The following is a 115,343-nucleotide window of genomic DNA, read 5'->3' as shown; positions in this document are numbered from 1 at the left end:
CAACGCTGAAAACTACATAAATGTATAAAATTTCTAAGGAAAAAAATATTCAAATACTCTTGAACGTTATAAAAATAAACCTTTTGTATGAAAAAACTCTACATCCTTATTTTCTTATCAGTAGCATTTGGGCAAATCTATGCTCAGAAAAAGCAAACTAAAAAAACTATAAAAATCATTTTTGTAGGCAATAGTCTTACTTATTATCATAATATTCCTAAACTACTTGAAGAAATTGGAAAAATAGATAACCAGAAAATAAAAACTACCAGTTTTACAAATCCCGATTATTCTTTAGAAGACCATTGGAATGAAGGGAAAGTTCAAAATGCCCTTCAAAAAGAGCATTTCGATTTTATGGTAGCCCAACAAGGCTCTTCTGCCTTACCCGAATCGCAACAGATGCTTAAAAACTATACTCAAAAATATGCTAATGAGTGTAAAAAATATGGAACAGAATTAAATCTGTATATGGTTTGGGCTATGAAATCTCGTTTTTTCGATTTTGACAATGTGATATATTCTTATACAGAAGCTGCTAAATTTGTGAATGCCTCATTGAGTTCTGTAGGGCTTGCTTGGAAGAAAGTATGGGAAAAAATGCCTGATGTGGCGTTTTACGAAACAGACGGCTTACATCCAACCAAAAAAGCAAGCATTTTGGCTTCTATGGTAATTTATGCTAGACTTTTCAAGAAAAAAGACCTCAGTTTTTTAGAGTTATCCCAAACATCTTGGGCAAAAGATGTAAGCCTTGAAGAATTTGAATTGTTTAAAATGGTTGTTTTAGGGCTTGATTAGGTGTAAAAATAGTTTTCTTGTCTTTTTCCTGAAAAAATTCATAACTTGCGAGTTCAATAAATAAAACACACAAATCTCTTCATTTATAAATCAGAACTCGTTTATGCGAATTGGTATTTTCTTCGGGGGGCAGTCCAGAGAGCGTGAAATAGCTTTTGCTGGTGGAAGAACCGTTTATGATAACCTCAACAAAGAACTTTTTGAGCCTATTCCTATTTTTGTAGATAGTTTAGGCAATTTTATATTATTAGACTGGCAGTATTTATACAAAGGAACAATCAGAGATTTTTTCCCACCTACAGCTTATCAGCCCAAAAATTTTCAGATTTATTTGGAATCTGTGCAAAACTTGGATGATGCAAAACTGCAAAATATTATTTCGGAAGTAGGCAAGAAAATAGAACCCCACGAATTTAAAAACCTTTTCGATTTTGCTTTTTTGGCTCTTCATGGCTCACAAGGCGAAGATGGGGCTATTCAAGGGCTTTTGGAGTGGTATGGCTTACCTTATTCGGGTTGTGGAATATTACCCTCAGCTATCGGAACAGATAAAAGCGTACAAGCAGATTTACTGGCTCAGTATGGTTTCAGGCGTCCCAAATATCTGACTATTAAGAAAAAAGATTATCTGAAAAATTTTTATAAAGGCGATATTTTAGAGTGGCTCGTAGCTAAAATTGGCTTGCCAATGGTGATTAAAGCACCGAATCAGGGTTCTTCTATTGGTATTTCGATTCTCAACGAAAAAGATAATCATGCTTTTCATCAACTGATTTCCAAAGCGTTTTTTATTGAAGAAATTTCTGGTAGAAAATGGAAAAACTATTCAGAACAAGAACGTTGGGCATTTATTACACATATTACAGATATTCGTGAAGGTGTAGGCTTTCCACTAGAATTACACTTGATAGCTCAAAATTTAGATGGTACAAGAGATCATCTCAAAGATGCAGGCATTATTTACCATCCTGAAGAGCTTTGGAAACAGTTGGACGTATTACTTACAGAAAATCATTACAAGGCAGTTTTGATGGCTGTAAGCCACGAAGAAAGCATCCTGATTGAGCGTTTCATTATTGGAAAAGAGTTTTCGTGTATTGTCATTGAAGACGAAAATGGTGAACCTGTAGCATTACCACCTACCGAAATTGTTAAAAAAGCTGATTTATTTGATTACAGAGCAAAATATCTACCTGGTATCAGCCGAAAAGTAACACCTATAGATTTGCCCAAAGAACAAATAGAAGCTATCAGACAAGAATGTTGCAAATTATTCAAAAATATCAAAGCTGATGTATATGCTCGTATTGATGGTTTCATCAATGCTTTGGGAGAAATCTATCTCAACGACCCCAACACTACATCAGGAATGTTGCCTTCCTCTTTCTTTTTTCATCAGGCGGCAGAGATAGGGCTAAATCCTTCTCAATTCCTGACTTATATTATTAGAACTTCGCTGGCAGCAAGGGCAAAGACGCCTAAAAATAATTATTTCATTACCAAGCAATTAGAGGCTTTAGACAAAGGTATTTTAAATAACCAGAATAACCCAACACCCAAAATCAAGGTGGCTGTTGTGATGGGTGGATATTCATCAGAAAGGCATATTTCTGTGGAAAGTGGTAGAAATATCTACGAAAAACTTGCTTCTTCTGGCAAATATGAGCCGATACCTGTGTTTCTGACAGGTAATGACGAACACCACGAATTATATCTGATTCCGATTAATGTGATGCTCAAAGACAATGCTGATGACATCAAGGAAAAAGCTCAGCATACTAAAAAACATGAAATTTTAGAGAAAATTAGAATCGAAGCCAAAGAAATAACCCAAAAGTATGCTCAAAAAGTTATTTTTGATGCTCAAAGAATATCATATCAAGACCTTAAAAACCTTGTAGATGAAGTATTTATCGCCTTACATGGCAGACCAGGTGAAGATGGTGCTTTACAAAAAGAACTCATTAAAGTAGGCTTACCTTATAACGGCTCAGGAGTAGAAAGCTCTCAAATTACCATCAATAAGTACGAAACCAACGAGATATTAGCTAAAAAAGGTATTTTGGTAGCCAAACATCAGCTTGTTTTTAAAGATAAGTGGTTTGAAAATCAGAGTGAACAAATAGATATTTTGGAAAAGGAATTTGGTTATCCAATCATAGCCAAACCAGCTGATGATGGTTGTAGCTCTGCTGTGAAGAAAATCAAATCGAGAGAGGAGTTACTGGCTTATGCTGAAATGAGTTTCAGGGATATGGATGCCTTTTTACCACAACCCAGTCAGGTTTTGAAACTTAAAACAGGAGAGGAATTCCCAAAGCGTACATACTTTTTAGTAGAGGAACTGATTGAGAAGAAAGAGGCTGTTCATTTCTTGGAAATAACAGGAGGGATGCTCACTACACGCAACGCAGATGGAAGCAGAAACTATGATGTTTTTGAGCCTTCCGAAACGCTTGCCACAGGTGAGGTGTTGAGCCTTGAAGAGAAATTTTTGGCAGGAGAGGGGCAGAATATTACACCTGCCAGATTTGCCAAAACACTTGACGAAAACAAGCGAATTTCGGCAGAAGTACGTAAAACCCTCCAGAAAACGGCTGAAATATTGAATGTAGAAGGCTATTGTCGTATTGATGCCTTTGTGCGTGTGTATGCAGACGGAAGGGTGGAAACAATTATTATTGAAATAAACTCTCTGCCAGGCATGACGCCTGCTACCTGCATTTTCCATCAGGCAGCCCTCGAAAACTACAAACCCTACCAATTTATAGATAAAATCTTGGAATACGGCAGAGGAATGTAATTTGAGTTATAAGTGATGAGTTATAAATTAAAAGGAGTTTGAATATTCAAACTCCTTTTTTTATATTTAAAAGCATAAAATTTTAGTGATATGAAATTAATAAAATCCTTATGGATAGCTTTTTGTTTAATGTGGCAGTCTGTATTTGCTACTACTTGGGATGAGCCTTGGCAAGATAAAATAATGAAAGAAGCTGATTATTTTGTATTTGCAAAAGTTTTATCAGTTGATGAAGAAAAAGGGATGAGAATCAAGATAATAAAACAATTAGCAGGAAGTAAACTTGATAAAGAAATATTTATTTCTGGTTTTTACTTACTTAGAATTTGTAGTATGTCAGGAGGGCATGGACCAGAATTTAAATTTGAGACAAATGATGAGCTTTATCTTTTTATAAAACAAGATAAAAAAGGAAACTATGAAATACCCACACCCACATCTGGTTTTGCGTATATTTATGAAAATAAAGTTGCTGCAACTTATCGCCACAGTTATCATCAAGCATTGATAGACATTGAAACATATGAAAAAACAATGATAGCTATTTTTAATAATTATCATAACCAATCTTACGATAAAAAATATATAAATAGCTTGATAGATAAATATTTAGGAATACAGCCTGTCAAACCAAGTAAAGAGAATATGGAAACTTTTTATTATCAACATGTGGCATTAGAGTGTATCTATCATCTTCGTTTAACAGGTTTTTTTGAAAAAATTAATCCATTTGTTGATTTTGAAGATAACCCTCATTTGCAAATATCAGCAGTTAGGGCTTTAATAGCTTATAATACACAAGAAAGTAAAAATATTTTAATGAAATTTATAGAAAATAAAGAAACACCACCTTTTTTACAAGTGATGTGTATTTGGAGTCTGAGGGAGCTAAAACCAAAAGAACTAAAAGAAAAACTACAAAAAATAAGTTTGACAGCTTCTGAAGAGGACAGTGGGTTTGGAGGAAATTTCATGGATCCTAGAGTATGTACTCATGTACCAACTGTTAAAGAGGCTATAGAAGAATTAGTTTCAACATTATAGAGAATTACTATATGGGAAAAGAAGTTAATCAAATGAGTTACGATAAACTAAGAATGAATGTTCGTACTGTGTTTGAAGAAACTTATATTATAGAAGTAATATTAGAAAGATGTCTCTAGAGTTTGAGAACATACTAAATTTACTAAAAAGTGGTGATAGCGAAAATATTCGTTTGGCTTTTCTGTTGTTAAAAAACCATGAAACTGAATTTGAAGTACACTTTAAAGTAAAACTCGAAGAATATGAAGCTTTAATGGCTTTTCTGATAGAAAATGAAGCATGGGATTTTGAAACACCTTTTAACAAAATTCAAAGATTAAATTTATTGAGTAAGGGCTTACAAGAATACCCCAAATCTATCTTTTTGCTCAAAAATCTTCATTATCTGAATCTGGCAGATAATCAGCTAAAAATATTACCTTTTCAAATAAAAGAACAGAATCACCTTCGGATATTAGATTTGGTGTACAATGAGTTACAGGCGATCCCTTCAGAGATAAAAGAGCTAAAAAACTTAGAAATACTGTATTTAGGGCATAATCTGATACAGTATCTGCCAACAGAGATTTGTGAACTGATAAAATTACAAGAGTTGTATTTGACTGGTAATCAGATATCCATTATACCTCCCGAAATAGGAAGGCTACAAAATTTAAAAAATCTGACTTTAAGAGAAAACAGACTCCAAAATTTACCCGAAGAAATCGGTTCTCTGCAAAAATTACAAGGCTTAGATTTGTCTGAAAACCAATTCGATGAGTTTCCGATGGTAATTTGTGAGCTAAAGAGTTTAAAACGACTTTTTATCCAAGATAATTCTATACACCTGATACCAGCAGAAATTAGTCAATTACAACATTTACAAGAACTTAATTTTTCTGGAAATAATATAGAAAAACTGCCTTTGGAGATAACGATGTTACAAAATCTAGAGAAATTGACACTACAAGATAACCAGTTGCAATATCTGCCAGCAGAAATCGGTCAGTTACAAAATCTACGAAAATTATATTTAGAAAATAATCAACTCAAAACGCTTCCAAAGGAACTTAAAAGTTTAGATAAATGTAAAATCTATGTATATGGAAACCCAATCCTTACAGAAGAACTACAAGATTGGGAGAATATTGTTCTATAAAAAAACTAGTTAATTCTATAAGCCATGAAAGGACTTTTGATAAAATGGATAGTTTTTATTTTTATATTTTTTGGATGTTCTGATGATAAAAACCCACAAAGTCATCAGAAATATATAGCAAAAAAGATATTTAGGGAACTTCCTTTACAAGATTCTCTGAGCATAGATACTGCAAAATATAACCAAAATAAAGAAATGGTAAAGGCTATCAAAGAAGCTGATAGTGTGTTTTTAATTAGTCATACATCTTTTGGTATAGGTTCAGAACCAATAGTAAAAGAGAATCAAATAAATAAAAGTGTAGTGAGAGAGTATATCAAAATATCCAATAAAAGTAGAGTAAGGCTTATTCATATTCTTGCAAAAGACAATAAGCCAGAAACAGATTTTACATCGTTTTGTTTTGAACCTCACCATGCGATTATTCTGTTTTTAGAAGGAAAAACTTCTTATATCAATATTTGTTTTAACTGCCGGAACTATCAGCTTGAAGATGATGAAAGAAAATATAGTTTTGATCGTCAGAAATGGGAAGAACTAAAAACTTATTTTATAGGTTTAGGATTCAAATATGAATTAAGAAAAAAATAAGGAAGAGTTTTTCCAACATTTGACATGAAAAAATATTTATTGCTGCTTAATTATGTAGATAAAACCATATCTACGAGTTATAAAGGGATATGTCGGGCTGGTTTATTTCGAAATAATTCTATTACAGAGCAAGATTTAGATAAATGGAAATTTTGGTTAGAAGCTGCTAATCAAAGTGATGAGCGAGGTTTTTTTGAAGAAAAATCTGATGCTATTAAAATTGCGAAAGAATTTAAAACATTGGGTGAAGATTTTGATGTGGTGGAATGTATAAATGTTTCAGAACAAGATGTAAAATTAAAATATCAAAATGAGCAGACGGTTTTTTTAGGTTACGATGTATGTGATACTCAACTGCATTCTCTTATATTTTGGAGAGGATATGATAGATTTCCTAACTTGGCAGTTAGATTTGAAGAGTGTAATATTTTAGAATATTTATCACTTCACTATCATGCATCTAAACTCAATGAAAATAAATTATTTGATGCCCATAAAGATGCTCAAATTTTTCTAAAAACAGAGGAGTTTATGAATGCTTCAAATTCATCTTTGAATCAATTACATATATCAAAAGAAAACCCTATTTTTATCTACAAGTTATATCAAATAATCATTTAAAATGCTTCAGATTAATTACATCAAAGGAGATGCGACATCTCCACAGGCGAAAGGCATTAAAATTATTGCTCATATTTGTAATAATATAGGAGGCTGGGGAAAAGGTTTTGTAGTAGCCATTTCCAAAAGATGGGAAGAACCAGAAGAAGCTTACAGAAAATGGCACAGAGATAGAGCCAGCAACGATTTTAAACTGGGTAGTATCCAAATTGTACAAGTAGAAGAATACATCTATGTAGCCAATATGATAGGACAACAAGGTATCAAAACGGGTAGCAATGGTGTCCCGATTCGTTACGAAGCTGTAGAAGAATGTTTGGAAAAACTAGCAGAAAAAGCTTTAGAACTGGGTGCATCAGTACACATGCCCCGAATTGGCTGTGGGCTTGCAGGTGGTAAATGGGAGAAAATAGAGCCTCTCATTGAAAAAACACTGATTGCCAATAATATTTCTACAACAATTTACGATTTTGAATGATATTTGTAGTTTTCATTTTATAAAATTTTACATCTAAATTCGTAACACTATGAAAAATGTTTTTGTAAGCTTTATGCTTGTTTTCTTGTTTGTTTATCAAGCTTCTGCTCAAATATTGTATGAAGCTTTTGATAAATATGGTAAGCCTGTCAAAAATTACGAATATAAATCTGATAAAATATTATCTGATGCTAAAAAACGAATTAAAATTGAATCAGATTTTTATACTTATGAACATGAAAATGGTTATATAACCATTGGAGACCATGATAGAGCCAGTGTAGTAGTTTATGACTCAAAAGGAAAGTGGGTGGAAACACAAATATATAGTTACTACTTGCGTTCAAAAAAAGCAGAATACAATAAAATCAAAGAAAGCTTAAAAAAGTCTCTACAAGATAGTGGATATAAGGCAGATGTATATGATGATGATTTTTACTATACTAAAATCATCAATAAAAAGGGTGCTTGGTACGAAGTAAATGCCATCCCGTTAGCTGATGCCCAAAAATGGGGAACAGCCATTATCTCAGATAAATATAAGTTTGTAAAATTCATACCCAAATAAATATTATTTTGTCTGTCAAGTGTTTAGAAATGAGTAAGGAATGAAGGATATATGCCTTTCTTCCTTACTTTTTTTGATAAAAAGTCGGGTAGTTTTCACATCTAATAAAACTTCTTAAAATATCTTGTTTGCTCCTCACATTTTTTACGGAGTGTTTAGATTACTTTGTTACAGTTAATCACACCAAACACAATACAAATATGAAAGAGTTAGAAAAAGAAGACATTATATTTTTCTTGAAAGTTAATAATGACTTGTATCTAGTGAATTCCTCAAGCCAAGAGTTAGAAGGGTTGGTGTACTCTACATGGAGAAACTCATTGGAAAATGAAAGCATGAAATATTTTTATAAAGTAGATAAGCTACCAGCTAAGAGTATTTCTAAAATTTCTCAAGAGAATGCTTTTCTTGGAAATAGTTATAATTTGGAATCTTATAATGAAGAAGATATAGAAAACTTAGTAAGCAAGAAAGTAAATGATTTGAGCAACCTAGCTGATTATAACCCCAATGTATATTTCCTAAGGCAAGAACTAGGGAATGTTTAGCCTAAAATGTAAAAAAGTCCTAAATTTTTTAGGACTTTTTTTATTGTGATTTCAATAATTAAAGCATATATTGGTTTATTCAATTAAGATATACTTGTATGCTTTAAAACACCACTATGAATTTTAAAGTTTTTATTGTAGAAGATGACCCTTGGTATGGGCAATTATTGCAACATCATCTTTCATTAAACCCTGATTATGAAATATCTTTGTTTGTAACAGCCAAAGATTTACTCAATAACTTGTATAAGCTACCTGATTTAGTTTGTATGGATTTTGGTTTGCCTGATATGACAGGTGAAAAACTCCTCAAAGAAATCCAGAATAGAAATAAAAATATTCCAGTTATTATTATAAGTGGACAAGAAGACATTGTTGTGGCTGTTAATCTACTCAAAACAGGAGCTAAAGATTATATTATCAAAGATGAGCATACCAAAGACCTACTTTGGAAGTCTGTTATCAATATCAGAGAGAATATTTCACTTAAAAAAGAGGTAGAAGAACTAAAAGAACAACTAGAACATAAATATGCTTTAGAAGATAGTATAATAGGAAAAAGTGATGCCATCAAAAAAACATTCTCATTAGTTCAAAAGGCAATTCAATCAAATATTAATGTGTCCTTAACAGGCGAAACAGGAACTGGAAAAGAAGTTTTTGCCAAGACTATCCACTATCATAGTGAAAGAAAGAAAAAGCCTTTTATTACAATAAATATGGCTGCTATACCTTCCAATTTAGTAGAAAGTGAACTATTTGGGTATGAAAAAGGTGCTTTTACAGGAGCTTTAAACACAAAAAAAGGGAAATTTGAGGAAGCTCATGGAGGAACATTATTCTTAGATGAGATTGGAGAACTTGAACTCTCTTTACAAAGTAAACTTTTAAGAGTAATTCAGGAAAGAGAAATTGTAAAAGTAGGAAGCAACAAGCCCATATCTATAGATATAAGACTGATTACGGCAACTCATAAAAATCTTGCAGAAGAAGTAAAAAAGGGAAATTTTAGAGAAGATTTATTTTTTAGAGTAGTAGGTTTACCTATTGAACTACCTCCATTACGAGAACGGCAAAATGATGTATTGATTTTGGCTAAATATTTTATAGATGAATATGGCAAACAAAATAAAATAAAATCTATTAGCTTGTCTGAAGATGCTAAAACAAAGCTTAAAAAATATACTTTCCCTGGTAATGTCAGAGAATTAAAAGCTGTGATAGACTTGGCTTGTGTAATGTGTAATAACAATGAAATCAAAGCAGAAGATATTACTTTTTACCAATTGAATAATAATCCAACTTATTCATTGACTGAAAAAACTTTAAAAGAATACGAAAACGAAATTATTAGCCACTATCTAAAGAAATATGATAGTAATGTGTTGTTGGTGGCTGAAAAATTGGATATTGGCAAATCTAAAATTTATAATCTTATCAAAAATGGTGAAATCAAAATAGACTAAGATTATGTATGGTATTGTAAATAAGGCAATTGAAGAATTGGTTGTTGAAAATTTCGGTTCTGAAAAATGGGAATCTGTCAAAGAACGCAGTGGGGTAGATGTTGACTTTTTTATCAGTAATGAGCCTTATGATGATGAGGTGACTTTTAAATTAGCTACTGCTGTTTCTGATGAAATGAATATATCTATTTCGGATGTCTTGAAGGCTTTTGGTGAATGGTGGATATTAAGGACTGGAAAAGAAAAATATGGTTATCTGATGGAAAGTGGTGGAAATTCACTTAGAGATTTTCTAATAAACTTACCACTATTTCATAATCGGGTCATGATGATATATCCAAAGCTGACTCCTCCTGAGTTTAAAATCAGTGATATTACAGAAAATAGTTTACATGTACATTACATTTCAAAACGTATAGGGCTTACAGACTTTGTTCATGGGCTTCTGACAGGTTTAGGCAAATTCTATGATGTGCCTATTGCTTTAGAACTCATTGAAACCAAAAATGAAAAATATACACACAAGGTCTTCAAAGTTGTATGGAACTAAATATAAAATTTTCGAAAGAACAATTAGATAAACTATTTCCATTTTATATCGAATTTGATGCACAAGGGGCTATTGTTTCGCAAGGAATTAGTAGTGAAAAACTGTTTGGAGATATTACTGGAAGTTTATTTACTTCTGAATTTATTTTAGAACGTCCCTATATCACAAATTGGGGGGTAAAAGATATTTCTGAAAATATCAGACAAGTCTTCTTCATTCGATATAAAACTGATGATATAATTTTTAGAGGACAATTTGAGCAAGTTTATGAAAAGGATACACTCTTATTTATAGGTTCACCTTGGGTAAAAAACATAGATTTTCTCAAAGAAAAAAAACTCTATTTACAAGACTTTGCATTACACGACCCTACTTTCGATTTTTTACATATATTCAAGCAAATAGAGATTAACAATGATGAAATAAAATTACTTTTAAGTAGGTTAAAGGCTCAGTCTGAGCAAATTAAGAAGTCTGAAGCTCAATATAGAAGTATGCTTGATAAGGCTTCTGATATTATTTATAAAATTAATGCAGAATTAGATTTTATTTATGTGAATCCTGCAGCAGAAGGTATTTTAGGTTATAGCTCACAAGAAATTTTAACAAAAAAAGTAAAAGATATTATACGAAGTGATTTCAAAGAACAAATTGTAGAAAAGTTAGAAAACCAAATAGATAAAAATGTTAACTCCTCTTATTCTGAATTTCCGATTCTGACGAAAGAGGGAGATGAAAGATGGCTTGGACAAAGTGTACAATTGTCTTACAATCAGGAAAAAATAGAACTTGTAGCTCTAGCCATTGATATTACAAAACAAAAATTAAGTGAATTTGCTCTTATTGAGACCAACAGACGTTTAGAGCTTCTTTCAAATTTAATTAATAATACATCTGATGCATTCCAAATTTCAACAGAAACAGGAGAACTTTATTATATCAATAAAATTGCAGAAGAACGTTTAGGAATCAAACAAGAAGAATGTAGTAAATACAAAGTTCAAGATTTTGAGGCGATTTTCAGAAAAGAAGGAGAATGGGAAAAACATATAAACTATCTTAAATCTAATAAAACACTGGTTATAGAGGGTGTCAATACAAACCAAGCTACTCAAAAATATTTTCCTGTGGAAGTAACTGTCCAATATTTGGAAATAGCTGGAAAAGGTTTTGTAGTAGCTAACTCAAGAGACATTACAGAACGAAAATTTGCTGAAAACCAATTACTTGATGCTAAACAAAAATTAGAAAGTATTTTTAATGAAATGACAGATGTAGTTTGGTCAGCAAGTTTACCTGACTATAAACTTATTTTTGCTACCCCTTCTGTTGAAAAATTACTGGGTGAAAAATTAGATTATTGGTTTGATACTCCAAAATGGTGGGAAAAGGCTATTCACCCAAACGATTTATCTATTATATCTTTAGTTTTAGAAACACTCAAACAGTATGGAGAATATACTGTAAAGCATCGTGTAGTAACCAACACAGGCGAAGTAAAATGGGTAAGAAATAAAGGAAAAATTATTTATAATGAAAAAGGTGAACCTATTCGTATAGATGGAGTATTGGTAGATAGAACTTCACAGTTTTTTGCAGAAGATAACTTGATTCAAGAGGTAAGATTGCAAGAAATTCTAATAGATATTGCTTCTACTTATATCAATCTGGACTTGGGACAAGTAGAAACTACTATCAATAAATCTTTAGAGAAATTAGGGCTTTTTGTGGAAGCTGACAGAGCTTATATTTTTGACTACGATTTTGATAATAATACTACTTCCAATACTTATGAATGGTGTTATAACAATATAAGTGCAGAAATTAATAACCTTCAAGATGTTCCTATTGAGTTCTTTCCTCAATGGGTAGAAAAACATAAAAAAGGTGAACCTTTCTATGTTCCAGATGTATTAGCTCTTGAAGATGATGGAGAAGGTGGACTTAAATCTATTTTAGAGCCTCAAGGTATAAAAAGTTTAATCTCAATTCCTATGATAGATGGTAAAACATTGGTAGGTTTTGTGGGTTTCGATTCTGTACAAAAACATCATGAATACTCTGAAAAAGAAAAAAGATTATTGTTTCTTTTTGGACAAATGCTCATCAATATCAGAAATAGACAGAAATGGGAGAAACAATTAACTATTCAAGAAGAGAAATTTAGAAATATTATCGCAAACATGAATTTGGGGCTTTTGGAAGTAGATAATGATGATACCATCATTTTTGCTAACCAGAGTTTCTGTGAAATGTCAGGATATACCTTAAACGAACTGAAAGGGTGTAAAGCATCAGAAAAGTTTATTGAGGCGGATAAAAAAGAGATGATAGCTACAAAAAATAAAGCTCGAGAGCATGGTATTTCGGATAGTTATGAGTTAGAAGTTTTTAATAAAAAAGGTGAAAAACGTTGGTGGTTTATCAGTGGAGCACCTAACTACAATGATAAAGGGCAATTGATAGGAAGTATAGGGATTCATCTGGATATAACAGAACAAAAAATTCTTGAAAAACAGCTTGCAGAAGCTAAATCGTTTGCGGAAGCAGCAGCTAAAGCTAAAGAATTGTTTTTAGCGAATATGAGCCATGAAATTAGAACTCCTTTAAATGTAATTATTGGGATGGTTCGACAGCTCAACAAGGAAAATCTTAATATACAGCAACAGTTTTATGTTAAACAATCTGAATCTTCGGCTAAACATCTACTAACTATTGTAAACAATATATTAGATATCGCAAAAATTGAGTCTGGAGAGTTAGATGTTATCAATAAAGAGTTTAGTTTGAATGCTTTAGCATACAACGTACAAAGTATTTTGTACTCACAAACAAAAGAAAAAAAGTTGGATTTCAGACTTCAGGTAAGTCCTGATATAAAACCAGCTTTGATTGGTGACGAGGTTAGAATAAAGCAAGTCTTAATTAACTTGATAGGAAATGCTATCAAATTTACAGAAGAAGGTTTTGTGAGTCTTTCAGTTAATGTTATAGAAATATCAGAAAATAAACAAAAAATCAAGTTTGAAATAGAAGATAGTGGAATAGGCATGTCACAAGCATTTATTTCAAGAATTTTTGATAAATTCTCTCAAGAACAAGATTCTGCAAATCGCAAATTTGAAGGCACTGGTTTAGGAATGGCTATTTCTCATGATTTGGTAAAACTAATGGGGGGAGAACTTGAAGTGCAAAGTATGAAAGGAAAAGGAACGAAATGTACTTTTGAACTGGAATTGCCTATTGGAGAAGCTTCAAAATTAATAACACAAAGTAATAACATTAAAAAAGATGAATTTAAAGGTTGTAAGGTACTACTTGCAGAAGATAATGAAATGAACAGATTTATAGCCGTACAAAGTTTGGCATATTTAGGATGTGATATTGTAGAGGCTGAAAATGGACAAATAGCTGTTGATATATTGAAAAAAGAATCTTTTCATTTGATTTTAATGGATATTCAGATGCCTGAAATGGATGGTGTAGAAGCTACACAATATATCCGAAACACCCTAAAATTAGAGATACCTATTATAGCCCTAACAGCCAATGCTTTTAAACACGATATAGAATTGTATTTATCTAAAGGAATGAACGATTTTATTACCAAACCTTATGATGAACAAGAATTCTTTAGGAAAATAGAGCATTACTTAAATCAGTCTATACAAAAATTATCAGATGCAAAACCAGATGAACAACCAAAGGAATTATTTAATTTGTCATATTTGACAGAAATGAGTAGAGGTAATGAAGCTTTCATTCAAAAAATGCTTCAAATATTTTGTAATATTGTAGAGGAAAATACTAAAGTATTTGAAAAAGCTTTATCAGAGATGGATATTGTAACTCTACAAAAAACAGCTCATAAAATTAAACCTAGTATAGACCAAATGAATATAATTTCTCTAAAAGACAAAATTAGAGTTTTAGAGAAATATCCTATCGAAAATATTGATAAACAGAATTTGACTTCACTAGTAATAGAAATCATAGAATCATTGCGAGTTGTCGCCTCAAAAATAAAAGTATAGAAAAGTTAAATTTTTATGAATATCATATTTAATCCATAATTTTTCCAAATTATGGATTTTTGCTTTTTTATGGAAATAAAACAAATTGAATTTATACGTAATTTTTTGATTATCAGTATTTTGTTTATTTGGTATTTAATTGGCATAGATATAATCAAACATTAAAATATTTACGATTATGTCTAGAAGCGAAAATTTTAAAATATTTATAGTAGATGATGATATATTTCATCTGAATATGGTTGAACAGATTATTCATAATCAAGGTCAAACAGACACAACACTTTTTGAAAGTGGCTTAGACTGCTTAAATCAAATTCATGTAAAACCAGATATTATATTTTTAGATCATTGTATGGATACTTACAATGGTTATGAAGTTCTTAGAAAAATCAAAAGATATGACCCTAATATCTTCACAGTGATGATTTCAGCTCAAGAAGATATTCAAACGGCTATCGATGTACTTAAGAACGGGGCATTTGACTATATTCAGAAAGGAGCAAATCTAGAAGAACAGTTAAAAAACATTTTAACGAAAATTGTAACAGTCAAAGAAATTATCCGTTCTCGCAAACCTTCTATTTTTAAATCAATCTTTCAATATTTATAGTTATGAGGTCTATCATCATATTTGCCATATATATGCTATCGGCACTGCTACTCTTTGCATCATGCAAAACTACTAATCTATTTGTAGATAAAAAAGTCAATAATAGCACAGTTGCTTTAGATAGCATATTTTACTTCAATAAAAATTATCAGTACCACATCCGAAAAGATGACAAAATAAGCATCAGTGTATGGAAACAAGATGATTTGGGTATTGGCTCAAGTTATGGTATTTATAACTCTAATGAAGTATATGGCAAATGGTTGATGGTAGATAGTGATGGAAATATTGAAGTTCCTAAAATAGGAAGACTCTATGTAAAAAACAGAACATTGATTCAACTCAAAGATACTCTAAAAACATTGTTTAGTGAATGGGTAAAAAATCCAATTGTAGATGTAAAAGTCTTGAACAGAGAAATTACAATTATAGGAGAAGTTAGAGACCCACAAGTAATCACAATAGATAAAGAAAAAAATACACTTCTTGAAATGATTGCCAAATGCAAAGGGTTTGAGTTTTATGCCAATGTAAAGCATATTAAGGTATTCAGACAAGTAGGGGAGCATGTACATGTTGCCAACATCAATCTTACAAAATCAGGAGATTATCTAAAGAAAAATATCAATCTAGAACCAGGGGATGTGGTAGTAGTACCTGCCAAAAAATATAAAGAATTTGACAAGAGAATATCCATCATTATCCCTTTTACAACAGCACTTACAGCAGCTGTTATTTTTAAAGGAGCATTTTAAATGATTATAACTATGGGAGAAAGTTTAAGATTTTTAAAGCCTTACCTGCGTGGATTACCTATTATCGTAATTCTAATGGTCATAACCTATTTAATAGCTTCAAGATATTTGAAATATGTAACACCAATGTACGAAAGTACAGCTAAACTACGCTTAGCTGATATTGGAGAGGGTGTGCCGAATAGTAATTTGTTTAAAGATTTAGATGTTTTTGCTTCTACTAATAAAATTAATGCTGAAATAGAAGTTTTAAAATCACAAACAATTTTAGAAAAAGCATTGAAAAGTATTGATTTCCACGTTCAAATATTTAGAGTAGGTAAAATCAAGAAAGTAGAATTATATGATGACGCTCCTTTCAAGATAAAGACTTTTAACACCACAAAAACCATCGAGGATAAAAGGTTTCAGCTCAATCTTTTAAAAAATCAGACTTTTATCATAGAAGATAATTCTGGGAGAAAAGTATTTGGAAAAATAGGAGATACATTGATTTTAAATCATACAAAATTAATGTTAGAGCTGAACCAATCCTTGTTTGAGCAGAGAAGAGACTTGAAATTAACAGATAATTATGAGTTTATTGTTAATAGCCAAGATAAAGTGTTAAAAGAAATAAGCCAAAACCTTAATATTATGGCCGTTGATAAGGATGTGCCTGTTATCAGAATTAGTTATAAATCAGCACACCCACACAAAGCAGCAGCTTTACCTAATGCATTAGCCAAAGCCTATATTGAAGATTATATAGAATCTAAATATAGTGCTGCCAATACTGCTGTCAATTTTCTAGGGAACCAAATTAAGGGGATTCAAACCAAGCTTTCTCAATCTGAACAACAAATTTTGAGCTATCGTAATCAAAAGGGGATTACAAATTTAAGACAAGAAACGGAAACGAATCTAAGGACTATATCTCAACTAAAAATTCAGCAAACCAATTTAAAAATGAGCTTGGATGCTGTAAAAGATTTAGAAAAGTATATCCAAAATGGTAAAGATAATTTTTTGGAACTAGCACCTAATTTTGAGGCATTTACAGATTTACTTTCAACAGAAATTGTAAAGAAAGTCAAGAATTTGCAAGCAGAAAAAAGAGATTTACTGATGACCTATACCTCTCATGATGAGAGAGTAAAAGTCATAGATTCGAAAATTAACGATTTAACAAGCTACATGATAGAGAGTATCACCAATACTCGTAAAAATCTTGAAAGTAAGTATAATAATCTAAACAAAGATATTGTGTTGGCTTCATCGGAACTTGTACCTGTACCCGAAAAAGAGTACATGATGACCATTTACAATCGAGAGTTTAATATTTATCAGAATACATACAACTTCTTGAATGAAAAAAAGATAGAAGCAGAAATTGCTCAAGCTGCAAAAATAGCTTTTCATAAAATTATAACACCTGCAATGGCTTCAAAAGAGCCTGTTTCACCTAATAAAACAATTATTAAAATTGTGTCATCTCTATTAGGGATGATGGGAGCAATGCTTCTGATATTTTTAGTACATGCCTTGAAAGCAAGAGTAAACGATAAGGAAACTATTGAAGAAAATTCTATGATACCTATTGTAGCAACAATACCCAAACTAAAAAAACAAGAAATAGAAGATTACTTTCTAAAAACTATCACACAATTAGAAATTAAAAATCTATTGAAAAATCATGGAATTACTTGTCTGACAGGTTTCAGTCTTGTAGAAGGAGCTTCTTTTATAACAAAGAATTTGTTGAATAATTATGCTTTGCAAGGTAGAAAAGCTTTATTGATAGACTTTAATGCTCCTAAAAGTTCTCAAAGTATAGAATATATAGATGAAAATGTAGCTGTACTTCATATAAATACACAGCAAATCAAAAGGTTTTCAAATCAAAAGTTTCAAGAATTCATAAAAAGCCATACACTTGAATTTGAGCAAGTATTTATCCTGAATGAAAGTATAGGGAAACAATTGACTCTACCCACAATGGCACTTGCAGATCTAAATCTTGTATGTGTAGATACTCGACTTTCTCCAGCAAAAAGTATTTTAAAGGTAGATTTAATGAAGGAGGAATTCCAATTGCCCAATATACATTTCATGCTTAATAGATACGGATATAATCCCAGTTTGCTGAAGGACATAAAAGTAGTATTTAGAAAAACCATAGAATTATGTGTATCACTAAAAAACAAAATAAGCTATGCTTCAAAAGTTATATCAAAATAAAAAATGGCTCATAGTTACAGATCAGGTTGTATTCAGTGGAACAACATTCTTAACTACATTGGTTATTGCCCGTAATTTAGATAAAACCTCTTTTGGAGTGTTTTCAGGAGTAATTTTGGTATTGTACTTTGTAATCAGTATGATTAGTGGACTTGTAATACAGCCTTTTCAGGTAAGCGACCAAAAAAATAAGGAAACGTACAAATCTTTTACATTTTGGTTAGAAATTGTTTGTGTAGCACTTCTCACAACAATTCTATATATTATCTTCATACCTACCAAGCAAAGTTTAAATGTATCTCTGTGGCTGTTTGGAGTAGGTTTTACACTCAATGATTATGCTCGGAAGATATTATTATCACTTAATAAATTAAAGGAGACTCTTTATCTGGATATTTTGGCAAGTTTAATGCAAATAATGTCCATATTATGGCTTATTTGGACTAATCTCCTTACTATTGAGAACATTTGTATCTATCAATCTTTTAGCTATTTATTAGTTATTCTAATATTAATGACTTATTTAAAACCTTACAATTTTAATTATAAGGATTGGAAAGGATACTGGTTTCATCATATTAAAGAAGGAAAATGGCTTATCATGTCTTCTTTGGTACAATGGGGAGCTTCCAATTTGTTCGTGGTAGCTTCGGGGGTGTACTTAGGAGTACAAGCCTTAGGAGCTTTAAGGCTTGTTCAGAGTCTTTTCGGATTATTAAATATGCTTTTACAAGTGTTTGAGAATTACATTATTCCCCAAACTTCTTATCATCTCTCAAAATCTACCACACATGCTATTGGTTATCTTGCCCATTCCAATAAGCAGGCTTTTTACTGGTTTGGCTTTATTCTATTACTTTTTACTTTGTTTTCAGAGTCTATAATTGTTATGGCAGGAGGTGTAGAATATGCAGAACATGCTTTCCTTATCAATGGAATGGTAATTTTATATATTCTGATATTTATCAATCAACCCATTAGAATAGCCATCAGAGTGCTTATCTTAAACCAGTATTTTTTCTATGGTTATCTTATCAGTTTTGCATTTACAATCGTTTCATTTGACTTTATGCTTTCACATTGGGGTTTGATAGGTGTATTGATTGGACTTATTTCTTCTCAGGTTATTCTAATTTTATTTTGGCAGACTATTTTACTCACTAAGAAATTTTCAATATGGAAATCATTCATTTAATACTCGGCAAAGCCAATCCCGAAAGGTTGAATGGTGTAAATAAAGTTGTTTATCAGCTTGTAAGTGAGCAATCAAAAGCTAATAAACAAGTAAGTCTTTGGGGAATATCGAAAGATTTGACACATAATTATCCTGAAAGAAGTTTTGAAACGAGACTTTTTCCAATACATAAAAATCCTTTTAAAATTGATGTAACCTTAGAAAAAGCAATACTGGAAAAAAAGGAAGCTGTATTTCATTTACATGGAGGATGGATACCTATTTATAGTAGTTTGGCTATTTTATTTGCTAAATATCAAATTAGGTTTGTTTTGACACCTCATGGAGCTTATAATACCATAGCCATGAAAAGAAGTAAATGGATGAAAAAACTATATTTTCATCTTTTTGAAAAAAAGCTATTAGAAAAAGTTTATAAAATTCATTCTCTTGGTAAAACAGAAATGAAAGGGCTTGATAGTATTTTCCCAAATAGTAAATCATTCTTATTGCCTTATGGATTTGATTTTGTAGAAAATAAAAAGAGTTCACAACCTTATCAATCAGGTTTTGTAATAGGCTTTATGGGTAGATTAGATGTTTATACAAAAGGTTTAGATTTATTAATGAATGCATTTGAAGTTTTCCAAAAAACAAACCGAAATTCCCAATTATGGATTGTTGGAGATGGAAAAGGAAGAAGCTTTTTAGAAAATCAGATAAAAGAAAAACAGCTCCAAAATGTAATTTTTTGGGGTAAAAAATTTGGTAAAGAAAAGGAAGAACTATTAAGTAAAATGCATGTTTTTGCTCATCCTTCAAGGAATGAGGGGCTTCCATCGTCTGTTTTAGAAGTGGCAGCTTTAGGCATTCCTTCTGTGGTTACACATGCGACAAATATTGCAGAATATATTCAAAATTATGATGCTGGCATAGCTATTGAAAATAACTCAGAACAAGAATTAGTACAGGCTTTTGAAACAATCAAAAAAATGTATGATGCCCAAAATGTAAGTCACTTTGGTATGAACAATATAAAAATGCTCAAAGAAGTATTTGCATGGGATATTCTTGTGAATGAATATGATAAATTATATAGCTAATTGGAAAATATAACATTTGATAGAAAACAAGAAAAGTTCTTGAAACTTGTAGATCAACAACTATTTTGGTTGCTGTTGCTGATGGTGGCTTGTTTTTTTACATGGAGTGAAAATGTAGTGATTACCAGAGTTATTAAAGTAATAGGACGAATGGGCATGCTATTTTTTTCTTATGTAGTCTATCAAAAAATTATTCGATTTGGAGCTGTAGATTCACTTCGAACCCATAATATTCTTTCTTCCACTTTTTATATTATTTATTTATTTTTAGGATTAGCATCTTTTCTTTGGAGTACCAATGTAGGTTATAGTGCATTACAATGGTTTATGACTACCCAAACACTAGTATTTTGTTATTATTTTATAAAGAGCCTGTATTTATTAGATGAATACTTTCCAAATCATAAAATCAGACTTTATAATTTACTTGGAAATAGCTGTTTTATCTTGATATTAATATTCGTAATAGGAATGTGGGTAAACCCTGACGTATTTTATCGGATGACTCATGGAGGAGAAGAAGCTAGATTGGGAGGATATTTAATGAACCCCAATGAATTAGGAATGCTGGCTGGTGTTGGAGTTGCAGGTTTATTATTTGATTTAAAAAGAAATCATTCCAGAAAATGGACTATTTTTAAATTAATCATTCTTTTTTATGGATTGTATGCAACGGGTTCTCGCTCTTCACTGATAGGGGCATTGCTTATTATCGGATTTCATGTAATGCAGTCTGATAATAAACGTATAAAAATGATAATTATGGTGGGATTGATGGTTATATCACCTGTAGCTATCTATAAAGTTGTTTTGAAAGATGGTGATACAAGCCGTATGGAAGAAGTATTGAGTATGACAGGGCGTTTACCATTTTGGACAGCTCTCATCAACGAAGGTTTGCCTAGAGAGCCTCTTTTGGGCTTTGGTTTTATGAGAATTGATTATAAAGAGTATTTTCAGAGTGCTCATACTTACCCAGGAAAAATGACTCATAATACGTTCATGCAAGTATTAATGAATTTAGGGTTTGTGGGACTTACAATCGTAATATTTCAAATGGTATTTACTTTTCGAGGAATTTTCAGAGAGAATAAAGAGAAGAAACTCATGCTATTGAGTCTTTTTATTCCTTTAATTATCAATTCTTTTACAGAATTTGGCATTTTTGGTGAATCCAATTATGGCATTCTGTTCTATCAACTCATGATTCTTTACATTTCCTTTAAAAAGAGCTCAATTCTCACTCCTAAACAAAGAGTACAATTAAAGAAAAGAAGAAAGGACTTAGTAAATTACTAAGTCTTTTTTATGGAATATATCCTAAAAATGGAATTTTTATAATTATTTTTTTGTTTAAATGCCTGATAATCATTTGTTTTTAGAAATGGTATTATGTTTGGCATATCATGATTATAAACATCTTAGATTATGGAAAATATCATGTCAGTTTTAGGTTTAAAAATAGTAAAAAGTAGAACAAATGTGTCTAAAGCTTTTTACTACATTGTTAATCCAGATGGTACACCTCGCTGGATATGGTCTGTGGATAATGAAAAACCCGAATTTCTTAGGTTTTATAATGCAAATACTCTAAAATCTAAATTTTTTGTATGGGTTTGCAAAATAATATTTGGGCTACATTTACAACATATTTTATGGATTCATAAGAAAGTATATGCAGAAATAGCTGAAAATGATAGTGTATTGAAAAACTATTGGGAGAGTAATATATCTATTTTTACAGGTACTACTGGACCTAACAGAAAATACTTGGTTTATGTTAGAAATCAATATAATCAAGGATTGTTTCTGAAAATAGCTTTAAATACAGCTTCCGAAAAATTAATATTAAAAGAAAAACATATCATCAATACTTTAAATACTTTCGCTTTCAAGTCTTTCTATATCCCTGAAATACTAGGAGAAACTAATCAACACATTAAATTATCAGATTGCACAAGAAATTCAACACGTACACTTAATTTTGAAACTATTCATTATCGTGTATTGACAGAGATATTTTTGAAGATGGGTAAAAAAACTTCAAAAAAAGACTTCTTACAATACCATGAAATAGAAAGTAGATTGGAAAATCTTACTACCAAACAAAGTTTCACTATTCCACAAGGAATGCTTAAGAAACTAAAATCTCTAATACAATCTATTGATGATTCTGATATAATGGTTTCATTGGCTCATGGGGATTTTACACCTTGGAATATGCTTAAAACAACCAATCAGAAACTTTTTATATACGATTGGGAACTTGCATCAGAAAATTACCCTTTAGCCTTTGATGCATTTCATTACATCATTCAAAAAGGAATTTTGATAGAACATAAAAATTGGACAGAAATAGAAAATGAATTATATAAAACTATTAAGGCTTTTAAACTAAAAGATGACTTTTGTTTCAGAACATATCTTTCTTTATATCTGATTATTAATACAATTAACTACTTAGAAATCTTTTCTGAACAACACCAATGGCACAAACAAGTAAATTGGCTACTCAATACATGGAACGATGCTATTAGTTTTGCACTCAAAAATCATGTAGTTCATCGAAAACTATTAATTCTTGATACGTTTGATTTTTTATTCAAGCAAGAATATGCAGGTCTTAAACTCCCTGAATCTTCCCCAGAACAATTAGAAGAGTACTCAGATATAGATATTTGTATACAAAAACCTTTAGCCAATTCTTTGGTAGAATATTTAAAAAATCATTCTCTTACAAAAAGAGCTGTTTTTACAAATAATCATACATATTCTAATATTCTTATTCAAACGACAGAAAATAGTATTTTAAGTATAGACTTGATTCATAGCTTCAAAAGAAAGTCAGTACAGTTTCTAGATATGAAAGAAATTTTAAAAACAGCTTATACTGATTTACAGGGTACCAAAAAAGTATCATTAATGAACTCTATCAGATATATTGGCTTTTTCTATGGTTTAAATGGTAAAAATATACCTACTAAATACACTCCTTACGAAGAAATCTTGGGCAAAAGTTCAGAGGAGGTTGATAGTCTATTATATCCATTTTTCTTGGAAGACAAGACTAATCATAGATACTTAATAAAATATCTACTAAGACAACCTTTTAATTTAGGAATGAATAAATGGCTCAATAAAGTACATTATTATATGGATGTGGTTAAAAGAATAATGTTCTCAAAAGGTATGATGATTACATTTAGTGGAGCAGACGGAGCTGGAAAATCTACAGTGATTGAATTATCTAAAAAAGAATTGGAGAAGAGATTAAGAAAAAGAGTGATTATCCTTCGCCACAGGCCTTCTATTTTACCTATTTTGAGTGCATGGACAAAAGGGAAAGAAAAAGCTGAACGAGATACAGCTCAGACCTTACCAAGACAGGGTAAAAATAAAAATGTAATAAGTTCTTTACTTCGTTTTGCTTATTACTATACAGACTACCTTTTAGGACAAATTATTATTCACTTTAAGTACATTTTACGTGGTGATGTGGTTTTATACGACCGTTATTACTTTGATTTTATCAACGATGGTGTTCGTAGCAATATCATACTGCCTAAATGGATTATGAAATTAGGATATTGTTTCTTATTGAAACCTCAACTTAACTTCTTCTTGTATGCAGATGCTCATACTATTCTAAATCGTAAGAAAGAATTAAAACAAGAAGATATAGAACACATAAACCATCAATATAGTACTCTTTTTAGGCAATTAGACAAAAAATCTCCTAATCATTATTTAGTGATAGAGAATATAGATTTACAAAAAACACTGAAAACGATCACCAAAGAAATTACAAGTAAAATAGTATGAAAAAGTTCATAGAATACTTGATTCAGCAACGAAACCCTCAATTTGCATTTGATACTCAATTGACATCATGGGTTTTAGTTTCCTTTATTTGGAATATATGCTGGGGGCTTTTAAGAGGATTCAAGCTTTTATTATGCTTTAAAAACCCTAAAATGGCTATTCTTGGAAAAAATGTAAGTTTTTTCAATACACCTTCTATCAAATTTGGAAAGTTTATGAAATTAGGAGATGATGTGTATATCAGTGCATTAGGTAAAGATGGAGTACAAATTGGAGATAATTTTAGTCTGGGATCCTTCAGTAGAATTGTAATATCTACTTCACTGCATCATTTAGGAGAATTTATCAGGATTGGAAACCATGTAGGAATAGGAGAATTTGCTTATTTGGGTGGTGGAGGAGGTTTAGAAATAGGAGATGAATGTATTATTGGGCAATATTTTAGTTGCCACCCAGAAAACCATCATTATAGTGATTATTCAAAATCTATCAGATGGCAGGGTGTGAATAGAAAAGGTATCAAAATTGGAAAAAACTGCTGGATAGGAAGTAAGGTAACCATTTTGGATGGGGTAGAAATAGGAGATGGATGTATTATTGCTGCAGGAGCAGTTGTAACACAATCTTTTCCAAGTAATAGTATTATAGGTGGCGTTCCTGCCAAAATAATCAAAAATAGAATAGCTGCATGAAAACAATCCTTGCGACTGCATACGCCATCAATCCCTACAAAGGATCAGAAGATGGTATGGGGTGGAATTTTGTTCTACAAATAGCCAGATTTAATCGTGTAATAGTTGTAACAAGAGAAAACAATCAAGCAACTATTGGGAAATTCATGCAGGAGAACCCTGCTGAGATTTATCAGAATATCCAGTTCCTTTATTTTGATTTGCCTTATTGGATGCGTTTTTGGAAGAAAGGAGGAAGAGGAGCTATGTTATATTATTGGATGTGGCAAAAAGGAGTAGTGAATTTTATCAAACAGAAAAAACTTCACTTTGATATTGCTCATAACTTGAATTTTCATAATGACTGGACTCCTTCCTATTTATGGAAACTACAAAAACCTTTTGTTTGGGGACCTGTTGGACATCACTCACCAATTCCAAAAGAATATTTAAAACCTTATTCATTCAAATATCAAATAGAAGAAAAAGGAAAATGGTTGATTAAGAAACTATTTTGGAGATTTTCTAATGCTCTTAAGAATACGATTGATAAAGCAAATCATATTATTTGTATGAATTCTAAGGTTGCATCTCATCTAAATTTACAAGACAACTTTTCAGTGATACCATCCGTAGCCACACAAGACTATGGAATGGGTTATCAAAAAGATCAAAAACAATTTACATTGATTTCTGTAGGCAGGCTTGTGCCTCTCAAAGGTTTTGATTTAACTATTCAGGCTTTTCATGAATTCATACGGACACTTTCAGAAAAAGAAGCTCAAAAATGTCGTTTGCTTATAGTAGGAAGTGGTAAAGAAGAAGATTTGTATAAGAAAATGGTGTATGATTGTGGCTTAGACAAACAAGTACAGTTCATAAACTGGATTAATAGAATAGACTTAATGGAAATCTATAAATCTTCCTCAGCTTTTTTATTCCCATCACATGAGGGTGCAGGAATGGTAGTTGCAGAAGCCCTTTCCTTTGGATTGCCTGTAATTTGTCTCAAAAATGAAGGTCCAGGGGAGTTTATTGATGAGTCTTGTGGTTTTGCTATTACCCCTACAAACTACAAGGATACTATCCAAAATCTTGCAAAAAGTATTTTGAAAATATTTAAAGATAAGAAAATCTATGCTTCTGCAAGCCATCAGGCAAGAAATCTGTTTGAAACAAAATTTCACTGGAATATCAGAGGTGAACAATTACAAAAAATCTATCAAAGCTTATGAAAATTACACAAAGAATATTCGCTTTTCACTTGCTCAACGACTATAGTGGTAGCCCTAAAGTATTAATGCAGCTTCTTAAAACATGGGGGGCGTATGGTTATAGTGTTCATTTGTATACATCTCAAAATAAAGGTTTTTTATCAGATATCAATCATGTTATTTACCATAAAGGCTGGTATAAATACTCCTCAAATCGTTGGTTACGTTTGTTTTTTTATACACTAAGCCAAATTTGGTTGGTGATAAAAATGTTTAAAACTGTAAAAAAGACAGATATAGTCTATGTAAATACAATTTTACCTTTTGGAGCAGCTTTTTTGGGTAAGTTAAAAGGATGTAAAGTAATATACCATGTTCATGAGGTGAGTATAAAGCCTAAAATATTAAAATGGTTTTTATTTAAGGTGATAAAAATGTTTGCAGATGAAATTGTGTTTGTTTCAAAATATGTATCTGATAACTATTGTATTAAAAATAAGAAAACACATATTATCTATAATTCTATAGAAAATCATTTTCTCAATATTGCCGAAAAAAATCGAGAGAAAAAACAAAAACAAAATAATGTGTTGATGGTGTGTTCTTTAAAAGAATATAAAGGTATAAATGAATTTATACAATTAGCTTCTGACAATCCTAAATATTTTTTTCAATTGGTACTTAATGCCCATCAAACAGAAATACAACAATTTTTTAAAAATGTAACAATGCCTTATAATATAGAAATATTTGATGTACAAACGAATCTACATCCATTTTATCAGTGGGCTGATATTATTCTGAACTTATCTAAGCCAGATAGTTGGATAGAAACTTTTGGATTAACAATTATTGAAGGTATGGCATATGGATTACCAGCAATTGTTCCTGCCATTGGAGGTATTACAGAGGTTATTGAAGATGGAAAAACTGGGTTTATGGTAGATAGTCGAGATATGACAATGCTTAATAGAGTACTTCAATCAGTTTTAGATAATCCTCTACATTATACAACCCTTTCAGAAAATTCAAAAAAAAGAATAGAAGTGTTTTCTGCGGATTTTTTTGCACAAAAAAGCTTACAGATTTTAACTTAATATTTTTCCATAAAAAAACAGTATTCCGTTTTTTGGAATATTGTTTTTTGAAATATCACTTAACAAACGTTCAAATAGCCATTTAGATACATTGGCACTTTCTTGGATATATACTCTTAAACTAAAATAGAATGTTTATGTATTTTGAAAAGAAAAAAATAGCAATAATTGGAACAGTAGGTTTACCTGCCAATTATGGAGGTTTTGAAACACTTACTGAACATTTGGTTGAGTGTTTAGGCTCTACTTATGATATGACAGTTTACTGCTCTGGTAAAAAATATCAGCAAAGTAAAAGAGCGAAAACATTTAAAGGAGCTAAACTAAAGTATTTACCCTTTGATGCAAATGGAATACAAAGCATTATATACGATAGTCTTTCTATTCTCCATGCAGTCCTTTATGCTGATGTTTTATTGATATTAGGTGTAGCAGGAGCTTGGTTGCTTCCTTTTGTGAGACTTTTTACTAAAAAGAAAATTATCATCTCAATAGATGGCATTGAATGGAAACGAGGTAAATGGAATATACTCGCTAAATGGTACTTATTTTGGGCAGAGAGCTTAGCAGTAAAATACTCGCATATTGATATTTCTGATAACGAAGCTATTCAAGACTATACAGCAGCCCGTTATGGTACACTTAGTCGAATTATTGAATATGGCTCGGATCATGTTTTAAAAGTAAAAAAAACACCTGAAGCAGAAATAAAATACCCTTTTCTAAATCACTTTTATGCTTTTAAAGTCTGTAGAATAGAACCAGAAAATAATGTACATATTATTCTAGAAGCCTTTGCTCAACTCAAAAATATACATTTGGTGGTAGTTGGGAATTGGAATAAAAGTACTTATGGATTAGATCTTAAAGAACAATATCAAGACTATGCAAATATTACAATATTATATCCTATTTATGAACAAGAAAAATTAGATATACTTCGTAGTAATGCAAGTTTATATATTCATGGACATTCAGCAGGTGGGACAAATCCATCTTTAGTAGAAGCAATGTATTTAGAGTTACCAATTATAGCTTTTGAAGTGGCATATAATAAAGTAACAACAGAGAATAAAGCTTTATACTTTAAAGATATAGAAGACTTGAAATATAAGATCAAAAATATTTCTATGAGTACTCTTAAAAATATGGCTTATCAGATGTATCAAATAGCAGAGAAAAGATATAAATGGTCTTTAATAGCTCAAAAATATAGTTTCTTGATACAAGAAGTGCTTACTATCAAAGACAAATCATTGGTAGAAACAGAAATTACGAGGCTGAATTATTCTGATTTATTAGACTTAGAAATTTCTCATTTAAAAATAATGAAAGGTATTTAAATATTGATGCTTATGGAAACGCTTCTTCAAATTATGGTTGTAATAACATCTCTTATGTTTGTGCTTATAATCACCCCTTTACTGAGAAAAATAGCTATTCAAATAAACTTGGTCGATAAACCCAATATGCGTAAAATCCACAACCAAAATACACCTTTAATAGGTGGAATTAGTATATGGATAGCCTCGATAATTACAATGCTAATAACTATACAAGGCTGGCAGGATTTTTTGAAAATTAAATGGCTATGGATAGGAGGAACAATATTATTGTTGGTGGGAATAATAGACGACAAAAATGATATACGAGCTTCATTAAAATTGGCAGTTCAACTTTTACTAGCTCATTTTAGCTTTATACAGGGGATTAAAATTACTTCTATGTATGGAATACTCGGAATATATGAAATACCAGCAGAAATGCAATATGTTTTGACTATTATAGTAATAACAGGAGTGATAAATGCTTTTAATTTAATGGATGGTATAGATGGTTTAGTGGCTGGTTTAGCAATTATTGGGTTAATTGTTTTTTCATGGTTGGCATGGATTACTAATAACCAATCATTAATGATATTTTACTTTTCACTAATAGGAGCTCTGATTGGTTTTTTGAAGTATAATTTCAGTAAAACTAAAAAAATATTTATGGGTGATGCTGGTTCTCTATTTCTAGGATTTGTATTTGTTGTATCAGCAATAATATTAATACAATCTGCTCAAAAAATAGAAAAGACATCAATAGTTGTTCCTAGTATTATAGGGGTGTTATTTCTACCAGTTTTCGATTCTCTAAGAGTATATAGAGCTAGAATTAAACAAGGAAAGAGCCCTTTCAAAGCTGATAAAACACATTTTCATCATTTGGTACTTTCTTTAGGTTTAGGGCATAAAATGGCAACTATTCTGATTGTATTTGTATTGTGTATTTTGTTGATTATAAGCTTAATGATAGGAAATTTAGGTAACTTTACATTGATGCTAGTAAGTATGTTGTTTTTCTTTTGGGTTAGCTCAAAAATATTAGAAATCAATGCTCAAATAGTAGAATGGCAGGAAAAAATAAAAAAAATCGAACATCAAAAATTCTAACTGAAAGATAAGTTTATAAAAAAAGTCCTAAAATTTTTAGGACTTTTTTTATTCCCAACAACAAAACGATTATTCTTTTGCTAATACTACTACTGTGCCACGTTTTTTGGCATTATTTTTTGTGTCATAAATAAATTCGATTTTTATGATAGTTCTCTCACCTCCATCTAAATCAATTACACGGCTTTCACCACCAGCAGGAATGGTATTTCTTAAAGAAACATCTTGAACGCTACCATTACCAAAATATACTTTCATATCTCTGAAATTTACAGGAGCATCTTTTACTTTGAGTTGTAATTTGGTGAATTTTCCTTTTTTGGAAGTAACCATAACTACATCTTTTTCAACACCATACGAAACTTTTCTAACACCAACTCTTTCCCAAGTACCTTCTTGAGCAAATGCTTGAGTGCCAATAATCATAAAAAACATAACAATTGCCGAAGCGAAAAACTTTTTCATAATCTTTTAATCTTTAAGTTTGAAAATATATGATTTAGATGATTCAATTTAAGAATGGTTTAATTGATTAGAAAAAAAATTTGAAAAAAAGTATAAAAACCCTTCTTTTGCATGAGAAATAACGCAATTTGATATAAAGTAAATCATGTTAGAAGCAAGTATATACGGTTTTGGGACAGGAATTGTACTTAGTTTGATGCTGGGTACAGTTTTTTTTGCTCTCATACAAAATAGTGTAGATTATGGCTATAAAAGTGGAGTTTTGATAGCTTTAGGTGTCATTTTTTCAGATGTCCTTTTTATTTCAGGAGCATTATTGGGTACTAGCTTCTTACCAACAATCCCTAATCTGTCATTTTATACTAGTTTGGTAGGTGGAGGACTACTGATTGCTTTGGGTTTGGTGAGTGTTTTTAAGAAAGAACCTAAAATTGCCTATCCTAAAACAAAATTCGGGAATATTATCTATTATTTTACAACAGGTTTTTTGCTTAATGTACTCAATCCTGTAAATTTTTTCTTTTGGGTAGCCATAGCTGCAAAGCTTACCAGCGAAAATTATACCCAAACTGAAAGAGTATTGTTTTTTGTAGGTTGCCTTTTAGCAATTTTTTCAACAGAGGTTGGTATTTCTTTTTCTGCATCTAAACTTCGCAAATTGTTTACTGCCAAAGTTTTAAGGAATATTAATGTAGTTTCAGGAGTGGTTTTTGTGGGTTTTGGTATAAAATTGCTCTATGATGCTTTTACAAAATATTGAATTATAAATGATGAAAAATAAAAACATACAATTTCCAACAGTTTTGCCTTTTTCTACAAAAGGGAAGATTTTGGTAGGTATTTTACGCATTCTATATTTTGTGATAGGACTTTTTTTTAGAAAATGGAGAAGTCCAATAGCCGATTTTGAAGAAAATCCAGCATTTTTTAAAGCCAAAGATATATTGTATTTAGGCTATAAATATTATATCAAGCCTCCATATCAATACCCTAGTCATATTGTAGAACATTTTCAGAATCAGAATTTTGATTTTATACTGCCAAATAACTTTGAAATAAAAAGTAAAATATCTGTTTCTGTTGGAGGAGACTTAATGCCTTATGAATGGATTCAAAAGCCTTACACCAAACATCTTTGGGACGAAGTAGGAGAGTTTTTCTTTGGTACTGATATTGTTTTTGCCAATCTAGAAACACCTATTGATATCAATAAACCAGCCTCACTTGTACCAGAAGTGATGCTTTCAGATATGCACTTCAATGGTAATGAAGAAATGTTTGAAGTATTTAGTGGTAATGGCAAATACAAAGGTTATGATGTGCTTTCTACTGCCAATAATCATAGTATGGATATGGGAGCAGAGGGTGTTTTAGAAACTATCAAATTTTTAGAACAAAAAAATATAGCTTATACAGGGACAGCCAAAAGTCCTCAAGAACGCCAAAATTTTCCAATTTTAGAAAGAAATGGTATCAAAATAGCTTTTATTGCTTATACCTATTCACTCAATCAATTTTTATTATCTCCTCAGGAAGCTTATTTAGTGAATACTGAAAGACTTAATACACCTGATGTAGATTTAAAACAAATTAAAGAAGATGTATTGCATGCCCACATAAAAGGAGCAGATTTGGTGATGCTTTCTTTGCATACAGGCAATGCGTACCAAATGTATCCTTCGGAGCATACAGTCGCTATTTATCACCGAATATTTGAGGAATGTGGTGTGGATGCGATTTTAGGTAGTCATCCACATAATCCACAACCGATGGAAAAATATGTATTTACATGCCCTATTACACGACACCAAAAGCAGGGCGTTGCTATTTATTCACTTGCCGATTTTGTAGCTTATGATATTTTTGTTTTGGATAGATTGGTTCCTCTTTTAAAATTGCATATTGTAAAAGGTATCACACAAGAAGGCAATACCCATACACAAATTGAGGCTATTGAAGTAAAGCCTGTTTATAATTGGGGCAAAAAAAATGTATTGAAGGGTAAAGAAATGCGTTTTTTAGATTTAGAAATCCTCATTCAAAAAATACACGCCAATCAGACTCCTGAGTTTATGAGTAAATTGTGTGTCAAAGAGGCTTTGTATCTGTATGAGTATTGGAAAAAGGTTTTTAGAAGATAAAAATGAGAAACTATGAAAAACAGATTAATCATATTTTTGTGTTTCACACTTTTAGGAAAGTGTTTTCAATCTTTTGGACAAGAATCTCTGATTTTAAATAGTAACTGGAATAAAAAAATCAAAGAGAATTATCATTTATCTCCTTTTTACTATGGAATAGTTAAAACCAAAGCCCAAATAGAAGGAGATAGTAATTTTGTTCAGAATGAGATTTTGAAACTAAAGAAAAAGCCTTTGAAAATCATTATGTAAAAGCGTGGAATTATTATAATGTGGGTATTATAGATACTGCTACCATCGAATTTAACAGGTGTTTTTTGATTGACAAGAAAAATGTGAGAGCTATAACTGGATTACAATATATAATATCTTATTTGAACGGCTCAGATACACCTTTAAATATAGATTATCTTCATAAGGTAATAAATCATCTAAACTCACTGTTTACTGCAGAGGAAGAAGCACGTGCTTATGTAGAATATTTAATATATCATATAGATACCCTTTATATTCAGAACTTACAACAAATACATAAAAGAAACAAGAAATATGATAAATTACCATTATTTCATAATCAATTACAAGAGCCTTATAATTTAGATTCAAACAAGTATATTCTTGTGAAGATAAAACATGATGATAGTGAAGGGTATTTTAAAATGGGATTACAAGATGGTTTATGGAAAACCTATCGAAAGAATTCCACTTTGGTGAAGTTTGATTATGAAATGCATTATGGCAAAATGCGTGGAAAAACTCATTTGTATGATAAGAATAGAATAGTCATAAAAGAAACTAGTTATTTAAATGATGGTATTGAAGAATGCAAATATTTTGATGAAAAGGGAGAACTTGTTAGGATTGCTTACTGGAAAAATAATTACAACTTAAGAAAAGATGATAAGGTTTACAAACAAGTTCCTGTGGAAGGTGATATAGTCAGAGAAAAAGATAAAAATGGAAAAATAAAAGAATACATTATTAAAGACAGAGAAAAAGTCCCACTTGAATAAAAATATATTATTTGAAAATCAGCATAATAATCACTCCATAGCAGCCCAAAATGCTTGTTTTCTATCACGAGCAAGGTCTATTTGCTGGTTACTTTGCATCACAATTACTGCTTTTTCGCCTTTGAGAACTTTTTTGATATGATTTTTATTCACAATGTACGAACGGTGTACCCTTAAAAAGTGTCCAAAGCCTTCCAATAGATTCTCAAAATACCTCAGATTTTTGGAAACAATCATTTGTTTTGTATTACAAAGAGTAATGTTTACATAAGCACCATCTGCTTCAATGTATTCAATATCTTGTAATTGAATGTATTCGTAGCCATTTAAAATGGGTACACAAAGATTTTGAGGCGATTCTTCTTTTAAATTTTGAGTAAGTGTTTTAAGCCTTGTTTGGTCGTGGGTTAATTTCTTTTTGTATTTGACTTTTTCGATAGATTCTTTTAAGTCCCCTTCCTGAATAGGTTTGAGGAGATAATCTATGGCTGAAAGCCTAAAAGCCTGAATGGCATATTCACTGTAGGCTGTTGTAAAAATAATTTCACAATTAATATCATGTTCTAAAATCTGCTCAGCTAACTCTAAACCAGACTTTTCAGGCATTTCGATATCTAAAAATAGTAAATCAGGTTTGAGGTTTTGAATAGATTCCCAAGCATCAAAGGCATTATGAGCTTCAGATACTACATCAACAGGAAGAGACTCCTCTAAAATCATCATTTTAAGTAAACGACAGGCTTGTGGAGAGTCATCTACAATCATGGCTTTAAGTTTTATCTCTTGTTTATTCATGGTATTTGATAGTTAATACGATTTGTGTTCCCAAGGCTTCTTGCAGTGGATTTTCTTTATCCAGAATCTGCATTTGAATGTCAAAATTAGAATTTTGATTCAATAAATCTATTCTTTTTTTGATATTTTGCATGGCAAAAGACTGATGTAAGGGCTTATTTTTTTGATTAATAAGTTGTGAAGCTTTTCTGCCAATACCATTGTCATCAACTGTAAGTTGAATAACCTGCTCTGATAGAGAAATAATAGAAATAGTGAGTTTCTTTTCACCTTTCTTATGTCTTAAACCATGTTTAAAAGCATTTTCAACAAAGGGTTGTATTAAAAGAGTTGGTATATAAATTTCATCTGTTGCAATATTTTCGGCAATGTTGATTTCCCAAGAAAAATCTTTTTCTAAAAGCATCCCCTCAAGCTCAATATAATGCTTGATAATCTCCAATTCATCAATCAAAAGAGCTTCTTTTTGATTACTGTTTTGTAAGATTTTTCTTACGAGATTGGCAAAATGATTGAGATAAGTAATAGCTTTTTGTTTATCATTTTCATATATGTATGCTTTGATAGAGTTGAGGATATTGAATAAAAAGTGTGGACTCATTTGTACCTGAAGGGCTGTTTGTTGCCAAGAGTTTAACTCATTTTCTAGGTGTAATTGATTGAGAACTTGCTCTTGTTTCTTCTGAAGATGTCTGACTCTCAGTTTAAAACCAATAAAAAAACTAAAGAGAATGATGAAAAACAAGATACTTAAAAACCAGCCTCTTTGCCAAATAGGAGGTAAAACTTCTCCTTTTATAACAATTAGGTTTTTAGAGAATCTGCCTTGATGGTCTTCTACCATTATTTCAATGGAAAAGGCTCCAGCAGGTAAAGAGTTGATATCTATGGCTTCTGTGTTTGCTGGTAAATAATTCCAAGATGATTTTTGATTGATACGATAAGCATATCGAAATTTGTCGTAAGAAGAATAGCAAACAGCTTCTACATATATTTTAAGAGCATCATTGGGTTGCATTTTGATTTTTTGATAATCGTTATCTCCAATAGCTATCTGATTTTGCAAAACCTTTTTTAGGAAAATTTTTGAAAGATTTTGTTTCGTTTTAAATGCAATAGGGATACTCTGTACACCTTTTTCTGTACCAATCCAGATTTTGTCTTTAAAAAATGTAAATGATAATAGATTATCAGAAATTAAGCCCTCCAATTTTCCTATTTTTTGCCAATCTTTTGTATGCAGATTGTATATAAAAAGACCTTTATTCGTTCCAATATATAATTGATTATTATGGCAGAGAATATGATAAGCCTGTATGTGATTGGGGAGTTGAGCTATGGGTTCTATTTGTAACGAAGGGCTGATTTGATAAATAAAACCCTCAAAAGTTACGGCAAAAAGTTGTTGTTGCGTTTCCCAAAGACAAATATCTAAAATTTGTTTGTCTTGTAAGAGTTTTTCTAAAACAATGTATTCTCCTGCTTGATAAATAACTTTTAATAAACCTTTGTTAGTAGCCACCCAAACATATTTATTTTTTGTATCATACAATATGTTTCGTCCCCATTGTTCATTAATTACCTGCAAAGAAGTATCTTGAAGATTTTTTACAAAATACGTTCTTATAGAAGAAGCTATTAAATAACCTTCAGGTACATGAATCATACTCTTAACTGAATGTGCAAAGGAGCGAGCAAGTGAAATATTATTATCTTTTAATTGATAAATACTACTATTCATATTGAAATAAATAGCTTTATCTGAAGAGTCATAATTGAGGCTTCTAATATCTGCTTTTAAACCAGCATCATAAATTTTAGTTTCCTGACTGTGAGGATTTAAAACACCAAGCAGTCCAGAGGTATTACCAAAGTAAATATTTTGTTCATCATGGCAGATTTTAAGCACTTTATGCATGGCTTGTAAGTCTTCAAAATCCAGATTGGGAATATAAAGAATGCCATCATAAAGAGTTGTGAGCCAAATAGATTCATCTTTGTCTATTAAAATATCAGAAAAAGAAAACTCTTCTAAATATACTTTTATCTGTTGTGTAATGGTATGATACATAACAACACCTGTGTAAGTAGTTATCCAAAGCCTATCTTTGGTATCTAAATATGCATTGGTAACTTTTTTTCCTTCAAGAGCTTTGTTGAGAGTAGGAATATAGTAACTCTTGATGCCTTGTGGGGTTATTTGATAGAGATTAGCAGAAGTTACGCCTACCAACAGCGTTTTTTGAGGAGTATTACAGATGAGCAAATTCCCTAATAAATCAATTTTCTGAGGTGGAAAAGGGTAAATGGTAATTTTTTTTTGTTTATCTAATCTGCCTACACCATCATCAGAGGTAAACCAAATATTATCTTGTTTGTCTGTAAAATTTCTTGAAATATTTTTAGGGCTAAAACTAGAATTTTGGTATTGAACACATTTGTTGATTTGGGGAGAATAGTAATAAAGCCCTTCTTTGGTGGCAAGCCAGACTTCATTTTGTTGATTGGTAGTAATGTTAGAAACATAGGTGATTTCAGAACACTCTAACTCATGCATTTGGTCATTTTCTATGTAAAAAACCTGACCTGTAAAATTATGACAATAAATTCTTCCGTTGGGTGTCTGAGACAACCCTGTAATAGACTTGCTACGTTGTTTAGCTGTTTTATAAGGAATAAACTTTACCCCATTATATCGGAATAATCCTGCATCACAACCTATCCAAATAAATCCTTGAGCATCTTGTAGAATAGAATATACTTCGTTGCTAGGAAGGTCTTGGTCTGTTGTAATAGCACGAAAATTAGGCTGCTGAGCCATTACTACATGATAACAAAAAATAAATAACCCCAAAACTCCCCAAAAGAGCTTTTTTACGCTTCGCAAATCGAAACATACCAATAGTAAATTATTATCCATTTCTCTAAAAGGGCTTCGATAGTTTTACAGCACAAACCAAACAATTATTTATTCATCACAAATTAAAACAAAAAAATTATGAGCTTCAAATTAAAAAAACTTCACCACCTTTTTATACTATGGATTTTTTCTGTGAGTGTGGGTTATGGGCAAATAAATCTCATACCCAATCCAAGTTTTGAAACACTTACATCTTGCCCTACACACCAAGGTGATGTGGTAATGGGGAAATTAAGTAATTGGTCTTTAGGGTGTTATATTCCTAACAACACACCTGATATTTTAGCTACTTGTGCATCTGTAACACCACAAGATATCAGTGTGCCTTTCAATTTTTTAACGAGAGGCTTACCGAACGGTTTAATGCCTCGTCATGGAAATAATTATGTACATTTAAAAACATCAGATGCCGCAGAATCTATTAAATCGAACTTTACAAGTCCTCTGGCTTTAGGAAGAGAATACAAAGTGCGTATATGGGCATCTTTGACAGCTACACAAAATATGGGAAATACTCCTATCAATCCAAATTCAGGTGTAGAAATTAGATTATTAAACACAGCATCTGGATGGACAAGTATCTGTGATAGAACCTTAACAATTCCTTTGATAGGTACATTTACAACAAGAGGGCAATGGACTTTATTTGAAGCTACTTTTAGAGTTTCAGATTTGATGACAGCCGCAAATCTCCCTATTGAATTAGATGACCCTAACAATTCTTATGGTGTATATTTTAATTTTAAACAAACTTTTGAGATTAGAGCTAAAAGAAATGGTGAAGGAATCTTAATAGATGATATGTCATTGACAGAAGTACCTTGCAATCTTAATCCCGACTATTCATACTCTATAAATTGCGATAAAAAATCTAATCAGGCAGTTATAGATGTAATAGGTAATGCAGTAAACCAAAATAGTCAATGGATTTTGTATCGAATGACAGTCAATAGTACAGCTGACCAATATATAGACCCTACATTTGCTCCTGTTACTTTATCAGGAAATCAAGCACAATTTAGAGTACCCAATATTGCAGGCAGATATTATATGATTAAACATGGCGTTTGGGAAAGCAATGGAGGTTGTGGTTGGGCAGAGGTAAGAAAAGTATTCCAGATACCAACTTTTAGCAATTATGTAAATTCAGGTTTTAGTCATAGTCATTCAGGAAATACCACAGGATATTCTTTAACAGTGAATGCATTAGACCCAACTAATCCTTATAGCACATGGGGTTTATTTGCTAGCCCTGTATCACTTCCAACAACTTCTCCAAACTGGTATTCATCACCTGTATTGTTAGGAGTATCAGGTAATAACTACACATTTACGAATTTACAGTATAATATGTATTATATGGTTCGTCACGTTTCTAAACATAACTGCTCTGATTATGGACGTACAGATCAAGTATTTTATATTTCAGCTACTGGTAAGAGTAATATAGTATTGGAAACATACACAGAAAATATCTCTTTAGAAGAAATTGAAAAAATGGAAAAGGCATTCAGCCTGCAAAATACTACCCAAGATGGAGATATTAAAATTTATCCTAACCCTGCAAAAGAACAGGTTTCTATAAGTGGTTCAGAGAATAGTAAAGTGTTGATAACCAATCAGTATGGAAAAGTAGTATATGAAAATAATCTTTCAGGGGAATTGATGATAAATATAGCAAACTGGAAAAAAGGATTATATTTTGTAAATATTCATACATCAGAAAGAAAAACAGTTAAAAAGCTAATTGTAGAATAATCCAGAAGCCCTCTTAAATATTAAGAGGGCTTTTCTATATGATTTGAGTGTTTTACAACTTACAAATCCAAACCAACAGCTTACAAAGTATTTCAGTACATAATCAATTCAAATGCTCATTTTTGAATCATAAACCAAATATCCTAATTTCTTATGAAAAATATCTTATTCTCGTTCTTTTTAATTGTTTGTTTTGTTGTAAACACTGGCTTTACATCTGTTCATGATGATTCATTTAAGAAAATAGAAGGGGCTTTAAAAATAGTAAATGATACTAAACAAGATATTTATGTTTTTACAGGTCAGGCTCATGTAATGCTTTATCATGGAGGAGGTTCAACATCTGTTACTTGTGAGGCTGGACGCAAAATCTATAGAAGTGATAAAGGCAAAAAAGGGTCTTTGATATTCACAATAGATGAAACCATGTGTGGTAAAACGGTAAAATTATCAGCTTATCTGTAAAATTTTTCAAATAAATTAAAAAATAATCTAATGAAAATTATTAAATATATATACGTGTTCTTTTTTGTGATTAGCCAAAATCTATTTGCTCAAAATCAGAATAGTTTAGTAAAAAACTTTGGTGATGGAGATTATCAAGTATTTAAAGTTGAGAATGAAAGCTTAGTTCAGGCAACAAAAACATGGCCTTTAAAACTGTTTTTCTCTTCTAATCTGGATACAGAGAATAATAAAGTAATAGAAAAAGTGGAAATAAACAGAGCAAATGTAGTTTTGGAAGTATTTCAACCTGATATTCCAAACTACCCTGCATATTTTGGTTCAGGAGATAGTCGAATTACTTTTTTGAAAGATTATGTAATCTATTACAACTATGCCCAAGAACATGCAACCATTAAATATGTGTTGTGTAAAAACTGCTCAAAACCCGATTATAAAAGTCTAAATACAGAACTTGATAGCTATATTTTAGGAATATTTAAAAATCAGAAAAGTGCTCGAGAACAAATAGCTACCAATAAACAAAAGCAACAAGAAGCAGAAAAAATAAAATATTCACTCAAGGGTAAAAACATACAAAATATAGAAATAGTCGTTACAAATCTACCAACTGAGCTGGGACATTTTAGTCAAATTTTGTATGGTATTCAGGCTACACTTTCAGATGGTCAGGTATTTAAAACGCCAAACTTGGGTGGAAAAACAGACTGGGAGAATTTTGTAGTGGAAGTACAAGGGGCTGAATTTGGAGAAGAAAAACTTCAAATTCATGCAGATTGCCCAAAAATACCATCAGACCAAGTTCGTATCAAGGCTACTTCCAAATATCATCCAAATATTACTACAACCAAAAGTATTGATGTTTTGTATAATGCTCCGATAGAAGTTAATTATAGTGGGGGAAGAGGAGGAACATCTGGTATTTATGTGTATGCTGGTGCTCGGGGGCAAAATGGTACAAACTTAGATGTTTATGTAAAGCCTTCCAAGCATAAAAAAAATGGTAGCTCTTTGGTTCAGCTTGAAGTACGTAGTATGGGAAAAGTGCTTCACCAATTTAAAATAACACCTAACACACCTATCAACATATATGCCAATGGAGGTAATGGTAGTTATGGTGATAAATCCAAAGCACCTGGAAATGGAGGAAATGGAGGAGATGTAACTATCTATAAAGACCCAACAACACCTAATTTATCCATCAATGTTCAGAATAGAGGCGGAAGCGGAGGTAAGTATAAAGAGAGCAAAATTATGGCAGCAAATGGCTCAAGCGGTAGTTTCAGAACTTTAAACTGGTAAAAATTAATAAATCTTATTTTAAAATTAAAAAGTATGAAAAAATCATTTTTTGTAAAAGGACTATTTGCATTTTCTCTAATAACATTTTTGGGAGGCGTTCCAACACATGCCCAACTCATGAAAAAAATGAAAGAAAAGGAGCAGAAAAAGCAGGAAGAGGCTAAAAAGAAACAAGAGGAAGCAAGACAAAAAGCAGAAGAAGCTAAAATTGCTGAATTGACTAAGCCTTATGCTCAGGATTTTACGGATGAAACAGGCATTTCTGGAACATATTATGCTTTGAAAGGAATACAATTTAATAAAACAGTTTTCCAGAAAACCCTAAAATTACAATTTTTAGCCAAAGAAAATGGTAAAGTAGTGAATAAACTGAATGTGTATTACAATAAAGATGGTGGGTTTAATACTCCATATTTAGATGAAAAAATGAAGGAAAAAAACATTACAATGTTTAAATGTAGTGATTGTAATCAACTTTTTTATTATAGTAGTTACGTTAATTCAGAGTTTTATCAACCAGAAGCAGGAGTAGTGATTGTCTATGAGGATAATGCCAAAAAAGTAGTGGATGTTTGGGCAAAAGATAAAGCGAAATTAGAGGTTTATGATTTAGAAACAGCTCAGGCTAAATATGATCAATTTAAGAAACAAGCTGATTCAGAGAAGTTTGAACAGAAGAAAAAAAGTTTGATGAGTAACTACCCCACCTACAAAGAAAATATTGGAAAAGTAGTGTTTGTGGATAATTTTGGAGTATTTAATTATCAATATACAGACCAACCCAAAGAAGATTCTAAGAGTTTTGTGAAATCTCAGAGTATGGGAAAAAGTATTTATTGGGGAGCTTATTTGCCTATGCCCATGACAGTTACATGTGGAAATACGTGTCTGAGAAATATGGAGTACGAAATGGAAGGCATCAAAACAAGCAGAGAAGAACTGAGAAATAAAAGTAGAAAATGGAGTGATATGATTAAAGAAAAACCTGCTGAAGACAGATTCTGTTTGAATAATGGTTTCCAACTCATTAGCCATAGAGAAAATATATGGGATTATGCATATATCTATGTTTTATACCAAAATAGAGAGAAATTCCAACTTGGTAAAAGCTACAAACTTACAGCTCGTTTGTATTCCCATAAAGATGGAGCAAATGTAGAAAAAGTCGCTGAGGGTAGTATTATGCTGGTTTATGACCAAGATGCAAAAAAAGAACTGAGTGATATATTTACTAAGTTTGAACAGTTTTTAAATGAATAAATACCCAAAAGAATACAATGTATAATCAGTAAAAAAGAGGGATTTAGATTAAGCTTTTCCAAACATTGAACTTGTCTAACATTCAAGTTGAAAAAAAGTAGAAACGGTTAAAATTTGTAGTGTTACTTAAAAAAGGACTGAATCTTCTCAAAAATTTTAAACTTTTGAGAAGATCATTCCTAAAAAACTCACAATTTCAAATATAATTGATTTAAAAAAAAATGTTGGACAAACTCATAAAAAATACATAGAAAAATGAAAAACCTCATAAAAACTTTATTTGCTCTTGCATTAGTTCTTGTAAGCTTGAATGCCTCTGCTCAAAAATTTACAGGAAAATACTGGTTATATAGTGGTTATAGCTCTCCTGAGTATGATAGTTCGGGCTATATAGAAAAGGTAAACAATATGTTTCAAGGTTCAAAATTATATTTTGATACAGATGGAGACCTTGAAATTTATTTTCAAGATGGTAAAAGCTATATATTTGAATACGAGTGGAAATCTGACACCAACGTATTGATGCTCAATTTTACAGGTAAAAATACCAAAGATGAACACATAGCATTTCTACAATACTATAGCTATCGTTGCTATGTGAGTTCAGGGGACTTTTTAGTATTAGATTTTCTATCTCCTACAAGCAGTGGTTTGATTGATTCTAACGCAAAAGCCAAATTTGTTTTGTCTTTTAGAAAAAAATAAATTTGATAATCTGTTAGTTGTAAATAAAAGATTATAAGCAAAATACTGAGTTTCATTTTGTATGAAACCTTTTTGGTTGTACAACAATTACCCAAATAAATTTTTCAACTAAAAAAATAAAAAATCTCTCAAAATTCTTCTTAATGCTTGTATTCACTATTCTTTAGTGTTTTCGCACAAAAATCTACTGAACTTATAGGAACTCGGAAAATAGATTATGAAGCATCTAAAGTTTTGATGTCCAATGAAGAAAAAATTATGTAAAAATACTTTTACTATTTTATTGTGTAAACTATTTTTCTGACAGATATTCAACTGTTTTGATAATTTTATTTACATAAATAGTGCTATTTTGCTTGATTACAAATTCACTTACACCTACATGAGATTTGTTTTTAGGATTCCAATCATAAGTATATCCTAATTGTGTCCAAGGGTATTTATCTCCTTTACAATTGTAATAAGAATCTAATCGAAGCTGATTAACCCATTGGCGATATTCCTCAGAGGTATTTTCAGGAAAGCACAAACCACACGAATTATCTGTAATTTCATTGTCTGGGCAAGGACGAAATACATCACTAGGTTTTACCCAAAACTCAACAAAATGGGTTTTACTAACATTGGGAGGCAAACCCAGTAACTGTTTGAGTCGTGGACTTGGGTCATCTTTTTTATTTATTTTAAAAGATTTATATCGTTCTTTCAGTTCGGGATTTAGAGTTACCCAGATTGGATACTTTCCAGTATTGTATGTTCCAGAAGCAGGATAGTATTTTATATTCTGTTCGCTTGTCCAAGTAGATACCAAAACATATTCTTCTCCTTCAATGGTTTTCCATTGCAGATTTGGAGTTGTCTTTGAAAGAGCCAAAAGGTTTGTAGCAATTTTCGATTTTTCTGGATAGGCAGCACTGGCTACAGCCTGATTATAAAGAAATTCAGGATTTTTATTTAAACGAGTGACAGTACAAGCGTTTGTTAAAAATAAGAACAATAATGCTACAAGAGTTAAATGTGTTTTTTGCATAGTATGGAATTTTAAAAATATAGAATAAAAATTAATTTGCTACAATCAGGTTTTTGGCTGCTTTTAAATTGCATTTTTGATATTTGGCATACGCTTTAGAGGCTTCTAAGTGTATTTCTGATTTGGATTTACCTGCAATATAGGCATCTAAGGCATCATGAAGGCTGTATGCTTCAGGACACATCAAGCCTGTTGTCCACAAAAATGCATTGGTTTTGAGTGTTTTGAAGTAGTCCTTAAAATAAGGCTTGCTATTGCAAGCTAAAACAATACAGTCCCTACTTTTCTTGTCAATATTACCAAATTTATCTTTCAAACTAAAATCCATCAATCCATTGTGTCCAATATATGCCACCATTTTTGCATTACCATAAATACCTAAGGTTTTATTTTGAACATGAATAGTATCCCTTTTTTGTGCCGAACAACTGTACAATAAATCTTTGGTACATTTTAAAATATGTTGTCCATCATAAGCGTCTGCAACAATGTAAAACGGTTTAGTTTTGTGCTTAAAAACAAGCCTTTCAAGAATTGGGTAACTGCCTTTTTCAGTCTTAAGAAGCGTCCAGCTTTTACTTTTCTTAAAATATGTCTTAACACCAAAACCAGCACCCCAATATAAATTACTTGAAGGATTTTGTCCATTCCCCAAGCTCATGGAAACAGGTACAATGCCTTGATACAGATTATCACAAAGTGAAACAAGAATATGAATGGTTTTTGTGGTAGTGTCGAATTTTGTAATATTTTCGAAAATATCAAAATCTGCCACTTTTTGAGTAGGTTTCTCCTCAAAAGTTTTAGGATTGCTTCTACAAGCCCAAAAACAAGATAAAAATCCGAATAAAAATAAAATTTTCATCATGAGTTATTTCATAGATTGATGACTTACTGTTTCTGCAAAAATATACAAATCATTTCTACTAGGAGATATTTTCTCTAATTTTTCGATAAATGGTAAAGGAGCTAAAAACTGTTCATAGTATTCAATGACTTTATTTTTCATGGCGTGAATTTGATCTGGAGATAAAGAAAGCACATATTTTATTTTTTCTAATAAATCTGTTTCTCCTTCAAAAATAATAGCATTTTTTTGATGCTCTAAAACAGGTGAAAATAGATGTCCATATTCTAAGATAGGAATACATCCTACACTCATGGCTTCAATAATGTTATGACACCAAGGCTGATTCATACCTGGGCAAGCTAAAAAGAAATCAGAAAAAGATAACTGTTTTAACCAATCATCATTTTTGATACGACTTTCTAAATTATTACTATGTTGTTCACTGCTTATCCATTCATTTAGAACGAGTTTATTCTGATAGTTTTTTTCTAAAACTAATTTATCTTCAGGGTGTAGAATTACAAATATTTCTTGATTTGATAAGTTTTCACGAAGAATATTTAATATTTTAATCCTACTTAATTGATGGAAAAGACTTGAAAGTATGGGGTTATCATAAATGGCTGGATTTTGATTACCTGAAAAAAATATTCGCATCTTGGTTTGGTTTTTTCTATAATCCAAGATTTCCTGATGTTTTTCTTGCCCACAATTGCGAGGATGCATAGGATAAGGCATCAAAAGCATTTTTTGATAATTATCAGGGTTGCTTCTGAAAGAATTATAATTGAAAATAAATGATTTTTTCCATGTGTTCAAATCTAAATCAGATGAATGGTCTGAGATATAAATAACATTCTGTGTGTCTTTGATAGAGTTTACGATGTTTATTTGGGGAAATTTTAAAAACAATTTGGCTATATAGCCTAAATTACCCAGCCAAATGACATTGTTTTGAAGAAGTATCGTGTATCCAGCATCTGCAAAAAAACTTGCCAAAGCATACTGATAAGGAGTAGCCCCAATGGACTGAAAATTAAAAAGAACAATTTTTGTTTTTGGAGTATTGTGAAACTCTTTTTTTCTAATATCTTTTTTTAACCGAAAATAAGCCTGATAAGTACGAATCCTGTTTTTTATTTTTTCAAGAAGTATGAATAAATACTGTAATTTTAAAATTATAGACAAAGATGATAAATTTTCATGAGTTTTTCATAAACAACTTCTTCTGTATAATTCTCTTCAAATGTTTTTCGAGCATTTTGGTATAAAACTTCTCTTTGAGGCGAACTAGAAAAATTATCTATTTTTTCTTGTAAACTCTTAGGATTGGCAGTTTTAAAATGAATACCATTATAGCCATCAGTTACAATCGTATTGAGGTTTTCAATGTCGGAAACAATGACAGGAGTACCTGTACTAAAAGCTTCTAAAATCGTAGTAGGCAAGCCTTCATACCATACAGAGGGCATTAGGAGAGCCTGAGAGTGTTTGAGGCGTTCCATAATGAACGTTTTATCCTTAAAACCCCAAAATTTGATATTTGGGTACGTTTGGCAAAGCGTTTGAATTTCTTTTTCAAAATCGCCAGAACCAATAATTTCTACATTTTGAGATGTGTTTTTACACACTTCTATGAGGGTTTTAATGCCTTTTTCTTCAGAAAGTCTGCCTACAAACAGAAAGAAATTCTCTCTTGAATCAGCATTATTATAACCAAAATCTTTCACAAAATTAGGTTTTACAGAAATCTGAGAGTCTTTGAGTTGTAAAGAAGAATGAGTAAACTTTTGTTTTGCAAATTCTGTAAGGCAGATATAATGGGTAATTTTATTTTTCCAAGTACCCAGCATTTTATGAATACCCGTAATAGCAGTAGTTTGTGCTGTAATGAGCTTATTACCAAAACAACCATATTTGATGCCTGAAAACGGAAAGCGTTGATGGATACATAGTTCACAAGGCTTGTTTTCTCGCATCAGCAGGGCATTGGAGCATATCAGACGGTAATTGTGGAGCGTCATCACTACTGGAATATGATGTCTTTGAGTTTCAAAAAAGATAGACGGGGAGGCTTCTTTCCAAAAGTTATGAACGTGAATTAAATCTGGTTTAAAAGAGGCAATAATCTGTTTTATTTTCTTGGCAGATACAAAATTGTAAATACTTGTAAAACTGGTTTTTATTTTATCCCAAGTACCCTCAAGAGCTACATTTTGAAAGATGAGTTGTTCAACAGTATGCCCTTTTTGGCGTAACAGATTTGTTTCTGCCTCAAAGACAGCATCTTCACCACCATACTGCAAATAACGATTATGAACAAGAAGGATTTTCATAGAAAAATTGAACTATTAGGAGAAAAGAAAAAGGAAAAAAGAATATAAAAGTCTTTTGTCTTTCATCTTTTTTCCTTTTTTATCAAAAATATCACTTATAATTTATAACTCTTTTACACCTGTATCACCCCTACATTATAACGTTTGGTGATAGGAGCGTGGTTTGCTGCCTCTATCCCCATTGAAATAACCTTACGAGTGTCTAAGGGGTCTATTACGCCATCTACCCACAAATGAGATGCTGCATAATAAGGTGAAAGCTGATTGGCATAAATTTCTTTGATTTCTGCAAGTAATTGTTCTTGCTCTTCAGGAGTGATTTTTTGTCCTTTAGATTCCAATGCTGCCACCCTGATTTGCAAAAGTGTCTTGGCTGCTGAAGCTCCACTCATTACAGCCAACTGAGCCGAAGGCCAAGCATAAATCAGGCGAGGGTCGTAAGCTTTGCCACACATCGCATAATTGCCTGCACCATAAGAGTTTCCAATAATAAATGTAAACTTAGGCACTACACAATTTGCCATTGCATTTACCATTTTTGCCCCATCTTTGATGATTCCGTTGTGTTCAGATTTACTACCTACCATAAAACCAGTTACATCTTGCAAGAATACCAAAGGTATCTTGCGTTGATTACAATTCATAATGAAACGAGCTGCTTTATCTGCTGAATCTGAGTAGATTACCCCACCCATTTGCATTTCACCTTTTTTAGTTTTTATGATTTTTCGTTGATTGGCAACAATTCCGACAGCCCAACCATCAATACGAGCTGTTCCACAAATAATGGTTTTACCATACAACTCTTTATATTCCTCGAACTCCGAATTATCAACAAGGCGTTCGATAATATCACGCATATCGTAGGGCTTGGTTCTATCAGAAGGTAGAATACCATAAATTTCCTTTTGCTCTTTTTTAGGTAAGGCAGATTCAGCTCTGTTAAATCCAGCTTTATCAAAATCGCCTAATTTTTCAAATATGCCACGAATTGCATCCAAACAAGCTTCATCGTTTGGGTACTTGTTATCAGTTACTCCTGAAATTTCGGAATGAGTGCTTGCTCCACCAAGGGTTTCATTATCAACGTCTTCTCCGATAGCCGATTTTACAAGATACGAACCTGCCAAAAACACTGAACCAGTACCTTCTACAATCAGGGCTTCATCACTCATAATAGGCAAATATGCTCCACCTGCCACACAGCTACCCATAATAGCAGCCACCTGAATAATACCTTCAGAACTCATGACGGCATTATTTCTGAAAATTCTACCAAAATGCTCTTTATCTGGAAATACTTCTGCTTGCATAGGCAGATACACACCTGCACTATCCACCAAATATACAATGGGCAAACGATTTTCAATGGCGATTTCTTGAGCTCTCAAATTCTTTTTGGCTGTAATAGGAAACCATGCTCCAGCTTTTACGGTTGCATCGTTGGCTACTACAATACACTGTCTGCCAGTAATATAACCAATCACGATGGCTACACCTGCCGATGGACAGCCACCTTCTTCTTCGTACATGCCTTCTGCTACAAATGCACCCATTTCGAGTTGGGGCTTATCTTTATCCAACAAATACTCAATACGCTCTCTGGCTGTGAGTTTGCCTTTGGCTTTGTGAGTAGCAATACGTTTCTCTCCGCCTCCTAGATGTACTTTTTTGAGTTTTGCGTTGAGTTGCGTTACGAGTTGCTTCATGATGTCCTCGTTCTTGTTGTATTCAATATCTATTTTCATTGTATTTGAGATGAATGGATTTCTGAGCACACAATACTACATAAAATTTCAAGGATTTCTAAGTTTTTTACAATTTTTTCAATGATAAAGCCTATTACTCAATAAATTTAAAAACATAAAGAATCATATATTTTATAAAATATTGAAAAACAGACTATAAATATCCAATACTATGGATGAACGTAGATTTTATTTGTTTTTTTAAGATATTTATTCTATATTTGTATTGTTATAGAAAGGAACGGTCGTCCAAAGACCGTTCTTTTTTATTCTTTAATACAAGTTGTTATCAAATACACGAAAAGATTATGTCAAAGATTTCGTATTATACTCAAGAGGGTTTAGATAAACTGAAGGCTGAAGTACAAGAATTGCGTACCAAAGGGAGAGCAGAAATTGCTCGCCAAATAGCTGAAGCACGTGATAAAGGAGACCTTTCTGAAAATGCCGAATATGACGCAGCCAAAGAAGCTCAAGGTCTTTTGGAATTAAAAATATCTAAATTAGAAGAACTTTTGGGCAATGCTCGTCTGCTCGATGAGTCGAATATTGATATTTCCAAAGTATCTGTTCTTTCTAAAGTTCGTATCAAAAATAAAAAAACAAAAGCTGAAATGACTTATCTGCTTGTTGCTCAAGAAGAAGCAGATTTGAAAGCTGGTAAAATATCTGTAGATTCACCCATCGGTAAAGGTCTTCTAGGAAAAGTAGTAGGTGATACTGCCAAAATACAAGTTCCTGCTGGCGAAATAGAAATGGAAATATTGGAAATTAGTAGATAACTAAATAATACGGAGATGAGTAACTGGTACTTAAATTTTTAAAATATAAGGATCTAAACATAAAAAATATTCATGGCTCTTATACTCCATATTTCATACCCCAAATAGATACTGCTTATGGCTTCCATCTTTAGTAGAATTGCAGCAGGTGAAATCCCTTGTCATAAAATTGCTGAAACAGAACAATTTTTAGCATTTCTTGATATTTCTCCAGTTGCAAAAGGGCATACTCTGGTTATTCCTAAAAAAGAAATAGATTATATTTTTGATTTGGATGATGAATTGCTTGCTGGGTTACATATTTTTTCTAAAAAAGTAGCCAAAGCAATCGAAAAAGTTGTTTCTTGTGAACGAATTGCCACAGCCGTAGTTGGTTTGGAAGTGCCTCATGCACATATACATCTGATTCCTATTAATTCGATGGCTGATATGAACTTTGCCAATAAAAAAAATATGAGTCAAGAAGAACTTGCTCAAGTCGCAGAACAAATTAGACAGCAATTATAAAACGATTGGTGGCATAACTTCAAAGTTATGCCACTTGGTATTTAAAACAGCAAACAAGTTATGGTATTTTTAGATTTTGAACAACCTATCGCCGAACTGGAGGCAAAAATCAGTGAGATGAAAACGCTTGCTGAAAATAATAAAGTAGATTTGAGTGTTGCTATTGAAAGTGTTGAAAATCAGCTTTTAGAATTAAAAAAAGAAACTTATCAGAATCTTACTCGTTGGCAAAGAGTACAACTTTCCCGTCATCCTGAACGTCCTTATGCTTTAGATTATATCGAAAATATGTGCGAAGAGTTCATTGAATTGCATGGAGACCGTACAGTTGCTGACGACAAAGCCATGATTGGTGGTTTTGGTAGGATGGGCGAACAAACAGTTATGTTTATTGGACAACAAAAAGGAAGAAATACAAAACAACGTCAGTACAGAAATTTTGGAATGCCAAACCCCGAAGGTTATAGAAAGGCTTTACGTTTGATGAAACTTGCTGAAAAATTTAACAAACCTATTGTAACGTTGATTGATACGCCTGGTGCTTTTCCTGGTATCGAAGCTGAAGAACGTGGACAAGGTGAGGCAATCGCAAAAAACCTGAGAGAGATGTTTATGCTCAAAGTGCCCATTATTTGTATCATTATTGGCGAAGGAGCCTCTGGTGGTGCTTTGGGAATTGCTATTGGAGATAAAGTCTTGATGCTTGAAAACACTTGGTATTCAGTGATTTCTCCTGAAAGTTGTAGCTCTATTTTGTGGCGTAGCTGGGATTATAAAGAACAAGCTGCTGAGGCTTTGAGCTTAACGGCAACAGATATGCTTAAAAACAAACTCATAGATGGAATTGTAGAAGAACCTTTGGGTGGGGCACATACCAATCCTCAAAAAATATATGCTACAGTCAAAAAAATAATTTTAGAAAATATTAAAAAACTAGACAAATTAGATACAGATAAACGAATAGAACAGCGTATTGAGAAGTTTTCTAAGATGGGAGTAGTAAAAGAATAAGTTTTTATTGACTATTTTATGTGTTTTTCATATTATTATCAGACTGAATATAATTATATTTAGTCTGATTTTTTTTGGTATATATATCACTTTAAAAACGATTAAATTTTATGAAATTAAAAGCATTTTTATTCTCTATTCTGATACTTTGTTTTACACTAAATGGTGTATGGGCACAATCTACTTTTCAATTGCCAGAAAATATTGAATTTAAAACACCTGAAGACTACACTAAATACGAATCTACATTTGTTGAGGCTGCAAAATGGCTTGAAGACACTGATTTGGATAAGGAGCAAGATAAAAGGAAGAAAATCAATGCGTTTATCATACAATATTTAACAGGTAGCCCTTCTATTTCTATAGAAATTAGCACAAATCACATGAAACTCAGTGAAGGAAATGAACAATTTCTACTAATTTATATGGCTGGTTTTGGAAAAAGTGCCATTGAAAATAATAAAGACAAATCCAAGAAATACACATTTGTGAAGGCTGGAATTAACTCTATTCTTAAAGTTTATAAAAAAGGAATTGCTGTGAAGAAAAACTCAGAACTCAATAAACTGGCTAAGATGGATGATGCAAAATTGGATAAATATATTGCAAAGAATTTTTAGAAATAAGCAACGTTTTCCAATCTACTTTTACTGTACAACCACTTTCTTATATAAGACCTTATTTTCATATTCGAAAGAAACTATATACAAGCCTTTTGCAAAGCTTTTTAGCGAAAGGCTTTGTTTGTTATAACCAACATTAGCAACGGTTTGATAATTAATCGTTCTTCCAACCACATCTGTAAATATTATTTTTACAGAACCTGTGTTAGGTGCTGTAAATGAAATAGTTAAATCGTCAGTAGTAGGGTTGGGGTAAGGCTCAAAAACCATAAAACGATTACTTAAATTGATACAAGCTTGATTGTTCTGATTATTTTTGTCTTGCAATGACGGCTTCGGTAACACATTGATACACAAATAACGGTTTTTTGATGTAAGTTCTGATGACAAGATTGTTTGTAAGTCAAGGTTTATTTTTTCACCAATGGCAATGGTATTAGGATAAATTTCCCTGAAAGTAGTATCACCAATCTGTACTTCAATTGTAATCTGATTGAGTAGTGTATTTCCTTTGTTTTCCAGTTCAATGTTAAGCTTTTCACCTATCAAAAGAGCCTGATTGATAGCCAAATCAGTTTGGAGTGCACCCACACCAATTACTTGACTAACAGAGCTTTCGCAATCGTTATTTGTTTTTGCTTTTAAAGAAACCACATACTCGCCTGCTTGCTGATAAGTATGTTTGGGATTTGTTTCTTGAGATGTTGTTCCATCTCCAAAAATCCACTCATAAGCAGTAGCTCCACTCGAAAAATTTGTAAAATTAATTTCTAAAAGATTATTACTGGTTTTCTGAGCATTGAAAATAATATTAGGAGCATCCAATACCTCAATATTTTCGACAGTAAAAGAAGAAGTACAATTATTACTATTTTTTACTTGGAGTGTTATGTCGTAAAATCCTGATTTTGTAAATGTTACAGTCGGATTGGCACTCTGGCTTGTACCATGAGCTTCAAATAACCACAAATATTCAGAAGCATTGACTGTTGTACTTGCAAAAGAGACAGGGACACCCACACATATTTTAGTTGGAAAATTAAATGAAGCCAAAGGATTATCTAATACATTAATATTTTTTGTAATGACATCTGTACAGCCTGCTTTATCTCTTACAGTCAAGCTAATGGTATAATTTCCAGTAGTTGTATAAGTTTTTGTAGGGTTTTGAAAAGGAGAGTATGTACCATCACCAAAATTCCAGTAAAAGCCTGAAACTTCATCAAAAGGTAAATTTGTAAAAGTAGAAAGATTATTAAAGACTATTGGTTGTCCTAAACAAGCTGTTGTAATTTCTTGAAAATCAGCATTTACGCCATTAGAAACGATTACTTGTTTGCTAATAGTATTGCTACATCCATTGACATTATTGACTGTAAGTGTTACATTGTAAGTACCCGATGAAGTATACAGATGTGTCGGATTTTTAGCATTGGAGTTATTGCCATCACCAAAGTCCCAAACCCAAGAACTCACTTGAGCATCAGAACCCACAGAAATGTTGTTAAAACTCATCAAATTACCTACACAAACCGGATTAGCTGTAAAATTACCTACTGTAGAGGTTGGGTTTACTGTAACAGTATTGTTGTGTAATTGAATAAGTGTATTATTGCCATCATAAACCCTTAATGTAATAGGATGCGTACCAACATTTCGATAACTCACATTGGTTGGATTTGTAGTTGTAGTACTTTCAGATGGAATATTTACACCACAATCTCGTTTAAATTTGATTTTAAATATATTATCAGCAAATAGAGTTACGCTAAACACATAAAAAGCATCTTGATGATAAGCCCAAGCCAAACCATAAAAATTATTAGGAGTATCTGTCATAGTAGCTACTTGAGTAATGGTAGGTGTATTGTTATTGATACTGCTACCATAATCCATTACAAATAACTTTCCAGGGTCATAGCCTAAAACCAATGCATAAAACTTGCCATCTTCATGAATAGCCTTGATACCAATTCCGAAGCCCAAATCTACAGGAGGGACGATTTTTGTGTAAGTGGGTGTAGAAGTAATACTTCCAGTGAACTTCAAATGAAAAATATGCAGAGCTCCAACCATCAAAACATTCCAAACACCACAACTTTCTATAAAATCAAAATCTTGACCTCCACTTCCATCTAAATCAGGAATATTGAATGTATTGACAATATTAGATGTACTGATAGGAGTATTGAGACTTGTTCCTAAATTTACAACATAAAAATTTTTGGTATCTCTGTCAGATGTAATCAAATAATAATTATTTCCTTCTTTTAAAACTCTAAAGCCATACAAATTATAAGTACCTAAATTGCCTGCATTGGTTGCAACAGGTATGTTCTTTAAAGAGTTGCCGAAATTAAACCGAATAAAAGTGGCGTTAGTATTGAATCTTAGATTCATCAAACCTATCCAAGTATTGGTTGTATAATCTTTTTGAATGACTAGATCATAAGGATTTCGGAGCGTACCTCCGAAACTACCTAAATCTACAATTTGTTGAGGAGCATTGTTGGGGCTATTGCCAAAATCTACCCTAAAAAGTTTTCCATTATAAAAAGAAGATATAAACAAGAAATATTCACCACTATCAAAAATCAACTGTGGCTTCAGTAAACCATCTGCTCCAAACATATTGAGGAGTTTTTCAGTAGTGGGAATGGTTTTCATGTCTTCTCCACACAAATTCCAGTTGTAGGTAACGTTGCTTGTATTATCAGGATTGGTAAGATTAAATGTTTGGTCAGGGCATACTATTGTAGGTATTCCAAAGTTGGCTGTATTACTCGGAACACATTGGGCAAATAGTTCCCCCCATGAAAGAATTAGAAAATAAAAACTAAATAAGATAGAAATTCGCATATTCATAGCCTTTTGTCATACATCCTGTTTAGAGCCTTTAGGTAAGCTCTCTAAACGAAATAAAACTTGCCCAACAAACAAATGTATAAAACTAAAAAAACGTTCTTTTAATGGTTTTGTTTTACTTACATGATAACTCAAAATCCAGTAAGATTTTATTTTTGGAATCAGTTGTATGATATCTTGTTGAGCTTTTAAATCAATCCATTTATTCCAATGCCATTTTTTAGCAATCCAGACTACTACCTTCATCAGTCCCCAATACCATAAAATTATCATCAGAATAGATAAAATCAGGCTTGTCCAAATATTACCATCTCCCCAAATGTATAGAAAAACTGACAAGAAAACAAGTGTAGCCATTGCTTTCCATATTTTATAACTATTTTGAGAATTCTTGACTTCTTCAATATTTTCCAATTCTATGTTCTGAGATAACAGTTCAAATGATGGATGATTTTCTATATATTTAATATAACGATTAATAAGTAAACCTATCAAAATACCCGTACATGCATATAACATTACATAAAACCCAAATAAATGAGTGCTGTTGGGGTAGTGCAAAAAACCAAATATTTTGGCAGTTTCTGCAATGATTTTATCTAAAACTTGATAAAACCCTTTTCCATACAACAATGTAAGCACCAAAATCTTTTGGAGAGCAGACTCTAAAAGTCCTAAAAAACCTAAAATAATGGTATTGAACTGAAAAAAACTTGAAAACCTAAATAACAAATAACCTATCACACCTTGAAAAGCCACAGCCAAATAAGCTCCAATAGGCGAATGAGGATTTAAGGCAAATTTTAGGCTTAATACAGTTGCCAATGCAGGCAAAATATGTTGTACACCCCCAAAACGAGCAAGCAATACAATGCAAAAAATAGACCCACCACCCACATAAATTCCTGTAAAAGGTAGTTTGAAAGCATGAGCAAGTCCACCTAACGAACATTCTATAAAAGCCCAAAGAGCAACAATTCTATAAGTTTGAATATGTATTTTTTGTACAATCATAGTATCAAAAAAAGTTTTTTGTAAATCTATAAAAGATATATCAATGTATGATTTTTGTAAGATATAAATTTCGATTATATTGGTAGAACTTTGGAAAAAAATGAAAATATGAAAAAAATAATATTCTGGATAATGTTTATGATGTCTGTTGCTACACAAGCTCAAAATATTTATGTTGTTAAGAATATAAAAGGCATCATTAAAAATGGAGAAAAAGGATTAAAAATAGGAGATAGCATCAATGAATCTTCTATTCTTACATTTGATAAAGAAGCTTTGATGTGTCTTTCGAGTACAAATATTAAGCAGTGGATGCTGTCCTCTGATATGCCTAATATTCAGGTCAATAAAACGTATGTTTTAAAAGATTTACTTCCTACAATTTCAGAATCAACATTATTTCTGCCTCTTGAAGATAGCTTAAGTTTTCAAAATCATTTTGGAAATAAAACTTTCAGAGTATATGGAGATAACTATTCTGTGAGAGTTGCTCCGTCTTATCATGTAATGTATACCAACGAACAATCTGACAGGTGTTTTTTATTTAAAATGAAATACGAAAACAAAGAATTTTATCAACATCTACAAGGGATAAAAAATTACTTATACTTCAGGAAAAAAGATATTTTCCAACGTGAAAATAAAACGCTCCAACCACAAAATGCACAATTTTTAGGTTTGTTTTTCTTCCAAAAAGATAAAAATACATACACCCAATTAGCTGATTTTCAAATATTTTTTGTAGATGATGGTAAACTCTTGGAGAAAGTAAAACCTCTTGTTGATATGATTGATAAAGGTAAATTAGATAAGATTTCATATACAGTATTTTGTAACCAAATAAAAATGATAGCTGATGAAATGTATGGAAAAGTTGAAAAAGATAATATCACTTATTGGTTAGAAAGAAAATTGTATGTTTATAAACCACTTTCTAAGAATTAAACCATGAAATATCTGTTCTTTATCTTGGTTATCGGATTATTTGCTTGTGAAAAGAAAGAAAAGCATCAGGAAAACACGCATAAACCTCAAAAAGACTCTACAAAAGTGAATACTAAACCATTTTGGCATGATGTAGCCAGCCAAGAATTTGTCATCAATGCAGATTCTACAAACATTATTGTGGGGGAAAATGGGGTGTTTTTTGTGTTTTTACCTCAATGTTTTACAGATAGCACAGAAAAAATAGTACAAGGTAAAGTACAAATTCAGGTGAAAGAAGCTCAAAAAGTGTTAGATTCTCTTCAAACAAACATTCAAACAGATGTACAGACTTTGGGTGTTTTTTATTTAGAGGCTTTTCAGGATAATAAAAAACTAAAAATCAAGGATCAAGAAAGTATTTGGATAGGTGTGCCTTACACAGAAAAACTAAAAAACATTGATTTTTGGAAAGGCTCTATGATTAAAAATACAATAGTATGGAAAAACGAAGCCAGTTATCAAATAAAGCCAATCAAAATGCCCAATCCTTCAGAGAAAGTGCTTTTGGAGTACGGTATTGCTATCAATGAGGCAAGTTTACAAAAAAGCCATCAAGAAACATCTCATTTCTTAAAGCAAGTAGATGAAAAATTCGTTTTGAAAGGCAACAAATATGTCTATAAACCTTCTGCCAAAGAAGCTTATGAGGAGGCATGGGATGTTTCTTTTATCAATAAAATTCGCCAAAAACTAAAAGCTATTGAAACTTCTCAAAAATACTTGAAAGAACAGACTATTTTCAATAAACTAAAAAACGAGAAAATAGAACAAGCTTGGAAAAATTACCCTCAAAACAGAGTAAGTACAAACCCCATTTTTAATGAATTTCCTATTGAACAAATGGGTTGGTTTGCTATTTCAAAAACTATGAAATAAATATAAAATATTCAATACCATAATTTTATGATTAAATATTGTTGTATTACTTTGCTATGTATGAGCTTGTTTGCTTGTTCCTCGAAAGAGAAAGAAACCAAACAAGTAAGAAAAGACTCAGCTACAGGCGTACCCGAAAAATTACCAGAAGCCCAAAAAGATGAACGATTCTTAAATCTTTTAAAAGATATTCCAGAGGCTCGTTTTTATGTGTATGCCAGCGATTTACAAACTTATTTTACAACAAAAATAATTCCTGCTATCGAAAATGGTAAAATGACAGCAGGACTGATTTCCTCAGAACAAGTAGAGGCTTTGGAATTACCTGATAGTAATTTTGGCGAAAAAAATGTAGTTTGGATTAGAAGTAAAATGGTAGATGAAAACTATATCGTTCTACTTGTTGGGGCTTCACCCAAAGATTTTCTGCAAGACGATTTTAGTTATTATCTTGTTTCTTTCTCGCTTGCAGGCAAATATATAGCTCACATACCTTTCGCCTCTTTTCAGGAAATTAGCCCTTCTACTGATACCAAAAGCCAATCTTTTTGGAACAAATATCAAGTAAAATCACAAATAGAGAAAACTTTCTACGACCACACCGAAAAAACGAAAAGATTCACACAAGAAACCATAGATTATGAAATAAGCCCCAGAGGGCTATTCAATATTATTTCTAAAAAACTCAAACGTAATTACTCTGACCAAAACAATTTGGATATGGATGACAACTCCATAGATGGGTTGTATGCAATGTTTCCATTCAAAGTGGAGGGGTTTAATGAATCCAGTCCTGATATTAAGGAAAAAATAGATAAGGAAAATGGTTTTATGAGTTTGGAAAATACAAAAACAGCAGAAAAAGTTGTTTTTACCTATTTCATAGATCATGCAAGCGGTAAGACTTTTGCCCAACAATATCTTATAGCAGAGGGTGATGGAGGAAGTATTTATGAAACTTATTTTTTCGTTTATGGAAACTCTACTTGGACAGATGTAACTGAAGATATCTGCCCCTCTATTACACTCAAAGACTTTTGGGATGGGGAAAAAAGTGTACCTCCTCGCAAATATCAGCAGTTTTTTGCCATTAGCTATGAATTGCCCCAACAAGGTACGACCGTAAAAGCTTGTTTACGAGAACTATCTACCGTAGATAGAGGTATTGATTTAGAAGAGTTTGAGAAATATACCAAGAAAATTCGCTACCAAACCATCGAACTTAATTGGAATATGGATGAAGGCAAATTTGAAGTAGGTAAAAAATATTAGAGATATGGAAAAATTTCATTACAAAAGCAATGTTGCTTACTTGCCTTTTCAAAAAAGGCTCTTTAAACATACTAATTTATTGCTTTTACTGATAGTTTTAGGGGTTCAGATTTTAGGCTTATTGGTTGTGGCATTTATATTCGCACCTTATATGGCTTTTCTTGCCATCTTTTTGAGTTTAGGCATTTTTGTAAATTATTATTTCTTTGCCAAATGGGTTCGATTTTATTTAGAAGAAATTAGTATTGATACACAGACAAAAATGTGTTATATCAAGTATTATGATAAGGATATGCCTAAAAAAGAACAGATCCCTCTTGGAAATTTAGAAATCAAATTAGAAACTATACATGTAAAAGGGGGGAATAAACCCAAACTGTGTATTTATAAAAATAAGCAACTCATTGTTTCTCAGCTTTGTGGAGTAGGGTATTGGAATAAAGATATTTGTTAAAAAATGGCATTTTCTTATAAAAACTATCAATAAAAAAGAGAAGCTTTATTCTCTCCCCTTAGTGTTTTAACATAGCAACAAGGGCAAAAATAACATTAAACAATGACAAAGGAATTAGAAACAGCAATTCAAAATCTTTACAACACATTTTCGATATATCCTTGTAATTCAATAATGGAAAGTTGTCCTTGTTGTGTTTCTGATGCTGACAAAGAGAAAATTCATTCAAAACAATTAAGAGACTTGGATGAGGATGACCTTTCAAGGTATGCTTTCAAAGCGATGACAACATGGGGCGATATAAACGATTTTAAACACTATTTACCTAGAATATTTGAAATTTTAGCTACAAATGATGTTATAATAAATATTTCTGTTGTACTTAGAAAGCTTGAATATGGTGAATGGCAGGAGTGGTCAGAAGAAGAAAAAAGAGCCATTACTAATTTTATATGGGCTTGGTGGACTAATGCAACAAAAAACAAGTCTTATTTTGACATACAAGCCTTTACTGAGATATATCAGTTAACAGGTGATATTGAACATTTGCTTAAGCGTTGGACAATTAGCATGGAAGATAATAGCTTCGCAAATTTTGTTGATTTAATGTATAGGTATTACAAAGATTTAACAGGTAAGAGAACTCAATTTAGAGAAATGGATGATGTTTCTATTGAAAAACTGATAAAGTGGATTGATGACAATTCAAAATTGCTGGAATCAGGATTTTTTCATTTTGTTGATAAGGATAGTGAACTAGCAGAGACAATATCGACTACTCTATTTATCTATGAACATACTTGACAAAACCCAAAACTGAACGGCTAAATAGATTTTCTTCACAAATAAAAAAGAGAAGCACTTAGCTTCTCTTTTTTGTTTATACATTTGTCAATTCTTCTTTGGTAACAGTATTTTCTGTTTTGGTTGTAGATTTATTTTCTTTCAACCTTCGCCACAAAGCAATCATAAAACCAATAATAATGATAATAGAACCTATCCAAAGCAGATTTATCAGTGGTTTTTCCATCGCTTTCATGATGATATAATCTTTTTCACCTACATCTGCCGAGAAAATCATTTCACCTTTTTCAGTATCAATATTTTTGAAAGTAAGCCTTACACCCAATTCTGGCAATATTTCAGGAATATTTGCCATTTTATTTTCTTTTTGATTGACAAGTAAAATAGGCTCTGCTGTATATTGAGAATTTTTTCCAATGATTTTTACTGTAGCTTTTACAGCAATTTCATTATCTGTTAGTTTTTGAGCGTCAATTTCAGTTACACGCTTTACTTCCTCCAATACAGCCACAAAGTCATTCAATAAAAATGTATCTTTGGGGTGTACCTTAATTTCTTGTGTCTCAGAATATTCTCTGCCTTTTTCTGGATCAGGATAAATGGTTGTTACATGCGTATAAAGGTCTTTTCCCAATTCCTGACGAATATCTGGAGAGGCTACTACTTCCCCTTTTCTAATACCATTCATTTGTACACGAGGGAACAAATTGAACAGTTTACCATTTTTTGTTCTGTACTCTACTCTGTAAAATAAATTTTCTGGACGAGTAGTGAGTGTATCACCTTTCTTGAAATATGCTTTCTCATTATAACGAATGTCTTTGATAGCCACCAGTTTATAAGGGTCATTTACAAGGCTCCTTACATATTTCTGATTGATGTACCCAGGGTAACCTTTCGCTTCTACATACATACCTTTGTAGGTAATGATATAATCTTTCATTCTGTTGGGTTCATCCATCCAAAGCAAAACATTCTTTTTATTGAATTCTTCAGGTGCATCTTTGTTATACACCAAACCCGAATTGTTATCAGAAATAATTTTAGAATAACCAGCCGAATACATAATTCCCAAAATCATGAGAGCAATACCAATATGCGAAATTGCTCCACCTGAAAGGCGTGGATTTTTACGCAATACCTGAAACATCAAACTCCCATTTGCCACAAGAGAAAACATGGTAGAAGCAATAATCAGGATAATAAGTAAGTATTTAGACCACGCAAGAGCTGTTTTTCCAAATTGTCCTTTGGTTGCCAAAAATTCCTTTTGAAGATCTTCATTATTTTCCAAGAAGAAGATTAGAATTCCTGAAAGCACCATAGATGCCAAAATAGGCAATGCAATAGATTGATAGAACCCTTTTTGAGGACTAATTTTTCGCCACCAATAAAATTGACCTATACCTGAAAAAATTGCTACTAAAATTGCAAAAAAACCTTGTATCGTTCCATATAATTCCATTGGGTTTGATGGTGGAGACTGACCAAACACAGGCTTTGATGTAAATAAAATTACTTGAAATGCAGCTAAAAACAAAATAGTAGCACTTACAAATGTCCAAAGCTCAGGTGAGTAGGTGGTGATTTCTTTGTTATCAGCTTTGATGTATTTCCAGTATCTTGCCATAATCCAGACAGTTACCACCACAAAAACACCCATCAAAAGCACTAACTGTCCACTCAAACCTAAATCAGTGAATGAATGTACAGAAGCATCTCCCAAAACTCCACTACGAGTCAAAAATGTAGAATATAACACTAAAAAGAATGTTACAGAAAGCATAATAATAGAAGCCTTCAAAGAACTACTACTATTACGAGCTGTCAGCATGGTATGTAAAGAGGCTACAAGTGTAAGCCAAGGTACATAAACAGCATTTTCAACAGGGTCCCAATTCCAATAACCACCAAAATTCAAAGTTTCATAAGCCCAGTAAGACCCCATCACGATGCCCAAACCTAAAATAGCAGATGAAACAAGCGTCCATGACATTGCAGGGCGTAACCATTCTTTTGTTCTGTTAGTTGCCAATCCTGCCATAGCAAAAGCAAAAGGAACAAAACTCAATGCAAAGCCCAAAAAGATAGTAGGAGGGTGAATCACCATCCAATAATTTTGTAAAAGAGGTGATAATCCACTTCCATCTTTGGGGATAAAATTAGGATTAAAGGTTTCTCTAAACGCAGGATTATAAATGGGTAAATCTAAAACTTCACGGGTCAATACAAAAGGTGAACTGCCTATCTTAAAACTATCAAAAAATACTACACCTAGTAGCATAGAGGTAAGAATAACCTGCAAAAGAGCAAAAATGCTCATGACAGAGCGTTCCCAAGTTTTTGATTTCCAAATAAGAATACCTCCAGCAAGTACATTCCAGAAAATCCAAATCAAAAAACTACCTTCTTGCCCTTCCCAGAAACACGCAATCATGTATTGTATTTGTAAATCATTGGAAGAGTGGTCATAGGCGTAAAAGTACTCATAGAATTGATTATACACAATGCTAAAAAGCACTAAAATAACTCCAAATACAGCTCCACTATGTACAAAGAACGAAACTCTGCCAAAACGAAGCCAACTTTTACCCTCTTCAGATAATTCTTCTTTTCTTTGGCTGAAAAAATACCCTAGCCCAGAGGCAATAGCACTTGCAAATGATATAAGTACTAATAAATGCCCTACGCTTCCTATCCAAATATTTGGTTCTCGCATTATATAAGAAATTGATAACGAAAAATAAAAAATCTATATGTTTAAGCGTTTTTGATAAAACGAATAAGTTCTCTTACTTGTGATAAAAACTGCCCATCTTCTGAAATCTGAGCAATTCTTTGTTCTGTTTTTTGGCTAAACTGTCCAAAAATTTGTTCTTGTTGCAACTTGAATTGTTCATTTTGCTTTTTAAGCTCATAAGATACATCCTCTAAACGTTGTAATTGCTTCTCTTTCAAAGAAATCCAAGATTCAGAATTGTCAGTTTGTAATAAATCAGAAACTCTTCCTACATCATATCTCATTTGTTCAATATCTCTTTGTAAGGCATATACATCATCTTCAGGGTATTTGATAGATTTTGTAATGGCATATAAACGATAATGAATGTATTGAATCAGCCTCACAGTAGGGCGTAAACCTGTTAAAAGTAATGCCAAAATAGCTCCCCAATAGCCCACTTTACTAATTTCATATACAGCTAAAAAATACAAACCAACAGCCGATAAAATATGTAAAACAATGGCTATAATCAGGTAAATACGAGCTATTTTCTTAGCATAATTTATATCACTTTCTCTGACATTGGTACTTTTATCCTTATATAAAGCGATATCTGCCAGTACTTCTTTCGCCCTGAAATGCATATTCCAAGGTACAGTAGTGATGAGTATGAGCCACCAAAAACCGACAATACCTACAAGCCAGTCCAAAAAGTCGCCAGTAGGTAGGTGTGTCCAACGAAGTACCCCAAAAACTAGCAACGATAAAACTGTAAGTCCCAACAAAGTTGAGAAAATTGTTGAGGTATTTTGTGTAGAATATGGGTCTTTATACATATTTTTGAAAACTAAATGAAAATGATATGTTTAAAAAACTCTATGAAAAGTATAAGGATTACATCAGAGTAGATGCTCTGCTGTACATAGTCATGATATTACTGATTATCATTTTGTTTGTATTCTTTCAATAAAGTCTTTTAATTCAACTGCTTCTGTTGTCCTTCATATTTAGAAGGGCATTTCATCAAAATTTTATCTGCGACAAACTGATTGTTTTTGTTGTAAGCACCAATTACTACAATTTGTTCAGAACGCTCAAAATCTTGAGGTTTAGCATCATTGTAATATACTTTCTCTGTTTTTCCAGCATTATCAACCATTTCAAAAACAAACAAATTAGGATTTAGTTTGGGTTCGTACTCCAAACCAACCACTTTGCCAATTGTGTTTTTAGGTAATTTTCCTATTACATGCACTTTCTTCTCTTTCCCTTTTTTTGCAAAGCCTTCTGCTTTTGCAAAATCTACATATTCACTTGCATCACCCATAAACGATACAATAAAGCCAATAGAAATGGCAATAGCAATAATGGCAACAATATGAGCAGGTTTCATAAGATTTAATCTTTATTGTGTTTTGTGTTTTTTTCTAAATGGGTTATTTTTCTATCCAGACGAATGATATAAAAAAGTAAGCCAACCATAATAATGGCAAGTACAGCCACTACAACATAAAATTTATCGTCTGTTCTAAAAAACTCTTCTACTTGGTTCTGTGCAAATGTAGGCAGAGAAACAAGCATCATGAAGAGAAACAAATATTTTAACTTTTTCATTGTCTATATCAATTATATTTTTTGTTCTTTTGAAATAATCTGAATCGTTTTGGTGCTTTCTGTTTCCTGCAAAGTGGCTTCTACTTTTCTTAGACGTGTCCTGAGTGTTGCAATCCATAAAGCAAGCCCCAAAAAGCCTATTACAGCAGGATAAAACACCATACGCATTGCACCATTAAGATCGTAAGCATTAAAACCTGGGTTTCCTCCATTGCCTGGGTGTACACTGTCATACAAACGAGGCATCACAAAAATCAGAGGAATATAAACAGAATAAGCAAAAATATTATAAACAGCTGAAATACGAGCAGCTTGTTCTTTATTTTCAATGGCTGAACGTAAAATAAAATATGCCAAATAAATGAGCAGAGCCACAGCAGCTCCATAAATTTTCACATCACGAGGTAGAAAATCGCCCCACGTAAATTTCCCCCAGACCATGCCCGTAACAAGTCCCAAAATACCATACAAAACACCTACTTCAGCAGACGAAACAGCCATAAAGTCAGATTTTTCGGTAGTTTTACGTAAATAAATAATAGACTGAACAACAGAAATAGTCAGCACAAAAACCATCCCAAACCACATAGGGACATGGAAATACAGATTTCGAGCTGTGTGATCTAAATTTCCTGTTTGAAGGCGTGGAATATCAAGAAGAAAGCCCGCCAAAACAGCATATATTAAAAGAATGGCTGTAACCCATTTCCACCAAGAGAGCTTCAGGAGCATAAGTTTTGTATATTTTTTTGCAAAATTAGTTTTTTCTTACCTACTTCCAATGATTTTTCTCATAAAGTATTTGTACAAGCAAAATGTTATGAATTATAAATACCTGTATGCTACAGTTTGTTTAGTTATAAGCTTATGGATTTATGTGTTTTACAGAACTGAGCAAACTGTAATTAATCATATCATTGCTTGGATCATTTCGCCTGCTCATTTCAAAGAATTAAGAAATACAATCACCTTATCATTGCCCGAATTTGTAATATATTCATTACCAGAAGGTTTATGGATATTTGCGACTACAATCATTTCTAAAAAATTAGTATTGAAAACCAAAAAAATCAGTATATCAATGATTTACATGCCATTAATAGTGGCTTGTTTAATAGAACTTGTACAATATGCAAAACTAAGCAGAGGGATTTTTGACTGGTTTGATGTTGTGGTTATCATCTTTTCTTGGGTTGTGGCTTGTGCTTTTAATCAAACTAATCAAATAAAAAAACAGAAAGAAGCAAAAATGGTTTATGTAACCTTTACTTACATCATTATTGTTTTTTCTTATGTTTGGAAATAAACAATAGATTTGAATTGTAAATATTTGATAATCAAATTTATAATATAAAATAGTATGGGAAAGGATTTTATTTGTATAAAAAAATATTTACTTTTAACATAAATTTAGGGATAAATATAACACACTGCTCAAAAATTTAGAACCTATGAAAAAATTATTACTAAGTCTGCTTTTGATACTATTTTATTTGCCTGCTTTTGCTCAACCCCAAGGCAACAGAGGCCTGTTTTTTGATGGGACTGATGACCATATTACTATCAACACATTACCTGATGTGGATGGTAACTTTACTATTGAAGCATGGGTTAAAATCTATGAACCCATTAATTTTGGTCAAATTTTCTCTATTTTAGATAAAAATGATGGAGTAAGTGGTTATTCTTTTTATATCCGAGAAAATACAGGAAATGCTCAAATTGTATTATGGATGAATGCAGGAACTGGTTCTTCTTTTTCAAATAATATTCCAATGGGGAATTTTGCTGATAAAAAGTGGCATCACATTGCTGTTACCCGAGCAGGAGTAGGCTCAGCCATTAACTTTTATTTAGATGGAGTAAATGTAGGAAATATACCTGTAAATAATATTAATATTCTTCCTGTAACAACTACAGCATATATTGGAAAACGAGGAACAAGCTTTTTTAAAGGACAAATAGACGAGGTACGTTTTTTTACTACACAAGAAAGAAGTGCTGGACAAATATCTACAGATAAAGATGCTGTGGGTAATTTAGGAGCAGAGTTTTATTGGGCATTTGAAGAGGGACAAAATCAAACAGCAGGTAATACAGGTACTAGTGGAGTATCTGGTGATGGTGCTTTAGGTACAAGTATCTCACCTGATATCGGTGACCCCCTTTGGGCTTTGCGTGTAAAAAATACTACAGATAGTGGTTTGGAAAGTTTAAGAGATGTGATAACCAATGCCAATACTTTAGTAGGGACCAATTATATAGATTTTAGTATTCAGCAGGCAAACCCTGCAACAGTTAGTACTATTATTCTAACAACAACAGCAACAAATGGAGTAATTGATATTAGTGAGCCTGTGATTATAGATGGTTATTCAGCTTTTGGTGCATCTAAGAATTCAAATGTTGCTTTGGCTAATGGTACAAATGCTCAAATCAGGATAGAATTAGATTTTTCAAATATACCAGATAGGGACGGTTTGCGTTTAGAAGGTGCAGGTGCATCTGGTAGTCAGATTAAAGGTTTATCTATATATGGAGCTGGTTTAGCACAAACTGTGACAAGAGCTGGCATATATTCAAGTACTGCTAGTAATGTTATAGTTGAGGGTTGTTTTATTGGTACTAATGCAAATGGAGTAGCTGTTACGGGTAAGGCTAATAGCAATGGAATAGCCATACAGTTTGCAAGTAATGCAGTAATAGGGGGGACTACAACAGCATCAGCCAACCTGATTTCCAATCAAAGTAATGATGGTGGCATATTTTTAACATTTGCAACTAATACTATTATTCAGAATAATCTTATAGGTACAAATCCTGCGGGAACAGGTGCTGTACCTAATAACCGAGCAATATATGTAGGAGCAAGTGGTGCTAATATTTTAAATAATGTTATTTCAGGTAATTTGACTGGTATTACGGTAGCTACATCAAACGGTAATACAACAAACATCAAAGGAAATTTAATAGGCACAGTTGCAAATGGGTCTTCAGGGTTGCCTAACACAACAGGAATAGATATAAATTTGGTTACTACTAATACTATGATTGGAGGAATTGGGGCAGGAGATGGTAATATCATTGCTCATAATTTAGGTTCTGGAATAGTTGTCAATGGTACTGATGCGGATAATAATACTATTTCAAGAAATAGTATTTATGCCAATGTGGGTAGTGGTATTTCACTTATAAATGCTGGTAATAACAACAAACCAGCCCCTACCATCACTTCAGCAACGCCAACTATTATAACAGGAACTTGTACAAGTTGTGCGAACTTAGAAATTGTGGAAGTATTTGATAACCCACCTGCTGAGAGCCAAGGACGAACATTTTTAGGAATAGCTACTGTCAATGCAGGAGTATGGAGTTTTGCGGGAACATTTACATTAGGTAATAATATAACAGCTACTATTACAGATGCAGCAGGTAATACATCTGCTTTTTCTGCACCTGTTGTGATAGCTCCACCTTCAACAAACTTTTTTACATTAGGTGATACAAATTGGAATAGTAATGCCAATTGGTCATCAGATGGCTCTACACTTTGTGGTTGTCGTCCACAAGGAGTAACAGGAGCAACGATTGTCATTCGTAGTGGACATACAGCTACACTGAGCAACAATGCTGATTTAGGTACAAACAATACCATCAATATCCAAGACCCACTCTCTACTTTAGAGGTAACAGCAAGTATTTCAACGCCTATTCAAACACTCAATGGACAGGCAGGTACAAGAATACTGATGAGAGTATTTACTTTTCCTCCCATTACTACCAATACTTTTGCAACCACAAACGGCACAACCATAGAGTTTGGGGCAAATTCAGCGGGTACTATCCCCAACCAGTTCAATGGAAATAATTATAAAAGTTTAGCCATTAATGGTTCTGGTGGTGTTAAAAATGCAGGTGGAAATATCTTAGTACAAGAAGATTTTAGTTTGCTAGGAGGAGATGTTTTTCATGTAGGAGGTGATGACTTTACAGTAGATGGTATAACTACCATAGCACCAAGTAGTATGTTTATAGACAATGCAACAGGTGGTATAAATACTTTCAATGGAGTTATTAATAATGATGGTGTACTTTCTGCAATAGGAGCTGGTGGAAATGTTTCTACTTTTAACTTTAATAATGATGTTATTAATTCACCAACAGGCACATTAAATCTTGATTGCAATTGTCAGTATAATTTTAACAAAGCAGTAGCTCCTCCATTGTTGTTACAACCAGGATTAGCAATGATATTTGGTTCAAATGGAGGTGGAAGTGGTAATATATTTTCAGATTTAACTATTGGAGATGGAGCATTGGTAACTTTTAACGTAACCAATGTAGCACAATTATTAATAGCTAACAACAGAACTGTCAATAATAATAATTTTACAAGTGGAGTGATGATGAATGGGAATGGTGCAATCAATGGTGCAAATGCAAGTAGTAGATGGAATCAGGGGAATAATGCTCAATTATACTACAATTCAGATGTACCCATTATGAATACAGGTATTTTTGATGCTTCCACAAACCCCAATACAATTTTTTATTCAAGAGCAGGCGACCAAGTTGTCAAAGGTACAACCTATCATAGTGTTGCTTTTGGAGGTTCTGGGCTTAGAAATGTGACTACAGGTAATTTTACCATCAACACTAATTTTACAATACCTTCAGGTATTACATTCCAAATTAATGGAAACAATTTTACAGCCAATGGTGCTGTAACGATTGTGGGTGTTTTTAATGATAGTGGCTCTGGTGGAACAAATACTTTTAATGATATTGTACAAGTAAATACAGGAGGTACTTTTGCTGTGATAGGGGCTAATACAACAGGTTTTATTTTTAAAGGTAATATAACCAATCAAGGAACATTTAGCTTGATAAATAGCACACAATGGGTATTAGATGCAGACTTGAGTATTCAAAATCAGAGTGCATCTCCAATGACTTTTTCAGATATAAGCTCTGGTTTGGGTACAATTAATGGAAATATTACTGTTTTAGATTTTGCAGGTGGTGGAAATGTTATTTTTAACGGCAATGGAGGAGTCCTTTTAAATGGCACTCTCAACAATCAATTAGGAGATTATCCTACAGCTACTCGTTTTTTAAGAATATCAAAATTAAATGGTTCAGGAACACTTACAAATGCTACCAATGCTGTAATAGATTACAGAGATGATCAAGCTTCTACAGCCAATTTTAATCTGTTAGCTCCTGATAATTTGTTTGTATATTCATTTGGAAATGCAACTATGAAAAGTACAACTTATCATCATCTCAAGATAATAGGAACTGGAACTAAAACATTATCAGGAGATATTACTGTAAATGGTAATTTGGAAATAGTTTTAGGAGCATCTCTCAATACTACAACTTCTAATCATGATATAGATATGAAAGGAGATTGGTTAGGCAATGGCACATTTATACCTAATAATAGTATAGTTACTTTCTCTGGTATAAGTGGTGTACAGTCAATAACAGCAAGTGGTTTAGCTCCTTTCAATCAAATGAATATCAATAATTCTGGTAACGTTTCTCTCAATACACCAGTTACTGCAACATCTATTAGTTTGACACAAGGTAAATTAATTTTGAAAGGAAATGATTTTACTTTAAATGCTATTCCAGCTACCGATCAAATTACACAAAGTTTTACCAATACCTCCACTTCCTATATTGTAACAGATGGCATAGGGCGACTAATTAGAAATAGTTTACAAGTGGGTACTGTTTACGATTTTCCAATAGGGGAAATCTCCAGCATCAGACATATCAGTATAACACCTGCAACAGCAGGCAACATGGCTGCAAAATTTGAAGCCCCTCTGACACCACTTCCTCCTCTAAGTTTTACAGATGTAGCTGTGGGTAGTTGGTCTTTATCAGGTCTTGGAGGAAGTGTAACATTTTTCAACTCAGGCTGTATCAGTACAAACTCTAAAGTATATCGTTTAAATGGTGCAGTATGGGACATTACAGGTATCACCACAACAGTTGCTTTACCAAGTTATACGGCTACTGCTCTTAATTTTGCAACTTTAGAAAGATATACCATTTTTGGTACAGCTCCATTAGTGATTAACCCAACCACATTACCCAATGGGCAAGTAGGTATAGGCTATCTTCAAACGCCTTTTAGTGTGGTGGCAGGCTTGCCCCCTTTTACTTTTTCTTTAAATAGTGGCATATTGCCAGATGGTTTATCTTTGGATGGCGATGAGCTAACAGGCTTTCCTACAACAGCAGGTTCATATACATTTACAATTGGAGCTTCAGATAATGCTGGTAATACAGGAGAAAGAGTTTATACATTGGTGATAGACAGAGGACAGCAGTTTGTACAAAGTTATTCAAGTGTACTCTTACCAGATGGAAAATATGAACTGAATGCAACTTTCGATTCAGGTCTTCCAGCTTCATTTATAAGTACAAATAGAGAAGTTGCAACCATACAAGGAAATATATTGACACTAACATCTCAAATATTTGATGGAGAAACCGATATATTGGCATTTCAAGCAGGTGACGGTAATTTTCAAGCAAGTGACAGTGTATTGGTGCTACGTATCAATAACTTTGGACTTACCACGGGATTGAACGATTTGGAAAAAAATACAAAAATTTATCCAAATCCAGCTACTGAAAAAGTATCAGTAACAACTACCAAAAACTCAATAGAAATACAAAGAATTGAATTACTCAATTTAATGGGGAATATTTTAAAAACTTCTTATCCTATATCTCAGGATAGTGTTTCAATTCCTTTAGAAAACATATCAAGTGGTATATATTTGCTTAAAATAACAACCAATCAAGGGATATTTCTCAAACGGATTACCAAACTATAGAATACATTACTTCGATTTTTTTATCTTATAATTACTATGAAAAAGATTTGTTTTTTGGTATTGAGCATATGGATGGTATGTGATTTAAAAGCTCAAACATTTTTTACATTAGGAAATACTTCTTGGAATAATAATACAAATTGGTCTAATGATGGAAGTTCCCCCTGTTCTTGTAATCCTTTAGGGATAGGTAGTGCAAATATTATTATTAGAACAGGGCATACGGCAACAATAACCAATGCAAGCCACCTTGGAACCAATAATAACATTGATATTCAATCTGGAGGAATATTGCGATTAAGTGCTACACCTGCCAATACAATAGCTACTTTACAAAGTACAACGGGAGGAGGAACATTAGATGTAGGGCTTAATTTACCTATTGTAACTACTAATAGTTTTACAACCAACAATACCAACACTATCATATTTGGAGGAGGAATTATGCCTTCTTCCAAATTTACAGGATTTCATAATGTGGCGGGTTTGTGTACTTTACCCAAAATAAATGTAACATCTCCTTTTACTTGTAATGACTTAGGGATTAACCTTGATATATTGGGAGATGTAACACTGAATGGTGGCAACTTTATTTTTATAGGAACAACACCACATACAATTCGATTGCGTGGAAATGCAAATATAACAGGAGGGACTTTTGGTATAAACAATAATGTAACATTTAATCAAGACCCAACATCAATTATAATCAATGATTTATCTTTTGACGTTCAGCCTGGTGGAGTAGCAAACTTTGGTGGTACATTTAGACAGCTACAAGGAGCTAATATATCTGGTTCAGGAGCAAAAAACTTTGTGGCAAATTCAGTTTATATCCATGATGGTAGTGGTGGAGTTATACCAACAGCCAATTGGAGTCCCACTTCCGAATGTAGAATTGTAGGAGTAACAAATACAGCTTTAACAACAACAAGCTTTGCTCAAACATTTGGCAATTTTACTTGGGATTGTCCTTTACAAACAACACCACAAACTATCAATGCAAATATGACAGTTTTGGGAGACTTTAAAGTATTGAATACAAGCACAGAAAGCTTGACATTGGCTACAAGTGGAAATTTTACCTTAACCACTAATAATCTTATTCTCAACCCTACAGTAGGTAATACTGCACAATTTTTCTTGGCAAATGGAGGTAATACAGGAACTATAGACTTAAAAGGTAATTTAAATGATGGTATTATTCCTTCAGGTACAATAACATTTGGTTTAGTAGGAACAAGTGGTGGAGCAATAGCTAATATTTCTTTTACAGGGACAAATAATCAATTTTTTAATCCTCCACCTTTTTCTTTTGGTAGTCAGAGTAATTATCAATACAATATTACCATTAATAAATTGGGAGTTAATAATAAGGTTATATTAGTTCCTTTAAACTACAACTTTGTGCCCACTGGAATATTAAGTAATACTATTGATGTAATCAATGGTGTATTTTCTATTTCAAGAAATTTCCCTAATAACCAAACAATAGATATAGATAATATACAAGGGGCAGGTACACTCGAAATGACCAATGCTAGTCATATTCTTAATATTTACGGGAATAATAGTACAATAACCAATTTGGTTACAGATGGAAGTGATACCCAAATTTATTATTTGGGTGCAGGTAATCAAAATGTATTTCCAAGCCCAAATTATAGAACAGTGGGTTTTAGAGGCAATGTAGGAATTAAAACATTGTTAGGTAATATCATTGTGAACAAAAATTTATTAATAGATACGGGAGTAAACTTTGATGTATCTGCCAGTAATTTTGTAGTAGCTCTTAGAGGCGATTGGATTAATAAAGGAGCATTTACTCCCAGAAATGGTAGAGTTGAGTTTATTGGTGCAAATTCTCAGATAATAGGTGATGTAGTCAGTACAACTTTTTATGACTTAGAAATCAATAATACAGCAAATGTAACGATTGCTAATGGTGTTACAAATAGCGTTACAGTAACAAATAATCTGAATTTAACGAATGGTAAGCTAATATTAAACAATGATTTGAATGCAACAGGTAATATCACCTCAACAATAAATAATTACATTGTAACACAAACAGGAAAACTGAATAGATTAGTTTCTACTCCTGATATATCGTATCCTATTGGAAGTATTAGTCAATACGTTCCTGTTACATTATCAGGAGGAGATGGAAGTTCAGTAGGAATGGCTTTTGATGGTTCTCCTATACCAAGCTTGCCTGTAGGAGCAACAGATGTAGCATTTGGGAGCTGGTTTATGGAAAGCCCGACTAATACTGTTCGTATTCGTTTTGATAACTCTGGTTCAACAAATTCTTTTAGCAAAATACACAAGCTTAATGGAGCAGTTTGGTTAGCTGAGGCAACTACCTTTAATGCATCGCCATCAGCAACTTATACCACTACTACTTCACAATCATCAGGAAATTTTGCTTATACAATATTCAACCCTCCTACAGGTGGGACAATAACAATATCACCTCTTAATTTACCAAATGCCATAGTAGGTGTACCTTATAATATAAATTTAACAGCTACAGGTGGTAGTGGAATGTATACTTTTACGGTTACCTCTGGTACATTACCCAATGGCTTAACTCTTTCGTTATCTGGCATTTTAAGTGGAATACCTTTAGAAGCTACTGCTGGACGTACTATTGATATCACAGCTTCTGATGGTACAATTACAGGCTTAAAAAACTATAATTTTGTAATTGATAAAGGAGAACAATCAATACAGACTTATTCAAGTACTTTATTGCCAGATGGTAAATATCAATTAACAGCAGTTTTTGATACAGGTCTTCCAGTTTCATTTTTGAGTACCAACAGGGAGGTAGCTACGATTCAAGGTAATATAGTAAGTTTAACATCAAAAGAATTTAATGGAGAAGCAGATATATTGGTATTTCAAGAAGGAAATAATAATTTTAAAGCAAGTGATAGTGTGGTGGTTTTACGTATCAATAGTTTTGGATTAACAACGGGTTTTAATGAATTAGAAAAAAATATAAAGCTTTATCCAAATCCTACAACCCAAAAAGATATTACAATTGTAACATCGAATCCACAATTACAAATTATGGATGTATTGATTATTAGTGCTTTAGGTATAAAAATGCCTATTAGTATGGATATAAATGGAAATATTATAAAAATAAACACGGAATTATTGCCTGAAGGAACATATTCTATTTCCATCAAGACAAATCAGGGAAATGCTATGAAAAAATTGATTAAATTATGAAAGAATGCTCTAATAAGTAATTTTATGTTTGGTTTTTCTAATTTACTCATTAGATTTGTATATAAAGTATGATAACATTGTTTTACACTTGAAACAGCTTTTTTATGTTTAAGAAATTGATACTATTTACAATTTATATGATAAGCTTAGCCTCTTTGGCTCAACAACGCCCATCTTTAAAGCAAGATTCTATTCGTTGGGACAAAGAAAATAAGAGAATTATAGTTCCTTATAAAATTTCTAATGGAGGAGATTATAAATATGAATATGAAATAACACCTCTTTTTACACAAGATAATGGACAAACCTACAAGCCTATGGAGAAACTCAAAGGACATTTTGGGAAAGACATTTTGGAAGGTGAAAAAAAACAAGTTTGGTGGCAATATGCAGAAGAAAACCCTGAATTTAATGGACAAAATCTTAAAATTAAACTAAAAGCTGATTTTAAGCCAAGCGTTTTCAATTTGATGAACCAGGAGGCTATGAAATACTCTGTGATGTTACCAGGCTTTGGGCAAACCAAAGTTCGCCATCCAAAAGGATGGAAATACAAATGGGCTTTGACATCAGTAACTGTCTATGGTTTGATAGGAGGTAGCATCTTGATGAATTATAGAGCTGGTGTAAGTTACGATAAGTACTTGGTTTCTCAGACACGTAGTGAAGCCCAAAGCCGATTTGATGAAGCCAAGAATTTGCAACGCCTTTCTTATGGTATGGCAGCTCTCTCTGCTGGTATTTGGGCAACAGATATTATACTTGTAGGGTTGAGGGGTAAAAGAAATAGTATAGAAAAGAAAAGAATTTTGAAACGTAACGAAGAAATGAATACAGATATTGGTATAGGAGTTAGTCAATCTTCTAATTTACAACAAATACCCACATTAGGATTTAGATTAAAATTTTAAAACTATGAATCAGAAATACAATTATTACTTTTTTTGGACTATATTGTTCATATTTATTTTAGGAGCTTGTAACAAAATAGAGCGTATTAGTGCTGTGCGTATCACTAATGTTGAAATGCTTAGAGACTCTCTCTCTGCAATTGTTTCTGGTGAAATTATAGACTCTGAAGTTAAAGCAGGTTCAATTTCTGACCATGGTTTTTGTTTTACAGAAGGCTTTGCTGATGTGAGACTTGGCAATGAAAATGTTGATACGCTTAGCTTGGGACCCGTTACAGACGAAAATAAAGTTTTTTCTGATACAGTTGTAATGGAATTGCCCAATACAACCTATTACGTAAGACCTTATATGATTGTAGATGGAAAAATAGTATATGGTTCTCCTAAAGCTGTTAAAACAAGAGACTTTAAAGTAGAAGACTTAAATTTAGGAATATTATCTACTGTTGTAACTTTTGGTTCTTCTGGTAGCCTAGACATCAAAGCATTTGTAAATAAAAAGAAAATACAAACAGAACCTGTAACACTAATGGACTTTGGAACAAAAGTATCATATCTGCCAGATTCTACGACAGGTGTTTTTTCATTGATAATGCCTACAACAGATGATATTATATATTTTTCAGATACATATACACCTGCTATCTTAGGTTCACCTCCAACTTCAAATGCAGAAAATGTTTATGTTTGGGCATTTGCTAGATTCTTTGTGAATGCAGACCCTAATGATATTAGAACAATTTATACACGCATGAAAACCGTAAGTATAAAACCTTAAATATAAGCCTTATGAAAATAAGGCTTTTTTTGTATGGATTATGAAATATGTATTTGCCATTGTATTTTTATGAAGTTGTAAAAAGAAAGAAAATCTTCCTCCATGTTCTTCAAGGAATTGGAAGCTTATAAATATAACTAAACAACCCAACGAAATTATACAAGAAAGTGTATCGAAGGTTATTTTTGGAGATACCAATTATGAATGGAAAAATACAAATAATGAATCTTTAGAAAGTGGAACTTATATATAAGATATTGATGCTCAAGTACTTACTTGTACTCCATCAGGCAATTGTTTTATTACAAAAAAGCCCGAAACCTACCAAGTACAATCCATTTTAATAGACAAACACTTAACCCTTACTTATCAGAAAGTAGATACAATCATTGTGTTTGAATTAGAAAAAGATTGTCAATAACAATACTCACTATTTTAGAAAATTAGAATAAGTCTTGTATCTTGCGAGTTCAATTTCGCAGATTTAAAAATTATGATGTTTTTTTCTATTTGGACAGAACAAATAGCAGATAAAGGAGAAGATGCTCCTGCTACACTTTTGATAGATGAAGAGAATGGAACAGGTTTATTGGTTGTATATGATGGCTTAGGAGGTTCTGGAAGCACTCCTTATACCATAGGACAGAAAACATTTACAGGTGCATATTTAGCTTCGAGGCTTGCTATGCAAGTAACTGAACAAGCATTTGTACAACAAAACCCTGAAATAGAAAATTTTACAGAAAACCTTGAAAAATATCTCAAAACTGCTTTTTCGCTTAAAATAGCTCAAATAGACCAACAACGTTCCAAACTCAAAAGCAAATTGATACGCAGGTTACCCACAACCATTGCAGGAGTTGTTTTTAGGGTAGAAGAAGGAATTACCATGTCCCAAAATAAATACTATACAGAAAGCTTTTGGGCAGGAGATTCAAGGGTGTATGTGCTCAAAAAAGATATTTTAAAGCAAATTTCTGAAGATGATTTAATAGAACCTTTTGATGCTTTTGAGAACTTACAAAAAGATTCACCCATATCAAATTGCATCAGTGCTGACGAAGATTTTACTTTAAGAAAAAAACAAATCATTTTTGATGAACCCATTGTACTAATAACAGCTACAGATGGAACTTTTGGGTATTTACCAACTCCTTTTCATTTTGAATATTATTTACTTGCCACGCTACATCATCCACTTGTATGTAATGTAGAAATGTGGCAAGAAATCCTTACAATAGCCTTAGAAATGGTAACAGGCGATGATATGAGTCTGAGCTTGATTACTTTGGGCTATGGAAATGATTTGATGAGCCTGAAAGTAGCTACTTTAGACAGATTTATGGAACTCAGGCAATCTTACATTAGGCCTATGGCTTTAAATAGAGAAGACTCTGACATACGCCAAAGTCTTTGGGATGCCTACAAAGAAACCTATTATACAATTTAGATTAACTCATCCATGTGGAATTACAAATCTGTATTACCGATTTGGAAAATATTGCCTGATACGGAAAATAAACTTCTTGTTATAGAAAAACGAGATGCAGAAAAACAGCAAGTATATTTTGATGTATTAGATATTGAAAAACAAGCAATTGTTATTGAAAATTTGATACTATGGGAAAACTGGTGGGTTTCAGTAGTAGCAATTTCTCTTCAAAAAATTGTATTTGCTCTGTATGAGCAAGAAAATAGTGTTTCAAATAAAGGATTTGTAGTGTATGGAATAGCTGAAAAACAAATTCTTTGGCAAAACACACAACTCCACTTTGATAGTTTAGATACTAAAAATAATTGTGTTTGGATAAGAGAAAACTTAGAATTGACAACTTCAAAGCCTTATCACTTACAAACAGGGCATTTGATAAAAGAGCCTATCCAAATTTATCATAAAGAAATTGAATATTATTTCCCACATATTTATACCCAAGAAAATCCTTATTTTAAAGATTTAGAGCAATTTGTAAAGCTAAAAACTTCACAAAAGGTATCTAATTTTGTAACCTATTTGGAATATAAAGCGTATATCTGTATGATTTATAGCACAGAAATTAAAGAAAAATTTGCTTATTTCTTGCTGATTACAGATATTGCAGGAAATGTGAAAATCCATCAGCAAGTTTCTACCATTGAAAATACGTATCAACCATACTTTATTTTTGATAACTTTCTGATTTTAAATCCAAATCCTAACGAACTCAATATTTATTCATTAGCGTAAATTAAAATATCATGAAAATCTCAGGAAAAATTCTAGTATCCTCTTTTGTTTTATTCTTATTTTCTCAGGCATTGTTGGCTCGTCCTACAGACTCTTTGCGTTTGGAAATAGATAAAAATAAGAAAAAGGCTTGGATTATTCATAAAGTAGATGCTAAAGAAACTTTATTTGGATTGGCAAGAAGATATAAAGTAACTGTAGATGATATTACAAAAGAAAATCCACAGGCTAAAAATCTGCGTATCAACGATATACTGCGTATTCCATACAAAGACTTTGAAAAACAAGCAACACTTACATTACCTCAAGAAACTAACAAAACCAAGTCTATAAAACATACAGTAACTGCTGGTGAAACTTTGTATAAAATTTCCCAGAAATACAAAGTAAGTGTGGCAGATTTACAAAAATGGAATACTATAGGAGCAGCAGGTATCAAGGCAGGGCAAGAACTTTGGATTACCAAGCCAGTAGAAGAAGTCAAAGAAAACAAGGAAGTAAAGGAAAATAAAGAGGTAAAAGAAAACAAAGAAAATAAGGAAAACAAAGAAGTAAAAGTTGCTGAAAAGACTATCCATGTTGTAAAAGAAGATGATTCTCCTTATACAATTGCTAAAAAATACAATGTAAAACTTACTGAATTTTTGGAATGGAATGGACTTGCCCAAGACAGCAGACTGCAAATAGGTCAGAAATTGGAAGTTTATCCTACGGGCTACAAAAAAGCAACTGAAAACAAAGAAGTGAAAGAGAATAAGGAAGTAAAGGAAAATAAGGAAACTAAAGAGGTCAAAGAAACGGTTGAAACAACAGAAGGATCTGAAATTACAAGACAAGTAATAACAATCAGCGGATACAGCAAAATTATTGAAAAAGGAACAGCTGAAGTAATGGAAGATGAAAAAGCAGGTAATTATACAGGTTTACATAAAGATGCTCCAATCGGTACAATTGTAGCTGTAAAGAATGAAACAAGTGGAGAAAGTGTATTTGTACGTATTATTGGCAAATTGCCAAGTGTAGGTAATGGCAAAACACTAATCAAAGTATCAAGAAATGTATATGATGCTTTGGGGGCTAAAACACCTAAATTTAATGTAGAAGTATCTTACATTCCATAGGATAGGAGAAAAAATAAAAAATAGAACCTGACAGTAAATTGTCAGGTTTTTTTGTATAAAATACTTAGTTATTTATGAAAAAAATACTTGTATTTGGGAATGGAAACATCAGTTTCCAAGATTTCTTGAAATACTATATTGAACCAATAGAAAGTTTTTTGCTTACAGAAAGTGAAGTAGGCTTTGTAGTATGCGATTTTAGAGGTTTAGATACACTCATGATGGAATATCTGAAAACCTATTCAAAAAATGTTTGGGTTTATCATATAGGCGAAAAACCTCGTTATAAGCCTGATGTTTTTAGAACATTTGTCAATGAATGGAATTTTGTAGGAGGTTTTAAATCGGATGCTGAACGAGACCAAAAAGCAATAGAAGATTGTACGCATTTCTTGGCAAAAGACTTCAATTCGGATGAAACAAGAGTTTCAGGAACAAGTAAAAATATTAGCAAATGTTATTCTTTGAATAAAATTCCTATTTTTTAAATATGTCTCCAGAATTTAGAAATATAGCCGATTTGATTGAAAGCCATGATAAAAACAATATTCGTTTGGGCTTGCTTCTGGCTGTGGGATATGAAGAGGAGTTTCAAGAATATTTTAAGTGTAGTGTAGCCGATTATCAGAAACTGTTAGGTTTTTTAGTGAAAACAAATGTTTGGCATGAAAATATGGATATTAAAAAAATTACTCATATTTATGCAAACTCAAAAAGATTGTTAGAAGTACCTTTTGCGATTGGTTTACTGAAAGGTTTAGAATTTATCAATGTTGCTAAAAATAGGATATCTGAGATTCCAACGGGCTTATTTTTAATCAAAAAACTAAAACAAATATATGCTCAAGCGAATTATATACAAGAAATACCTATTGAAATAGAAAATGCTACTTATTTGGAGGAGTTAAATCTTTCAAGAAATCAGATAAAAAAATTGCCCAAGGAGATGGGTAATTTAAAGAAAATGAGAGTTTTGAGTTTGGAAGCCAATCTTATACAAGATATTTTTTTCCCAATAGAAAATTTAAAAAAACTTGAAAAACTGGAACTATCTTATAATCAGTTACAAACATTGCCTAGTGGTTTGTACTTTTTGTTTAAATTGAAAGAACTATCCCTAAGATTTAACCAAATTACAGAAATTGCTCCAGAAATTGAAAACTTAAAAGAACTAACATCACTGGGTTTGAGTGGAAACTTACTAAAAGATGTCCCAACACAAATAGGAATACTCAAAAATCTGAAAACTTTAGAATTGGATAAAAACCAATTAACTCAAGTACCTGATGCAATAGGAGATTTGGAGAATTTGGAAATATTAAATTTAGATAGCAATCAGTTGAGTATTTTTCCTCAAAATATTTTGAGGCTCAAAAACTTAAAAACATTATTTTTAAGCCATAATCCCATAGAAATTTTACCCAAAGCACTAGCAGAGCTTCCGAATTTGGAATATCTAAATATATCAGGTTGCCCAATAAAAACTATTCCTCAGGAATTTGAGAAAGATAAATTAATTCTGGTTAAAAAATGAGAAGTAAAGAAGTATCTGATGATATAAAAAAACAGCTTCAAAATATTGCTAATCTGCTGGAAAGTGGAGATGATGGAAATATGCAATTGGCATTGCGTTTGGCTAAAAATTATCAAGCAGATTTTTATCAACAATTTGGCTGTAGTGTCTTGCAATATAAAAAACTGATAGATTTCTTAGAAGAATATAACAGAAGAAGTACATGGAAAAGAGGAGAGCCTCTTCTTTCCATTATAGAACTTGATTTATCTAAATATGGTTTTAAAACAATTCCTAAGGAAATATATCTTCTAAAAAATTTGGGAGAACTGAGACTGTATAAAAACAGGCTTACACAAATTCCCAAAGGCATATTTCAGCTTAAAAAACTTTGTTATTTAGATTTGAAACAAAACAATATCAAATCCATTCCTAAAGAAATCAAGCAACTCAAAAAATTATATACTTTTCATATAGATGAGAATCATTTGAAGAGTTTACCTACTGAAATATTTGAATTAAAATGGCTGAATGAATTCTCAGCTTCTCATAATCAAATCAAAAAAATACCAGAACAAATTAGTAAACTTAAGAGGATTGCTTATTTCGATATTTCTGATAATCAAATCAAAGAGATACCTCACCAGATAGGAGAATTAGAAAATTTGGTACAGGTTGGGTTTTCTGATAATCAGATAACTAAACTACCAGAGACTATTGGAAAATGGAAAAATTGCGAACACCTTTATTTGGAGCAAAATAAACTTCAAAAGGTGCCCTCTGAGATTGGAGAAATGACAAAATTAAGATATTTAGATCTTAGTAACAATGAGTTATCATGTTTACCACCAGAAATTGGAAAACTCAAAAAATTAGAAAAGCTTTCCCTAATGCGAAATAAGCTCGAAAAATTACCTATTGAGTTATTTAATTTAAAGAAATTGGAAGATTTGGATATTCAACAAAATCTTCCTTTACGAGAATTACCACCAGAAATCGGGAATCTCAATAACTTAGAAACTTTATCATTGTGTCATAATAAGTTTAAGAAGTTGCCTGAAACCATTGTAAAGCTAAAAAAACTCAAAAAAATACGTTTAGACGGGAATTTGATAGAGAATTTACCTGAAAAAATGGATAAATTACAAAAATTAGAAATATTGTATCTAGAAGGTAATCCTATTCAGACACTTTCAGGAGAGTTAAAACATCTTAAAAAGATTTATGTTGGAGAAAGTTATGAAAATATTATGATAGATAAAGTACTCAATAATTTGTATGGAACGTTTGTAGAAGATAACAAACTGAACATTTAACATGACACCTGAATTTAAAAATATCATTGATTTAATAGAAAGCAATAATGAAGCAAATCTTGAATTGGGATGGCTATTAGCTGAAAACTATGAGCATGAATTTATAGATTATTTTGGAGCTTCAGTTAAGTCATACCAGCAAGTAAGGAGTTGTCTTTTAAAGTATAAAAATTGGTTGTTTGAACGCTCTTTATTTGAAATAAAAGAATTAAATTTATTTCTTAATAGAATTACAGATTTTCCTACAGAATTGGCTTTGCTGCCTAATTTGAGCTATTTAGATATCAGTGGTAATATGCTAAAAACATTGCCACAAGAAATAGGAGAAATGAAAAATTTAGAAGAATTGAGTGTATATAACAATCAACTAAAAAGTTTACCACAAGAAATTGGAAAACTCAAAAAACTTCGTTACCTAACTGCAACTATCAATCAAATAAAGAAGCTACCTTCTGAAATAGGAAATTGCGAAAACTTAGAAAATATGAATCTGACAGGAAATCAGATAGAAGAGTTGCCTCCAGAAATAGGTAGTTTAAAACAAATAAGTACTTTACAAGTAACCAAAAATCGACTAGAAAATTTACCACCAGAAATTGGGAATCTCAAAAATCTCAAAATACTAGATTTAGAAAATAATTTGTTGGAAACTCTACCCAAAGAAATAGCCAATCTGCCTAATCTTATATATTTAAATGTTTGTGGGAATCCAATCAAAAACATGCCCAATGAAATAAAATCGATGAAAAACCTCACTTTAAAAAGTGATAATATATAATTTAAGTATTCAAATTGAACTTATCCCAATAAAAATATACTATTGAAATAACAATAATCACAATAAGTAAATAATATGTCCAACGATCGGCTTTTGGGTGTTTGGCTGCAAAATTAGCAGCAATGTATGCCCCTGTAGCTTGCCCGACAGCTGTAAAAAGTCCCCATTTCCAATTGGCTTGCCCACTCCACAGAAACACAATCAGTACAGGCAAAGCATACAAAGCTACAATAATGAGTTTGTAGGCATTGGCCATTTTCATAGGTTTCTCCATACCCATCACGAGTACTACAAGCAAAAAAATTCCTACACCAGCTTGTACAAATCCTCCATACACACCCACAAAGAAAAGTCCAAGTAAATTGTACCATTTTTTGTCTGCCTCAGGATTCTGAAGTTTTTCTTTGAGCCATTTTTCAGGTTTTAAAAGAATCAAAAAAAGCATTACAATCATTAAAATGCCTAAGAAATCTTTAAAAAACTTATCACTTACTTGGGTGGCTTGGTAAGCTCCCAACAAAGCTCCAAGTAGGGAAGGAGCAACTATCCAAAAAGGATTTTCGAGGCGTATAGATGATTTTTTGAGAAAAGTGGCAAGTCCTGTTGCACTCTGAAACACCACAGCGATACGATTTGTCCCATTGGCAACTATAGGGGGCAAACCTACCCACATCAGTAAAGGAAGCATAATCAAGCTACCACTTCCTGCAAGAGTATTGATAAAACCAGCAAGAATACTTGCAATAAAAACAATAAAATACTGTAAAATTTCGGGCATATGGTGAAGGATATTATACAAAAAACATTAGACATCAGATTTGATTATTCTGATGTCTTTTTTCTCATTTCTTATATCTTTAAATATTATGTCTTTTGTTTTTTCTTTTTAGCAGCAGGGAAAAGTACATTATTTAAAATAAGTCGATAACCAGGTGAATTGGGGTGTAAATTCAAATCTGTTGGTTCTTCTCCTACAAAATGCTGATAATCTTCAGGATCATGTCCACCATAGAAAGTCCATGTCCCATTTCCATAGGTACCATGCATATAACGAGCTTCATTACACTGTTTGGTTTCTGCCAGCACAAGTACTTCAGATTTAATCGTTCTCTTTTTGAACGCTGTTGTCTGTCCCATAAAACCCTTTACTAAATTTTCATGATTTTGGGTAAGCATGGTTGGGATAGGGTCCCACTTGGCAGAAAAAGTAAATAATTGGAAGAAATCTGTTTTTTCGTTTACACCTCTCTCATGTTGTTGATTATCAACATCTGAGTACTCATATACATACGGATTACGTTCTAAATGAAAATCTTTGAAAGCAAGAGTATTTTTAAAATTTAATTTTTGTTGAGCTTGCGGGTCAGCACCATCACCATCATACATACTTTCACAAATATCAACGCCTTCAGCTGCCATGGCAATATCAAAAGTATCTGTAGCTGAACACATAGCAAACATGAATCCACCTCCAAAACAAAAGTCTCTGATTTTCTTTACTATATTGAGTTTAAGTTGAGAAACTTTAGAAAATCCCCATTTTTTTGCCATATTTTCCAGTTCCTTTCTTTCTTGAATGTACCACGCTTGATTACGGGCTTGAGCATAAAATTTACCTTGTTGCCCTGTAAAATCTTCATGATGTAAGTGCAACCAATCATATTCTATGAGTTTATTCTGCATGATTTCATCATCATAAATCAAGTCATAAGGTATTTCAGCGTATGTAAGTACAAGTGTAACAGCATCATCCCAAGGTTGCTTGGTTTTGGGTGAGTAAACAGCCACTTTAGGAGCTTTTTCGAGCTTTACAATATCCATATTAGCTGAAGGACTACCAATTTCAGCAAGTACTTGGTTGTATTGAGCATCAGAAATGACAGTATAGCTTATACCCCTCACAACCAGCTCATTTTCTATTTTCTGAACGTATTTTGTTCCAAAACTGCCCCCTTTGTAGTTTAAAAGCCAATCTACTTCTTGACCAATTTTAGAAAGCACCCAATAGGCTATACCATAGGCTTTTAAATGATTTTTTTGGGCTTTATCCATTGAAATGAGAATATAATTTGCCCATGCTTTTTGTCCTACCATAGACAAAATTAGCATCATTGCAACGAGCCAAGTCTTTTTATACATAGTTATAGAAATTAAATTGTACCAATCGTATTATCATAACGCAAAAAAACACCTTTTTCTGATAATATAGTATCAGCAAATTTTGAACCTTATAGTTTAATTACGAACAAAAAAAGCAAATATTTGGTTTTGATTAAAAAAAATATGCAAATTTGTTAGATTATCCATTCCTAAATATACAAAAATTATGGAAGTTCTTGTAGAAAAAAATGTGGTTGTAAATCCCATCGCTGATTTAATTGCTCGTCAAAAATCTTTTTTCAAGACACATAAAACTAAAGATGTAGCTTATCGTTTGGAAAAACTGAGTTTACTACAACGTTCCATAGAACGCCACAAAGAAGATATTTTTGAAGCTCTTTATAAAGATTTCAGGAAGTCAAACTTTGAGTCTTTTGTGTCTGAAGTGGCTTTGGTAATTGATGAAATCAAGGTGATGAAAGACAATCTGAAAGATTGGGCTCGTCCAAAATCTACACGAGGTTCAATACTTAATTTTCCTTCAACAAATTACTTATATCCAGAGCCATATGGCACAGTCCTTGTAATAGGTGCATGGAACTACCCTTTTCAGCTTACAGTGCTTCCTGCTATAGGAGCAATTGCTGCTGGAAATACAGTGGTTATCAAACCTTCAGAACTTCCACCTCATACATCACATGTTATCAAGGTAATAATGCAAGAAGTATTTGAAGAGAACTATGTAGGTGTAGTAGAAGGAGGGGTAGAAGAAACACAAGCTCTTCTAAAAGAACGTTTTGACAAAATATTTTTTACAGGAAGTACAACTGTAGGTAAAATTGTGGCTAAAGCTGCTGCTGAGTATATTACCCCTGTTACACTTGAGTTGGGTGGAAAAAGCCCTTGTATTGTGGATGAAGATGCAGATTTGGATGTAACAGCCAAACGCATTGTTTGGGGTAAGTTTTTGAATGGTGGACAAACATGTGTAGCTCCTGACTATGTATTGGCTCATAAAAGTATTAGAAGCCTGCTCATTAATAAAATGAGTGCTTGTGTTACAGAATTTTATGGCGAAAATCCACAACAAAGTGAAGATTTTCCTCGTATCATCAGTCAACGCCATTTTGAACGCCTCAAAAAATATTTGGATAATGGTGTGGTGGTGAAAGGTGGTGAAACAGACGAAAAAGAATTGTATATAGCTCCAACACTTCTAGACAATGTTACTTGGGACGATGCCATCATGCAAGAGGAGATTTTTGGACCTATTCTGCCTATTTTAGAATTTTCTGATTTGGATAAAGTAATTGAAGATTTGAAATACAAAGAAAAGCCTTTGGCTTGTTATTATTTTGGAAAAAGTGATGCAAAGCAAGAAAAAGTGCTTGAAAATGTCTCGTTTGGTGGAGCTTGTATCAACGATACAGTTGTTCATTTAGCTAATTCTCATCTGCCTTTTGGTGGAGTGGGCAATAGTGGAATGGGAGGTTATCATGGTAAGTATAGTTTTGACAATTTTACTCATTATAAAGCAGTGCTTAAAAAACCATTTTGGTTAGATATTCCTTTGCGTTATCCTCCTTACAAAGGTAAACTAGGTTTATTGCAACAAGTGTTTAAATGGCTGTAAGGAGTGATAAGTTATAAGGAGTAAAGTATGAGTTTTTTAATTCTAAAGAGCTTATAACTTATTGATAGTTTTTCATTGATAATTGAAATAATCATGCGTATATTTTTGTTTTTAGGATTTTTTTTGTTGATAGCTACCAGTAGTTGTGTAAAAAAATGCAAAGTGATAGGTTGCAAAACCATCCAAGACCACTCACATTACTTTGGTGGCGAAAGAGGAGATGGAAGACCTGTAACCAGAGAAGAAGCTATCAAAGAGAAAAACCTGAAAGTTGTTTCAGGAATGCCTTGGTATAGAAGAATGTTTAGAAAAAACTATCGTACTGAAGATGGCTTAAAATACAAACGCTTTGATGCCCAACAACATAGAGCCAAAAACAAAGAAGATTACAATACATGGTCTGGCAAAGCCAAATCACCTAAAAAACAACCAAAGGGGTAAATAAATTATTAGAAACGAGGTAGCCGAAAATTGTTTACTTCATGTTTTATGATTGTAATCAAGTATAAAATATAGAGATAAATAGTAAATTTTTATGCAAAAATTTGTCATAACACTTACAAAGTCTTATTTAGTGGAAATCAATGCTACAGATGAGGAACAAGCTAAAAATTTAGTCACATTCTTTACTTCTGACATAAGCGATTTATCAAATGATGATGATAAAAATAAATATCAATTTTCAATTGAAACGATTAAATGTGTAGAAAATGAGGCTTTTGATTGTCAAACCTTAGAATATTGATGCAAAAAAAGAAGATGACACCAACAGATTTGCTTGTATCTGATTTTTTAGAAAAAGTAAAAACTGTACAAGGTACTTTTGAATTAATAAAAGTTTTAAAATCAAGAACTTATAAAATTGCATCAGCAAATGTACTCATTAGGGCTGCAACTGAAGGAGCTAATAGACGTTTCTTTTATGGACTAAATTATTTAACAGTAGAAGAAATGAATAATTTAGATAATCCATTTATAGCCTTTATTTGTGGTTCAATGGATAAAATTTTAATTATTCCAGCCAAAGTTTTATTTTCATGTTTACCACAAATTAGCCATGATAGAAACGGGGAGTATAAAATAACAATTGATAAAGATTTGAATGTAGTTTTATCAGGCAAAAATAATCGTTTAGATTGTTCCAAATTTATTAATAATTGGGATTTATTATATCAAGAATATAAATCAGATAGTAATAATACAGTAGAAGAGAGTATTCACTCTGTTGTTCAAGGGCGTTTAATAGAAATAGGCAATATACGAGGTTTTAAAACTTTCTGTCCTGATAAATCTAAGAAATTTAATGATAAAAAACTTGGAGAAATAACAACCTTAAAGGATTGCCCTGAATTACAATTTGCGGATTATGACCTTTTAAGAAGAATAGATGTTATTTGGTTTAAAGAAAAAGGAAAAAATTTGATACCTGAAAAAGCTTTTGAAGTAGAAATGTCAACAGGAACTTGGTCAGGAGTAGGGAGATTAGCAACTTTAATGGATTATTCCAATGTAGATTTATATATAATATCAGATGAATTGAAGAAATTTAATAAAGTAATGCAGGCATTTTCTGATTATGAGAATCGCTATAAACATATAGCAACTGATAATATAGGAGATTTATATTCTGCTGAAATTAACTTAAAACAACTTCGTTATCATATTGGATTGTGATAAAAAATATGAAAATAGATGAGTATTTTTCAAAATTCAATACCAAAAAACAAAAACCCACGTTTTCTAAATAAAAACATTCAATGCATTCTTTAAAACATCTCAATAAATATTTATATAAATACAAGCATTTGCTTGCTTTGGGTATTCTGTTTACAGTAATATCCAATTTTTTTCTGATTTTACCTGCTCAGGTGGTTCGGTATGCCTTCAATGCTGTTGAGGAAACGATTGACTGGTTTTTCTTACTCAAAGGCTTTGTTTGTCAGAAAGAAATAGAAGACGCTTTTACGTTCAATATCCTCATTTATGGAGGTATTATCCTGATGATGGCATTGTTACGAGGTTTTTTCTTGTTTTTGGTAAGACAAACACTCATTGTCATGTCTAGATTTATTGAGTACGATCTCAAAAGTGAAATCTATGAACATTATCAGTCTTTGCCACTCAGTTTTTATAGAAAGAATAAAACAGGCGATTTGATGGCTCGTATTTCTGAAGATGTAAGCCAAGTTCGTATGTACTTGGGTCCAGGAATTATGTATGGTATCAATCTGATAGCTGTATTTGTGATGGTTATCCCTTATATGCTTTCTGTGGACTACAAACTAACCATGTATAGTTTATTACCCTTACCATTTTTATCTATTAGTATTTATATTGTCAATAACATCATCAATCGCCGTTCGGAGCAAATACAGCAAAGTTTATCGAGGCTTTCTTCGTTTGTTCAAGAGGCCTTTTCGGGTATTAGAGTTATCAAGGCTTTTGCGAGAGAAAAGAGTTCAGTTGATAATTTTACCAAAGAAAGTGGAATATACAGACAAAAATCTTTAAAGCTAACCATTGCAGAAGCTTGGTTTTTCCCACTTGTTCTGGCTCTGATAGGCTTGAGTAATATTTTAGTAGTGTATGTAGGAGGCTTAGAAGTTATTAACGGAACACTGACAAGAGGACATATCGCAGAGTTTATTTTATATTTGAACATGATGATTTGGCCAGTTACTTCACTAGGTTGGATTGCTAGTATTATTCAGAAAGCATCTGTTTCACAACGCCGTATCAACGAGTTTTTGGCTGTAAAAACAGATATTATTTCAGAAGGAAACCAATTAATGCCTATTAAAGGAAATATTTCTTTCAAAAATGTATCGTTGGTGTATCCTGACACAGGTATCAAGGCATTAGAAAATATTAATTTTGATGTACATAGTGGTGAGTCTATTGCTATTTTAGGAACAACAGGCTCAGGAAAAAGTACACTTGCTAACTTGCTTTGTCGTATGTATGATACCACACAAGGAGAAATTTTGATAGATGGTATCAATATCAAACAATATAATTTACAGCATCTGCGTAGTCAGATGGGTTATGTTCCCCAAGATGTTTTCTTGTTTTCAGATACTGTTGCCAACAATATTGGTTTTGGTTCTAAAGAAATCTCAGAAGAACAAATGATGCAAGCTGCTAAATGGGCTGATGTTTACCAAAATATTATGGATTTTCCTCAGCAATTTAAAACAGTTGTTGGAGAGAGAGGTATCACACTCTCAGGTGGTCAGAAACAACGAGTTTCGATTGCAAGAGCTCTTGTGAAAAACCCAACTATTATGATTTTAGATGATTGTCTTTCAGCTGTTGATACCAAAACGGAAAACTCCATACTCAATCAATTACAAAACTTAATGGAAGGTAAAACAACGGTTATTATTTCTCATCGAATTTCTTCAGCGAAACTGGCAGATAAGATTTTGGTGTTAGATGAGGGACATGTAGTAGAGCAAGGCTCTCATGAAGAACTGATGGCGTTAAAGGGCACGTACAAAGATCTTTACGAAAAACAACTCCAAATAGAAGAGGTGGAAGAAAGCTAAATACTCATTGAAAATATCCATTTACTCATCCAAAGTGGTCGTTCTATCATTTTGGATTTTTTTATTTTATACAAATAATATTTTTGTGAAATAAAAAAAAACAGTCCATCATTGTGCATTTATTTATAATTATTTAATTTTGTACCCTTATAATAAATTTAACCAAAACTATTAATGAAAATGAATTTAAAATCTGTATTTCTTGGCTTATTTCTTACTGCATCTTATTGTGTAAGTGCTCAAACTAACTTAGGTCCAAGTGTTGGTGGACTCACTTTAGTTCCTTTTACAACAAAAGGTAAAAATGCAGATGACGCCAATAGCTATTTCTCTGAAGAATGGGGTTCTGGTAACTTGCTCATCAATGTAGATTCTAAAGGTGTGCCTGTATCAAATATCAAATACAATATCGCTAGCGATAAAATTGTAATGAAAGACGGAAATAAAGTATTTGAATTCCCCAAAGGTAGTGTTTTGAGTTTTACACTAAAGGCAAAAGATAAGGAAACAGGTATTTTAAGAGATTATACATTTGTAAGTGGTTTGGAAGGTGTAGATAAATATTCAGCAACTAATTTCTTTTTAACACATTATAATTCTCCAAAAGTAAAATTACTCACAAAATATTTTGTTGTTTTACAAAAATCAGGAGGCTCTACTTATGGCTCAAATGCCGAAGAATTTGCATATTCTAAAGAAAAAACTTTATTCATCTACAAAGATTCTAAAGGAATAGCAATTAAGAAAAACAAAAAATCTGTTTTGGAAGCATTGGGAGGTGATAAAAAAATGTGGGAAGACTACATCAAGGCAAATAAATTAGACATGAAAAACGAAGATGATATTGCTCGTCTTCTCAAATATTACGAAAGCAAGAATATATAATTTATATAATATTTTATTAAAAACTACCTGAAAAGGTAGTTTTTTGTTTTTAGAAAAGATTATATAAAAACTGTATTTGTAAGAAGCATATTGTTGTTAAAACTTATCCAGCGGTAGCCAATCTGTGTTGAAGCTATCTTGAAATCAGATGAAATATCATCTAATTGGAAAAAAGTAGAAGGTGTAATGAAAAAATGATGTTTGGAACTATGAATAGACTTTTCAAAATGATAATGCCCATGAAAGAAATAATGCGAATTTTTAGTCTTTCTTAGTTTCTCTGTAATAATTTCTATGTTCTGAAGAGCATATTTATTATCCATAAACTGGCAAGTTCCTAAAACAAGTGGATGATGCACAAAAACAAGAGAAGTAGCATCTAAATTATCAATCCAAGAAGGCTCAATAATGCCATCCCAAGAATCCCAAAAGTGTATATCTGTGTTGTCTAATGTAATTTTATAAGGATTTAATTTGCCGTTTTCAGTAGGATAACCAAAGACTTTTCCTAAAGCCAAAGAATCATCATGGTTTCCTGAAATAACATAATAAGGTATTTGGGTAGAATCTAATTGTTTTTTTACTTCCTTATAAGTATTTTCATCACCTACATCATAGCAAATATCACCAGAAACAACCAAAATATCAGGATTTCGTGTTTGGACATGAGTCAAAACTTTCTCAAAATTTGCCCAAACATCAATATCATTTGCCGATTCTTTGTTTGGAGTAAGGTGCAAATCAGAAATTTGAGCTATTTTCATCTTCTTCTTGCGTGTCGTTGTTTAAATCTTTTAATAGCATCTTCTGTACCCAAAATAATCAGAATGGTCTCATCAGAAAGCACATAACTCTCACTGGGATTTAAAATAAACCCTTTTTCTCTATCTTTAAGAGCAATCACAGAAGCTTCATTTTCCTGTTTTAAATTCAAATCTTTGATAGAAAGTGTAGCAGAGTGGGTGAGTAGTTCGTTGAACATCACTTCCTCAAGCTTCAATTTCATTTTGTCCAAACCACTTATCAAATCCAAAAACTCAATAATTTCAGGTTTTACAACAATTTGAGCCATATGGATACCTCCTAAAGCCTCAGGCATTACCACTTTGTTGGCTCCAGCCCGATACATTTTCTTTTCAGAATTTTGTTCAGAAGCTCTTGTGATAATAAAAACTTTTGGATTTAATTCTCTGGCTGTGAGCGTAATAAATACATTATTGGCATCATTAGGAAGAGCAATGATAAGGGCTCTGGCTTTGTCTATATTGGCTTCTTTGAGTGTTTCATCAAGGGTTGCATCACCAATAAGCATTTGATGGTTATCTGAAGATGTAAAATGCTCTACATGGTGTTCATCTTTTTCAATGAGTACATAGGGAACATTCAAACGATTAAGCTCTTGGCAAACGTTAAAGCCATTTCTCCCATAGCCACAAACAATGATATGGTCTTCCATTTTCTGAATAATTTTTTGAACCTTGTATTTTCTGAAAATATTTTTGAGTTCACCTTCAAACAAATAACTTGTAAGTGTTGAAATAACATAGGCAAATAAAGCCAAATTTGCTAAAATGTAAAAAATATTAAATATTTTTCCTGCATCTGATAAAGGTTTTACTTCCTGATAACCAATGGTTGCAGCCGTAATAATACACATATACAAGGCATCCAGCAGTCCATAACCTTCAATAGCCATGAAACTAATAGTACCTATAATAAAACTCAGTAAAAGGAGAAATAATGCCCAATAAAGTCTAAGTAGCTTCTGATGTAAAGTTTTAACCATCATGGTTTCAGCTTAAAATCTTTAGGCAAGATAATAGAAATTTGTGATAGACAAAAAAAACAAGAAATAAGACATAAAATTTCCTTCATTATCGGGCATAACCTTTGTTAAAATCCTCCTTTCTGTCTTGTTTGATAACCCCGTTGGAGTCTATGGTGGTGATCATTTTACCTTGTACCCTTAATTCCTCAATAATCCATTCTTTATAATTAGTTGTAAATACTTGGTTTTCTAACTTAGCTTTCCAATGAATAACAGTTCCAATATCACCAAAAGAAAAGGCTATATTTTCTTTTCCAATGGATTTTCTTTTTTTATTCTTGTAACTAACAACATACAAACTAAATCCACCATCTGCTAATTGCAAAAAAGTACATACAATAATCTGGTTATCAAAATGATGAATTGAATAAGGATGAATTCTTGGGTAATAATCATCTTCTTCAAAACAACGGGTGAAACTTTCTTTACCACATAAACCCAACTTTTTCATTTCATCAAAACTCAAACGATAATAGTTGTCAAAATCGCCCCACCAATTCTTAGAAAAGTCGAATGTTTTAATGTCTTTATATTTGAATTTTTTCATCAAAGCATCAAAACCAAGGCTTCCTTGTGGTCTTTTTTCTTCATCATTTAAGGAAGCCAAACTATCTTGTTCTTTTTTGATTTTAACAGAATCAGGCGAATCTTGTGGAAAAAAGATTTCTTTGAGTGAAGGCGTATTTTGGGTAGAAGTAGAGGAATCTACGGAATCTATGGTTTTAACAGTTTCAATAGTTTGAGTAGAAGGCTTTTCTCTATCACAAGCCCACAAAAAGATGAATAATAAAAATAAAATACTTTTCAAAAATGTGTTCATAAATAAAAAACATAAAAACAGCCCTTCATTCAGGGCTGTTTAAGTTTATCGAGAAAATGAGTAATAAGCAAATTGTCCGTATCGGTCAACTCCTTCAATGGTAATCTTTCGATTGGACTTGGTAATCAATTCTAAAGCTTGTTCTGCTGTTGAAACTTCTACTCCATTGATTTTCAGAATAATAAAACCTTCTTCAAAACCATTGTTTCTGAAAAACCCATTTCTGAGATTCAAAATTCTTACTCCATTTTTCAAGCCAATTTTCTCTTTTTCTACTTTGGGCAAAACTTCTAAATCAACACCCAAATCGTCAGCAGAAAGGGTTTCTTTCTTGCTGGCATCTGTTGTACCTTGTTTATTGGTCAATTTGATTTTCTTTTGTTCTGTTTTACCTGCTCGTTTGTAAGTAATCGTAATTTCATCACCAGGTTTGTAGTAACTTAAGTTTTCATCAAAATCAGCTTTGGAATTGATTGTTTCCTGATTAATTTTTACAATCACATCACCACGTTTCAAACCTGCTCCAAAAGCTGCTCCTTCTTGCATTACTTTCTGAATGACAACACCTTCTAATTCCTTGATACCAAATTCTTTGGCTACTTCTGAGTCCAAATCCATCACATCTAAACCCACAAAAGCTTTTTGTACTTCACCATGCTGAATCAAATCGTTTACAACTTTTGCCACAATATCTACTGGTACAGCAAAACCATAACCAGTATAAGAACCTGTTTGCGATAAAATAGCAGTATTGATACCAATCAATTCACCTTTCAAATTTACCAAAGCTCCACCACTATTGCCAGGGTTAATAGCTGCATCTGTTTGAATAAACGATTCGATAGGAAAGCGAGCACTACGACTCAAAAGCTGTAAACTACGCCCTTTGGCACTCACAATGCCTGCCGTAACAGTAGAGGTTAGATTAAAAGGATTACCCACTGCTAATACCCATTCGCCAATTTGTACTTCTTTGGAACGAGCCAAACGAATGTTTGGTAAACCTTTTGCATCTATTTTGAGCAACGCTAAATCGGTAGAGGGGTCTCTGCCTATAATTTTGGCTTTGTAGGTTTTTTTACTATGAATAACCTCTATGCTTTCGGCTCCTTCAATTACATGGTTGTTGGTAATAATATAACCATCTGCTGTAAAAATAACACCTGAACCTGATGCTACAACTCGGTTATCTCCATAACCACCACCACCAAAATATAAATCGAACATATCTACAGTTTGTCTGCGAGATATATTTTTGATGTACACAACACTTTGCGTAGAAATCGCAGAGGCTTGCACAAAATCGGGTGGACTCTGTGGAATATCTTGAATTTCATCTTCATCACCTACTTTTTGAATAGGTCGTTGTGTATATGTTTGATTTACAAAACTCTCTGTTTGTGGCTGATGGAGTTGTGGAACAACACTATAAAATACAAAAGCACCTCCAAATCCAGCCAAAGCACTTACCAAAATATTCTGAATGACTCTTTTCATAGATAATGTATAGTGAATGATAAATTATGAGTTATAAATGGTAAAATAAGACCTTAGAAATTAAGACTCAAGACAAAATATTTTATGACACTTTAATATCTTAAGATTCTAAAAACTCTTCCAAACGAAATATTCTGATGGCATTTCCAGCAAAAAAAGATTCGTTTTTGGTATTTATTTGTATTTCTTCTTTAGCATTTGGATATTTATTTACACCAATTTGTACTATTTTTTTAGCCTGAAAATCTTTGATTTTCTCTTTTGCTACATTTGTAATAGCTTCTTTGAGCATACCTTTTTCGTGATAAACCAAAAAACCACCAGCTTGTTCTATTTCCTGGAAAAGAATCCATGCTTTTTGAGCAAGTTGCTCTGTCAGATACTCCACAAAATACGCACCAGAAGATATATCTACAACGAAATTTAGTTTACTTTCGTGCTTTAAGATATGAGAAATATTCTCTGACATACGCTCAGAAAACTCATCATATTTGCCAAATGGCTCATCAAAAGGCAAGATAAGTACCTCATCTGCTTTGGCAATAGTAGCCGACATAGCCTCTAACGTGTTACGAATCAGATTGTTATAAGAATCTTTTTGAGATTTATTAATTGTAGCAGTTTTGGCTTGTAAAGTAGGGAAAACATCTGTATTCTTGCCTAAGAATTGAGCTACCAATTTGTTATACAACCAAGGCAATACACGCAATTTGGCAATTTCCATGAAATAATTGCTACCTACTGCCATTGTAAAACCAATTTTAGAGGCTTGTTTTTCTAAATCAACACCTTTTTCAGAAAGTTTGTCCAAATAAGTACTCGCTATTGCCAAACTATAAGCAAGCTCTTGAACTGCCGTAGCTCCAGCATTATGAAATACATCAACATTGATAAAAAATCTATCTATATCTAAAATTCTGTTTAAAAAATCTTCAAAATCTGTTCCTTCTAAAGATTTTTCGTATTGCATCGTAAAAGAAATATGGTCTATTACAATTTCTGAGGAAGCAGTTTTAGGGTGAATATTTTTTCTGTACAAAGTTTGACTAACCTCGTGAGCAAACTGTTCATTGATGTCTTCTTTGGCATAAAATGCTTTAATAGGAATTTGCTCATAATTTTTAGATAAGATTTCTTCTAAAGCTTTGCCTTTGAGGTCTTTAGCGATTTGCTCGTTCCACTCTTGGCTTGTTTGTGTTGCAAATTCTTGAAATAAGTTAGTCATAAAAACAGAATTTCTATTTATAGTTTAATTGTCAATCAAATAGGGTTTAAATATACAAAAATTGCAGAATTTGAAAAATAATTAGTAGCATACTTGACAAGCCCCTATGAAAGAGTGTATATTTGTTTCATTTTCAATTAAAAACTAACATAGTATGTCAATGAAGTTATCGGATTACGCCTTTGATTTGCCCACCAATTTAATCGCTTTATATCCTAATCCAAACAGAGATGAAGCCAAACTGATGGTTATCAATAGAGCTACTCAAACCATAGAACACAAATTATTCAAAGATGTTTTGGATTATTTTGATGATGGGGATGTAATGGCAGTAAACGATACAAAGGTATTTCCAGCAAGACTTTATGGCAATAAAGAAAAGACAGGAGCTGATATTGAAGTATTTTTGCTAAGAGAGTTGAACAAACCTGCTCACCTTTGGGATGTTCTTGTTGACCCTGCTCGTAAGATAAGAGTTGGTAATAAATTATATTTTGGTGATGGTGAACTTGTTGCAGAGGTAATAGACAATACGACCAACAGAGGAAGAACCATTCGTTTTTTGTGGGATGGAGAAGAAGAAGAATTTTACAAAACAGTTTATGGTTTAGGAGAAACGCCACTTCCTAAAATCATTACCAAACGTAGAAAAACAGAAAAAGAAGACGAAGACCGTTTTCAAAGCATTTTTGCCAAAGAAACTGGAGCAGTTGCTGCACCTATGGCTTGTTTGCATTTCACCAAACAACTTGTGAAAAGACTGGCTATCAAAGGAGTAGATATTCAACCTCTCACGCTTCATGTAAGTTTAGGTACATTCAAATCGGTAGATGTTGAAGATTTGACCAAACACAAAACAGACTCTGAACAATTTAAAATTCCTGAAGCAACAGCTGAAAGAATCAATCAGGCTTTGGATAGCAAAAAACGAGTTTGTGCAGTAGGTTCAAGTGTAATTCGTTCTTTAGAATCGTCTGTTTCGGCAAATGGCAGAGTAAAGCCTGTGGATGCATGGACAGATAAATTTATTTTTACACCTTATGAATTTAAAATTGCTAATTCTTATATTACAAATTTCCATATACCTGAAAGTACACTTCTAATGGCTGCTTGTGCATTTGGAGGCTATGATCTAATTATGAAGGCTTATGAAATAGCAATACAAGAAGAATATCGTTTCCATACATACGGAGATGCTATGTTAATTATCTAAATATAACAAAAATATCATTTGTAACTTTAAATTTATTTTTACTCAATGGCTTCATTTCAAGTAAAAGGGGGGAATCGTCTGCGTGGCGAATTACAACCACAAGGAGCAAAAAACGAGGCTTTGCAAATTCTTTGTGCTGTTTTACTTACTCCAGAACCTATTACGATTCATAATATTCCTAATATCAGAGATGTTAATAAATTAATTGAAATTCTACAAGATTTAGGTGTAAAAGCGGATAAAGTAGATACTCATAGCTATCGTTTTGAAGCTCGAAATGTCAATTTGGAGTATCTCGAAACACCTGCCTATATTCAAAAAGCATCTGCTTTAAGAGGCTCTATTATGGTTTTAGGTCCACTTTTAGCTCGTTTCGGAACAAGTAAAATACCCAAACCAGGAGGTGATAAAATAGGTAGAAGAAGACTTGATACTCACTTCTTGGGTTTTCAGGAGCTTGGTGCAAAATTTGAATACAACGCTCAAACAGAATTCTATGAAATAGACGCAACCAATTTACAAGGTAAATATATTTTGTTGGACGAGGCTTCTGTGACAGGTACAGCCAATATCTTGATGGCTGCTGTACTTGCAAAAGGTACAACCACTATCTATCATGCTGCTTGTGAGCCTTATATCCAACAGCTTTGTAAAATGCTCAACAGAATGGGAGCTAAAATTACAGGAATTGGTTCGAATTTACTCAATATTGAAGGTGTTGAGGCTTTGCATGGTACAGAACACACGTTATTACCTGATATGATTGAAATAGGAAGTTTTATAGGTCTTGCAGCCATGACTGCTTCCGAAATTCGTATTAAGAATTGTGCAATCCCAGAATTGGGTTGTATTCCAAGAGTATTTGGGAAATTGGGTATTCAAATGGAATTGCAGGGAGATGATATTTTTATTCCTGCTCAAGAACGTTACAGTATAGATACATTTATTGATGGTTCTATTTTGAAGGTAGATGATGCCCCTTGGCCTGGTTTTACACCCGATTTGCTGAGTATTGTACTTGTTACGGCTATTCAAGCACAGGGAACAGTACTTGTTCATCAAAAGATGTTTGAAAGCAGGCTATTTTTTGTAGATAAACTCATTGATATGGGGGCTCAAATTATCCTCAACGACCCTCACAGAGCTACTGTAATCGGGCTGGATAGAAAATACCCTCTAAGAGGTATTAAAATGAGTTCTCCAGACATCAGGGCAGGGGTTGCTCTTCTGATAGCTGCTCTTTCGGCTGATGGTATCAGTGTCATTGAAAATAGCGAACAGATAGACAGAGGCTATCAAAACATTGATGGAAGACTCAATGCTATTGGTGCAGAGATTAAAAGAATTTAAAATCAGGTAGTTGCTTTATAAAGCAACTACTTTTTTATGTGAAACACTTATGCTAAAAAATCTACTGATTCTTGTATGTTCTTTGTGGATAGTAGCCTGTGGAGGTAGCTCCAAAGAACAAAAAACTGTTTCATGGGCTACTCAGGTATCCCAAAAATTAGATTCTGTTTATCAAAAAGAAGAATCCTTTATAGAGCAATGGTTAGCAAAAACGGAGAAAATGAGAGAGTTTTTTGTAAATAATCAGGAGAAAAAAGGAAACTATTCTTCCAAAATTGCAGGATTATCTGATAAAGTCCAATTTTATAAAAATACACACTTTGTATTTTATACAGATTCGCTTTGGAAAACACCTAACACGCCTTTTTTACCACCTGTTTCAACTACTGAAAAAAATATCTATAGGAAAAAGTATCAAAAAAACTGGGATAGTACCTTATTTGCGTCTATACTCAGGGATCATGATGATATTGAAAAGAATATAACAGATTTGCAGAATTTGGTGAATGGATATAGAAGTACCCAATATATGGTGGTTTATAAAAAGATTTCCTTTAAAAGTCCTAAAATTACAGATTTGGGTTTTGAAAAGGGAAATTTGAGTGTTCAAGTCTTTTTATATAGCCTTGAAAAACAAAGTGTATTGCTTCAGTTTTCTGTACAAACAGAAAATACAAATGTTGAAACTTTCCAAACACAAAAACCAGCCCAACAAGAAGAATATCTTACATCTCTTTTATATAGACAAATAGAGCAAGAAATAGAAAACTATCTTAGTGTTTGTTGTAAGTAAAAGAGTTTCTTAAAAAAAAAATTAATTACTTTGAATGAAATGGGTTTTGATCAATAATCTAATGAATTTAGTTATTGACTACAATCATGAATAGGTATTTTTGTTGTATCCGCTACTGGAGGTTCTTTCCATCCAAATTTTGGAGTATTTTTAATACTATCTGGAACGGGTTTGGTATATAACAGTCTAGTATAATCAATATTTGTTTCAGAGAATTTCACATAGAACCTATTTCCAATCTTAATGTTTTGATAACAATCTATATGCTCATCACTATAAAAAACGTGATTATTGTATATGAACTCATATTTGCATGTTAAACCATTTCCTCCAACTGTTCCAAAACCGTAAATAGTGGCTATAGCATATTTTGTATTGGTATTTAATTGCTTATCATAGTATAATGAATAACAATATAGCACTAATATGAATAAAGCAAAAGCTATGAGAGATGTTAATTTGGAATTTAGAAAGCTTTTCATCTTCATCTAAATTAAAAAAACGTCATTAAGTTTCTAAAATACTTAATGACGTTTTTGCAACTGAAAATAAAATATATTTTATTTATCAATAGGCTTGTAATCTTTAAAAAGTGGAATGTTGGTAGTTTCTACTTTTTTACGATATTGAGTCCAGTCATCAGCTACAAACTTATTAACTTTTTCTATCACTTGGTTTGTAAGGGTTTCAAAATCTTCTAAAAGCTTGATATGGCTAGGAGTAGGAGCTATTTTTTCATCCATGTATGAAAAAACTTCACGCATTTTGCCAACAGGTGTTACCTGATAAGGTCTTCCATAGCCTTGTTTTTCAAAGCGTTTACCTGTAACAAGCTCTTTTTTAGTTTTGATAGAATCCAAAATAGCTTTGGTAGCTTTGCTCAGTTCTGCAAATTCTTTTCCTTCCAAATCTTTGGTTCTATTTTGAATTTGTTTAGCTATTTCATCCATTTCATTGAGTCTGTCTGTTACTTCTGTAAGACGAGTAACAGATTTTTGAGTTCTTTCCATAAATGCTTTTTGAGCATCTTGAGCATTTGTAGCAATGTTCACTCTGGGGTCATTTTTCACAGTTACAAAAGTAGAATCTTTTGCATCAGCCAATGCGAAAACGATTTTATACTTTCCTGCAAATACGTTATTCCCTCTTGAATCAGGAGCGTTTTTCTTAGGTTTAGGCGAATCAGGCATTCTGATACCTTTTTCACATAAATCCCAATACATCACTTGCATACCTAAAGTATCAGGCTGATGGTGAAGCGTTCTGATAAGCTTATTTTCAGCATTGTAAATTCTTATAAAAACAGTATCTTTTTTAGCTTCTGGAGAAACAGCAGGTTTAGGTTTGTCTTTACTTTCTTCCTTAGGTTTATCTTTGTCCTTTTCCTTATCTTTTTTCTTCTTAGGTTCTTCTTTAGCTACTACATTGTTTTCTTTTTTAGGCTCTTGCTTTTTGTTATACCAATAAACCAGTCTTGCACCAGCATTTCTATTTTCACCTACAAAATTAGCATCAGCCATAAAATTAGCCCCATCAGCATCTCTGTAAGAAGCAAGATAAGCGTCATTTTGTTCGAATGTAGCTAGTTTTTGCTCTAAAACTTTGCCTTTGCTTGCAGCAATTTTTCTAAGAGGTCTGATATTATCCAAAACAAAAATAGATCTTCCAAAAGTACCTAAAACTAGATCTGCTTCACGCTCTTGCAAAGCCAAATCCATCGTAGAAACGGAAGGAATACCTTGTTTCCACTGACTGAAAGTAGCAGCATCATCTACACTAAACCATAAACCTTGCTCAGTTCCTACAAAAATAAGATTGGGCTCAACCACATCTTGTTGAACAGAAAGGGCATAACCGACCACTTTAGAATCATCAACAATACGAGTCCATGTTTGTCCGTAATCTTTGGTTCTGAAAACATAAGTACTCATATCTCCTTGACGGTAATTATTTGCAACCACAAAAGCTTCACCAGCACTAAAAGAAGAGGCTCTAATCTGTGGAATCCAAGCTTCTTTAGGTAAACCAGCTATTCTAGGAGTTTTATTTTCCCAAGTTTTTCCACCATCTCTGCTGAGCTGTACATTACCATCATCTGTTCCTACCCAAATAACTCCTTGTTGAACAGGAGAGGGGGCAATACATAAAATTGTGTTATGGTTTTCAGCAGAAGTAATATCAATAGTCAAGCCACCACTCTGATCTGAGGCTTTTTGTTGATCTTTGTTATTGGTAGTAAGATCAGGTGAAATGGTTTGCCAGCTTACACCTTGGTCCGTGGATTTGTGTAAAAATTGTGAACCATAGAAAATAGTCTTTTTATCTATAGGGTCTAAAGCAAAAGCTGCATTCCAATTGAATCTCAAGCGAGTGTTCAAATCGGCTGTAGGTCTGATGTAAGAATGATTTCCTGTTTGTTTGTCATATCGCATGAGGTTTCCTCCTTGCCACATAGCATACCCATAACGGTTATTGTTGGGGTCAGGAATTACATCAAATCCATCACCACCCAAAACAGTTTGCCATTGCCAGCTATAAATACCTCCATTTTGCCATGTATAAGAAGGTCCAACCCAAGAGCCATTGTCTTGTAAACCTCCATAAATATTATAAGGTAAATCGTTATCTACAGCAATATGATAAAACTGTCCGATAGGAATAGCTTCTGCATAAGTCCATTTACGACCTCTATCACGAGAAATAGCTACACCACCATCATTTCCATCAATTATCAAAGAAGGGTCTTCAGGGTGTATCCAGAAAGCATGGTGATCAGGGTGAACACCATTATAAGGAACAATTACTTTAAAGGTTTTGCCAGCGTCTTCACTCAAAGAAATCATTTGGAAAACTCCATAAACTCTGTTCTCATTTTTAGGGTCAACGGCTATATCCCAAAAATAAAAAGGGCGATTCCCTTTGATAGTTTCAGGATCGCTATCATTAATTTTTTCCCATTTGAAACCTCCATCATCCGAACGATACAAGGCATTCTGAGATGATTCGATGAGTGCATACACTCTGTTAGGCTCTGAATGAGCAATAGCTAGACCAATTCTACCTAATTCACCTTTGGGTATGCCATGGGTTTGGTTATTCAGTTTTGTCCAGTTTTTTCCACCATCCAAAGTCATATAGAATCCTGAGCCTTCACCACCCGATTTGAAATTGTAAGGAGTACGGCGATGTTCCCACATCCCTACAAACAATTTATTGGGGTTGGTTGGATCCATGACCATATCGCCTACACCTGAACGAGCGTTTGTATAAAGAATTTTTTCCCAAGTTTTTCCACCATCAGTAGTTTTAAAAACACCACGTTCTTGGTGGTCGGCAAATGGATTTCCAGTTGCTCCTACATAAACTGTGTTGGGGTTGGTAGGGTCAATGATGATACGATGAATGACAATCGTTTTCTCTAAACCCATCATTTTCCAAGTTTTCCCACCATCCAAAGATTTATAAATTCCTGCACCCAAATTGAGGGAGTTTCTTGGATTGCCTTCACCTGTACCTACCCATACCACAGATGGGTTCGATTGCTGAACAGCAATTGCTCCAATATTAATCATGGGGTTTTGGTCGAAAATAGATGTCCAAGTTGTGCCTCCGTTTTCAGTTTTCCAAACACCGCCAGAAGCAGCCCCAGCATAAATAATGTCTGGATTTGCTACCAAAGCGTCAATGGCTGTGATTCTACCAGACATCGCCGCAGGACCAATGGAACGGGCTTTCATGGCTTTGAGTAAATCCGTATTGATTTTCTGAGCATGCAAACTGACCGAAAAGCATACAGCAATCAGCCAGCACATAAAAGATAGTTTTTTAATCATGTTGTTTAATTTGTTGATTCATTGGAATTCAATTATAACGTTAAAATAGCAAAACTATGATATGAAGAGAGAAGTTTTGATGAAAAAATTATGGAATAATTTTTATTTGGTCAGTTTTGTTTGCCCATGACTCAAACCAAGTTTCAAAAGATAACCAATCCATATCATACTGATTTAAAGTTATTTCTATATCAGGATAGCCACCATCCATAACATCTTTTGTTTCAATATGAACTTTCTCTGAAGTCAAATTATATTGAATTCGAGCATAATATTGATTGATATAACCACTACTATCATCAGAAGTATAACATGAAAGAGTCTTGCCTTCTTTTAAAGCATCTAGAAATGGTTTTAGAGGATTTTCAGGCATAGATTTTTTAGTTGCTTTAGCTTAACACAATTATATCAATTTTACCTTGCTAGTATTTTTTTATTCCGTAGAGGAATTTTTATATTTTTCCATCATTTTTTTGTTAAGTATAAAAGATCACTTGCTGTTCGTGATTTGTAATCACGAACCTGTATCATTGGTTCTGTGAACCTGATTAACCAAATAAACTTAATTTTAACTTTAACTTTCCTTTTCTAATACCATAATATTCACTTGCACTGCTATTCAAATACTCTTCTTCTTTTTCTACAATTCCAGCCCTGACAGGATTTAGATGAATATAATTTACCTTAGAATTGTAAAAATCAATATCATAGATTTCTTCTCCATGATAACCCTCTTCCCAAAACCATATTTTTTCCTGATAACTCAAAACTTTCAAGAGCCATTCTTTTCTACTTTCTTGAGGATTTTCTGATATAGCTTTATATAACTTTTTAGATGTATATTTTTTTAAATCTCGGATAATATCACTTAAATTTTCATCTTTAGCTCTGACAATCATGTGTACATGATTACTCATAATAACCCAAGCATATATTTCTAAACCTTTGTTTTCTTGGCAATATTTAATACTTGACAAGTACTCATCCACATATATTTGACGAGTAAATACATCAGCCCATTGATGTATTGTAAATGTTACAAAATGAACACCTCCTTGATTTCGTATAGAATATGCAAATGCCATATTTTTAAAATATTGAATTATGGATTATAAATCCTAAGATAGAGGTTCGAGATTACAAATCTCGAACAGCATTGTATTAGTATTTTATGGATAAAATGTGGCATCATTGATACTCCAAATTTGAAATTGATTGTTTATATGAAAAACCCTTGTAAAACCATACTCTAGTTTAAGATTTACAATAGGAATATTTTTAAATATCTCTTTTATTTTCTTTCCATAGATTTTTGAATCCTTTTTTCTTTTGAAATAGGACGCTCGATTTTCCTTTCTTTCATAAATAGGGTTGATATTTTCTATATTCCCTTGTTTATCAAATGTAACAGCAAGACTATAATCTTTATACATTTTTGTGTTTTTGATATTAATTTTTGAAACCTCATGTTTTAAAAAATTGGTAATCGTATCTTTTAGAGGTTTTAAGTATTGTAGCTGAGGTATTAATTTTAAATACTCCAAATTTTCTTTTTTGGTTGGAATATACATGATACCATACCCGTTTCTTGAATAAGATTTTCCTTTGGGAAGCTTATTTTTGAAAAGAGTATATAAAGAATCTAAACTTAATTCTTTTTTGATAAACTTTAAATTGTTTAAAAGAATTTCCGTATAAGCCACAGAATCAGTATCTTGATCTTGTAAACAACTATATTCTTGTTGATGATATTTTCCTTGAATTCGATACTCAAAGGTTAGTGTACTACAATGAATATAAAGATTATTCCAATGAGGAATGAGGCTATCAGTTGGGATAGCATGTTGTTGAGTTTCATAAAGTTTATCAACTATCAATTTCGCTTTTTCAGAATTTAAAGCAATTTTCTCAAAATAGTAGGCATAGCCTTTTGAACTGTTCATTTTTTTATTTTCATCTTTTGGATATTTAGTGATGATGTTAGTCAGAAATGATTCAAAGTGAATATTATCGTTGCTGTATAAATCAACAACTTGGGATAAATATTTAATTCTAATATGAGTTTTGTAAGGAGATGATTGAAGTGGACGAAGTTTAAAATAAAAATAATTTATCTTAGATTGAGAAAAATTATTTTTCCACGAATATCTATCATTTAGCTTCTTTTTTTGAAGTGTATTTTGTCCCCAAACAAGATTAGAATATAAAAATAGAATTAAAAATGTTGTTTTCATATGAATAGTCAAGTCTAAATCTCTGAAAATTAGCTCTATAACATAGTTTTATCGGGTAATAAAATAAGAGTAGTCTGGCTTACCATAAAAAGCTTTGCCTTTGGGTAGTTTGTTTTTAAAACTGGTATAGAAAGAGTCTAAATCCAGTTCTTTTTGTATAAAAGCTTTATTTTCAAGGATAATCTTTTTGTAGATAATTGTATCATTCTGGCTTTTTGGGCAAGAATAATACTGTTTATGATACTTTTTATTGATATAATATTCAAAAAAGATAGCATCACAATGAATAGCTCCTGGAGTCCAATCAGGAATTAGCTTGCCTGTTGGAATAGTGAATTGTTGGGTTGTATAGAGCATTTGAACAATCGACTGAACTTTTTCTGGAGCTAAAGAAATTTTCTCATAATAATAGGTCGATTTGCGAGGATCTTTACTATTCTCACCTAGATAAATGTATTCACGAATGTAATTCGTTAAAATGCCCTCAAAAATTACTCCATTTTTGCTATACAAATCAATAGTTTGTAAATCAAAAGAAATTCTTATATGTGTTTGATAAATAGAAGATTGAAGTGGGCGAAGCTTGAAACCTTTATGATTGAGATACGTACTATAATTTTTTATAGGAGCATTTCTATAAGGTACTTTAGTTCTATAAATTTTTGTAGTTTGTCCTAATAGCCCTAAAAAACTTAAAAATAAAATAAATATTAATGTTGTCCTTTTCATAGCTCAATTATAAAATTTAAAAACTAATCTCCATAGTAGTCATCAGGAAGTAGTTTTGGTTGGAGGCTTCTCTGTTCAAAATCAGGTTTTTATCAAGACTCGAAAGCCCTCTGGCTTCAATACGAGCCACCATATTTTCGGTAGGGGCATAATCGAAATTAAGCGAATAGGCAAATGTTCTGAAATTAGGCTTGGCAATTATCACACTTTCTTTATCAAAATAATGCTCTCCACGTCCACAAAGTGTAAATTTATCGTTGATTTTATAGCGAAGCATCAGGGCAGAGGAGTTCCAACTGCGAGTTTTGCCTTGTTCTTGTGTTTGCCAGCCAATATCGAAGCCTGCAATCAAGCTCCATTTATCAGTAAGCTCAAATTGCCCATAAAAATTATGGAAATAACGCATCTGTTTGAGGCTGTCAGTTCCTTCGTTGCCTATGTAAGTACTTGAGTTGAGTAATATTTTTTTGGTGGGTTTGTATTGAACTTGTGTTCCAAAAGAGGGCATAGAATTACTAGGTAGTCGTTTGATGCGTTGCCAGCCATTGAGTATGAGTCCAGAAAGCATCCATTTTTCGTTTTCTGTTTTGTATGTAATCTTTGCTCCAGCTTCATAATAAGGAGTATTATCAGCAAGTATGCTTCGTGTGGGTGTCCAACAATCTTTAGAAATGGCACTTTCAAAACCAATATGTGAAGCAAAAATACCTGCATCAAGCCAAAGGTTCTTGTTTTTAGAAAGTTTCACTCCAATATTTCCTTCGTAAATATTTCGGATAAGCTCTTGTTCTGTAATAAGGTTATATTGTGAATATGTGCCAATCATCAACGAAATATTGCCTCTTACTTTTTCCGAAACCACAGAAGTCTTGATAATCCCATGATTGACATTGAACTCATTATGACGTTTATGATTGTACCAAAACACATCCCGTTCGTTATTTTCAGGACGGGCAAAATCGAAATTATAATAAACATCAATGTATGCCGAAGTTTCTATCTTGAATTTCCCTAAACTATCACTATAAAGCTGAGCTTGAACGGGCAAAATAAACAATAGGCAATAAACAAAAAGAAAAAAAGACCTCATAAAATTGAAAAATATTTAATGAGGTCAATTTAAATAAAAAAGTTTAATCAAGAATTGAAAAATCTTATTATTTCCAACCACCTCCTAAAGCTCTGTACAACTGTATAGCATATAAAAAATGGTCTCTACGAATCAAAAATAAATCCAATTCTGCTTCTAAAACACTTTTTTGTGTGGTAATCAGCTCTAAGTAGTTTGCATAACCAGCAATAAATAAATCTTTGGATGTACTTACAGCATTTGTCAATTCTTCAACCTCTTGTTTCCGAAATTCGTAAGCTTTTTCTATATTTTCCAGAATTTTTATAAAAGTATGTACTTCCTGAAAGGATTTTAACACTGTTTTCTGATACTGAGCATTAGCTTCATAAAATTCTGCAATGGCTATTTTCTGATTACGTTTGAGAGCTTTATTTTGTAATAAAGGTGCTGTAAAACCACCTAATAAACCATAAGCCAGTGAAGCAGGATTAAACAAAAGAGAACTTTTAAAAGCATTGTAGCCCAAACTTGCGTTGATGTTGAGAGAAGGTAAAAAAGCTCTTTGAGCTACTTTTACATCTGCTTCAGTGGCTTTGAGTTGCCATTCAGCTTGTCTAATATCTGGACGCTGACGAAGCATTTGGGTTGGTAACCCCAAAGAGCTATATACCAGTAGTTTTCTATCTTGAAAATCATTGGTTCTTTTAACTTCTTGTGGAAACCTGCCTAATAAAAAGTTAATCTGGTTTTCAAGCTGAATGATTTGTATTTTTAAGGTATTTTCCAAACTCCTTGTTCGTAACAATAAGGCAGAATATTGTTTTACAGCAAGTTCTGTTGCTTTTCCTGCTTCTTTCTGAATGTGCATTACTTTTAGGGCTTGTTCCTGTAAATCAATATTCTTTTTGATAACTTCTAATTCAGCATCCAAAGCAAGAAGTTCGTAATAGAGTAATGCAATTTGTGTTACTATTTCTGTGGTAATTACATTTTTGGCTTCTTGGGTTGCCATAAAACGAGATAAGGAGCTTTTTTTATTATTTTTAAGCTTGCCCCATATATCAATTTCCCAAGAACTGCGAAAGCCTAAAAATAAGTCGGGAGTAGGGTTAGGGATTCTTTGTTGAGCATCAATATTAGGAGAAAGATTTGTATCAAAGTTTCCTACACCATTCATGGTGTAATCTCCAAACTTATCTATACCTGCTGAGATATTAGCATGTATAGTTGGTAAAAAATAGCCTTTTGCAAGCATCAAATCAGCTTTAGATTTTTCAATTCTTTGTAAGACTATTCGTAAATCTTGGTTGTTCTTTAACGCTATTTCGATAAGTTCAATAAGATTTTGATCATCAAAGAAAGTTTTCCAATTATTCTGGACAACAGAAGTAGTATCATTGTTTTCTTTTCCAAAGTTTTTAGGAATATCTAAACTTTGAGGTTCTTTGATGGGAGCAAATATTTTATGGCATGAAAATGTGCTTACAACTACCAAAATAATGACCAAATAATATATTACTTTATGAAAGTTTATCATGAATGCAGGGTTTAAAAATGGTATATTTATGCTTCAAAAGAATTATCCTTTGTTTCAACAGAAACAGGGATGTTTTCAAGAGGTTTGGATGGTGTTTTGTTAGTAAAAATTACATACAAACTTGGAATCAAGAATAAGCCAACGATAGTTCCTATGAGCATGCCTCCTACAGATGCCATTCCAATAGACCTATTTCCTAAAGCTCCAGCCCCAGATGCTATACAAAGTGGTATTAAGCCTGCAATAAAGGCAAATGAAGTCATCAGAATAGGTCTTAAACGTGAGGCAGCACCCTCTACAACAGCATCTATAATATTTTTTCCATCTTTCTGGTGTTGTAAAGCCACTTCAACAATAAGGATAGCATTTTTTCCCAGCAATCCTATCAGCATTACCAAAGCTACCTGTGCATAAATATTATTTTGTAAACCAGCAATCTGGAGGAAAAAGTAGGAGCCAAAAATACCCACAGGTAAAGATAAAAGAACAGCCATTGGTAAAGAAAAACTTTCATATTGGGCAGAAAGCAATAAATACACAAAAATCAAGCAAATAACAAATACATAAAAGGTTTGATTTCCTGAAAGAATTTCTTCACGTGTAATCCCTGACCAATCAATGACATATCCTTTGGGAAGAGTTTTTTGAGCAACTTCTTCAACAGCTTTAATGGCTTCTCCACTACTATAGCCTTTGGCAGCTTCTCCGTTGATGAGTGATGAGAGATACATATTGTATCTGGTAATTTGCTCAGCTCCATAAATTCTTTCAAGACGTACAAATGTTGAGTAAGGCACCATATCGCCATCTTTATTCTTAATTTGCATTTTAAGAATATCATCTGGTTTCATACGATGTTCTGGAGCAGCCTGCAACATAACCTTGTACATTTGCCCGAACCTAATAAAATTAGAAGTATAATAACTTCCAATAAATACCTGGAGGTTTTCTAGGGCTTCATGTGCCGTAACACCTTTTTGAGCAGCAATATCTTGGTCAATATGGATAAGATATTGAGGGAAACTAGCATTGAAACTTGTAAAGGCAGAGGCAATTTCAGGGCGTTTTTTGAGGGCTTCAATAAACTGATTAGAAATATCTGCCATTTTGGAAAGAGATAATTCTCCTGTTTTGTCTTGCAATCTTAATTCAAAACCACTGGCATTGCCAAAGCCTGGTACAGTAGGAGGAGAGAAGAATTCAATCTGAGCTTCCTGAATATTTTTGGTTTTCTGGATAAAATCCTGAATAAGCTCATCCGTGGTTTTATCGCGTTTGTCCCAAGGTTTGAGGTTAATCATTCCCATACCATAGGCAGAGCCTGTAGATTCTGTAAGAATGCTATAACCTGCCAACGATGAAAAAGATTCTACAGTGCCTTCTTTTTGTATAATTTTTTGAATTTTATCGAGAGTAGAACTTGTTCGTTCAAGAGTTGCACCTACTGGAGAGGTTACACTCACATAAATCATTCCCTGATCTTCTGTAGGAATAAAACCTGTAGGTAAAATTTTAGAAATTCCCCAAATAGCAAATATAAAGATACCAATTACCAAGAGGGCTGTTTTTTTATAAGAAGCTATTTTAGTAATGATATTTTTATAACTATTTTCAAGAGATGTATATTTCTGATTGAATTTCTCAAAAAATCTTTCTATCAAATTTTTCTTTTTGTCAATAGGGTGGTTATGATGGTGTTTTAGCCATAAAGCACATAAAGCTGGAACAAGCGTTAGAGCGTTAATTCCTGATATGACAATAGAAAATGCTAGTGTAAGAGAAAACTGGCGATAAAAAACGCCTACAGGACCCGATAAAAAAGCAACAGGCACAAATACTGCTGACATAACAAGGGTAATGGCTACAATAGCTCCAGTAATTTCGTTCATAGACTCAATAGTAGCCTGCATCACATTAGAACCTTTGGTTTGCATTTTAGCATGTACAGCCTCTACTACCACAATAGCATTATCTACTACAATCCCAATAGCCAACACCAATGCAAAAAGTGTTAGCATATTGATAGAAAAGCCCATGAGATGTAGGAAGATAAGCGTACCCACCAAAGAAACAGGTACAGATAGTGCTGTAATGAGCATGGCTCGTGTATCTTGTAGGAAAATAAAAATTACTATAAATACCAGTAATAAAGCTTCAATAAGTGTTTTGATAACTTCATGGATGGATGCATCTAAAAATCGAGATACATCATAGGATACGTTGTATTTCATGTTTGGAGGAAAAGAATTTTGTAACTCTTCCATTTTACTCTTAATATTAGAAATTACAGCAGAAGCATTAGAACCAGGTCTTTGTTTAATCATGATAGAAGCTGAGGGAGAGCCATTGAGCTTTGAAATCATACTATAACTCATAGAACCAAGCTCTACATCTGCAACGTCTTTTAATCTTAAAACAGAACCATCTGCATTAGATTTGATAACAATGTTTTTGTATTGTTCAGGAGTTGTAAATTTTCCAGTATAACGCAATACATACTCCATGGCCTGAGCCTTTTTAGCAGAGCTTTCACCAGTCTTACCAGGTGCTGCTTCTACATTTTGGGCTTTGATAGCATCTATAACTTCTTGTGTGCTAATCTTATAAGCAGACATTCGATAAGGTTTCAGCCATACACGCATAGAGTATTCTTGTGAACCTAAAATTTCACAAAAACCCACACCATCTATTCTTTTAAGCTCTTTGATAATGTTGATGTCTGCAAAATTGTATAAAAATTTTTCCTCTATGTTTTTGTCTTCACTATAAATGTTTAGATACATCAACATGCTATTTACTTCTTTTTCAGTGGAAACACCTGCACGAATTACTTCCTCAGGAAGCTCATCTATAACAGTAGCAACCCTATTTTGTACGTTTACGGCTGCTACATCAGGATCTGTGCCTACCTGAAAATAAATTTGAATGAGAGTAACCCCACTATTACTGATAACAGTATTCATGTATGTCATGCCAGGAACACCATTTACAGCTTTTTCAATGGGTATAGCTACGGCATTCATACAAGTTTCGGCGTTAGCTCCTGTATATCTTGCAGTAATAGTTACAGAAGGAGGAGCAATTTCTGGGAATTGTGTTACAGGTAAAATAGACAAAGCCAGTCCACCTAGTAACACAAAAAATATAGATATAACCAAAGACAAAACTGGTCTTTTTATAAATTTTTCTATCATGATTGACTTATAGATAAATTAAATATGGAGATACAAGAAAATGACTTCTATGATGTTTTTCATCATAGCAATAAGCCTAAAATGTAATAATTATGGAAAATTACAATGTACTGACTTGGAAGTCATCTTGTTTAATGGGCTGAGGACTTATGAATGCCCCATCTTTAAGGTTTTGAATACCTTCATAGACAATTTTATCTCCCATTTGTAAGCCAGATTCAACAATATAATATTTATCTAAACGCTTCTTGGTTGTGAAACTTTTCATTTTCACTTGATTCTGTTCATTCACTACATACACATAATTTTTGTCTTGTATTTCAAAAACTGCTTTTTGTGGAATAACAATGGCATTGTTGATTGTATTTGTAATCAGAACTTTCCCACTTGAACCATGTTTTAAAAGTCTGTTAGGATTATTAAATCTTGCTCTAAAAGCTATTGTTCCTGTTGTTGTCTCAAAATCGCCTTCTACGGTTTCAATTTTCCCTTCCAATGGATAAATAGTGCCATCAGCTAAAATAAGTTTTACATTGCCAATCGTATACGTACTATCTTCTATCCTTTTTCTTCGATACTGAATATACTGACTTTCAGATACTCTGAAATAGGCATAAACATCTTGTATATCTGAGATGGTTGTTAGTAAAGTCCCTTCTTGTAATAAACTACCCATTTTGAGAGGTATTCTATCTAATAAGCCATCAAAAGGAGCTGTAATAGTTGTATAAGATAGATTGAGAGTAGCTCTCTGTTGATTAGAACGAGCTTCTTCTATTTTGGCTTGAGCAGCTGCTAATTTAGCTTTAGCCATTTCTAACTCAACTTTTCCAATTACTTGCTTTTCAACAAGTAGTGAAATTCTATTTACTTCTAGTTCTGCTGATTTAGCTTCTGCAATGGAGGTTTGTAGATTAGCTGTTGTTTTAGCTAATTCAGTTTGATATTCGGACTCATTAATTTTAAATAATACTTGTCCTTTGCTTACCTTTTTTCCTTCATCTACTAAAATATAATCTAAAAATCCTGTTACTCTATTACGAATTTCTACATTTTTAATTGCTTGAATTTCTGCAACATAAGGTTCTTCCACTTGGACTTTTTGGGCAGAAATGGTAATAACAGGTAAAGTAGGTTTTTCTTCTGAAAGTTTATTCTCTGAGCTACAAGATGAAATAATCACACAACTCAATAAACCAATCTGATGTATTAATCTTTTCGACTTCATATAAAGGTAGGTTTGATGATGCAATATAGTAACAATATAAAACATGATATTTAGTATAATAACAAAGAAGTTATACAATTGTTTATGATAGTATAACTTTTATTTTTAATAATATTTTTAAAGAAAATCTTAAAGAAGAGAATATTTATGCCATTTTTGTGAAAAACTAGAGGTGGTATTTTTTGTTTTTTCTCTTAGTTAGAGTTTATTTACTTTCAATTTTGATATTAAAAGTATCCTTATGAGGTTTTTTGTCATTTTTTTTATCTTATTTATTAGTGTAGCCCTTTTAGAATTGGCAAGCCATTTATTGCAAAACACTCAATTACATTTATTTGTAAAACCACTACTGATGCCATTGTTGGCAGTTTACTTCACAACAAAATCTTTAAAAGCTTTTAAAGAAGCTAAATTGGTATTGGTAGCCCTATTTTTTTCTTTTTTAGGAGATACACTTTTAATGTTTGATGGGAGAGCTGCTATTTTCTTCATTTTGGGACTTTCGATGTTTTTATTGGCTCATATCTTTTATGTGGTGTTTTTCTATAAACAAGCAAATACATTGATAGTATTTCAAAAACCTTGGATATTGGTGTTAATTTTAAGCTACGGAATATCTTTAATTTATTATCTGTTTCCACATTTGGGCGAAATGGCTATACCTGTAGTTGTGTATGCTTCAGTCATTATGGTGATGCTTATTTTTGCTACAAATTTATTACTAAATTCTCTAAAAGGCTCTAAATGGATACTTTTAGGAGCATTGTTTTTTGTAATATCGGATTCACTGATAGCTATAGACAAATTTGCAGTTAGAATTTGGCAAGCTCAATTTTTGATTATGATAACCTATATATTTGCTCAATGGGCAATTATTGAGGGAGTTATATCATTGATACAAAATAAAAATATTGTGTTGGAAAATAAATAAAGAATGATGTTTTGTGAATTTTGCCAAAAAACGTCAGAGTGTTTCTTGTTTTTTTGAAAAAAAAATTTCCATATTTGAAAAAAAAAGACAATAGAGAAATGCTCAAAAATTTAGTGATAGTAGAGTCCCCAGCAAAGGCAAAAACTATTGAAAAGTATTTAGGAAAAGATTTTACGGTGCGTTCAAGCTACGGACACATCAGGGATTTACCAGAAAAAGGTATTGGCATTGATATTGCCAAAAATTTTACACCCACTTACGAAGTTTCGACTGATAAAATTTCTTTGGTAAAAGAACTTAAAAAAATGGCGAAGGAAGCAGAGCTTGTATGGCTTGCAACGGACGACGACCGTGAGGGAGAAGCCATTTCTTGGCATTTAAAAGAAGCTTTGGAACTGAAAGATACTAAAATACAGCGAATTGTATTTAGAGAAATTACCAAGAATGCTATTTTAAATGCAGTTCAAAATCCAAGAACAATAGATTTAGACCTTGTAAATGCTCAACAAGCCCGTCGTATTTTAGATAGATTGGTGGGTTATGAACTTTCGCCTGTGCTTTGGAAGAAAATCAAAACAGGACTTTCAGCAGGTAGAGTACAATCGGTGGCAGTAAGACTGATTGTAGAAAGAGAAAGAGAAGTTGAGAAATTTAATGCTACATCTAGCTACAAAGTATCAGCTCTTTTCGATTTGGGAGATGGCAAAACCCTCGTGGCTGAACTCAAAGATAAAATTGCTACCGAAAAAGATGCAGAAGCATTCTTAAAAAGCTGTATAGGAGCTGTTTTTACTATTAAAAACTTAGAAACCAAACCAGCCAAAAAATCGCCAGCACCTCCATTTACTACTTCTACGCTTCAGCAAGAAGCAAGTAGAAAATTG

89 protein-coding genes and 8 pseudogenes (1 of these 97 running past the window's edge) are annotated in these 115,343 nt (G+C 32.4%); 65 read left to right on the top strand and 32 right to left on the bottom strand.

Annotated elements, in window-relative coordinates; translation table 11 throughout:
* Window positions 1-87: 87 nt before the first annotated feature.
* The 24 genes and pseudogenes from AD998_13565 to AD998_13450 all read left to right on the top strand — a co-directional run bounded on the left by AD998_13565 (window position 88) and on the right by AD998_13450 (window position 29,746).
* A pseudogene (locus tag AD998_13565) lies at window positions 88-699 on the top strand (hypothetical protein).
* 205 nt (window positions 700-904) lie between these two features.
* A complete protein-coding gene (locus AD998_13560; protein KOY87033.1) occupies window positions 905-3,604 on the top strand; it encodes a D-alanine--D-alanine ligase in 2,700 nt (899 codons plus the stop codon).
* Window positions 3,605-3,733: 129 nt separating this feature from the next.
* A complete protein-coding gene (locus tag AD998_13555; GenBank protein KOY87032.1) occupies window positions 3,734-4,648 on the top strand; it encodes a hypothetical protein in 915 nt (304 codons plus the stop codon).
* Window positions 4,649-4,757: 109 nt separating this feature from the next.
* Window positions 4,758-5,786 carry a hypothetical protein gene (locus AD998_13550; GenBank protein ID KOY87031.1) on the top strand — a complete coding sequence of 343 codons (1,029 nt, stop codon included), beginning with the start codon at window positions 4,758-4,760 and terminating at the stop codon, window positions 5,784-5,786.
* A gap of 24 nt (window positions 5,787-5,810) precedes the next feature.
* On the top strand, window positions 5,811-6,377 hold the full coding sequence (locus AD998_13545; protein ID KOY87030.1) for a hypothetical protein: 567 nt from the start codon (window positions 5,811-5,813) through the stop codon (window positions 6,375-6,377).
* A gap of 24 nt (window positions 6,378-6,401) precedes the next feature.
* Window positions 6,402-6,998, top strand: coding sequence for a hypothetical protein (locus AD998_13540; protein KOY87029.1), 597 nt, complete (start codon window positions 6,402-6,404; stop codon window positions 6,996-6,998).
* A 1-nt stretch (window position 6,999) separates the two neighbouring features.
* On the top strand, window positions 7,000-7,476 hold the full coding sequence (locus AD998_13535) for an Appr-1-p processing protein (GenBank protein ID KOY87028.1): 477 nt from the start codon (window positions 7,000-7,002) through the stop codon (window positions 7,474-7,476).
* A gap of 49 nt (window positions 7,477-7,525) precedes the next feature.
* Window positions 7,526-8,044, top strand: coding sequence for a hypothetical protein (locus AD998_13530; GenBank protein ID KOY87027.1), 519 nt, complete (start codon window positions 7,526-7,528; stop codon window positions 8,042-8,044).
* 200 nt (window positions 8,045-8,244) lie between these two features.
* The gene (locus AD998_13525; GenBank protein ID KOY87026.1) at window positions 8,245-8,592 is read left to right on the top strand and encodes a hypothetical protein; all 348 of its coding nucleotides are present in this window, start codon (window positions 8,245-8,247) and stop codon (window positions 8,590-8,592) included.
* A 116-nt stretch (window positions 8,593-8,708) separates the two neighbouring features.
* A complete protein-coding gene (locus tag AD998_13520) occupies window positions 8,709-10,058 on the top strand; it encodes a regulator (protein ID KOY87025.1) in 1,350 nt (449 codons plus the stop codon).
* Window positions 10,059-10,062: 4 nt separating this feature from the next.
* A complete protein-coding gene (locus tag AD998_13515; GenBank protein ID KOY87024.1) occupies window positions 10,063-10,608 on the top strand; it encodes a heme NO-binding protein in 546 nt (181 codons plus the stop codon).
* Window positions 10,609-12,728: 2,120 nt separating this feature from the next.
* A pseudogene (locus AD998_13510) lies at window positions 12,729-14,642 on the top strand (hypothetical protein).
* A gap of 178 nt (window positions 14,643-14,820) precedes the next feature.
* The gene (locus tag AD998_13505) at window positions 14,821-15,255 is read left to right on the top strand and encodes a hypothetical protein (protein KOY87023.1); all 435 of its coding nucleotides are present in this window, start codon (window positions 14,821-14,823) and stop codon (window positions 15,253-15,255) included.
* A 2-nt stretch (window positions 15,256-15,257) separates the two neighbouring features.
* Complete coding sequence (locus AD998_13500) at window positions 15,258-16,010, top strand: hypothetical protein (protein KOY87022.1); 753 nt, start codon at window positions 15,258-15,260, stop codon at window positions 16,008-16,010.
* Window positions 16,011-16,136: 126 nt separating this feature from the next.
* Entirely contained in the window at window positions 16,137-18,230 is a 2,094-nt protein-coding gene (locus AD998_13495; GenBank protein ID KOY87021.1) for a hypothetical protein, read from the top strand.
* Window positions 18,205-19,425 (top strand): hypothetical protein, encoded by a 1,221-nt coding sequence (locus tag AD998_13490; protein ID KOY87020.1) that lies wholly within the window; start codon window positions 18,205-18,207, stop codon window positions 19,423-19,425. Before AD998_13495 ends, AD998_13490 begins: the two co-directional genes overlap by 26 nt.
* Entirely contained in the window at window positions 19,407-20,507 is a 1,101-nt protein-coding gene (locus tag AD998_13485) for a hypothetical protein (protein ID KOY87019.1), read from the top strand. Before AD998_13490 ends, AD998_13485 begins: the two co-directional genes overlap by 19 nt.
* Window positions 20,508-20,516: 9 nt before the next feature.
* Complete coding sequence (locus tag AD998_13480) at window positions 20,517-21,806, top strand: exopolysaccharide transporter (GenBank protein ID KOY88205.1); 1,290 nt, start codon at window positions 20,517-20,519, stop codon at window positions 21,804-21,806.
* Between the two features lie 129 nt (window positions 21,807-21,935).
* Window positions 21,936-24,329 (top strand): hypothetical protein, encoded by a 2,394-nt coding sequence (locus tag AD998_13475; protein KOY87018.1) that lies wholly within the window; start codon window positions 21,936-21,938, stop codon window positions 24,327-24,329.
* A complete protein-coding gene (locus AD998_13470) occupies window positions 24,326-25,021 on the top strand; it encodes an acetyltransferase (GenBank protein KOY87017.1) in 696 nt (231 codons plus the stop codon). The genes AD998_13475 and AD998_13470 overlap by 4 nt, the downstream gene beginning before the upstream one ends.
* The gene (locus AD998_13465) at window positions 25,018-26,235 is read left to right on the top strand and encodes a hypothetical protein (GenBank protein KOY87016.1); all 1,218 of its coding nucleotides are present in this window, start codon (window positions 25,018-25,020) and stop codon (window positions 26,233-26,235) included. The genes AD998_13470 and AD998_13465 overlap by 4 nt, the downstream gene beginning before the upstream one ends.
* Window positions 26,232-27,311 (top strand): hypothetical protein, encoded by a 1,080-nt coding sequence (locus AD998_13460; protein KOY87015.1) that lies wholly within the window; start codon window positions 26,232-26,234, stop codon window positions 27,309-27,311. Before AD998_13465 ends, AD998_13460 begins: the two co-directional genes overlap by 4 nt.
* Before the next feature lie 137 nt (window positions 27,312-27,448).
* On the top strand, window positions 27,449-28,654 hold the full coding sequence (locus tag AD998_13455) for a glycosyl transferase (protein KOY87014.1): 1,206 nt from the start codon (window positions 27,449-27,451) through the stop codon (window positions 28,652-28,654).
* A 6-nt stretch (window positions 28,655-28,660) separates the two neighbouring features.
* Window positions 28,661-29,746: a hypothetical protein gene (locus AD998_13450; GenBank protein ID KOY87013.1), complete on the top strand. Its 1,086-nt coding sequence runs from the start codon at window positions 28,661-28,663 to the stop codon at window positions 29,744-29,746.
* A gap of 69 nt (window positions 29,747-29,815) precedes the next feature.
* Here AD998_13450 and AD998_13445 read toward each other — a convergent pair whose 3' ends face one another.
* The gene (locus AD998_13445) at window positions 29,816-30,211 is read right to left on the bottom strand and encodes a hypothetical protein (protein ID KOY87012.1); all 396 of its coding nucleotides are present in this window, start codon (window positions 30,209-30,211) and stop codon (window positions 29,816-29,818) included.
* Between the two features lie 145 nt (window positions 30,212-30,356).
* Here AD998_13445 and AD998_13440 point away from each other — a divergent pair, with 145 nt between their 5' ends.
* Genes AD998_13440 through AD998_13425 form a run of 4 tightly spaced genes read left to right on the top strand, consistent with a single transcriptional unit; the run spans window position 30,357 to window position 33,365 of the window.
* A complete protein-coding gene (locus tag AD998_13440) occupies window positions 30,357-30,971 on the top strand; it encodes a hypothetical protein (protein KOY87011.1) in 615 nt (204 codons plus the stop codon).
* Between the two features lie 7 nt (window positions 30,972-30,978).
* Window positions 30,979-32,352 (top strand): hypothetical protein, encoded by a 1,374-nt coding sequence (locus tag AD998_13435; GenBank protein KOY87010.1) that lies wholly within the window; start codon window positions 30,979-30,981, stop codon window positions 32,350-32,352.
* Between the two features lie 12 nt (window positions 32,353-32,364).
* Window positions 32,365-32,604: a hypothetical protein gene (locus AD998_13430; GenBank protein KOY87009.1), complete on the top strand. Its 240-nt coding sequence runs from the start codon at window positions 32,365-32,367 to the stop codon at window positions 32,602-32,604.
* Window positions 32,605-32,624: 20 nt separating this feature from the next.
* The gene (locus AD998_13425; GenBank protein KOY87008.1) at window positions 32,625-33,365 is read left to right on the top strand and encodes a hypothetical protein; all 741 of its coding nucleotides are present in this window, start codon (window positions 32,625-32,627) and stop codon (window positions 33,363-33,365) included.
* Window positions 33,366-33,395: 30 nt separating this feature from the next.
* Here AD998_13425 and AD998_13420 read toward each other — a convergent pair whose 3' ends face one another.
* Together AD998_13420 and AD998_13415 are read right to left on the bottom strand one after the other, a co-directional pair.
* Window positions 33,396-34,160: a hypothetical protein gene (locus AD998_13420; GenBank protein ID KOY87007.1), complete on the bottom strand. Its 765-nt coding sequence runs from the start codon at window positions 34,158-34,160 to the stop codon at window positions 33,396-33,398.
* Window positions 34,153-37,080: a hypothetical protein gene (locus tag AD998_13415; protein KOY87006.1), complete on the bottom strand. Its 2,928-nt coding sequence runs from the start codon at window positions 37,078-37,080 to the stop codon at window positions 34,153-34,155. The genes AD998_13420 and AD998_13415 overlap by 8 nt, the downstream gene beginning before the upstream one ends.
* A gap of 78 nt (window positions 37,081-37,158) precedes the next feature.
* Here AD998_13415 and AD998_13410 point away from each other — a divergent pair, with 78 nt between their 5' ends.
* The 5 genes from AD998_13410 (at window position 37,159) to AD998_13390 (ending at window position 42,570) form a co-directional block, all read left to right on the top strand.
* The gene (locus AD998_13410; GenBank protein KOY87005.1) at window positions 37,159-38,838 is read left to right on the top strand and encodes a hypothetical protein; all 1,680 of its coding nucleotides are present in this window, start codon (window positions 37,159-37,161) and stop codon (window positions 38,836-38,838) included.
* Between the two features lie 153 nt (window positions 38,839-38,991).
* Window positions 38,992-39,303 (top strand): hypothetical protein, encoded by a 312-nt coding sequence (locus tag AD998_13405; protein ID KOY87004.1) that lies wholly within the window; start codon window positions 38,992-38,994, stop codon window positions 39,301-39,303.
* A 30-nt stretch (window positions 39,304-39,333) separates the two neighbouring features.
* Window positions 39,334-40,605 (top strand): hypothetical protein, encoded by a 1,272-nt coding sequence (locus AD998_13400; GenBank protein KOY87003.1) that lies wholly within the window; start codon window positions 39,334-39,336, stop codon window positions 40,603-40,605.
* Between the two features lie 33 nt (window positions 40,606-40,638).
* A complete protein-coding gene (locus tag AD998_13395; protein KOY87002.1) occupies window positions 40,639-41,865 on the top strand; it encodes a hypothetical protein in 1,227 nt (408 codons plus the stop codon).
* Window positions 41,866-42,120: 255 nt separating this feature from the next.
* Complete coding sequence (locus tag AD998_13390) at window positions 42,121-42,570, top strand: hypothetical protein (protein KOY87001.1); 450 nt, start codon at window positions 42,121-42,123, stop codon at window positions 42,568-42,570.
* A gap of 292 nt (window positions 42,571-42,862) precedes the next feature.
* Here AD998_13390 and AD998_13385 read toward each other — a convergent pair.
* From AD998_13385 to AD998_13365, 5 genes and pseudogenes are all read right to left on the bottom strand, one after another.
* Window positions 42,863-43,471: pseudogene (locus tag AD998_13385) on the bottom strand (hypothetical protein).
* A 160-nt stretch (window positions 43,472-43,631) separates the two neighbouring features.
* Entirely contained in the window at window positions 43,632-44,375 is a 744-nt protein-coding gene (locus tag AD998_13380) for a hypothetical protein (GenBank protein ID KOY88204.1), read from the bottom strand.
* A gap of 96 nt (window positions 44,376-44,471) precedes the next feature.
* Window positions 44,472-45,638 carry a hypothetical protein gene (locus AD998_13375; protein ID KOY87000.1) on the bottom strand — a complete coding sequence of 389 codons (1,167 nt, stop codon included), beginning with the start codon at window positions 45,636-45,638 and terminating at the stop codon, window positions 44,472-44,474.
* Complete coding sequence (locus AD998_13370) at window positions 45,629-46,786, bottom strand: hypothetical protein (GenBank protein ID KOY86999.1); 1,158 nt, start codon at window positions 46,784-46,786, stop codon at window positions 45,629-45,631. Before AD998_13370 ends, AD998_13375 begins: the two co-directional genes overlap by 10 nt.
* A gap of 113 nt (window positions 46,787-46,899) precedes the next feature.
* Window positions 46,900-48,528 carry a methylcrotonoyl-CoA carboxylase gene (locus AD998_13365; protein ID KOY88203.1) on the bottom strand — a complete coding sequence of 543 codons (1,629 nt, stop codon included), beginning with the start codon at window positions 48,526-48,528 and terminating at the stop codon, window positions 46,900-46,902.
* A gap of 314 nt (window positions 48,529-48,842) precedes the next feature.
* Between AD998_13365 and AD998_13360 the strand changes: the two genes are divergently transcribed.
* The 4 genes from AD998_13360 (at window position 48,843) to AD998_13345 (ending at window position 51,454) form a co-directional block, all read left to right on the top strand.
* Window positions 48,843-49,316: a transcription elongation factor GreA gene (locus AD998_13360; GenBank protein KOY86998.1), complete on the top strand. Its 474-nt coding sequence runs from the start codon at window positions 48,843-48,845 to the stop codon at window positions 49,314-49,316.
* 117 nt (window positions 49,317-49,433) lie between these two features.
* Complete coding sequence (locus AD998_13355) at window positions 49,434-49,823, top strand: HIT family hydrolase (protein ID KOY86997.1); 390 nt, start codon at window positions 49,434-49,436, stop codon at window positions 49,821-49,823.
* 60 nt (window positions 49,824-49,883) lie between these two features.
* Window positions 49,884-50,834, top strand: a complete 951-nt coding sequence (locus AD998_13350) for an acetyl-CoA carboxyl transferase (GenBank protein ID KOY86996.1) — start codon at window positions 49,884-49,886, stop codon at window positions 50,832-50,834.
* A gap of 110 nt (window positions 50,835-50,944) precedes the next feature.
* Window positions 50,945-51,454: a hypothetical protein gene (locus AD998_13345; GenBank protein KOY86995.1), complete on the top strand. Its 510-nt coding sequence runs from the start codon at window positions 50,945-50,947 to the stop codon at window positions 51,452-51,454.
* A 27-nt stretch (window positions 51,455-51,481) separates the two neighbouring features.
* On the opposite strand, the gene AD998_13340 is transcribed toward AD998_13345, so the two are convergent.
* Both AD998_13340 and AD998_13335 read right to left on the bottom strand, forming a co-directional pair.
* Entirely contained in the window at window positions 51,482-54,316 is a 2,835-nt protein-coding gene (locus AD998_13340; protein ID KOY86994.1) for a hypothetical protein, read from the bottom strand.
* 15 nt (window positions 54,317-54,331) lie between these two features.
* A complete protein-coding gene (locus AD998_13335) occupies window positions 54,332-55,495 on the bottom strand; it encodes a hypothetical protein (GenBank protein KOY86993.1) in 1,164 nt (387 codons plus the stop codon).
* Between AD998_13335 and AD998_13330 the strand changes: the two genes are divergently transcribed.
* The 5 genes and pseudogenes from AD998_13330 (at window position 55,478) to AD998_13310 (ending at window position 59,273) form a co-directional block, all read left to right on the top strand.
* Entirely contained in the window at window positions 55,478-56,281 is an 804-nt protein-coding gene (locus AD998_13330; protein ID KOY86992.1) for a hypothetical protein, read from the top strand. The genes AD998_13335 and AD998_13330 overlap by 18 nt on opposite strands.
* A gap of 3 nt (window positions 56,282-56,284) precedes the next feature.
* Window positions 56,285-57,199 carry a hypothetical protein gene (locus AD998_13325; protein ID KOY86991.1) on the top strand — a complete coding sequence of 305 codons (915 nt, stop codon included), beginning with the start codon at window positions 56,285-56,287 and terminating at the stop codon, window positions 57,197-57,199.
* Window positions 57,200-57,259: 60 nt separating this feature from the next.
* Window positions 57,260-58,471 (top strand): hypothetical protein, encoded by a 1,212-nt coding sequence (locus tag AD998_13320; GenBank protein ID KOY86990.1) that lies wholly within the window; start codon window positions 57,260-57,262, stop codon window positions 58,469-58,471.
* A gap of 4 nt (window positions 58,472-58,475) precedes the next feature.
* The gene (locus tag AD998_13315) at window positions 58,476-58,925 is read left to right on the top strand and encodes a hypothetical protein (GenBank protein ID KOY86989.1); all 450 of its coding nucleotides are present in this window, start codon (window positions 58,476-58,478) and stop codon (window positions 58,923-58,925) included.
* A 102-nt stretch (window positions 58,926-59,027) separates the two neighbouring features.
* Window positions 59,028-59,273, top strand: a pseudogene (locus AD998_13310) (hypothetical protein).
* 532 nt (window positions 59,274-59,805) lie between these two features.
* On the opposite strand, the gene AD998_13305 reads toward AD998_13310, so the two are convergent.
* The 5 genes from AD998_13305 to AD998_13285 all read right to left on the bottom strand — a co-directional run bounded on the left by AD998_13305 (window position 59,806) and on the right by AD998_13285 (window position 64,791).
* Window positions 59,806-62,448, bottom strand: coding sequence for a hypothetical protein (locus AD998_13305; GenBank protein KOY86988.1), 2,643 nt, complete (start codon window positions 62,446-62,448; stop codon window positions 59,806-59,808).
* A 41-nt stretch (window positions 62,449-62,489) separates the two neighbouring features.
* On the bottom strand, window positions 62,490-63,248 hold the full coding sequence (locus AD998_13300) for a hypothetical protein (GenBank protein KOY88202.1): 759 nt from the start codon (window positions 63,246-63,248) through the stop codon (window positions 62,490-62,492).
* 179 nt (window positions 63,249-63,427) lie between these two features.
* Window positions 63,428-63,844 carry a cytochrome C biogenesis protein gene (locus AD998_13295; protein KOY86987.1) on the bottom strand — a complete coding sequence of 139 codons (417 nt, stop codon included), beginning with the start codon at window positions 63,842-63,844 and terminating at the stop codon, window positions 63,428-63,430.
* Between the two features lie 5 nt (window positions 63,845-63,849).
* Window positions 63,850-64,065 (bottom strand): hypothetical protein, encoded by a 216-nt coding sequence (locus AD998_13290; protein KOY86986.1) that lies wholly within the window; start codon window positions 64,063-64,065, stop codon window positions 63,850-63,852.
* A 12-nt stretch (window positions 64,066-64,077) separates the two neighbouring features.
* A complete protein-coding gene (locus tag AD998_13285) occupies window positions 64,078-64,791 on the bottom strand; it encodes an ABC transporter permease (GenBank protein ID KOY88201.1) in 714 nt (237 codons plus the stop codon).
* A 55-nt stretch (window positions 64,792-64,846) separates the two neighbouring features.
* On the opposite strand from AD998_13285, the gene AD998_13280 reads away from it, so the two are divergent.
* The 12 genes and pseudogenes from AD998_13280 (at window position 64,847) to AD998_13225 (ending at window position 82,806) form a co-directional block, all read left to right on the top strand.
* Window positions 64,847-65,371, top strand: coding sequence for a hypothetical protein (locus AD998_13280; GenBank protein KOY86985.1), 525 nt, complete (start codon window positions 64,847-64,849; stop codon window positions 65,369-65,371).
* A 145-nt stretch (window positions 65,372-65,516) separates the two neighbouring features.
* Window positions 65,517-70,925: a hypothetical protein gene (locus tag AD998_13275; protein ID KOY86984.1), complete on the top strand. Its 5,409-nt coding sequence runs from the start codon at window positions 65,517-65,519 to the stop codon at window positions 70,923-70,925.
* 72 nt (window positions 70,926-70,997) lie between these two features.
* On the top strand, window positions 70,998-74,168 hold the full coding sequence (locus AD998_13270) for a hypothetical protein (protein ID KOY86983.1): 3,171 nt from the start codon (window positions 70,998-71,000) through the stop codon (window positions 74,166-74,168).
* 104 nt (window positions 74,169-74,272) lie between these two features.
* Window positions 74,273-75,079 (top strand): hypothetical protein, encoded by an 807-nt coding sequence (locus tag AD998_13265; GenBank protein ID KOY86982.1) that lies wholly within the window; start codon window positions 74,273-74,275, stop codon window positions 75,077-75,079.
* A gap of 4 nt (window positions 75,080-75,083) precedes the next feature.
* Complete coding sequence (locus AD998_13260) at window positions 75,084-75,857, top strand: hypothetical protein (GenBank protein ID KOY86981.1); 774 nt, start codon at window positions 75,084-75,086, stop codon at window positions 75,855-75,857.
* A gap of 496 nt (window positions 75,858-76,353) precedes the next feature.
* Window positions 76,354-77,307: a hypothetical protein gene (locus AD998_13255; protein ID KOY86980.1), complete on the top strand. Its 954-nt coding sequence runs from the start codon at window positions 76,354-76,356 to the stop codon at window positions 77,305-77,307.
* Window positions 77,308-77,319: 12 nt separating this feature from the next.
* Window positions 77,320-78,081 carry a hypothetical protein gene (locus AD998_13250; GenBank protein ID KOY86979.1) on the top strand — a complete coding sequence of 254 codons (762 nt, stop codon included), beginning with the start codon at window positions 77,320-77,322 and terminating at the stop codon, window positions 78,079-78,081.
* Between the two features lie 11 nt (window positions 78,082-78,092).
* Window positions 78,093-79,202 carry a hypothetical protein gene (locus AD998_13245; GenBank protein ID KOY86978.1) on the top strand — a complete coding sequence of 370 codons (1,110 nt, stop codon included), beginning with the start codon at window positions 78,093-78,095 and terminating at the stop codon, window positions 79,200-79,202.
* A 74-nt stretch (window positions 79,203-79,276) separates the two neighbouring features.
* Entirely contained in the window at window positions 79,277-79,690 is a 414-nt protein-coding gene (locus AD998_13240) for a hypothetical protein (protein ID KOY86977.1), read from the top strand.
* A gap of 191 nt (window positions 79,691-79,881) precedes the next feature.
* Window positions 79,882-80,700: pseudogene (locus tag AD998_13235) on the top strand (hypothetical protein).
* Window positions 80,701-80,903: 203 nt separating this feature from the next.
* Window positions 80,904-82,031 carry a hypothetical protein gene (locus AD998_13230; protein KOY88200.1) on the top strand — a complete coding sequence of 376 codons (1,128 nt, stop codon included), beginning with the start codon at window positions 80,904-80,906 and terminating at the stop codon, window positions 82,029-82,031.
* A gap of 184 nt (window positions 82,032-82,215) precedes the next feature.
* Window positions 82,216-82,806 (top strand): annotated as a pseudogene (locus AD998_13225) (hypothetical protein).
* A 4-nt stretch (window positions 82,807-82,810) separates the two neighbouring features.
* Here the strand turns inward: AD998_13225 and AD998_13220 are convergent.
* Window positions 82,811-83,587, bottom strand: a complete 777-nt coding sequence (locus AD998_13220) for a hypothetical protein (protein KOY86976.1) — start codon at window positions 83,585-83,587, stop codon at window positions 82,811-82,813.
* 86 nt (window positions 83,588-83,673) lie between these two features.
* A complete protein-coding gene (locus AD998_13215) occupies window positions 83,674-84,948 on the bottom strand; it encodes an asparagine synthetase B (GenBank protein KOY86975.1) in 1,275 nt (424 codons plus the stop codon).
* Between the two features lie 187 nt (window positions 84,949-85,135).
* Between AD998_13215 and AD998_13210 the strand changes: the two genes are divergently transcribed.
* From AD998_13210 to AD998_13185, 6 genes are all read left to right on the top strand, one after another.
* A complete protein-coding gene (locus AD998_13210; GenBank protein ID KOY86974.1) occupies window positions 85,136-86,542 on the top strand; it encodes an aldehyde dehydrogenase in 1,407 nt (468 codons plus the stop codon).
* Between the two features lie 93 nt (window positions 86,543-86,635).
* The gene (locus tag AD998_13205; protein KOY86973.1) at window positions 86,636-86,983 is read left to right on the top strand and encodes a hypothetical protein; all 348 of its coding nucleotides are present in this window, start codon (window positions 86,636-86,638) and stop codon (window positions 86,981-86,983) included.
* Window positions 86,984-87,077: 94 nt separating this feature from the next.
* Window positions 87,078-87,287 (top strand): hypothetical protein, encoded by a 210-nt coding sequence (locus tag AD998_13200; GenBank protein KOY86972.1) that lies wholly within the window; start codon window positions 87,078-87,080, stop codon window positions 87,285-87,287.
* On the top strand, window positions 87,287-88,216 hold the full coding sequence (locus tag AD998_13195; protein KOY86971.1) for a hypothetical protein: 930 nt from the start codon (window positions 87,287-87,289) through the stop codon (window positions 88,214-88,216). The genes AD998_13200 and AD998_13195 overlap by 1 nt, the downstream gene beginning before the upstream one ends.
* A gap of 83 nt (window positions 88,217-88,299) precedes the next feature.
* Complete coding sequence (locus AD998_13190) at window positions 88,300-90,090, top strand: ABC transporter (protein ID KOY86970.1); 1,791 nt, start codon at window positions 88,300-88,302, stop codon at window positions 90,088-90,090.
* A gap of 174 nt (window positions 90,091-90,264) precedes the next feature.
* On the top strand, window positions 90,265-90,975 hold the full coding sequence (locus tag AD998_13185) for a hypothetical protein (protein KOY86969.1): 711 nt from the start codon (window positions 90,265-90,267) through the stop codon (window positions 90,973-90,975).
* A gap of 59 nt (window positions 90,976-91,034) precedes the next feature.
* Here the strand turns inward: AD998_13185 and AD998_13180 are convergent, their stop codons facing one another.
* From AD998_13180 to AD998_13160, 5 genes and pseudogenes are all read right to left on the bottom strand, one after another.
* Window positions 91,035-91,739, bottom strand: a complete 705-nt coding sequence (locus AD998_13180) for a hypothetical protein (protein ID KOY86968.1) — start codon at window positions 91,737-91,739, stop codon at window positions 91,035-91,037.
* A complete protein-coding gene (locus AD998_13175) occupies window positions 91,736-92,761 on the bottom strand; it encodes a hypothetical protein (GenBank protein ID KOY86967.1) in 1,026 nt (341 codons plus the stop codon). The genes AD998_13180 and AD998_13175 overlap by 4 nt, the downstream gene beginning before the upstream one ends.
* Before the next feature lie 88 nt (window positions 92,762-92,849).
* Complete coding sequence (locus AD998_13170) at window positions 92,850-93,623, bottom strand: hypothetical protein (GenBank protein ID KOY86966.1); 774 nt, start codon at window positions 93,621-93,623, stop codon at window positions 92,850-92,852.
* A gap of 45 nt (window positions 93,624-93,668) precedes the next feature.
* A complete protein-coding gene (locus AD998_13165) occupies window positions 93,669-95,120 on the bottom strand; it encodes a serine protease (GenBank protein KOY86965.1) in 1,452 nt (483 codons plus the stop codon).
* Between the two features lie 181 nt (window positions 95,121-95,301).
* Window positions 95,302-96,039 (bottom strand): annotated as a pseudogene (locus tag AD998_13160) (hypothetical protein).
* Between the two features lie 466 nt (window positions 96,040-96,505).
* Between AD998_13160 and AD998_13155 the strand changes: the two are divergent.
* From AD998_13155 to AD998_13145, 3 genes are read left to right on the top strand one after another with little or no spacing between them, the layout of a single operon-like run.
* Window positions 96,506-97,558 carry an S-adenosylmethionine:tRNA ribosyltransferase-isomerase gene (locus AD998_13155; GenBank protein KOY86964.1) on the top strand — a complete coding sequence of 351 codons (1,053 nt, stop codon included), beginning with the start codon at window positions 96,506-96,508 and terminating at the stop codon, window positions 97,556-97,558.
* A 45-nt stretch (window positions 97,559-97,603) separates the two neighbouring features.
* Window positions 97,604-98,908, top strand: coding sequence for a UDP-N-acetylglucosamine 1-carboxyvinyltransferase (locus AD998_13150; protein KOY86963.1), 1,305 nt, complete (start codon window positions 97,604-97,606; stop codon window positions 98,906-98,908).
* Window positions 98,909-98,957: 49 nt separating this feature from the next.
* A complete protein-coding gene (locus AD998_13145) occupies window positions 98,958-99,701 on the top strand; it encodes a hypothetical protein (GenBank protein KOY86962.1) in 744 nt (247 codons plus the stop codon).
* 71 nt (window positions 99,702-99,772) lie between these two features.
* Here AD998_13145 and AD998_13140 read toward each other — a convergent pair.
* From AD998_13140 to AD998_13095, 10 genes and pseudogenes are all read right to left on the bottom strand, one after another.
* Window positions 99,773-99,955, bottom strand: a pseudogene (locus tag AD998_13140) (hypothetical protein).
* Window positions 99,956-100,261: 306 nt separating this feature from the next.
* Window positions 100,262-103,513, bottom strand: coding sequence for a hypothetical protein (locus AD998_13135; protein ID KOY86961.1), 3,252 nt, complete (start codon window positions 103,511-103,513; stop codon window positions 100,262-100,264).
* 109 nt (window positions 103,514-103,622) lie between these two features.
* The gene (locus AD998_13130; GenBank protein KOY86960.1) at window positions 103,623-103,907 is read right to left on the bottom strand and encodes a hypothetical protein; all 285 of its coding nucleotides are present in this window, start codon (window positions 103,905-103,907) and stop codon (window positions 103,623-103,625) included.
* A gap of 175 nt (window positions 103,908-104,082) precedes the next feature.
* Window positions 104,083-104,619 carry a transposase gene (locus tag AD998_13125; protein ID KOY86959.1) on the bottom strand — a complete coding sequence of 179 codons (537 nt, stop codon included), beginning with the start codon at window positions 104,617-104,619 and terminating at the stop codon, window positions 104,083-104,085.
* Between the two features lie 84 nt (window positions 104,620-104,703).
* Window positions 104,704-105,768, bottom strand: coding sequence for a hypothetical protein (locus AD998_13120; GenBank protein ID KOY86958.1), 1,065 nt, complete (start codon window positions 105,766-105,768; stop codon window positions 104,704-104,706).
* Between the two features lie 48 nt (window positions 105,769-105,816).
* Window positions 105,817-106,497 carry a hypothetical protein gene (locus AD998_13115; GenBank protein KOY86957.1) on the bottom strand — a complete coding sequence of 227 codons (681 nt, stop codon included), beginning with the start codon at window positions 106,495-106,497 and terminating at the stop codon, window positions 105,817-105,819.
* 16 nt (window positions 106,498-106,513) lie between these two features.
* Complete coding sequence (locus tag AD998_13110; GenBank protein ID KOY88199.1) at window positions 106,514-107,548, bottom strand: hypothetical protein; 1,035 nt, start codon at window positions 107,546-107,548, stop codon at window positions 106,514-106,516.
* A gap of 106 nt (window positions 107,549-107,654) precedes the next feature.
* On the bottom strand, window positions 107,655-109,106 hold the full coding sequence (locus tag AD998_13105; protein ID KOY86956.1) for a hypothetical protein: 1,452 nt from the start codon (window positions 109,104-109,106) through the stop codon (window positions 107,655-107,657).
* Window positions 109,107-109,132: 26 nt separating this feature from the next.
* The gene (locus AD998_13100) at window positions 109,133-112,300 is read right to left on the bottom strand and encodes a multidrug transporter AcrB (protein KOY86955.1); all 3,168 of its coding nucleotides are present in this window, start codon (window positions 112,298-112,300) and stop codon (window positions 109,133-109,135) included.
* A gap of 100 nt (window positions 112,301-112,400) precedes the next feature.
* Window positions 112,401-113,528 carry a secretion protein HylD gene (locus AD998_13095; GenBank protein KOY86954.1) on the bottom strand — a complete coding sequence of 376 codons (1,128 nt, stop codon included), beginning with the start codon at window positions 113,526-113,528 and terminating at the stop codon, window positions 112,401-112,403.
* Between the two features lie 241 nt (window positions 113,529-113,769).
* On the opposite strand from AD998_13095, the gene AD998_13090 reads away from it, so the two are divergent.
* Both AD998_13090 and AD998_13085 read left to right on the top strand, forming a co-directional pair.
* Window positions 113,770-114,459: a hypothetical protein gene (locus AD998_13090; GenBank protein ID KOY86953.1), complete on the top strand. Its 690-nt coding sequence runs from the start codon at window positions 113,770-113,772 to the stop codon at window positions 114,457-114,459.
* A gap of 98 nt (window positions 114,460-114,557) precedes the next feature.
* On the top strand, window positions 114,558-115,343 hold the 5' portion of the coding sequence (locus AD998_13085) for a DNA topoisomerase I (protein KOY88198.1). 1,629 nt of this gene lie beyond the right edge of the window; only the first 786 of its 2,415 coding nucleotides appear in the window; its start codon is at window positions 114,558-114,560; its stop codon lies off the right edge, out of view.

This window comes from bacterium 336/3 (assembly GCA_001281695.1).
Taxonomy (GTDB): domain Bacteria; phylum Bacteroidota; class Bacteroidia; order Cytophagales; family Thermonemataceae; genus Raineya.
Note: the sequence above shows the minus strand (reverse complement) of the source record. Positions and strands in the feature narration are given on the sequence as shown.

Coding starts and splice junctions, on each gene's coding strand:
- AD998_13560 (KOY87033.1), top strand. CDS start 905: ATGCGAATTGGTATTTTCTTCGGGGGGCAGTCCAGAGAGCGTGAAATA.
- AD998_13555 (KOY87032.1), top strand. CDS start 3,734: ATGTGGCAGTCTGTATTTGCTACTACTTGGGATGAGCCTTGGCAAGAT.
- AD998_13550 (KOY87031.1), top strand. CDS start 4,758: ATGTCTCTAGAGTTTGAGAACATACTAAATTTACTAAAAAGTGGTGAT.
- AD998_13545 (KOY87030.1), top strand. CDS start 5,811: ATGAAAGGACTTTTGATAAAATGGATAGTTTTTATTTTTATATTTTTT.
- AD998_13540 (KOY87029.1), top strand. CDS start 6,402: ATGAAAAAATATTTATTGCTGCTTAATTATGTAGATAAAACCATATCT.
- AD998_13535 (KOY87028.1), top strand. CDS start 7,000: ATGCTTCAGATTAATTACATCAAAGGAGATGCGACATCTCCACAGGCG.
- AD998_13530 (KOY87027.1), top strand. CDS start 7,526: ATGAAAAATGTTTTTGTAAGCTTTATGCTTGTTTTCTTGTTTGTTTAT.
- AD998_13525 (KOY87026.1), top strand. CDS start 8,245: ATGAAAGAGTTAGAAAAAGAAGACATTATATTTTTCTTGAAAGTTAAT.
- AD998_13520 (KOY87025.1), top strand. CDS start 8,709: ATGAATTTTAAAGTTTTTATTGTAGAAGATGACCCTTGGTATGGGCAA.
- AD998_13515 (KOY87024.1), top strand. CDS start 10,063: ATGTATGGTATTGTAAATAAGGCAATTGAAGAATTGGTTGTTGAAAAT.
- AD998_13505 (KOY87023.1), top strand. CDS start 14,821: ATGTCTAGAAGCGAAAATTTTAAAATATTTATAGTAGATGATGATATA.
- AD998_13500 (KOY87022.1), top strand. CDS start 15,258: ATGAGGTCTATCATCATATTTGCCATATATATGCTATCGGCACTGCTA.
- AD998_13495 (KOY87021.1), top strand. CDS start 16,137: ATGTACGAAAGTACAGCTAAACTACGCTTAGCTGATATTGGAGAGGGT.
- AD998_13490 (KOY87020.1), top strand. CDS start 18,205: ATGCTTCAAAAGTTATATCAAAATAAAAAATGGCTCATAGTTACAGAT.
- AD998_13485 (KOY87019.1), top strand. CDS start 19,407: ATGGAAATCATTCATTTAATACTCGGCAAAGCCAATCCCGAAAGGTTG.
- AD998_13475 (KOY87018.1), top strand. CDS start 21,936: ATGGAAAATATCATGTCAGTTTTAGGTTTAAAAATAGTAAAAAGTAGA.
- AD998_13470 (KOY87017.1), top strand. CDS start 24,326: ATGAAAAAGTTCATAGAATACTTGATTCAGCAACGAAACCCTCAATTT.
- AD998_13465 (KOY87016.1), top strand. CDS start 25,018: ATGAAAACAATCCTTGCGACTGCATACGCCATCAATCCCTACAAAGGA.
- AD998_13460 (KOY87015.1), top strand. CDS start 26,232: ATGAAAATTACACAAAGAATATTCGCTTTTCACTTGCTCAACGACTAT.
- AD998_13455 (KOY87014.1), top strand. CDS start 27,449: ATGTATTTTGAAAAGAAAAAAATAGCAATAATTGGAACAGTAGGTTTA.
- AD998_13450 (KOY87013.1), top strand. CDS start 28,661: ATGCTTATGGAAACGCTTCTTCAAATTATGGTTGTAATAACATCTCTT.
- AD998_13445 (KOY87012.1), bottom strand. CDS start 30,211: ATGAAAAAGTTTTTCGCTTCGGCAATTGTTATGTTTTTTATGATTATT.
- AD998_13440 (KOY87011.1), top strand. CDS start 30,357: ATGTTAGAAGCAAGTATATACGGTTTTGGGACAGGAATTGTACTTAGT.
- AD998_13435 (KOY87010.1), top strand. CDS start 30,979: ATGATGAAAAATAAAAACATACAATTTCCAACAGTTTTGCCTTTTTCT.
- AD998_13430 (KOY87009.1), top strand. CDS start 32,365: ATGAAAAACAGATTAATCATATTTTTGTGTTTCACACTTTTAGGAAAG.
- AD998_13420 (KOY87007.1), bottom strand. CDS start 34,160: ATGAATAAACAAGAGATAAAACTTAAAGCCATGATTGTAGATGACTCT.
- AD998_13415 (KOY87006.1), bottom strand. CDS start 37,080: ATGGATAATAATTTACTATTGGTATGTTTCGATTTGCGAAGCGTAAAA.
- AD998_13410 (KOY87005.1), top strand. CDS start 37,159: ATGAGCTTCAAATTAAAAAAACTTCACCACCTTTTTATACTATGGATT.
- AD998_13405 (KOY87004.1), top strand. CDS start 38,992: ATGAAAAATATCTTATTCTCGTTCTTTTTAATTGTTTGTTTTGTTGTA.
- AD998_13400 (KOY87003.1), top strand. CDS start 39,334: ATGAAAATTATTAAATATATATACGTGTTCTTTTTTGTGATTAGCCAA.
- AD998_13395 (KOY87002.1), top strand. CDS start 40,639: ATGAAAAAATCATTTTTTGTAAAAGGACTATTTGCATTTTCTCTAATA.
- AD998_13390 (KOY87001.1), top strand. CDS start 42,121: ATGAAAAACCTCATAAAAACTTTATTTGCTCTTGCATTAGTTCTTGTA.
- AD998_13370 (KOY86999.1), bottom strand. CDS start 46,786: ATGAAAATCCTTCTTGTTCATAATCGTTATTTGCAGTATGGTGGTGAA.
- AD998_13360 (KOY86998.1), top strand. CDS start 48,843: ATGTCAAAGATTTCGTATTATACTCAAGAGGGTTTAGATAAACTGAAG.
- AD998_13355 (KOY86997.1), top strand. CDS start 49,434: ATGGCTTCCATCTTTAGTAGAATTGCAGCAGGTGAAATCCCTTGTCAT.
- AD998_13350 (KOY86996.1), top strand. CDS start 49,884: ATGGTATTTTTAGATTTTGAACAACCTATCGCCGAACTGGAGGCAAAA.
- AD998_13345 (KOY86995.1), top strand. CDS start 50,945: ATGAAATTAAAAGCATTTTTATTCTCTATTCTGATACTTTGTTTTACA.
- AD998_13340 (KOY86994.1), bottom strand. CDS start 54,316: ATGCGAATTTCTATCTTATTTAGTTTTTATTTTCTAATTCTTTCATGG.
- AD998_13330 (KOY86992.1), top strand. CDS start 55,478: ATGTCTGTTGCTACACAAGCTCAAAATATTTATGTTGTTAAGAATATA.
- AD998_13325 (KOY86991.1), top strand. CDS start 56,285: ATGAAATATCTGTTCTTTATCTTGGTTATCGGATTATTTGCTTGTGAA.
- AD998_13320 (KOY86990.1), top strand. CDS start 57,260: ATGAGCTTGTTTGCTTGTTCCTCGAAAGAGAAAGAAACCAAACAAGTA.
- AD998_13315 (KOY86989.1), top strand. CDS start 58,476: ATGGAAAAATTTCATTACAAAAGCAATGTTGCTTACTTGCCTTTTCAA.
- AD998_13305 (KOY86988.1), bottom strand. CDS start 62,448: ATGCGAGAACCAAATATTTGGATAGGAAGCGTAGGGCATTTATTAGTA.
- AD998_13295 (KOY86987.1), bottom strand. CDS start 63,844: ATGAAACCTGCTCATATTGTTGCCATTATTGCTATTGCCATTTCTATT.
- AD998_13290 (KOY86986.1), bottom strand. CDS start 64,065: ATGAAAAAGTTAAAATATTTGTTTCTCTTCATGATGCTTGTTTCTCTG.
- AD998_13280 (KOY86985.1), top strand. CDS start 64,847: ATGATTTTTCTCATAAAGTATTTGTACAAGCAAAATGTTATGAATTAT.
- AD998_13275 (KOY86984.1), top strand. CDS start 65,517: ATGAAAAAATTATTACTAAGTCTGCTTTTGATACTATTTTATTTGCCT.
- AD998_13270 (KOY86983.1), top strand. CDS start 70,998: ATGGTATGTGATTTAAAAGCTCAAACATTTTTTACATTAGGAAATACT.
- AD998_13265 (KOY86982.1), top strand. CDS start 74,273: ATGTTTAAGAAATTGATACTATTTACAATTTATATGATAAGCTTAGCC.
- AD998_13260 (KOY86981.1), top strand. CDS start 75,084: ATGAATCAGAAATACAATTATTACTTTTTTTGGACTATATTGTTCATA.
- AD998_13255 (KOY86980.1), top strand. CDS start 76,354: ATGTTTTTTTCTATTTGGACAGAACAAATAGCAGATAAAGGAGAAGAT.
- AD998_13250 (KOY86979.1), top strand. CDS start 77,320: ATGTGGAATTACAAATCTGTATTACCGATTTGGAAAATATTGCCTGAT.
- AD998_13245 (KOY86978.1), top strand. CDS start 78,093: ATGAAAATCTCAGGAAAAATTCTAGTATCCTCTTTTGTTTTATTCTTA.
- AD998_13240 (KOY86977.1), top strand. CDS start 79,277: ATGAAAAAAATACTTGTATTTGGGAATGGAAACATCAGTTTCCAAGAT.
- AD998_13220 (KOY86976.1), bottom strand. CDS start 83,587: ATGCCCGAAATTTTACAGTATTTTATTGTTTTTATTGCAAGTATTCTT.
- AD998_13215 (KOY86975.1), bottom strand. CDS start 84,948: ATGTATAAAAAGACTTGGCTCGTTGCAATGATGCTAATTTTGTCTATG.
- AD998_13210 (KOY86974.1), top strand. CDS start 85,136: ATGGAAGTTCTTGTAGAAAAAAATGTGGTTGTAAATCCCATCGCTGAT.
- AD998_13205 (KOY86973.1), top strand. CDS start 86,636: ATGCGTATATTTTTGTTTTTAGGATTTTTTTTGTTGATAGCTACCAGT.
- AD998_13200 (KOY86972.1), top strand. CDS start 87,078: ATGCAAAAATTTGTCATAACACTTACAAAGTCTTATTTAGTGGAAATC.
- AD998_13195 (KOY86971.1), top strand. CDS start 87,287: ATGCAAAAAAAGAAGATGACACCAACAGATTTGCTTGTATCTGATTTT.
- AD998_13190 (KOY86970.1), top strand. CDS start 88,300: ATGCATTCTTTAAAACATCTCAATAAATATTTATATAAATACAAGCAT.
- AD998_13185 (KOY86969.1), top strand. CDS start 90,265: ATGAAAATGAATTTAAAATCTGTATTTCTTGGCTTATTTCTTACTGCA.
- AD998_13180 (KOY86968.1), bottom strand. CDS start 91,739: ATGAAAATAGCTCAAATTTCTGATTTGCACCTTACTCCAAACAAAGAA.
- AD998_13175 (KOY86967.1), bottom strand. CDS start 92,761: ATGGTTAAAACTTTACATCAGAAGCTACTTAGACTTTATTGGGCATTA.
- AD998_13170 (KOY86966.1), bottom strand. CDS start 93,623: ATGAACACATTTTTGAAAAGTATTTTATTTTTATTATTCATCTTTTTG.
- AD998_13165 (KOY86965.1), bottom strand. CDS start 95,120: ATGAAAAGAGTCATTCAGAATATTTTGGTAAGTGCTTTGGCTGGATTT.
- AD998_13155 (KOY86964.1), top strand. CDS start 96,506: ATGAAGTTATCGGATTACGCCTTTGATTTGCCCACCAATTTAATCGCT.
- AD998_13150 (KOY86963.1), top strand. CDS start 97,604: ATGGCTTCATTTCAAGTAAAAGGGGGGAATCGTCTGCGTGGCGAATTA.
- AD998_13145 (KOY86962.1), top strand. CDS start 98,958: ATGCTAAAAAATCTACTGATTCTTGTATGTTCTTTGTGGATAGTAGCC.
- AD998_13135 (KOY86961.1), bottom strand. CDS start 103,513: ATGTGCTGGCTGATTGCTGTATGCTTTTCGGTCAGTTTGCATGCTCAG.
- AD998_13130 (KOY86960.1), bottom strand. CDS start 103,907: ATGCCTGAAAATCCTCTAAAACCATTTCTAGATGCTTTAAAAGAAGGC.
- AD998_13125 (KOY86959.1), bottom strand. CDS start 104,619: ATGGCATTTGCATATTCTATACGAAATCAAGGAGGTGTTCATTTTGTA.
- AD998_13120 (KOY86958.1), bottom strand. CDS start 105,768: ATGAAAACAACATTTTTAATTCTATTTTTATATTCTAATCTTGTTTGG.
- AD998_13115 (KOY86957.1), bottom strand. CDS start 106,497: ATGAAAAGGACAACATTAATATTTATTTTATTTTTAAGTTTTTTAGGG.
- AD998_13105 (KOY86956.1), bottom strand. CDS start 109,106: ATGATAAACTTTCATAAAGTAATATATTATTTGGTCATTATTTTGGTA.
- AD998_13100 (KOY86955.1), bottom strand. CDS start 112,300: ATGATAGAAAAATTTATAAAAAGACCAGTTTTGTCTTTGGTTATATCT.
- AD998_13095 (KOY86954.1), bottom strand. CDS start 113,528: ATGAAGTCGAAAAGATTAATACATCAGATTGGTTTATTGAGTTGTGTG.
- AD998_13090 (KOY86953.1), top strand. CDS start 113,770: ATGAGGTTTTTTGTCATTTTTTTTATCTTATTTATTAGTGTAGCCCTT.